At 58.7% G+C, this 115343-nt stretch carries 99 protein-coding genes, 1 tRNA gene and 1 other annotated feature; of the genes, 50 read left to right on the top strand and 50 right to left on the bottom strand.

The window, feature by feature from the left end; all coding sequences use genetic code 11:
* Window positions 1-120: 120 nt before the first annotated feature.
* The gene (gcvH, locus tag GEI7407_RS05465) at window positions 121-513 is read right to left on the bottom strand and encodes a glycine cleavage system protein GcvH (RefSeq protein WP_015171138.1); all 393 of its coding nucleotides are present in this window, start codon (window positions 511-513) and stop codon (window positions 121-123) included.
* A 273-nt stretch (window positions 514-786) separates the two neighbouring features.
* Window positions 787-1695 carry a beta-carotene hydroxylase gene (gene crtR, locus GEI7407_RS05460; RefSeq protein WP_015171137.1) on the bottom strand — a complete coding sequence of 303 codons (909 nt, stop codon included), beginning with the start codon at window positions 1693-1695 and terminating at the stop codon, window positions 787-789.
* Between the two features lie 533 nt (window positions 1696-2228).
* On the opposite strand from crtR, the gene GEI7407_RS05455 reads away from it, so the two are divergent.
* Window positions 2229-3026 (top strand): COP23 domain-containing protein, encoded by a 798-nt coding sequence (locus GEI7407_RS05455; protein WP_015171136.1) that lies wholly within the window; start codon window positions 2229-2231, stop codon window positions 3024-3026.
* Between the two features lie 306 nt (window positions 3027-3332).
* Complete coding sequence (pyk, locus tag GEI7407_RS05450) at window positions 3333-5117, top strand: pyruvate kinase (RefSeq protein WP_015171135.1); 1785 nt, start codon at window positions 3333-3335, stop codon at window positions 5115-5117.
* Between the two features lie 113 nt (window positions 5118-5230).
* Here the strand turns inward: pyk and GEI7407_RS05445 are convergent, their stop codons facing one another.
* The 7 genes from GEI7407_RS05445 to GEI7407_RS05415 all read right to left on the bottom strand — a co-directional run bounded on the left by GEI7407_RS05445 (window position 5231) and on the right by GEI7407_RS05415 (window position 10919).
* Complete coding sequence (locus tag GEI7407_RS05445) at window positions 5231-6463, bottom strand: RNA-guided endonuclease TnpB family protein (protein ID WP_015171134.1); 1233 nt, start codon at window positions 6461-6463, stop codon at window positions 5231-5233.
* Between the two features lie 335 nt (window positions 6464-6798).
* Window positions 6799-7332: a tetratricopeptide repeat protein gene (locus GEI7407_RS05440; protein WP_015171133.1), complete on the bottom strand. Its 534-nt coding sequence runs from the start codon at window positions 7330-7332 to the stop codon at window positions 6799-6801.
* 28 nt (window positions 7333-7360) lie between these two features.
* A complete protein-coding gene (locus GEI7407_RS05435) occupies window positions 7361-8200 on the bottom strand; it encodes a transporter substrate-binding domain-containing protein (protein WP_150109727.1) in 840 nt (279 codons plus the stop codon).
* Between the two features lie 133 nt (window positions 8201-8333).
* Window positions 8334-8687: a 50S ribosomal protein L20 gene (gene rplT / locus GEI7407_RS05430; protein WP_015171131.1), complete on the bottom strand. Its 354-nt coding sequence runs from the start codon at window positions 8685-8687 to the stop codon at window positions 8334-8336.
* A 24-nt stretch (window positions 8688-8711) separates the two neighbouring features.
* The gene (gene rpmI, locus GEI7407_RS05425; RefSeq protein WP_015171130.1) at window positions 8712-8909 is read right to left on the bottom strand and encodes a 50S ribosomal protein L35; all 198 of its coding nucleotides are present in this window, start codon (window positions 8907-8909) and stop codon (window positions 8712-8714) included.
* Between the two features lie 36 nt (window positions 8910-8945).
* Window positions 8946-9965 (bottom strand): 7,8-didemethyl-8-hydroxy-5-deazariboflavin synthase subunit CofG, encoded by a 1020-nt coding sequence (gene cofG / locus GEI7407_RS05420; protein WP_015171129.1) that lies wholly within the window; start codon window positions 9963-9965, stop codon window positions 8946-8948.
* Between the two features lie 327 nt (window positions 9966-10292).
* The gene (locus GEI7407_RS05415; protein ID WP_041268283.1) at window positions 10293-10919 is read right to left on the bottom strand and encodes a LuxR C-terminal-related transcriptional regulator; all 627 of its coding nucleotides are present in this window, start codon (window positions 10917-10919) and stop codon (window positions 10293-10295) included.
* A 524-nt stretch (window positions 10920-11443) separates the two neighbouring features.
* On the opposite strand from GEI7407_RS05415, the gene GEI7407_RS05410 reads away from it, so the two are divergent.
* The 3 genes from GEI7407_RS05410 (at window position 11444) to aroC (ending at window position 15048) form a co-directional block, all read left to right on the top strand.
* Window positions 11444-12514 (top strand): hypothetical protein, encoded by a 1071-nt coding sequence (locus GEI7407_RS05410; RefSeq protein ID WP_015171127.1) that lies wholly within the window; start codon window positions 11444-11446, stop codon window positions 12512-12514.
* A 189-nt stretch (window positions 12515-12703) separates the two neighbouring features.
* Window positions 12704-13786 (top strand): photosystem II q(b) protein, encoded by a 1083-nt coding sequence (gene psbA / locus GEI7407_RS05405; RefSeq protein ID WP_015171126.1) that lies wholly within the window; start codon window positions 12704-12706, stop codon window positions 13784-13786.
* Between the two features lie 173 nt (window positions 13787-13959).
* Complete coding sequence (gene aroC / locus GEI7407_RS05400) at window positions 13960-15048, top strand: chorismate synthase (protein ID WP_015171125.1); 1089 nt, start codon at window positions 13960-13962, stop codon at window positions 15046-15048.
* 161 nt (window positions 15049-15209) lie between these two features.
* Here aroC and speY read toward each other — a convergent pair whose 3' ends face one another.
* Window positions 15210-16421, bottom strand: a complete 1212-nt coding sequence (gene speY, locus GEI7407_RS05395; RefSeq protein ID WP_015171124.1) for a homospermidine biosynthesis protein — start codon at window positions 16419-16421, stop codon at window positions 15210-15212.
* An 823-nt stretch (window positions 16422-17244) separates the two neighbouring features.
* On the opposite strand from speY, the gene GEI7407_RS05390 reads away from it, so the two are divergent.
* From GEI7407_RS05390 to hpsU, 4 genes are all read left to right on the top strand, one after another.
* Window positions 17245-18021 (top strand): hypothetical protein, encoded by a 777-nt coding sequence (locus GEI7407_RS05390; protein ID WP_190274176.1) that lies wholly within the window; start codon window positions 17245-17247, stop codon window positions 18019-18021.
* 188 nt (window positions 18022-18209) lie between these two features.
* The gene (locus tag GEI7407_RS05385; protein WP_015171122.1) at window positions 18210-19151 is read left to right on the top strand and encodes a glycosyltransferase family 2 protein; all 942 of its coding nucleotides are present in this window, start codon (window positions 18210-18212) and stop codon (window positions 19149-19151) included.
* Between the two features lie 61 nt (window positions 19152-19212).
* Window positions 19213-20148, top strand: coding sequence for a glycosyltransferase family 2 protein (locus tag GEI7407_RS05380; protein WP_041268282.1), 936 nt, complete (start codon window positions 19213-19215; stop codon window positions 20146-20148).
* A gap of 5 nt (window positions 20149-20153) precedes the next feature.
* Window positions 20154-20780: a hormogonium polysaccharide biosynthesis acetyltransferase HpsU gene (gene hpsU / locus GEI7407_RS05375; RefSeq protein ID WP_015171120.1), complete on the top strand. Its 627-nt coding sequence runs from the start codon at window positions 20154-20156 to the stop codon at window positions 20778-20780.
* Between the two features lie 25 nt (window positions 20781-20805).
* Here the strand turns inward: hpsU and GEI7407_RS05370 are convergent, their stop codons facing one another.
* The gene (locus GEI7407_RS05370; RefSeq protein ID WP_015171119.1) at window positions 20806-22206 is read right to left on the bottom strand and encodes a proton extrusion protein PcxA; all 1401 of its coding nucleotides are present in this window, start codon (window positions 22204-22206) and stop codon (window positions 20806-20808) included.
* Between the two features lie 497 nt (window positions 22207-22703).
* Between GEI7407_RS05370 and GEI7407_RS05365 the strand changes: the two genes are divergently transcribed.
* Window positions 22704-24836: a hypothetical protein gene (locus GEI7407_RS05365; protein WP_015171118.1), complete on the top strand. Its 2133-nt coding sequence runs from the start codon at window positions 22704-22706 to the stop codon at window positions 24834-24836.
* Between the two features lie 64 nt (window positions 24837-24900).
* Here the strand turns inward: GEI7407_RS05365 and GEI7407_RS05360 are convergent, their stop codons facing one another.
* A complete protein-coding gene (locus GEI7407_RS05360) occupies window positions 24901-25467 on the bottom strand; it encodes a hypothetical protein (RefSeq protein ID WP_015171117.1) in 567 nt (188 codons plus the stop codon).
* Window positions 25468-25682: 215 nt separating this feature from the next.
* Between GEI7407_RS05360 and dxs the strand changes: the two genes are divergently transcribed.
* A complete protein-coding gene (gene dxs / locus GEI7407_RS05355) occupies window positions 25683-27596 on the top strand; it encodes a 1-deoxy-D-xylulose-5-phosphate synthase (RefSeq protein ID WP_015171116.1) in 1914 nt (637 codons plus the stop codon).
* A gap of 205 nt (window positions 27597-27801) precedes the next feature.
* On the opposite strand, the gene GEI7407_RS05350 is transcribed toward dxs, so the two are convergent.
* Window positions 27802-29124, bottom strand: coding sequence for a Rieske 2Fe-2S domain-containing protein (locus GEI7407_RS05350; protein WP_015171115.1), 1323 nt, complete (start codon window positions 29122-29124; stop codon window positions 27802-27804).
* Between the two features lie 501 nt (window positions 29125-29625).
* Here GEI7407_RS05350 and GEI7407_RS05345 point away from each other — a divergent pair.
* Complete coding sequence (locus tag GEI7407_RS05345; RefSeq protein WP_015171114.1) at window positions 29626-30867, top strand: NAD(P)/FAD-dependent oxidoreductase; 1242 nt, start codon at window positions 29626-29628, stop codon at window positions 30865-30867.
* A 27-nt stretch (window positions 30868-30894) separates the two neighbouring features.
* Complete coding sequence (mtnA, locus tag GEI7407_RS05340; protein WP_015171113.1) at window positions 30895-31956, top strand: S-methyl-5-thioribose-1-phosphate isomerase; 1062 nt, start codon at window positions 30895-30897, stop codon at window positions 31954-31956.
* Between the two features lie 115 nt (window positions 31957-32071).
* Here mtnA and GEI7407_RS05335 read toward each other — a convergent pair whose 3' ends face one another.
* Entirely contained in the window at window positions 32072-34663 is a 2592-nt protein-coding gene (locus GEI7407_RS05335) for a GAF domain-containing protein (protein ID WP_015171112.1), read from the bottom strand.
* Between the two features lie 884 nt (window positions 34664-35547).
* On the opposite strand from GEI7407_RS05335, the gene GEI7407_RS05325 reads away from it, so the two are divergent.
* From GEI7407_RS05325 to obgE, 4 genes are all read left to right on the top strand, one after another.
* Window positions 35548-36714 (top strand): cysteine desulfurase family protein, encoded by a 1167-nt coding sequence (locus tag GEI7407_RS05325; RefSeq protein WP_015171111.1) that lies wholly within the window; start codon window positions 35548-35550, stop codon window positions 36712-36714.
* 242 nt (window positions 36715-36956) lie between these two features.
* Window positions 36957-38564: a C39 family peptidase gene (locus GEI7407_RS05320; protein WP_015171110.1), complete on the top strand. Its 1608-nt coding sequence runs from the start codon at window positions 36957-36959 to the stop codon at window positions 38562-38564.
* A gap of 332 nt (window positions 38565-38896) precedes the next feature.
* Window positions 38897-39157, top strand: coding sequence for a hypothetical protein (locus GEI7407_RS05315; protein ID WP_015171109.1), 261 nt, complete (start codon window positions 38897-38899; stop codon window positions 39155-39157).
* A gap of 77 nt (window positions 39158-39234) precedes the next feature.
* Entirely contained in the window at window positions 39235-40293 is a 1059-nt protein-coding gene (gene obgE / locus GEI7407_RS05310; RefSeq protein WP_015171108.1) for a GTPase ObgE, read from the top strand.
* A 32-nt stretch (window positions 40294-40325) separates the two neighbouring features.
* On the opposite strand, the gene GEI7407_RS19355 is transcribed toward obgE, so the two are convergent.
* Both GEI7407_RS19355 and GEI7407_RS05300 read right to left on the bottom strand, forming a co-directional pair.
* Complete coding sequence (locus GEI7407_RS19355; RefSeq protein ID WP_150109726.1) at window positions 40326-41801, bottom strand: serine hydrolase; 1476 nt, start codon at window positions 41799-41801, stop codon at window positions 40326-40328.
* Window positions 41802-42111: 310 nt separating this feature from the next.
* On the bottom strand, window positions 42112-42921 hold the full coding sequence (locus tag GEI7407_RS05300) for an RNA methyltransferase (RefSeq protein ID WP_015171106.1): 810 nt from the start codon (window positions 42919-42921) through the stop codon (window positions 42112-42114).
* Between the two features lie 82 nt (window positions 42922-43003).
* On the opposite strand from GEI7407_RS05300, the gene GEI7407_RS19880 reads away from it, so the two are divergent.
* The gene (locus GEI7407_RS19880) at window positions 43004-43180 is read left to right on the top strand and encodes a DUF2256 domain-containing protein (RefSeq protein WP_071880803.1); all 177 of its coding nucleotides are present in this window, start codon (window positions 43004-43006) and stop codon (window positions 43178-43180) included.
* A 67-nt stretch (window positions 43181-43247) separates the two neighbouring features.
* The gene (locus GEI7407_RS05295; RefSeq protein WP_015171105.1) at window positions 43248-44186 is read left to right on the top strand and encodes an isoaspartyl peptidase/L-asparaginase; all 939 of its coding nucleotides are present in this window, start codon (window positions 43248-43250) and stop codon (window positions 44184-44186) included.
* A gap of 97 nt (window positions 44187-44283) precedes the next feature.
* On the opposite strand, the gene glmU is transcribed toward GEI7407_RS05295, so the two are convergent.
* The 3 genes from glmU to GEI7407_RS05280 all read right to left on the bottom strand — a co-directional run bounded on the left by glmU (window position 44284) and on the right by GEI7407_RS05280 (window position 48270).
* Window positions 44284-45690, bottom strand: a complete 1407-nt coding sequence (gene glmU, locus GEI7407_RS05290; protein ID WP_015171104.1) for a bifunctional UDP-N-acetylglucosamine diphosphorylase/glucosamine-1-phosphate N-acetyltransferase GlmU — start codon at window positions 45688-45690, stop codon at window positions 44284-44286.
* Window positions 45691-45811: 121 nt separating this feature from the next.
* Complete coding sequence (locus GEI7407_RS05285; protein WP_015171103.1) at window positions 45812-46861, bottom strand: two-component system response regulator; 1050 nt, start codon at window positions 46859-46861, stop codon at window positions 45812-45814.
* A gap of 515 nt (window positions 46862-47376) precedes the next feature.
* The gene (locus tag GEI7407_RS05280) at window positions 47377-48270 is read right to left on the bottom strand and encodes a tRNA (5-methylaminomethyl-2-thiouridine)(34)-methyltransferase MnmD (RefSeq protein WP_015171102.1); all 894 of its coding nucleotides are present in this window, start codon (window positions 48268-48270) and stop codon (window positions 47377-47379) included.
* 117 nt (window positions 48271-48387) lie between these two features.
* Here GEI7407_RS05280 and GEI7407_RS05275 point away from each other — a divergent pair, with 117 nt between their 5' ends.
* Entirely contained in the window at window positions 48388-50757 is a 2370-nt protein-coding gene (locus tag GEI7407_RS05275) for a cation:proton antiporter (protein WP_015171101.1), read from the top strand.
* On the opposite strand, the gene GEI7407_RS05270 is transcribed toward GEI7407_RS05275, so the two are convergent.
* Window positions 50741-50956, bottom strand: a complete 216-nt coding sequence (locus GEI7407_RS05270; RefSeq protein WP_015171100.1) for an Hfq-related RNA-binding protein — start codon at window positions 50954-50956, stop codon at window positions 50741-50743. The two genes, GEI7407_RS05275 and GEI7407_RS05270, sit on opposite strands and share 17 nt — an antisense overlap.
* A gap of 349 nt (window positions 50957-51305) precedes the next feature.
* Between GEI7407_RS05270 and dapF the strand changes: the two genes are divergently transcribed.
* Together dapF and GEI7407_RS05260 are read left to right on the top strand one after the other, a co-directional pair.
* Window positions 51306-52145 carry a diaminopimelate epimerase gene (gene dapF, locus GEI7407_RS05265; protein WP_015171099.1) on the top strand — a complete coding sequence of 280 codons (840 nt, stop codon included), beginning with the start codon at window positions 51306-51308 and terminating at the stop codon, window positions 52143-52145.
* A gap of 114 nt (window positions 52146-52259) precedes the next feature.
* The gene (locus GEI7407_RS05260) at window positions 52260-52559 is read left to right on the top strand and encodes a putative quinol monooxygenase (RefSeq protein WP_015171098.1); all 300 of its coding nucleotides are present in this window, start codon (window positions 52260-52262) and stop codon (window positions 52557-52559) included.
* A gap of 8 nt (window positions 52560-52567) precedes the next feature.
* Here GEI7407_RS05260 and GEI7407_RS05255 read toward each other — a convergent pair whose 3' ends face one another.
* Entirely contained in the window at window positions 52568-53254 is a 687-nt protein-coding gene (locus GEI7407_RS05255) for a TVP38/TMEM64 family protein (RefSeq protein WP_015171097.1), read from the bottom strand.
* A 252-nt stretch (window positions 53255-53506) separates the two neighbouring features.
* Between GEI7407_RS05255 and GEI7407_RS05250 the strand changes: the two genes are divergently transcribed.
* On the top strand, window positions 53507-54628 hold the full coding sequence (locus GEI7407_RS05250; protein WP_015171096.1) for a site-2 protease family protein: 1122 nt from the start codon (window positions 53507-53509) through the stop codon (window positions 54626-54628).
* A gap of 136 nt (window positions 54629-54764) precedes the next feature.
* On the opposite strand, the gene gshB is transcribed toward GEI7407_RS05250, so the two are convergent.
* Window positions 54765-55766 carry a glutathione synthase gene (gshB, locus tag GEI7407_RS05245; RefSeq protein ID WP_015171095.1) on the bottom strand — a complete coding sequence of 334 codons (1002 nt, stop codon included), beginning with the start codon at window positions 55764-55766 and terminating at the stop codon, window positions 54765-54767.
* 142 nt (window positions 55767-55908) lie between these two features.
* Window positions 55909-56175: a glutaredoxin 3 gene (grxC, locus tag GEI7407_RS05240; RefSeq protein ID WP_015171094.1), complete on the bottom strand. Its 267-nt coding sequence runs from the start codon at window positions 56173-56175 to the stop codon at window positions 55909-55911.
* A 197-nt stretch (window positions 56176-56372) separates the two neighbouring features.
* On the opposite strand from grxC, the gene GEI7407_RS05235 reads away from it, so the two are divergent.
* Window positions 56373-56912 (top strand): GIY-YIG nuclease family protein, encoded by a 540-nt coding sequence (locus tag GEI7407_RS05235; protein ID WP_015171093.1) that lies wholly within the window; start codon window positions 56373-56375, stop codon window positions 56910-56912.
* Between the two features lie 127 nt (window positions 56913-57039).
* Here GEI7407_RS05235 and rplL read toward each other — a convergent pair whose 3' ends face one another.
* From rplL to rplS, 8 genes are all read right to left on the bottom strand, one after another.
* On the bottom strand, window positions 57040-57429 hold the full coding sequence (gene rplL / locus GEI7407_RS05230; RefSeq protein WP_015171092.1) for a 50S ribosomal protein L7/L12: 390 nt from the start codon (window positions 57427-57429) through the stop codon (window positions 57040-57042).
* A 75-nt stretch (window positions 57430-57504) separates the two neighbouring features.
* Entirely contained in the window at window positions 57505-58041 is a 537-nt protein-coding gene (gene rplJ / locus GEI7407_RS05225) for a 50S ribosomal protein L10 (RefSeq protein ID WP_015171091.1), read from the bottom strand.
* 59 nt (window positions 58042-58100) lie between these two features.
* Window positions 58101-58270, bottom strand: a sequence feature (ribosomal protein L10 leader region).
* 59 nt (window positions 58271-58329) lie between these two features.
* Complete coding sequence (gene rplA / locus GEI7407_RS05220) at window positions 58330-59046, bottom strand: 50S ribosomal protein L1 (RefSeq protein ID WP_015171090.1); 717 nt, start codon at window positions 59044-59046, stop codon at window positions 58330-58332.
* A 73-nt stretch (window positions 59047-59119) separates the two neighbouring features.
* Entirely contained in the window at window positions 59120-59545 is a 426-nt protein-coding gene (gene rplK / locus GEI7407_RS05215) for a 50S ribosomal protein L11 (protein WP_015171089.1), read from the bottom strand.
* 7 nt (window positions 59546-59552) lie between these two features.
* Window positions 59553-60191 carry a transcription termination/antitermination protein NusG gene (gene nusG, locus GEI7407_RS05210; protein WP_015171088.1) on the bottom strand — a complete coding sequence of 213 codons (639 nt, stop codon included), beginning with the start codon at window positions 60189-60191 and terminating at the stop codon, window positions 59553-59555.
* Complete coding sequence (secE, locus tag GEI7407_RS05205) at window positions 60191-60412, bottom strand: preprotein translocase subunit SecE (RefSeq protein ID WP_015171087.1); 222 nt, start codon at window positions 60410-60412, stop codon at window positions 60191-60193. Before secE ends, nusG begins: the two co-directional genes overlap by 1 nt.
* Window positions 60413-60666: 254 nt before the next feature.
* Window positions 60667-60739, bottom strand: a tRNA-Trp gene (locus GEI7407_RS05200).
* Between the two features lie 92 nt (window positions 60740-60831).
* Entirely contained in the window at window positions 60832-61194 is a 363-nt protein-coding gene (gene rplS / locus GEI7407_RS05195; RefSeq protein WP_015171086.1) for a 50S ribosomal protein L19, read from the bottom strand.
* 206 nt (window positions 61195-61400) lie between these two features.
* Between rplS and GEI7407_RS05190 the strand changes: the two genes are divergently transcribed.
* Window positions 61401-61799, top strand: coding sequence for a plastocyanin/azurin family copper-binding protein (locus tag GEI7407_RS05190; protein WP_015171085.1), 399 nt, complete (start codon window positions 61401-61403; stop codon window positions 61797-61799).
* 87 nt (window positions 61800-61886) lie between these two features.
* The gene (gene map / locus GEI7407_RS05185; RefSeq protein WP_015171084.1) at window positions 61887-62720 is read left to right on the top strand and encodes a type I methionyl aminopeptidase; all 834 of its coding nucleotides are present in this window, start codon (window positions 61887-61889) and stop codon (window positions 62718-62720) included.
* A 27-nt stretch (window positions 62721-62747) separates the two neighbouring features.
* Here the strand turns inward: map and GEI7407_RS05180 are convergent, their stop codons facing one another.
* On the bottom strand, window positions 62748-63980 hold the full coding sequence (locus tag GEI7407_RS05180; RefSeq protein WP_015171083.1) for an RNA-guided endonuclease TnpB family protein: 1233 nt from the start codon (window positions 63978-63980) through the stop codon (window positions 62748-62750).
* 60 nt (window positions 63981-64040) lie between these two features.
* Here GEI7407_RS05180 and tnpA point away from each other — a divergent pair, with 60 nt between their 5' ends.
* Window positions 64041-64451: an IS200/IS605 family transposase gene (gene tnpA / locus GEI7407_RS05175; RefSeq protein ID WP_015171082.1), complete on the top strand. Its 411-nt coding sequence runs from the start codon at window positions 64041-64043 to the stop codon at window positions 64449-64451.
* Window positions 64452-64585: 134 nt separating this feature from the next.
* On the opposite strand, the gene GEI7407_RS19350 is transcribed toward tnpA, so the two are convergent.
* Window positions 64586-69004, bottom strand: coding sequence for a PAS domain S-box protein (locus GEI7407_RS19350; RefSeq protein ID WP_015171081.1), 4419 nt, complete (start codon window positions 69002-69004; stop codon window positions 64586-64588).
* A gap of 304 nt (window positions 69005-69308) precedes the next feature.
* The gene (gene miaA / locus GEI7407_RS05165; protein WP_015171080.1) at window positions 69309-70271 is read right to left on the bottom strand and encodes a tRNA (adenosine(37)-N6)-dimethylallyltransferase MiaA; all 963 of its coding nucleotides are present in this window, start codon (window positions 70269-70271) and stop codon (window positions 69309-69311) included.
* A gap of 119 nt (window positions 70272-70390) precedes the next feature.
* On the opposite strand from miaA, the gene gyrB reads away from it, so the two are divergent.
* The 3 genes from gyrB (at window position 70391) to GEI7407_RS05150 (ending at window position 75026) form a co-directional block, all read left to right on the top strand.
* Window positions 70391-72331 carry a DNA topoisomerase (ATP-hydrolyzing) subunit B gene (gene gyrB / locus GEI7407_RS05160; protein ID WP_015171079.1) on the top strand — a complete coding sequence of 647 codons (1941 nt, stop codon included), beginning with the start codon at window positions 70391-70393 and terminating at the stop codon, window positions 72329-72331.
* 229 nt (window positions 72332-72560) lie between these two features.
* On the top strand, window positions 72561-73232 hold the full coding sequence (locus GEI7407_RS05155) for a fasciclin domain-containing protein (RefSeq protein ID WP_015171078.1): 672 nt from the start codon (window positions 72561-72563) through the stop codon (window positions 73230-73232).
* A 1077-nt stretch (window positions 73233-74309) separates the two neighbouring features.
* Window positions 74310-75026 (top strand): heme oxygenase (biliverdin-producing), encoded by a 717-nt coding sequence (locus GEI7407_RS05150; RefSeq protein ID WP_015171077.1) that lies wholly within the window; start codon window positions 74310-74312, stop codon window positions 75024-75026.
* Window positions 75027-75183: 157 nt separating this feature from the next.
* On the opposite strand, the gene GEI7407_RS05145 is transcribed toward GEI7407_RS05150, so the two are convergent.
* The gene (locus tag GEI7407_RS05145) at window positions 75184-75531 is read right to left on the bottom strand and encodes a Mo-dependent nitrogenase C-terminal domain-containing protein (RefSeq protein WP_015171076.1); all 348 of its coding nucleotides are present in this window, start codon (window positions 75529-75531) and stop codon (window positions 75184-75186) included.
* A gap of 192 nt (window positions 75532-75723) precedes the next feature.
* Here GEI7407_RS05145 and GEI7407_RS05140 point away from each other — a divergent pair, with 192 nt between their 5' ends.
* On the top strand, window positions 75724-76956 hold the full coding sequence (locus GEI7407_RS05140; RefSeq protein ID WP_015171075.1) for an anion transporter: 1233 nt from the start codon (window positions 75724-75726) through the stop codon (window positions 76954-76956).
* Here GEI7407_RS05140 and GEI7407_RS05135 read toward each other — a convergent pair.
* The 3 genes from GEI7407_RS05135 to rnc form a co-directional block, all read right to left on the bottom strand.
* Window positions 76953-77459 (bottom strand): hypothetical protein, encoded by a 507-nt coding sequence (locus tag GEI7407_RS05135; protein ID WP_015171074.1) that lies wholly within the window; start codon window positions 77457-77459, stop codon window positions 76953-76955. The genes GEI7407_RS05140 and GEI7407_RS05135 overlap by 4 nt on opposite strands.
* Window positions 77460-77575: 116 nt before the next feature.
* Window positions 77576-78481 (bottom strand): ABC transporter permease, encoded by a 906-nt coding sequence (locus GEI7407_RS05130; RefSeq protein WP_015171073.1) that lies wholly within the window; start codon window positions 78479-78481, stop codon window positions 77576-77578.
* A 38-nt stretch (window positions 78482-78519) separates the two neighbouring features.
* Window positions 78520-79215, bottom strand: coding sequence for a ribonuclease III (rnc, locus tag GEI7407_RS05125; RefSeq protein WP_015171072.1), 696 nt, complete (start codon window positions 79213-79215; stop codon window positions 78520-78522).
* A gap of 296 nt (window positions 79216-79511) precedes the next feature.
* Between rnc and GEI7407_RS05120 the strand changes: the two genes are divergently transcribed.
* Window positions 79512-80294 carry an HAD family hydrolase gene (locus tag GEI7407_RS05120; protein ID WP_015171071.1) on the top strand — a complete coding sequence of 261 codons (783 nt, stop codon included), beginning with the start codon at window positions 79512-79514 and terminating at the stop codon, window positions 80292-80294.
* Here the strand turns inward: GEI7407_RS05120 and mreD are convergent.
* The 3 genes from mreD to GEI7407_RS05105 all read right to left on the bottom strand — a co-directional run bounded on the left by mreD (window position 80291) and on the right by GEI7407_RS05105 (window position 82957).
* Window positions 80291-80914 carry a rod shape-determining protein MreD gene (gene mreD / locus GEI7407_RS05115; RefSeq protein ID WP_015171070.1) on the bottom strand — a complete coding sequence of 208 codons (624 nt, stop codon included), beginning with the start codon at window positions 80912-80914 and terminating at the stop codon, window positions 80291-80293. The two genes, GEI7407_RS05120 and mreD, sit on opposite strands and share 4 nt — an antisense overlap.
* A gap of 57 nt (window positions 80915-80971) precedes the next feature.
* Complete coding sequence (mreC, locus tag GEI7407_RS05110) at window positions 80972-81751, bottom strand: rod shape-determining protein MreC (protein ID WP_015171069.1); 780 nt, start codon at window positions 81749-81751, stop codon at window positions 80972-80974.
* Window positions 81752-81943: 192 nt separating this feature from the next.
* Entirely contained in the window at window positions 81944-82957 is a 1014-nt protein-coding gene (locus tag GEI7407_RS05105) for a rod shape-determining protein (RefSeq protein WP_015171068.1), read from the bottom strand.
* 579 nt (window positions 82958-83536) lie between these two features.
* Here GEI7407_RS05105 and GEI7407_RS05100 point away from each other — a divergent pair.
* The 5 genes from GEI7407_RS05100 to GEI7407_RS05080 all read left to right on the top strand — a co-directional run bounded on the left by GEI7407_RS05100 (window position 83537) and on the right by GEI7407_RS05080 (window position 87180).
* Entirely contained in the window at window positions 83537-83905 is a 369-nt protein-coding gene (locus GEI7407_RS05100) for a single-stranded DNA-binding protein (protein ID WP_015171067.1), read from the top strand.
* A 2-nt stretch (window positions 83906-83907) separates the two neighbouring features.
* The gene (locus GEI7407_RS05095) at window positions 83908-84396 is read left to right on the top strand and encodes a YidH family protein (RefSeq protein ID WP_015171066.1); all 489 of its coding nucleotides are present in this window, start codon (window positions 83908-83910) and stop codon (window positions 84394-84396) included.
* Between the two features lie 117 nt (window positions 84397-84513).
* Window positions 84514-85407, top strand: coding sequence for a pentapeptide repeat-containing protein (locus GEI7407_RS05090; RefSeq protein WP_015171065.1), 894 nt, complete (start codon window positions 84514-84516; stop codon window positions 85405-85407).
* A gap of 146 nt (window positions 85408-85553) precedes the next feature.
* A complete protein-coding gene (locus GEI7407_RS05085) occupies window positions 85554-86660 on the top strand; it encodes a hypothetical protein (RefSeq protein ID WP_041268278.1) in 1107 nt (368 codons plus the stop codon).
* 100 nt (window positions 86661-86760) lie between these two features.
* Window positions 86761-87180, top strand: coding sequence for a GFA family protein (locus GEI7407_RS05080; protein ID WP_015171063.1), 420 nt, complete (start codon window positions 86761-86763; stop codon window positions 87178-87180).
* 345 nt (window positions 87181-87525) lie between these two features.
* Here GEI7407_RS05080 and GEI7407_RS05075 read toward each other — a convergent pair whose 3' ends face one another.
* Window positions 87526-88368: a PD-(D/E)XK nuclease family protein gene (locus GEI7407_RS05075; protein ID WP_015171062.1), complete on the bottom strand. Its 843-nt coding sequence runs from the start codon at window positions 88366-88368 to the stop codon at window positions 87526-87528.
* An 8-nt stretch (window positions 88369-88376) separates the two neighbouring features.
* Complete coding sequence (locus GEI7407_RS05070; protein WP_015171061.1) at window positions 88377-88961, bottom strand: PAP/fibrillin family protein; 585 nt, start codon at window positions 88959-88961, stop codon at window positions 88377-88379.
* A 208-nt stretch (window positions 88962-89169) separates the two neighbouring features.
* Here GEI7407_RS05070 and GEI7407_RS05065 point away from each other — a divergent pair, with 208 nt between their 5' ends.
* From GEI7407_RS05065 to GEI7407_RS05055, 3 genes are all read left to right on the top strand, one after another.
* Entirely contained in the window at window positions 89170-89400 is a 231-nt protein-coding gene (locus GEI7407_RS05065; protein ID WP_015171060.1) for a DUF3134 domain-containing protein, read from the top strand.
* A 317-nt stretch (window positions 89401-89717) separates the two neighbouring features.
* Complete coding sequence (mraY, locus tag GEI7407_RS05060; protein WP_015171059.1) at window positions 89718-90812, top strand: phospho-N-acetylmuramoyl-pentapeptide-transferase; 1095 nt, start codon at window positions 89718-89720, stop codon at window positions 90810-90812.
* Window positions 90813-91390: 578 nt separating this feature from the next.
* Window positions 91391-93001 (top strand): NAD(P)H-quinone oxidoreductase subunit 4, encoded by a 1611-nt coding sequence (locus tag GEI7407_RS05055; protein ID WP_015171058.1) that lies wholly within the window; start codon window positions 91391-91393, stop codon window positions 92999-93001.
* 88 nt (window positions 93002-93089) lie between these two features.
* Here GEI7407_RS05055 and GEI7407_RS05050 read toward each other — a convergent pair whose 3' ends face one another.
* Window positions 93090-93437, bottom strand: a complete 348-nt coding sequence (locus GEI7407_RS05050) for a translation initiation factor (RefSeq protein WP_015171057.1) — start codon at window positions 93435-93437, stop codon at window positions 93090-93092.
* Between the two features lie 189 nt (window positions 93438-93626).
* Here GEI7407_RS05050 and trpB point away from each other — a divergent pair, with 189 nt between their 5' ends.
* From trpB to GEI7407_RS05030, 4 genes are all read left to right on the top strand, one after another.
* Window positions 93627-94886 (top strand): tryptophan synthase subunit beta, encoded by a 1260-nt coding sequence (trpB, locus tag GEI7407_RS05045; RefSeq protein WP_041268277.1) that lies wholly within the window; start codon window positions 93627-93629, stop codon window positions 94884-94886.
* 96 nt (window positions 94887-94982) lie between these two features.
* Window positions 94983-95510 (top strand): CAP domain-containing protein, encoded by a 528-nt coding sequence (locus GEI7407_RS05040; protein ID WP_015171055.1) that lies wholly within the window; start codon window positions 94983-94985, stop codon window positions 95508-95510.
* Between the two features lie 3 nt (window positions 95511-95513).
* A complete protein-coding gene (locus GEI7407_RS19345) occupies window positions 95514-96104 on the top strand; it encodes a CAP domain-containing protein (protein ID WP_015171054.1) in 591 nt (196 codons plus the stop codon).
* A 139-nt stretch (window positions 96105-96243) separates the two neighbouring features.
* Complete coding sequence (locus tag GEI7407_RS05030; RefSeq protein WP_015171053.1) at window positions 96244-96873, top strand: ribonuclease H-like domain-containing protein; 630 nt, start codon at window positions 96244-96246, stop codon at window positions 96871-96873.
* A gap of 136 nt (window positions 96874-97009) precedes the next feature.
* Here the strand turns inward: GEI7407_RS05030 and GEI7407_RS05025 are convergent, their stop codons facing one another.
* Together GEI7407_RS05025 and GEI7407_RS05020 are read right to left on the bottom strand one after the other, a co-directional pair.
* Entirely contained in the window at window positions 97010-98173 is a 1164-nt protein-coding gene (locus GEI7407_RS05025) for a M23 family metallopeptidase (RefSeq protein ID WP_071880801.1), read from the bottom strand.
* 109 nt (window positions 98174-98282) lie between these two features.
* Entirely contained in the window at window positions 98283-99134 is an 852-nt protein-coding gene (locus GEI7407_RS05020) for a biotin--[acetyl-CoA-carboxylase] ligase (protein WP_015171051.1), read from the bottom strand.
* A gap of 125 nt (window positions 99135-99259) precedes the next feature.
* On the opposite strand from GEI7407_RS05020, the gene pgeF reads away from it, so the two are divergent.
* The 4 genes from pgeF to pip all read left to right on the top strand — a co-directional run bounded on the left by pgeF (window position 99260) and on the right by pip (window position 105986).
* Complete coding sequence (gene pgeF / locus GEI7407_RS05015; protein WP_015171050.1) at window positions 99260-100066, top strand: peptidoglycan editing factor PgeF; 807 nt, start codon at window positions 99260-99262, stop codon at window positions 100064-100066.
* A gap of 317 nt (window positions 100067-100383) precedes the next feature.
* Window positions 100384-101850, top strand: a complete 1467-nt coding sequence (locus tag GEI7407_RS05010; protein WP_150109725.1) for an efflux RND transporter periplasmic adaptor subunit — start codon at window positions 100384-100386, stop codon at window positions 101848-101850.
* A gap of 23 nt (window positions 101851-101873) precedes the next feature.
* The gene (locus tag GEI7407_RS05005) at window positions 101874-104999 is read left to right on the top strand and encodes an efflux RND transporter permease subunit (RefSeq protein WP_015171048.1); all 3126 of its coding nucleotides are present in this window, start codon (window positions 101874-101876) and stop codon (window positions 104997-104999) included.
* A 36-nt stretch (window positions 105000-105035) separates the two neighbouring features.
* The gene (pip, locus tag GEI7407_RS05000; protein ID WP_015171047.1) at window positions 105036-105986 is read left to right on the top strand and encodes a prolyl aminopeptidase; all 951 of its coding nucleotides are present in this window, start codon (window positions 105036-105038) and stop codon (window positions 105984-105986) included.
* A 451-nt stretch (window positions 105987-106437) separates the two neighbouring features.
* On the opposite strand, the gene GEI7407_RS04995 is transcribed toward pip, so the two are convergent.
* The 4 genes from GEI7407_RS04995 to GEI7407_RS04980 all read right to left on the bottom strand — a co-directional run bounded on the left by GEI7407_RS04995 (window position 106438) and on the right by GEI7407_RS04980 (window position 112393).
* Complete coding sequence (locus GEI7407_RS04995; RefSeq protein ID WP_015171046.1) at window positions 106438-106707, bottom strand: GlsB/YeaQ/YmgE family stress response membrane protein; 270 nt, start codon at window positions 106705-106707, stop codon at window positions 106438-106440.
* 264 nt (window positions 106708-106971) lie between these two features.
* The gene (locus tag GEI7407_RS04990; protein WP_015171045.1) at window positions 106972-109728 is read right to left on the bottom strand and encodes an AAA family ATPase; all 2757 of its coding nucleotides are present in this window, start codon (window positions 109726-109728) and stop codon (window positions 106972-106974) included.
* A gap of 12 nt (window positions 109729-109740) precedes the next feature.
* A complete protein-coding gene (cobO, locus tag GEI7407_RS04985) occupies window positions 109741-110412 on the bottom strand; it encodes a cob(I)yrinic acid a,c-diamide adenosyltransferase (RefSeq protein ID WP_015171044.1) in 672 nt (223 codons plus the stop codon).
* Window positions 110413-110653: 241 nt separating this feature from the next.
* A complete protein-coding gene (locus GEI7407_RS04980; RefSeq protein WP_015171043.1) occupies window positions 110654-112393 on the bottom strand; it encodes an ATP-binding protein in 1740 nt (579 codons plus the stop codon).
* Between the two features lie 687 nt (window positions 112394-113080).
* Between GEI7407_RS04980 and pckA the strand changes: the two genes are divergently transcribed.
* On the top strand, window positions 113081-114808 hold the full coding sequence (gene pckA / locus GEI7407_RS04975) for a phosphoenolpyruvate carboxykinase (ATP) (protein ID WP_015171042.1): 1728 nt from the start codon (window positions 113081-113083) through the stop codon (window positions 114806-114808).
* Window positions 114809-114856: 48 nt separating this feature from the next.
* A complete protein-coding gene (locus tag GEI7407_RS04970) occupies window positions 114857-115201 on the top strand; it encodes a cupin domain-containing protein (protein ID WP_015171041.1) in 345 nt (114 codons plus the stop codon).
* Window positions 115202-115343 lie beyond the last annotated feature (142 nt).

Raw genomic sequence — 115343 nt, 5'->3', positions numbered from 1 at the left:
GCCTTACCGCAATGGCTTTTTGCAGTAGCTCCCTTTTTATTGTGCAACAGGTCTGAAAACTCGGCAGGCAGGCCCTCAAGCGTGGCCTGCCCAACCAGCAACAACGGGTTTGAGATACCTTTAGTCTTCCCCTTCTACCTGTGCCCGATACTCAGCAGCCGAAAGCGCATCATCCAGTTCACTGGGATCATCGAGGCGGACCTTGATCAGCCAGCCATCCCCATAGGGATCATCTCCTAGCTGTTCTGGCGCGTCCACAATGTCGCTGTTGCGATCGACGACGGTCCCCGTCACAGGCGATCGCAGCTCCTCCACCGCCTTGACCGACTCGACCGTCCCAAAGCTCTCACCCTTTTCCACCGTGTCACCGACCACCGGCAACTCCAGGAAAACAATATCTCCGAGCTCACTCACAGCGTGGGCGCTAATGCCAATTACGGCAATATCGTCTTCCAGCCGGATGTATTCGTGGGAGTCCAAGTACTGCAAATTGTCGGGATACTCCAGCGCCATGCCACATCCTCACTTTGTTTCGATGGATCTACTTACGGGATCTTCTATATCTGCGCGATCGCCCGTTGCGCCTCGAATCCGGAACGCATTCTACAGCCGCTTTTGGCAATCACTCTTCTCCTCAAGCCCCGGATCTCGATGCTACAAAGTATGCCCAAGACTTTTAGAAGATCACCCGGTTTTCTTTAGTCCCCGATTTTGAGCTCCCAAAATAATGAAGGAGCGCCGAAGCGCCCCTCAAACCCTCACCAGCGAGGTCTCCAGAGTCTCTACTTAAGAAGGCTCAGAAGATTGGGGAGTCGGCTTGGGATGATGATGGAGACGAATGCCTAGAAAAATATCGTAGACAAAGCTCAAGAAGTCCTTCCCTTGGAGCAAGCCCAAGGATTGGGGACAGCCCTTCGCATCCAGCAGCGGCTGCACCTCTCGGTAGGCCCGCTGGTAGTGATACCAAGGAATCGAAGGCCACAGATGGTGGATGAGGTGGTAGTTCTGCCCCAAGATTAGAACGTTGAGAATAGCGCTGGGATAAACGCGGGCGTTTTTCCAGCGGTTTCGCTCCTGAAAAGGCCGATGGGGCAAATAATCAAAGAACAGACCCAAGGCAAGGCCGACCACCAGCGCTGGCGAGAACCAGAAGTTGAAAATATAGCCCAGGCTGTCGTAGTGAATCGCCGTGCAGACGATCAGTACAACCGCCAGTCTGCCGAGGAACCACTCTAAGAGCTCATACTTCCGCCACAGTTTGCGCTTGAAGAAGAAGATCTCGTGATAGAAAAAGCGGGCTGCAATTAACCACAGAGGACCACCGGTGGACACAAAGTGGTCGGGATCATTGTCTGGGTCATTCACATTGGCATGATGCTGCATGTGCACCCGGGTAAACACTGGAAACGAAAACCCAAGCATCAGCGCACTGCCATGACCCAGAATCGCGTTCATGATGCGGTTTCGGTGGGCCACATTGTGGGAGGCGTCGTGGATCACGGTGCCCACAAGATGCAAGGCGGTGACGTTCATGATGAAAATGCACCAGCCAGGAAAGTCCCAGCGGAAATATCCCAACGTGGATACTGAGGCCAGTATCACAGCAGCAATGAACATAACAAGCGTGGGATTGAAGTCTCCGGGGGGGCCTAGCAGCTCCTTCGGGACTGTCAGGGGCTTCCCTGCCTCCGACATATTGCGTTCTCACTCCTAACTCCGTCCTCGCGTAGTATACGATACGGGTGACGAATAATAAAGATTTGTGAAATTAGCTCATTTAATTGTTGGCAGACTGAGAAGTACTGTTAACTTAACTGCCGCGAATGACCTGAGATAGGGATCCTCTGCAAACTCTTGTTACTCATCTGGAGCCTCCGCCTGTTACAAAATGATGGTTTTGGCGGGACAGCTCAGGAACTTGGAGTACCCAAAAGCGTCTTGCAAAGGGAGAAAAAGCCCTTGTCATGGTGGTTGGGAATGGTGATTTTGAGGGTGTGCGATCGCCCCTCACTGTGACAGTTCGAAAGTTTCAGAGTTTGAGAGGCGATCGCCGCAGCCCCCCCGTATGCGGCCACTCGCTCCGTCAGCAGCGCATTCTGATGATGCTTGGCAACGGTTCCTAGCCCCCCACCCGCAAGATGTTGGCCCGATCGCTCAGAGAATTTGGGTCCGCGTGGGGCGGTTACCGACGATCTGACACACGACCTAATTTTGAGAGGGATGAATTCATGTCCAAGCCAAGACTAGTCCAGGTTTCTTTGGCGGCGATCGCCCTCAGTGGCTGGCTGGGAGGGAGCGCAGTAGCTCTGGAGGTTCCGGAGTTGCTGCGGGCCATTGAGGCGGTTTCGGGTGAGACGTCGACCCCATCCAGCGAAACCAGCGCAGAAGAGTCCAGCGAGACGACCGCAGAGGACGCCAACCCGGGAGAGTCCACAGCTGCGGCGGGTACGGTGCAGCCGGATACCGAAACGCGCTTTGCCTGCGAGGTGCAAAACGGCCAGTACACCGTGACCTATCAGCCGCGGAGCCAGCCTGGCAAGGTTTATCCCTGGGCAACTCCCTCTCCCATGGGCGGGGGCTGGTCTTCGGAGGCGCGCTGCATGGAAATCAGCCGTCGCTTGGAGATGTACCGTCCCGACGGGCTGCTGGAAATGACGACAGCGATCGAAAACGGCTACAACACGGTGTGCGTCACCACCCAGAAGAACTCAACCTGCCGCATTGTTTTCACGGTGCCCCCCGGCCAAGATCCCAAGCTGACGCGCGATCGCGTGTTTGACAACCTGGCGATCGCCGATGGCGGTGACTCAACTCAGGCAGTTAACACCTTCGCAGGCGGCTCCGATGGCCTGACCGATCAGCTGGTGAATCTGGGGATCGAAGCCCTTGGGGGCGCGCGGCGATCGCCCAGTGAGGCCATCAACCTGCGGCCTTTCCTCGATCGCGCGGACGGCGGCACCGGCAGCCGCTTGACTGCGCCCAGTGCTCGGCCAGGACGTCCCCTAAACCCCGATCGCTTCCGCTAAACCGTCCCCAAGCATCGAGCACCTATCACGCCGATCGCCCTCTCCCATCACCTTTGGGAGAGGGTTCTCATTTGAGAGGTCCGCCAGACGTGATAGTATCCCTCTTGCCTCTGCACACTGCACTTCCCTGCCGGATGCCGAGATTGGGGATGCGCCGCGCATGAAGAAATAGCTGTGCAGTCGAAGCTGTCATGGGACGCTGCTGCGGAAATAGGCAGCGCGATCGCCTCGATCAGGAGCGTCCTGGACTGAGCGTGTTTGTGGTCATTGCTATCTATTGAACCTTTCTCAACCCGTCTGGAATCCATGCAACCGCGAAATCCTCAGCGTAGGACGAAAATTGTAGCCACCATTGGCCCGGCCACCAGCAGTCCAGAGGTGCTGCGCGCCATCATCGAAGCAGGGGCTACCACGCTGCGCCTCAATTTTTCCCATGGCACTCACGAAGACCATCAGCGCAACATTCGCCTGATTCGCCAGATTTCCTTCGAGCTTAACCAGCCCGTCGGCATCTTGCAGGACTTACAAGGTCCCAAAATTCGTCTAGGTCGCTTCGAAAAAGGCTCCATTGTCCTGGCCAAAGGAGACTCTTTCATTCTCACTAGCCGCGCCGTCGTCGGCACCCAAACCATCAGCTCGGTCACCTACGAGCCGCTCGCTGACGAGGTGCCTGAAGGGGCGATGATCCTCCTGGATGACGGTCGCGTCGAGATGCGCGTCGAGAAAGTCGATCGCGTCAATCGGGATCTTCACTGCCGCGTCGTCGTCGGAGGCACCCTTTCCAATAACAAAGGCGTCAACTTCCCCGGCGTTTACCTTTCGATCAAAGCCCTCACTGACAAAGACCGCACCGACCTGATTTTTGGTCTAGATCAGGGGGTTGACTGGGTTGCGCTGAGCTTCGTGCGCAATCCCCAAGACGTTCTTGAAATCAAAGAACTCATCTCCAACGCCGGCAAAAACGTGCCGGTCATCGCCAAGATCGAGAAGCACGAAGCCATCGAGCAGATGGAGGCCATTCTCTCCCTGTGCGATGGCGTCATGGTTGCCCGCGGTGACCTCGGGGTTGAGCTACCCGCAGAAGACGTGCCCATCCTGCAAAAGCGGCTGATTGCCACGGCAAACCGTCTGGGGATTCCCATCATCACCGCTACCCAGATGCTGGACAGCATGGTGAATAACCCCCGGGCAACCCGCGCCGAAATCTCCGACGTCGCCAACGCGATTCTCGACGGGACCGACGCGGTCATGCTCTCGAACGAGACCGCCGTCGGTAATTTCCCCATCGAGGCCGTCCAGACCATGGCCCGGATTGCGGAGCGCATCGAGCAAGAAGAAGACACCCGCTCTCCCATCGAAAGCACAGGCCGCTCAATTCCCAACGCGATCAGCCAGGCCGTGGGCCGCATTGCGGAGCAGCTCCGATCCGCTGCCATCATGACCCTGACCAAGACGGGAGCCACGGCCCGCAACGTGTCCAAGTTCCGTCCCAAAACCCCCATTTTGGCGGTGACGCCCCACGTCGATGTGGCTCGTCAACTGCAGCTCGTCTGGGGCGTCAAGCCGCTGCTGGTTCTAGACTTGCCCTCTGCGGGCCAGACTTTCCAGGCAGCGCTGAATGTAGCTCAGGAAAAGAACTTGCTGCGGGAGGGCGATCTGGTGGTGATGACGGCCGGAACGCTCCAGGGCGTTTCTGGCTCGACCGACCTGATCAAGGTGGAAGTCGTGACGGCGATCCTGGGCCGAGGAACCGGCATTGGTCAAGGCTCCGTGAGCGGACGGGCGCGAGTGATTCAGACCGCCCTAGAAGCAGGCCAGTTTAACCCGGGCGAAATTTTGGTGGCGCCCCAAACTTCGGCCGATTTCATTGAGGCCATCCGGAAGGCATCTGGCATCATCACCGAGGATGACAGCCTGACCAGTCACGCAGCCGTGATCGGCTTGCGGCTGGGCGTACCGGTGATTGTCGGCGTCAAGAACGCAACTCAGCTGATCCAAGATGGCGCGATCCTGACGCTGGATATGCAGCGAGGATTGGTGTACTCCGGCGCAGTGGGCGGCGTTCAGACCGATTCTGTGCTGGCTGTCTAAGGAATCGCTGGGCGATCGCCTCTTGAGTCTTGATGACAAGAGGCGATCGCCCTTTTACCCCCAATCTGAGAAAACGCTCGGAAAGCCGACAGCATTAACGCCGTGACATACTCCTACACCGATACTGACGTATACGGTGCAGGCTTCTCAGTGACCCCTGGCAACCCATCGGGCGTATCCTGAGCTTTATTGACGGAATGCCCTACCGCCAAATACTTGATATTGATCGCTGCATTGTGGTCACGGTCAATCGTCAACCCACACTCAGGACAGGTATGAATCCTGTCCTGAAGTGTTTTAGGTACCTTGACCCCGCAGCCAGAGCAGTTCTGAGACGTACCGCTGGGATTCACTGCAATCGTCAACAACCCGGCTCTTTCAGCCTTGATTGCCAGAATTTGCAGGAACTGGCCCCAGCCAGCATCCTGGGTCGATTTTGCGAGTCGCGTTCTCGCAATACCTCGAATATTCAGCTTTTCATGGGCGACATGCTTTCCCTGGGATAAAAGCTTGCTTGCAACCTTGCAGTGAAAGTCCTTGCGCTGATTCGAGACTTTCAGGTGTGCCTTAGAAACTCGTTTAATTGCCTTCTTCTGGCGATTCGACCCCTTCTTTTTTCTCGATAAACTCCGCTGCAACCGCTTCAGGCGCTTCTCTGCTTGGCGGTAGTGCTGGGGGATGGGTTCTTCCTGTCCTGAGTCGTCTACCAAAAACGACTTCAATCCCAGATCAATCCCAGTCGTGTTCTCAGTATTGGGGATGTCGGGAGTGAGAACGGGGATTGATGAATCCTCTAGGCTGAGAGTCACATACCAGCCATCAACTTTGTAGCTGACGGTGGCGGTCTTGATCTTGAACCCTTCCGGTAAGGGACGGTGTTGGATCAGTTTCACCCAGCCAATCTTGGGGAGATTGATCTGTTTGCCCTGGATGCAGTCCTGTTTGATCTGCGGGAAGGTGAAAGAGCGATAGCGGCCTGCTCCTTTGAATCGAGGTCTACCGCTTCGCTTAGCGTTGCAGTCTCCTTTGAGCCAGCGGTCAAAGGTCTTCTTCACCCGGCCAATGCAGTCTTGCAGAACTTGAGAGTGAATCTGCTGGTACTCCGGGAATAAAGTCTTGGAGTTCACCAAGTCTCGTTTTTGGGAGTAGAAGTCAGGATTCTCTCGCAGTTCTGGCAGGTGACAGATTAGCGGGCAATCGGTGACGTCGCAGCGATTTTGTTCGTACCAAGAGAACCGCTCACCAAGACGATAGTTGTACTGTCTGCGCAAGAGTTCCAGCCACTCGCCCATTAAGGCGACTTGACTGGAGGTTGGACGCAATCGGTGCTGGTAAGCGGTTCTCACTTAAACGTTTTACTGGGTGAGATTTTTCAGCATACATCCACTTAGCTGGAGAGTATGATTTTCTGATTTGAGGCGAAAGAGATGGTTCATGACGGGGCTGGTAGGTTCTCGCGTCAAACATGGTTCACCGACTGCCCCGTCATAAACGCGCCTTCATCTCACGCCAAATCAGAGATTATGGACGTGAGGCTTCTGGCTGAACTAGCTAAGGGAGCCAGGATCACCTGGCTCCCTTAATTGATTGCGAAAATTTATTCAGGTCGGTTGGGCCATTCTGCGAGGCCTGCCAAAAACCCTCCAGAGAACCTGTCCGCGATCGCCCCCGAGACAAAACCCTAGGAAGCCGATGGGGCGTAAAGCTTGCGCAGCGGCTCAACCCGACGCTTAGCGGTTGGGTTGTTGGGGTCGAGGGCCAGGGCACTTTCATAGGCTTCGAGGGCCTGGGCCGAAAGCTGCTTTTTCTCGTAGGCAAACCCCAAATTATTGAACGCCACAACGTAGTCCGGCTTGAGCTTCAAGGCTTCCTTGTACTGGCGAATCGCGATGTCGTACTGCTCTTGAGCCGCATGGGCATACCCCAGGCCGTTGTAGATCAAAGCAGTATTTTCGTCGCCTTCTAGATCTTTTGCTTTGAGCGCCTTTTGAAACTGAACAACAGCTTGGCTAAACAGACGTTTGTCGAGATAGATACCGCCAAGCTCATAGTGATCCTTGGCGCTTCCCTGGCCCCCTTTGAGGGCGTTTTGCAGGCGCGAAAGGGTGGATTCGGTCCGGCGAGTCCGGATGACTTGCCGAAGGATGAAAAAGCTCGCCACGGCTAGCAAGAGAAGCAGTAACGAGAGGTAGGACAAGGTAAGGCTGTTGTCCATCGTGATGCGTAAAAGGACTTGCTATGGTTCACTTCCAGCCTACACCGTCCGGTAGCCCCCATTGCGCTGCTTCTTGCTTGAGCCAGCCTTCTTCGGCCCAGCGGGCGATCGCAGCGTTGACTTCTCGGCGCAGCGGGTCGTACTGGACTCCCTTGGGCATCACGACGGACAGGGGCTCTCCGGACAGCAGCGGCGGCAGTAGCCGGTAGCCGGGATTTTCCCGAGCCCAGCCGCTCAACACGCTGGCATCGCCCGCAAAAGCCTCGACTGCGCCCGTCTCCAGCAGCGATCGCGCTTCGGCGTAGGAGGTCACACCCACGAGCTGAGCTCTAGGCAAAAAGTACTGGACCGCGGCGATCGCGCTAGAGCCTTCTAGGATCGCCACAGTGGCTTGGCGAGCATCTGCCAAGCGCTGAAATGAAGGATTGGCAGTAATTAGAGCCGTCCCGTCTATATAGTAGGGGTGGCTAAAGCTGACCAAGCGCATCCGCGAAGCCGTGACGGTCATCTGAGCGATCGCCAAGTCTACTTGATCTGTGAGCACAGCCGAAAGGCGATCGCGGTTGCTCACCGGCACAAACCGAATCGCCTCGCGGCGACCCAAGAGTTCTTCCGCGAGGCGATGAGCAATTTCTATTTCAAAACCTTGGAGGGTTCCCGATGCGTCTCGGTAGCCCAGAGGATTCACAGTCTCTTTGACCGCAACTATCAGGTAGCCACGCTTTTGGATTTCGTCTAGTTCTGCCGCAACCGCAAACCTTGGCAAGAAGGCTGAGCTTCCTGCCAAGGCGATCGCCAAGCCGAAACTGAAGGGGCTGTAGCGCAGAGCGAGCGTCTGCTGAAAGCTGCGAATTAAATTTAAAAACATAGGCACAGCAATTTTCATCGAGGCGAGGACCAAGCAAACAAAGACTGGTGCTGCTCCCTGATCATCATGACCGACGTCGGATGATAAACCATCTCGAAAATTGCTGTGAGGCTGGATAACCAGCCATCAAGCCTTACTTTTTGTTGCCAGCGGCTTCTACGACCTTGCCAAACGTGGCCGGGTCAAGAACTGCGAGCTGAGCGAGCATTTTGCGGTTGATCTGGATGTCAGCCTTCTTGAGGTTGCCGATCAGTTGGCTGTAGCTGACACCGTGCTGACGAGAAGCAGCGTTGATGCGCGCAATCCACAGACGACGGAAGTCACGCTTCCGGCGGCGGCGATCGCGATAGGCGTTACGCAACGCCTTCATCACCTGCTGGTTAGCTGTGCGGAACAGACGAGAGTGAGATCCGCGGAAGCCTTTCGCCAGCTTCAGAATTTTCTTGCGACGCTTGCGCGCCACATTACCCCGTTTTACCCGTGCCATATCTCTTTACCGTTTCCGTAGACCTTACAAGTAGGGGAGCATCAATTCAACGTTGGCTGCATCGCGCTCATCGACCACCACTCGCTTGGAGAGGCGGTTTTTGCGATCGGTACCTTTATGCTGGAGCAGGTGGTTTTTGAAAGCCTTGCGGCGCATAATCTTACCGCTGCCGCTCCGCTGGAAGCGCTTAGCAGCTGCTTTACGGGATTTCAGTTTCGGCATGGACCGGCTGTAAATTCGACACAGTCTACAATAATACTACTTGTGGCTGTGAGACGGCAATGAAGTTTTTGCAGGGGCGATCGCGCCTGAGGCCTGGGCCAGGGATTGGCGATGGGCCTGAACCGGGGCCTGCAAAGACGCCGGCAGCCAAGGGTCATAGGCCGCATACACCGGCAAACGGGGGGTTAGGTGCCATCCCTGGGGCCGCAGGATTTCGTCTAGGGCCGCCACGGTGGGATGGGGATAGTCGGGATTGACCTCGTCTCTGGGACCGAGCCCGCCCAAGTCCCGAGCCCCCGCTTCTAGGCACTGCAACAAGATTTCGGGGCGGTGCAGCAGGTTGGGGGGAATCTGCACGGCAATTGCGGGCGGCAAGATCTGTCGGGCGATCGCGACTGTCTCGACAAAGGCCGCAGCGTCCGCCGAAGCTCCTTGCCACAGTTGCTGACTTCCCAAGCTGTGGGGCTGCAAAATCACCTCTTGGATGTGGCCCCACTGGTTGTGAATCTGGGCGATCGCCTCCAGCGTTTCCTGGCGGTCGGCCATGGTCTCCCCCAAACCGATCAGCAACCCCGTCGTGAAGGGAATTCCCAGCTCTCCGGCCCACCGCAGCTGTTCAAGGCGCACTTCAGGCTGCTTACTGGGGGCGTGGCGGTGCACCGTCTCTAGCAGCTTGGGCGTGACCTGCTCCAGCATCAGCCCCATGGAGACATTCACGTCTTTCATCCGCTGCATTTCCGGGCGCAGCAGCGGCCCAGCGTTCGTGTGGGGCAAAAATCCCAGGGACAGCGACAGCTCACACAATTCGTAGATGCGCTCAAACCAGGCGGGCCGCTGAGGGCTGTGGGGATGAACTTCGCCGCTCAAGATAAGGATTTCTCGAACCCCCCGAGGGCGGACTTGCAGCAGGCGATCGCGAGCCTCCTCTAGCGTCAACCACTCCTGGCTCCCCGGCTCTGCCCGAAAGTTGCAGTAGGCACAGCGGTTGAAGCACTCATAGGTGGGGACCAAAGTATAGGCTGGGCTGTAGGTGACCGTTCCTCGAAAAGCAGCCATAACGTTACCACCAGAGCGCGCAGGCTCTACTGTAGCAACTCGGCAGCAACTCAGCCGCTTGGACAAGCGAGGCACCGGCAAGGTTTCTGCTCAGTTTGACCTAGCAGTGGCCTCCTAGCTGGGGTTTTGGTGTTTCAGCAAGCTTCAGACGCGACCTTGTGTAATGCCGGGCGTCCGCAACGCCCAGTGCTCTAGGGCACAAAAACCCTTAATAGATCAAAAGCATAGACCGAAAACATAAACCCAAAATGAACCCCGGCTGCGATCGCAGCCGGGGTTGGAAAAATCAGCAAAGGTCAACAATTTCGGGGTTGCTCGGGTCAGCGCCTATGCCTCCTCGACCCATTCAAACTGTTGGCGCTTTGCCTGAATATTTTTCATGTGCTTTTTCACCGTGTTGAGGGTGATGTAAAGCTGGGCAGCAATCTCTTTGTAGGAACAGTCCGCCCGTCGCAGCATCCAGACCTCTGCTTCGCGAGGCGTGAGGCCGTACTTCTCGACATCTGCGATCGCGACTTTTTGCATCGAGGCTTGCAAATCCTCGAGAGTCACCAAGACATAAGGGCGATCGCCTTCTTCGGGCGCCAGCCAGCGGGCCTGGGCGCGAATCTTTGTCGCACCCGCCGTGAGCACCTCAGACTCAATCATCATTGGGTGCTCTGGCAAGATTTCTCGCCCTTCCACCAGAGCGCGGCAGACTCGCCAAATGCTGTCTGGCAGAGGTCGACGCTCCTTCGTTCCTCGGTGCAGCGCCTGGCACATCTGCTGCGCGCGAACATTGGCATGCACTATCTGTCCTTGAGGGGTCAGGATTAAAATTCCGTCTTCTAGGCTCTCCAATACAGCCCGCAAAATCTCGAAGGAGCGAGGCTGAGGCTCTCGCTCAGCAGTTGCCGAAGAAGATGAAAAGCGTTGCGTGGGGGAGCGCTCAGCAATACAAGTGCGATTGTTCATCTGGGGGCTTTGAGTGAACATCAGGAATCTCCTTTACAGGGTCTTCAAATCAACAGGAATACTCTCCGGAGTTTCACTGTTGCGAAACATGAGGCCATTGTGAAGCCTCGGTTTCTGAAGCCACAATGAGCATTCTGTAAGCAGACCGATGGACTCAAAGCGATCGCCATTGCGCTGTAGAGCGCAGAAGTTCTCTGAAGCAGGGTGAAGTTTTTAGGGTTGTACTGGCTTTTCAGCGCTCTCAGCAACCCTACAGAAAGCGGCGTGGCGCAGGGCGATCGCCCTTTTTCCGTAATCTCCCGTAATCAACGGGTAGTTCTATGCTGTCTTGGAAAAGCATTTCTCCCAGCTTCGTCCCGAAAGCCTCAGAGTTTTGGCGCTTTTTCAAGGCACAGCTAGGCAATGCAGGCGATCGCCGCACGTCTCGCCCCGCTTCTGGCAAGCATATCTATTCCAGTTTCGACCCTTGCAGGCCTCGGCGTTTCACCCTTCAGGGTACTCTTGCAGCGCGATGGAGCTTACACATGAATCCCGAGTGCATCGATCAGCACTTTCCCCCTAACCAACAAAGTCGCTACATCAATCAACTGCTCAATCGAGTCGGCCTAACCCGTCGGCGCGCCCAGTGCTTTGTTCGTCTCTGGGTTTATCTTTTCCTCAAGGAGCAGCAGGCAGCTCAGCGGTCTCTCCCTTCACCTCTGCGACAGCTGGGCGTACCTCAGGGTTTTCTTCCCTGTACCCATCGAGAGGCAGCCGTTCTCTTCTATGAGGATCAAGATCGAGGGAGCGATCGCGCTGCGGGTCTCATGCTGGACAAGCTGGTCGCCCTCGGCTTGATCAATAAGCAATTTGACGGCAACACGACCTGCATCCAGATCTGCCTCCTACCCGAATTTCAGGCCGAATCCGAAGCCGCAGAACAGCCCACCACAGCGATCGATACCTTCAATCCCCGCACTGACACCATTCCCGTCGCCAACTTTTTGGCCCGCACCTACAACTGGCTCAACCGCATCCCCGACTGCACCTCCCACCAGATTGCCAAGACCCTGCGCCGCTGGTCTCAGCAGTATCCCCAAGGGATGCGGGTGCTGCGCCGCTGCGACACCTTGCACCCCGTTGGCTTCTACGTCCTGTACCCGACGGCAGCCAGCTCAGAGGAGCGGTTTTTTATGGCGCCTAGCAAGAGTCTCCATCTGAGCACCGCCAATGACGTTGATCCCATCGAGGTCGCACAGCCCGGCGACTTGACCTGCACCTCTGTCTTTGTGCGCAGCTGGATGATCGAGCCATCGTTCATGACGCCCGATCAGGTAATCGGGATGCTAGAAGATGCCCAAACCCTGTTGCAAGACATGCAGCAGCAGTTTCCCAATCTGTGCGACATCCACACGCTGGTCGTCCATCCTTTTCATGAAGAGCTCACCCTGTCCTTGGGCTTTCATAAAACGGGTCAGGACCCGCAGATGCCCGTCTACTGGATGTACATGGCCCTCGATCGCTACCTGGCCTTGGACCTAGGGGCGATCGCCCCTAAGCTGAAGTTAAGTTACGCAACAAACACTCAAGATCTCGCTTTCGCTGGCCGAAGCTGAGCTCCCGCAGCGCTTTGGGGCGATCGCACTCTGCACACCTCGCCCCAAAAGCGAACCAAACAAGAGTTTTTGTAACGATCCTCTTTACAAAAAGTCATAAAGCCGTTAATGTATATCCATAAGGCCAAGCAAAACACCGCAAAGCCTTCATACATACCGACATAAACCTTAACAAGCACTCATTCCAACATGACGACTACTCTACAAAGACGTGAGAGCGCCAATCTGTGGCAGCGCTTTTGCGAGTGGGTCACGAGCACTGACAACCGCCTGTATGTGGGCTGGTTCGGCGTTCTGATGATCCCCACCCTGCTGGCTGCTACCGTCTGCTTCATCATCGCTTTTGTTGCAGCACCCCCCGTCGACATCGACGGTATCCGTGAGCCCGTTGCTGGCTCCCTGCTGTACGGCAACAACATCATCTCTGGTGCTGTTGTTCCTTCTTCCAACGCTATCGGCCTGCACTTCTACCCCATCTGGGAAGCTGCTTCCCTCGATGAGTGGCTGTACAACGGCGGCCCTTACCAGCTGGTTGTGTTCCACTTCCTCATTGGCGTTTTCTGCTACATGGGTCGTGAGTGGGAACTGAGCTACCGCCTGGGCATGCGTCCTTGGATCTGCGTTGCCTACTCTGCACCTGTTGCAGCTGCGACCGCAGTGTTCCTGATCTACCCGATCGGCCAAGGCAGCTTCTCTGACGGTATGCCTCTGGGCATCAGCGGCACCTTCAACTTCATGTTCGTGTTCCAAGCTGAGCACAACATTCTGATGCACCCCTTCCACATGCTCGGTGTGGCTGGTGTCTTCGGTGGTTCGCTGTTCTCCGCCATGCACGGCTCTCTGGTGACCTCTTCTCTGGTGCGTGAAACCACCGAGAACGAGTCTCAGAACGCTGGTTACAAGTTCGGTCAAGAAGAAGAGACCTACAACATCGTTGCAGCCCACGGCTACTTCGGTCGTCTCATCTTCCAATACGCTTCTTTCAACAACAGCCGTTCTCTGCACTTCTTCCTGGCTGCATGGCCTGTGGTTGGCATCTGGTTCACCGCTCTGGGCATCAGCACCATGGCGTTCAACCTGAACGGTTTCAACTTCAACCAGTCCGTCATCGACTCTCAGGGTCGTGTGATTGGCACCTGGGCTGACGTGCTCAACCGTGCAAACCTGGGTATGGAAGTGATGCACGAGCGCAACGCTCACAACTTCCCCCTTGACCTGGCTGCTGGCGAGGCTGCTCCTGTGGCTCTCTCTGCTCCCGCTATCCACGGTTAATCAATCAGGCTCAGATACTCCACAGCTGTAAAAGCAAAAGAGTAATCTAGAAGGCCAAAAAGGGTGTCCCCTGAGGGGACACCCTTTTTTCGTTGATGACTTCTCGAGGAGCGCCCGATGAAGCATCCGCGGAATTGACGTAAGATGAGAGTCTCTGGGTTTTATTAAGAAATATGGGCAACACGTTTGGACATCTGTTTCGGATCACGACCTTTGGAGAGTCCCACGGTGGTGGGGTAGGTGTTGTGATCGATGGTTGCCCGCCCCGTTTAGAGATTTCTCTAGAAGAGATCCAGTTTGAGCTCGATCGCCGTCGCCCAGGCCAGAGCAAGATCACGACGCCGCGCAAAGAGACGGATACGTGCGAGATCGTGTCTGGGGTCTTTGAGGGCAAGACTCTCGGGACGCCCATTACCGTCTTGGTGCGCAACAAAGACACACGGCCCCAGGACTACGACGAGATGGCGATGAAGTATCGCCCCTCCCATGCCGACGCGACCTACGACGCGAAGTACGGTATTCGGAACTGGCAGGGGGGCGGTCGCTCTTCTGCAAGGGAGACGATTGGCCGGGTGGCTGCGGGGGCGATCGCCAAGAAGATTCTGCGGCAGGCTGCTGGCATCGAAGTTCTGGCCTACGTCAAGCGCATCAAGGATCTCGAAGGGGTGGTAGATCCGGCGATCGTCACGCTGGAGCAGATCGAAAGCAATATTGTCCGCTGCCCCGATTCGGAAGCAGCAGAGCGCATGGTGGAGCTGATCGAGCAGCTTGGTCGTGACGGCAACTCAGTTGGCGGCGTTGTGGAGTGCGTGGCCCGCCAGGTGCCCAAGGGTTTGGGATCACCCGTCTTTGACAAACTAGAGGCCGATCTGGCCAAAGCTGTCATGTCCCTGCCCGCCAGCAAGGGCTTCGAGATTGGCTCTGGCTTCGCTGGTACGCTCCTGACAGGTATCGAGCACAACGACGAATTCTATGTTGATGAGCAAGGGGAAATTCGCACCGTAACCAACCGCTCAGGCGGCATTCAGGGCGGCATTTCCAACGCGGAGGATATTGTGTTGCGCGTGGCCTTCAAGCCGACCGCAACGATTCGCAAAGAGCAGCGGACGGTCACCAGCAGCGGAGAAGAAACCGTGCTGGCCGGTAAGGGACGTCATGACCCTTGCGTTTTGCCTCGGGCCGTGCCCATGGTTGAAGCGATGGTGGCGCTGGTGCTGTGCGATCACCTCCTGCGCGATCACGCTCAGTGCCATTCGCTTTGACGCTCATCCAGCTAGACGCGAAGCGTTAGCTGGAGATTTCCCATTCACAGACACGTCGTGCAAAAAGTCCTCGGCAGATCTGCCGAGGACTTTTTGAATGCATTGAAGACTGAGACCAGCTTTTAGGCGATCGCCTTTCGCAATCACCTAAAGGCTGTCACCTATCTGCGGCGGATGGGCGTTCCACAGGGATAGGTTGCCACGACTGGCGCAGGTTCCTTCTGCACCGGTTGCATGGGCAGGGTGCTCAGCGAAGACTTCTCGGCTGATTTTGCGGCTGCGCGAGCCGCGGCGTAATCTGCCTTGAGCAGCGAGAGCATCTCTCCGCGCCGATCGTAGAGGCGCTTGAGCGGGCGGGGCTCGCACTGATTCATCACGTAGGCTGCGATGATCGGCAGCGCGATCGTGCTGTCGGTGTAGCAGACGATGGTGTTGGGGAGTTCCTCTGGGTCGACTTTGCCCCAGCTCACCGCCTCGCTGGGAGTGGCGCCCGAGAGGCCACCGGTATCCGGACGCGCGTCAGTGATTTGGACAAAGTAGTCGTGGCCGCGCTCCTCAAGGCCCAGGACTTCGTGAAGCTGAGGCTGGGTTTGGAGCAAGAAGTTCTTGGGGCTGCCGCCGCCCAAGATCACAGCAGCACTTCTGCCCTCGACACCCGGAATATTGGTCTCTCGGGCACTGTAGGCGATCGCAGCGGTTTCGTTCACGTCCAGCGAGGGATCGATCATCAGTTGCGATCCTTCCAGGGCTAGGGCCGCCACGTTCATGCCGATGGAGCTGTCCCCCGGCGACGAAGTGTAGATCGGCACGCCGCACTCATAGGCCGTTGCCAAGAGGCAAGAGTGCTGGACGCCTAGCTGCTTTTCGACTTCTCGGACGTACTTACCCAAGAGGTGATGGAACTCCGCTGTTCCCATACGCTTTTGGAAGGGCTCGGCGCGCAAAATTTCCCGAATAAAGGCGTCGGTCTCGAGCAAGACGTCATAGCCAAAGACAATGTCATAGATGCGAATCCGGCCTTCTTGGCGCAGTTTGACATCGTCTACAAAGGGGTTGCTGGCGTAGAGACTGAGGCCCAGGCCATAGTGCATGTCGTGGTAGAGGTTGGCCCCAGTGCTAATGATCCAGTCAATGAAGCCCGCTCGCACTAAGGGCGCTAGCACAGACACGCCGTAACCCGCTGGCGTCATTGCGCCGGAAAGGCTCAGGGCGACGGTGACGCCTTCTTGCATGACCTCCCGGCTCAAGAGATGGCAAATTTCCCGCAGGCGCGCAGAGTTGTAGGCGGTGAAATAGCCGTCGATGAGGTCCGTGATGTTGATGTTGGTGGGAATAGGGGCGGGAGCAATTTTGCGGCTGCGCAGTGATGACATGATGATGAGCGTCCTATGGGTAATGGATGTGAAGCGCTAAGTTCGTTAGGACGTCACTGAGGCAGATCCTTGAGGCTAGCAGCCAAATGGCAGCAGCCTCTAGTAAAGCTTGGGGAGCAAGGCATAACAGGCGATCGCTCGCGTTCCAAAGTCGCCTTAAAGAACCTTGCCTAGGCGCAAAAAACGCGATCGCAGCTGCCAGCAAATCCACCAAGATTTACGTCGCGATCTTTAATTCAGTGATGGTTAAAAGCTCTTAATTCGAGCGTTTGACCGACCCAGTCTGCGTCATTGTCCTGTCGCGGTTTTTGCACTAGACATCGCGAAAACCGCTAGACGCAAACCTGTACTTACAGGTCGGTCAGCTCATACTGGGCGCTTCACAACGATCAACCCAAGACAGCGCTGGGTCACACTGCCGTCTACGCTTCAGTTTTAGTTCTAGATACCAAAGTGGTCGCCACGGGTATCCAGTTAACCGAGGGAAGTTCAACGTTTTTGAGCATCCGCAAGCTGTCTCCCTCACTCTAACACCAATTATTTGGGAGCGCCCAAATGAGACTTGAGGAAATCCTCACCCCTTTTGGCCAGAGAGTGTGTCAAAATGGCCGCAACAGCTGGACGGCAAACGGGGTTGGTGTTTTGCGCGCCCTGTCCTTGCCTGCCCCACCTTCTTGACTGTTGTTTGAGCTGTCCTGGGAGGCCATCGATGAATCCAAATCTCAAGCGGATCGAAGCAACATTAAATCAGCTAGCGTCTCAGAGTGCTTCTGGCCCCTCTGGCCCTAGCATGCCGTCTTTTGCAGTTGGGGGTCCTCCTTCCGTGGGGGACGCACCTGCCGCTGGCCGAGATCCCTTGACGGTGACAGTCTCTGCAACCCCTGTGCCGGATACAGCGCCGCGATCGCCGGGCCATCGCGGGGAGTCAACGCCTTCTTTTACCGTTAGTGCTTCTCGGCGATCGCCCGCTTCTGAGACAACGGTGGAGCCCTTTCCGGTCGATAGCCAGGCCGCAAAAGCGCCTTCTCTGCCCAAAGTCAAGCCGACGAGCTTCAGCAGCCATCGCCACGGCGCCAACCCGGCCCTGGCGATGAACCTACTCCACGAAATGGAGGCCATCGTGGCGGGCTGGCAGTCTCAGCTGCAAAGCACCCTCGACCAAATTCAGGCGCTTTATTTGGAGGGGCCGATCGTGGATGGCTGGCTCGAGTCCGACGCCGAAGGTTCTCAGCCTTTGAGTCAGGCCGATCTGGACCGGGTGCGCAGCTATCTCAACAAGGTCAACTTACCGCCTTCGCAGATTCCTGATACGCCACAGACGACGTATCGGCTGTGTGGCCTAGACGAAGATGGCAAGATCTGGGCGAAGCACTGCCCGATTGAGCAGCTGCCGAGCGTCAGTCTGGCGATCGCCCGCCACCAAAAGCTGCGCCAGCTCCTGGCCCAAAAGCAAACTTTGGAAAATCGCCTCAACCAGCTCGCCGAGACCCTGGTGATGCTCCACAGCTACATCCAGGGGAGCGCTGATGTACAGTTCAAGCCCTCAGAGGCGATCGCTCCCCAGCTCTTTGGGCGAGAGGCGCAGCCCAGCCGCAACTAGCCGCCCTAGCCAGAGCACCCTTCACATCAGACAGCCGACACGCCGATTTTCGCGCGGAGAAACCCAGAAACAGCGATCGGCTGTTTCTTCATGGAAATTTGATGGGGGTTTCCGGAGGTTTATGGGCTAAATAAGGAGAGCAACGAAAAGCCACCCTCCGGTCGGCTTCCCTAGATAGAGCTGGACGTATGTCAGACCCCCGGATCTCCGTCGTTATCTGCACCCACAACCGAGACATGTACCTCGGTGATGCCATCGATAGCCTCAGCACCCAGGTCTTTGCTGACTTTGAGATTGTGGTCATCGACAATGCTTCTACCGATCGCACCCGTGAGGTCGTCGAGGCCCGCATTCCTGACAATCCCCGTCTGCGCTATGTTCACGAGCCCGTGCTGGGCCTGAACGTGGCTCGCAACCGCGGCGTCCAAGAAACGCAAGCGCCCATTATTGCTTACTTCGACGATGATGCGATCGCCACGCCCCAGTGGCTCCAGACGCTTTGGGACGCTTTCAGCACCAACGACAAGCTCGGCGTCGCCGGAGGCAAGGTCACGCTGATCTGGCCCGAAGGTTTTTCGGAGCCGTCCTGGCTGTCCCCGGGCCTAGCGGGTAACCTGGGCGCCTACGATCTCGGTCCCGAGGTCCGCGCCATCACTGACCCCGGCCAGACGCCGCGCGGCCTCAACTACGCCATTCGGCGGCGGGCCTTTGAAGACGTGGGCAGCTTCAGCCCAAACCTCGATCGCGTGGGCAAAAACCTGCTGTCCAATGGCGAGCTCTTTATGACGGAGCTGGTGCTCAAGGCGGGCTGGCAGGTTGCCTATCTACCCGCTGCCCACGTCAAGCACCGGGTTTCCCCCGATCGCACGACCCGCGCCTGGTTTTTTCAGCGAGGATGGTGGCAGGGCATCAGCGAGTACAACCGCGAGCTGCTCGCCCAGCGCACAGGTCCCGGTCAGCTCCGGCGCGGCGGTGAACGCATCGTTCGGGGGCTATACAAATCCCTCAAGTACATGGGCGACCCGGCTCAGCAGTTCGACAATCTCGTCTATGCCTATGGCCAAATTGGCTATTTGACTGCCGTGATCAAGGGCCTGGTTTTTGGGCCAAAGCTGGCCAAGCGCTCTTGATCCGTCTTGTTGCCCTGGGCGATCGCCCCTCTTGCTGATGTCTTCCAACCTCACTGCCACCATGCATAAAATCCCCGTCTCCGTCCTGATTCCAGCCAAGAACGAGGAAGCCAACCTGCCCGCTTGTCTTAGCAGCGTCGAGCGAGCGGATGAGGTGTTTGTGGTGGACTCCCAAAGCAGCGATCGCTCCGTAGAAATCGCTGAGAGCTACGGCGCTCAGGTGGTGCAGTTTCACTTCAACGGTCGCTGGCCCAAAAAGAAAAACTGGTCTCTAGACAATCTGCCCTTCCGCAATGAGTGGGTGCTGATCGTCGACTGCGACGAGCGCATCACTCCCGAGCTGTGGGACGAAATTGCGGAGGCGATCGCCCATCCCGAGCACAGCGGCTTCTATCTCAACCGGCGCGTCTTCTTCCTAGGCAAGTGGATTCGCCACGGCGGCAAGTATCCCGACTGGAACCTGCGCCTGTTTCGCCATCGCCTCGGGCGCTACGAAAATCTCAACACCGAAGAGATTCGCAACACCGGCGACAACGAGGTCCACGAGCACGTCATTCTCGACGGGCCCGTGGGCTATCTCAAAGAAGACATGCTCCACATTGATTTTCGCGACATTTTCCACTGGCTGGAGCGGCACAACCGCTACTCCAACTGGGAAGCCCGCGTCTATTACAACCTGCTCCACGGCATGGGCGAGCAGGGAACCATTGGGGCCAACTTGTTTGGGGACTCGGTACAGCGCAAGCGATTTCTCAAGAAGATTTGGGTCCGCCTTCCCTTCAAGCCGCTGCTGCGCTTTGTGCTTTTTTACATCTTGCGCCTCGGCTTCTTGGATGGGCGAGCGGGCTATATGTACGGCCGCTTGCTGAGCCAGTACGAATACCAGATCGGGGTCAAGCTCTACGAGCTCCAAAAGTTTGGTGGGCAGCTCAATGTGACGCCGACCGCTTCCCCACAGCCCCCTGCTCCGCCCCAGACCGTGACTCACGCTGAGTAGGGCTGATGGACGCCGAGACTTCTCCTTCCCCGATGCCCAAAGGCGATCGCCCAGCGCTGGATCTTGAGCCCTGGGTCGACTTGCGGCGCTACGACCAGTCCTGGTTTCAGCGGGGACGCCCTGGGTGGCTGATCTTGCTGTGGTGGCTGGTGCAGGCGGTGGTGTTTCCCCTGACGCCCCAACCCCTAAGCCAGCTGCGGGTGGGGTTGCTGCGGCTGTTCGGCGCTCGGATTGGCCAGGGCGTCTTGATTCGGCCGACGGCCCGCTTCACCTATCCCTGGAAGGTCACCATCGGCGACTACAGCTGGATTGGGGACGATGTGGTGTTCTACAGCCTGGACGAAATTCAGGTGGGGCAGCAGTGCGTGATTTCCCAAAACAGCTATCTGTGCACCGGCAGCCACGAGCCGGGCGATCGCGCCTTTGGTCTCAAAACAAACCCCATTCGCATTGGGAATGGGGTTTGGGTGGCGGCAGATTGCTTTGTGGGTCCGGGGGTCTGGATCGGGGCCAATGCGCTGGTGGGGGCTCGCAGCAGCGTTTTTGGCGATCTGCCGGCGGGGTATGTGTGTCTGGGCTCTCCCTGTGAGCCGCGCTATCCGCGATCGCGGTCCGCAGGCTCCGACGCCTAGGGAAGAGCCCGAGAGGGCGATCGCCCTACTCGTTCATGTTGCGGTAGGTCGCAACCGCAGAGGGCGAAATCCGGTTGAGGTAGCGGAAAATCCAGTATTTGAAAATGGTGTCCAAAATCACTGGGAAGGTCGCAATAAACAGAAAGATAAACTCGTGACTTTCTGGCAAACCTAGGTGACGTGACAGGCCTTCCAGGATGACTTCCCAGCCGTGGGGAGAATGGAAGCCCACAAAAATGTCGGTAAACAAAATGATGATGAATGCTTTGGCGCTGTCGCTCAAGCCGTAGACGATGTCATCCATGAAGGATTTGACAATGGCGATTTCTCGCTGGCTTGACATCACCACCACCACGAAGGAGGCAATGGACAGCAGGTCCGCAAAGACATTTTTGATGGCGCTAGAGCTGCGAGTACGGAAAGACTCTGCAATCTCGATGGCTTTTTCCTCTAGGCTTTCTTCAATCTGAATGTCGGTCAGTTTCGGAGCCTTGGTCAGCCCAGCAATCAGTGAGGAAAAGCGCAGGCTCTCTTCATAGGACTTGAGTTCTTCGAGGGCCTCCGCTTCCATTTGGGGATTGAGAAACAGAACCTGCTCTTCGGGGGGCCGCAGCTGATCGACAAGGGGCCCAACAAAGAAGTTTTTGGCAATCTGCTGGGTGAGCAGCGGCACCAGCACAATCAACAGCACAAAGCGAAAAGAGATGATGGTTTTGGCTTTGGAGCTGCGGAAGCTCTGAACCACTTCGGCCTCGGCCTGGGGATTGAGCTCGCGGCGCAGGCGGTTGATGGTGCGCAAAATCGAGCGGGGCAAAAAGCTGGTTTTGCTGGAGACGCCGCCGTTGCGATCGCCCTGGCCAGAGGCCGAGTCTCGCTGGGTGGGCGCTACGCCATAGGAGCTGACGGACTGGTCCGCTCCCAGCTGGATCGAGGTCGAAACCGGCACGAGAGAGCGGGACGCAGGGTCGTCCTTGCCCGCGGCCCGGGTTTCGACGGTCATGATTTTGGCGCTGCTGTAGCGGTCCAGAACGCCATCGATGAACTGGAGCTTTTCGAGAATGATGGCGGGGCGATCGCGCGATCGCTCAGCAAACCAGCCCTCTGGCGGCGGTACGGCACCGGTGCGGCCCATCGATGTGGGCGCATTTTCCGAAAGGTTGATAAACAAGCGGCTGGCGCGAAACTCCGCCAGCCGGACTCGGGCAGTGCTCAGGCATTTGCGCAACTCTGCCTGAAAATAAGCATCGACATTATCACCGTGAGACTTGACGCGAGGTGCAATGGGCTGGCCGTCAAAGTGCTCATCCTCGATCGCCTTAATCATGAGCGCCGCGTCATAGGCCTGATCGAGGGCTCTTTCCGGAGTGCGGAAAAACCACTGACGGGCAGCACTCAAGTATCCCTTGAATCTTTTAGAAGCAGACATCGTTATGACTACCGTGGATCAAGCACGTAAGTTGATGGGACCCAAACCGCAAAACTACGAAGAGATTAGGCAGTTTGAGTAAAGGGTTGAACAGGAAATAAAGGGACCCTCGGGGGTCGAAAAACCATCGAGCGGGCGATCGCCGTTAGAAAAAGAGCAAATCCAAAATCAAGGGCCAAGATGGGTAAGCAGAGAAACCATCGCCCTTGCGGACTGCCGTAAAGCGTAGAGCATCAAACTCAAAGCGATCGCGCCTCTCGCAGGAAACCAAGGTTACAAGATGGAGAGGTACATGCTGATTTGAAGGGAAAGTATGTAGTATCTTAACAAACTCTCCCGAGTCTCCCGAGACGACCATTCGGGTGATATTCTCCTTCGACTGTCTAAAAGTTCTTCGCAACACCCATCCGCCGCTGCATCGGCACCGCCCGATCTGCGATGGGTAAGCGCCTGTCAGCCCTTCAGCCGCCTTCTTGCCACCTAGGGGGCATCCAGCCATGACTTCACCAGCCTCTCTGTGGATCGAGGGTCCTAGCCGCAGCGGCAAAACCACGCGGCTGATTGAGCAATTTCGGCGATGGGTGCAGGACTTGCCGCCTGCCAGCGTGGGATCTTCTTTGGCCACGAGCATTCTGGTATTTGCGGCCAACGGAGACAACCGCATCGAGCTGGCCCAGCGCCTCAGCGCTGCCACCCGGGGCCGTCACGCCTTTCGCTCCACGACGCCTTTGGGCTTTTTGCTCGATGAGGTGACGCTCTTTTGGCCGCTGCTCCTGCAAAAACTCGACCTCCAGACCCAGTTTCCGCTGCGTCTGCGCCCCGAAACAGAGCAAGATCTGGCGACGCGGCTGTGGAGGCCGGCCCTCGACGAAGGGCAGCTCCGCCGCGAAGGCGTCAGCGAATACCGGATGGTGCGACGAACGCTGGACCTGATGCAGCTGGCGGCGGTGAGCTGTACGCCCCTGGAGGACGTGCCGGTGCTGCTGCATCAGGGGCTGCTGGAGCAGGAAGGGTCTGAGGCGCTGTGGGAGTGCATGGGGCAGTCGGTGCTGCACTGGCGTAACTGGTGCCTGGAGCGGGGGCTGCTGACCTACAGCCTGGGCAGTGAGCTGTACTGGCGCTACCTGCTGCCCGACGAGACGTATCGTGCCCAATTGGCTCGGCGCTATCGGCAGGTGCTGGCGGACGATGTGGACGAGTACCCGGCGATCGCGCGATCGCTCTTTGAAGCTGTTCTTGCCAGCGACGGTGAGGGAGCTTTTACGTTTAATCCAGAAGGCGGTATGCGCTTGGGGCTGGGGGCCGATCCGGATGCCTTAGCAACCCTGGCAGAGCGCTGCCAAGTCGAGTCTTTGGGCGATCGCCCGGAGCCCTGTCTCGCGGAGTCTCTGGGCTCCACCTTCGTGGCACTGACCGAGAATCCGGTAGCGGTGGCCGAGCTGCCCGCCGAGGCCGTTTTGGCCATGCAAACGGTCTCGCGCGCCCAGCTGCTGCGACGCACGGCAGAGTTTATTATCCAGGCGGTGAAGGCCGGGGAAGCCCGTCCCCAGGACATTGCAGTGATCGGGCCGGGCCTAGACGCGATCGCCCGCTACGCCCTGATGAACATCCTGCAAAAGCAAAATGTCGCCGTTGAGTCCCTCAACGATCAGCGGCCCCTGGTCAGCGCCCCCATGACCCGCGCCCTGCTGACGCTGCTGGCCCTGGTTTATCCGGACCTGGGGCGCCTGGTCGATCGCAACAGCGTCGCCGAAATGCTGGTGGTCTTGAGCCAGAGCCTCGCCAGCCAGCCCGACGCCGAGGACGGGGCGATCGCCGGGATTGACCCCGTACGGGCTGGCTTACTGGTGGACTACTGCTTTGAGCCCCATCCCAGCCAGCCTCGGCTCCTGGCCGCGACCACCTTCCCCCGCTGGGACCGCCTGGGCTACCAAGCCACCCAGGCCTACGAAGCCATTCGCCAGTGGATTAACGACCAGCATGAACAGCAGGACCAGCGCCTGACGCCCAGTCCCGTCGCGGTGCTTGATCGGGCAATTCAGCGATTTTTGTGGAACGGGAGCCGCCTGCCCTATGACCAGCTAGCGGCCTTGCGGGAGCTGCTCGAAACGGCTCAGCACTACTGGGACGTGGAGGCTCGCTTGCAGCAGCACACGCCCAGCCGAGAACCGCAGTCCCAGACCGTGGAGCGCTTTATTCAGCTGCTGCGCGGCGGCACCATCACCGCCAACCCCTATCCGCTGCGCACGGTGAGCGGCACCAGCAACGCTGTCACCCTGGCCACGATCTATCAGTACAGCGCCAACCGCTGCGCCCATCGCTGGCAGTTTTGGCTGGATGTTGGTTCTGGGCACTGGCTGACCGGCGGGGCCGGTCTTTTTGGGGCGCCCCTCTTTTTGGAGGGCTGGCACGGTCAGGCCTGGACACCGGTGGACCAGGCGCTCTGGGACGAAAACCGTCTGCGTCGTCAAATGCTGGATCTGCTGGGACGGTCGCAGGAGCGCGTTTATCTGTGCTACAGCGACCTGTCGGCCAGCGGCCAAGAGCAAATGGGGCCGCTGCTGGCACTGGTGAATGTGGCAACCGAAATCCCGACAGAAAACCAAAATTCATCCCCCGTGTCGGCCTAGGCAAACAAGGAGCTGCACCAAAGAGCCTGGGGGCGATCGCCCCCAGGCTCGCTCGCCCACCAGCCTATGGGGTTGGGTTCGAAGTCGGCGCGGTAAAGGGCACAAAAGGATCCGCAGACTGGCCCACCGGGATAAAGGTGGGGTAGAAGTCATTCACGCGATCGCGCCCGTCAATGCAGCTCTGCAAAGCCACATTCACCGCCAAATCCGTCCCTTCAGTCAAGCCAACCACGCAATTGGCGTAGCGCTCGGGCAGAAGGCTGCGGCGGCAGTTGTCCAGGACCTGCGGCTCCGCCGCGTTTTCGGTCTTCTGGCGAATGTCGGTGACGCAGGTCGCCAACTCCACCGGGCGACGCACCCGCCGACACGCCGCCAGGGCATCCGTCGCCGCAATCTCGGTCCGCTCATCCAGGCGATCGACGCAGCGCGAGAGATCCTCGGGGTGCAGCACCGTCGAGCAAGCCTCCGCCGCCTCCTCAGGACGGATTCCCGCTTCGACCAAGTTTGACGCACAGCGGCGATAGTCGCCTTCGCTAGCAGCCGCAGCAGGCCCCATCGGAAGAGACGCAGCCAGGAGACCAGCCGCGATCGCCCCTAGGGGAGCCCAGCGGCGAGAAAAAGCCAGTTGCATGGGATTAGACTCCGTCGTTTGACAAAAACATTCACGCATAGCGGCGACGCAACAAAAAGGACAACAAACAACCCAGGGCCGTCGAAAACTCACGAAAATCCAGGAAAGTTGTCATAAGTTTACAGTTGGCTCACCGTACGTCTTCCCGGTTACCCGAATCGACTACAGTGAAAAGGGTAATCCAAATCCAGTGACGACCCAGAGGGTAACCCAGTATGCACCTGAGTGAAATCACCCATCCGAACCAGTTGCACGGTCTGTCGGTATACCAACTTCAGCAAGTTGCTCGCCAGATTCGCGAGAAGCATCTGGAAACTGTCGCCAAGAGCGGCGGTCACTTGGGTCCAGGCCTGGGAGTGGTGGAACTGACGCTGGCGCTCTACCAAACTCTGGACCTCGATCGCGACAAGGTGATCTGGGACGTGGGTCACCAAGCCTACCCCCACAAGCTGATCACCGGCCGCTACAACAACTTTCACACCCTGCGCCAAAAAGACGGCATCGCGGGCTATCTCAAGCGCGGCGAAAGCAAGTTTGACCATTTTGGGGCGGGCCACGCTTCTACTAGTATCTCGGCGGCTCTGGGAATGGCGATCGCCCGCGATCTCAAGGGCGAAAAATTCAAAGTCGTCGCGGTCATCGGCGACGGTGCTCTCACAGGCGGCATGGCCCTCGAAGCCATCAACCACGCCGGTCACCTGCCCAGGACCAACCTGATGGTGGTGCTCAACGACAACGACATGTCGATTTCTCCCAACGTGGGCGCCCTCTCGCGCTATCTGAACAAGATGCGCCTGAGCCCGCCCATGCAGTTCCTCAGCGACAATCTCGAAGAGCAGTTTAAGCACCTGCCTTTTGTGGGAGATTCGCTGTCGCCCGAGCTCAACCGGGTCAAAGAAGGCATGAAGCGCCTCGCGGTCTCCAAAGTGGGAGCCGTCTTTGAGGAGCTCGGCTTTACCTACATTGGTCCCGTTGACGGGCACAATCTGGAAGAGCTGATCACCACCTTCCAGCAGGCCCACAGCCAGGTTGGGCCGGTGCTTGTCCACGTGTCCACCACCAAGGGCAAGGGATACGCGATCGCCGAGCAGGACCAAGTTGGCTACCACGCCCAGTCCCCCTTCAACCTGGCGACGGGTAAGGCCATTCCTGCCAGCAAGCCCAAGCCCCCCAGCTACTCCAAAGTCTTTGCGCACACCCTGGTGAAGCTGGCCGAGGACAACCCCAAAATCGTCGGTATCACTGCCGCCATGGCGACCGGCACCGGCCTCGACAAGCTGCAAGCCAAGCTGCCCAAGCAGTACATGGACGTGGGCATTGCTGAGCAGCACGCGGTCACCCTGGCGGGCGGCCTCGCCTGCGAAGGGATGCGTCCCGTGGTGGCCATCTACTCCACCTTCTTGCAGCGGGCCTTTGACCAGGTGGTACACGATGTCTGCATCCAAAATCTGCCGGTTTTCTTCTGCCTCGATCGCGCAGGCATCGTCGGCGCTGACGGCCCCACCCACCAAGGGATGTACGACATCTCCTATCTGCGCTGCATCCCTAATATGGTGCTGATGGCGCCCAAGGACGAGGCCGAGCTCCAGCAAATGCTGGTAACGGGGGTCAACTACACGGATGGCCCGATCGCCCTGCGCTATCCCCGGGGCAACGGCTACGGCGTGCCGCTGATGGAGGAAGGCTGGGAAGCGCTGCCCATCGGCAAGGCTGAGGTGCTGCGCCAGGGCGACGATCTGCTGCTGCTGGGCTACGGCTCGATGGTCTATCCTGCCATGCAGACAGCCGAGATCCTCAGCGAGCACGGTGTCGAGGCAACGGTGGTGAATGCTCGCTTTGCCAAGCCCATCGATGACGAGCTGATCCTGCCCCTGGCCCAGAAGATTGGCCGGGTGGTGACGATGGAGGAAGGCAGCATCATGGGCGGCTTTGGGTCAGGCGTGGCCGAGGCGCTGCTGGATGCGGGCGTTGTGGTGCCGGTGATGCGCCTAGGCGTGCCAGACACGCTGGTGGAGCACGCCAAGCCTGAGGAATCCAAGGTCGAGCTGGGCCTGACGCCCTCGCAGATGGCTGAGCGCATTTTGGCATCGATGCCGACGAAGGTTTCTACCATGAGCCGCCAAGGCTAGGGGTCACTTTCGCCGGATGCCTGATAGTTCAGGCAGCAACTCCTGTTAACTAGAACACTCAGAGCGATCGCCTCCATTGCGAATGACGTTAGGGGGGCGATCGCTTTTGGTATGGAGGCAGCTTGAGCGAGCGCTTTTTCAGGCAAACAGCATCCACCGTCGCCAAAATCAAACAGCTGAAAAAGCAGCCTTTAGAAAGGCCCGATTATCGCTTAGCGTGCACATAGTCCACGAAATAGAACTTGGGCTCTAGGCGATACTTGAGGACTGCCCAGATTGCCAGTCCCAGCAGAGCCGTCAGCACTAGAGGCAGGCTCAGAAAAAACCGAAAGCGATCGGGCACCAAAGCTGCGGCCGAGAGGGCCACGCCAAAGTACGCCAATAGGCCAATTTGTAGGCGATGTAAATTTTTCAGCGCTCGTCGACAGCTGCTGCAAATCAGGGTGTGCTGATGATAGCGATCGAGCAAATGCTGGCGATCGCCCAGGGGCATTTTCTGATCGTTTTCTAGCTCGCCCCAGGGCAGTTTTCCTTGACAGTATTGATCGATCCAGCGGCGAAATTCGATGACCAGACGATCGGCACTGGTTGGCATTTTGTAAGCCGTTTTCCAGTCTTCCGTTTGCGATCGCTGCTGCAATTCTTTTTCTTGATAATGCAGCAAGATCATATCGCCATCGAGAATCGAATTTCGCACCGAAATATGGTCCCACCAGCGCGGCGTTATCTGGTGTAGACGCTTCGCAAAGTTGCGCGAAAACTGGGCGACAATTCTAGATTTTCCGGGCGCGACAGGCACACAATAGGTCACCAAACCCACCTGGCGATCGCCCCCCAAACTGATGGCGTATTCCAGATGACACGGCGGTGTAAACGTAATTTTCGTCGTAAAACTGCCCTCGGATTTGGCCTCAATGCGATCTTGCGTCGACTCCACGATCTTGATCGGCGTGGGCTGGGCTCTCTCTCGTCTGCCCTGCACACCGTGATGCGCAAACGGCACGTGGGACGGGTCAGCCAAGTTCTCAACCAAGGTTTGCCAGTCGTACTCGAGGTCGCGCACGATGGACGCCCAGACAAACTCAGAGCCCGCATTCCAGTAGGGCGACAGCGGCAGCGCCTGGGCAGATGCCAGATGCGCAGAGTCTGGATCGGGCCACACCCACAACAGTCCATTCACCGCCTGCATGGGCAGCGCTGTCACGCAGTAGCGATCGCGATTTTTGGCGACTAGCTCTGAATCCTCGGCTTGAGGAATCTGCGTGCACGTTCCCTGCTCATCAAATTGCCAACCATGATAGCTACACATCAAATGGCCTGTTTTTTCATCGACTCGGCCTTCGCTGAGGGGAGCCAAACGGTGGGGACACTGATCGAGAAATGCTCGATAGTGATCGGAGAAACGGGGCTTCCAAATCACAATTCTTTTGCCCAAGACCACAACCGGCGTTGGGCATTCAGGATCTAAATCTTCGAGGGGCGAGACGGGATACCAATGCTGCAAAAAATCAAACGTTGAGTCTGACATATTAGTTTTTGTGAGGCTTGTGGGAATTTTGACGTGATTTTGATCAGCAATTCAAAGCAAGCAAATCATCAAAAAACACAGGGCCATTCAAACACGTTGATTAGCGCTTCAGACGGGCGATTCTGTTAATACTTTTTGATTATAGATAAAAAAGAACTCAGGCCCAGGCTCGGGCTTTTTTTGATCAGGTTTCCTAGACCTTGAGCTGGCTGGATCTGTCAATGACAGAAGCGGAGCTATGGGAATTTTTCGGCTCTTTTCAGCTTCTTAGAGGCGGAGAGAAAGCTGGCTAGTCTGGAGCTTGGGGGGGCCTGTGTGTCCCGGCGATCGCGCTGAATTTGCGGCCACTTTGGGCCGAGAACGGGCGATCGCGCCTGGAAAACCTAGCGCCATTTCCTAGGCGATGGCGGGCTGGGTCGCGGCTTTTATCCCTTGATTTGAAACTGGACGATGAAGTAAGGTGGGCCTTGCTTTGCCGAGCGTTGAGGCCAATCCGTCGAGATGCAAGAGTTTGATGTGGTGATTGTGGGAGCAGGGCCTGCCGGAGGGCACTGTGCTCGGCTGCTGGCGCAGTCTGGGCAGCGCGTTCTCCTCGTAGAGCAGGCCCAGAGCTTCGATGTCAACAGCTTTTCGAGCGCGGGCGCGCCCCTGGACATCCTGAAAAGCTTCAATCTGCCGGAGCGGCTCGTGGGGCAGTTTTGGCGCAACATCACCATTGTCACTACGAACCTCAACGAAGCCTGGCGATCGCCCGCTCCTCTGGGAGTCGTCTTGGACTTCGCGCGGCTGCGGGAATTTTTGGCCCAGGAGGCCCAGCGCCAGGGCGCTACGCTGTGGCTCGGCCACCACTACCTGAGCCGCGAAAACACCGCTGACGGCAAGGCGATCGCCCACTTTCAGCAGCGCGGGACGGGCGATCGCGTCAGCGTGTGCGCCCGCGTGATTGTCGACGCCACCGGCCCCGCCCGCGCCGTCATCTACGCCAAGCGCTCCGAGCAGCCGCCCCTCCTGAGCGCCACCGGCATCGAATACCTGATCGAAGTCAGCCCCGAAATTTACGATCGCTACCGCGACGATCTCACCTTCTTTTTGGGGCATCGCTGGATGCCCCGCGGCTACTCCTGGATCTTTCCCATGGCCCCCAACCAGCTCAAGGTGGGAGCCGCCTACATCAAAGACCGTCACGCCCTCGTCCAGCAAACCCAGTCTCTGCGCCACTACATCGACTTGGTTTTGCGCGAGTACATGCACCTCGACGACTATCGGCTGATCGAGAGTCACGGCTCCACCATCCGCTACAGCCGCGGCCTCGAGGACCGCTACTACGACGGCTCCACTTGCCTGGCGATCGGTGATGCCGTCTCCACCATCAATCTGCTGGGGGGCGAAGGCATCCGGCACGCCATGGAGGGAGCCGCGATCGCCCATCCCTATATCCTGCAAGCGCTCCAAAATCCCCACTCTCCCCGCGAAGCCCTCTGGCAGTCCTACCAGCAGGCCATGCTGCGGCGTTTCAAAGATCGCTGGCTGATTTCGGAGCGGCTCGGCCTCAAGAAATACCTGGCTGACAGCAACGAGACGATCGACAGCACGATCCGCCGCGTCCGCCACCTTTCTGCCCAAGAATTGGTGGATATCCTGTTCTACTATAAGTTTGAGCGATTGACGAAGGGATTTAATCCGTATCTTCTAAACCGGCTTTACTCGCTTTTCAAGCGAATTCGCGCCCTTTTACCCCGCTAAATTCACCCAATCTCAGACTTCCTCATCATGACGCCGTCTACGAACCAAGTTTGTCCGGTTCTCTGGTATCAGGATCACGTTCGCCTGATCGACCAAACCCGACTCCCCGCCGAGTACACCTTCGTCGAAATCCGGCGCTATGAAGACATGGCCCACGCCATCAAAACCATGATCGTGCGCGGTGCTCCGGCGATCGGCGTTGCGGCGGCCTATGGCGTCTATCTCGGCTCCCAAGAAATCCACATCGACGATCGCGACGCCTTTTTGGAGCGGCTCGAAGCCGTGGCCCAGCAGCTCCGAGAGACCCGGCCCACCGCTGTGAACCTCTTTTGGGCGATCGAGCGAATGCTGCGCGTCGCTCGCCAAACCGTCGGCCCCGTCAGCCAGATCAAAGCTGCCCTGCTAGAAACCGCTCAGCAGATTCACGCTGAGGATTTGCAGACCTGTCAGGCCATCGGCGACCACGGCTTGAGCGTCTTGCCGAGCACTCCCGACAAGCTGCGCCTGCTCACCCACTGCAACGCTGGCGCCCTGGCCACCGCAGGCTACGGGACCGCCTTGGGGGTGGTGCGATCGGCCTGGCGCGAGGGCCGGCTTGAGCGCGTCTATGCCGACGAGACGCGGCCCCGGCTCCAGGGCGCCAAGCTGACCACCTGGGAGTGCGTCCAGGAAGGCATTCCGGTCACTCTGATCACCGACAACATGGCGGCCCACTGCATGAAGCAGGGCCTGATCGACGTGGTGGTGGTGGGCGCTGACCGGATCACGGCCAACGGCGACGCCGCCAACAAGATCGGCACCTACAGCCTGGCCCTGGTCGCCAAGGCCCACAATATCCCGTTCTTTGTGGCGGCGCCGCTGTCGACGGTGGACTTTAGCCTGAGCGATGGCAGCCAGATTCCCATCGAGGAGCGCGATCCGACGGAGATCGCCCAGGTGGGTGAGACGGTGATCTGCCCGGCGGGCGTGGAGTTTTACAATCCGGCCTTTGACGTGACGCCAGCGTCGCTGATCACGGGCATCATCACTGAGCACGGGGTCGTCGCGCCGGAGAAGCTGGTCCAGCTCCAGGCCCAGCAGGTAGTCTAGGCGTCTGAGGACGCGATCGCTCGCGAAACGTCACGAATAAACCCAGAAGGGGCTCGAGAAATCGGCCCCTTCTTTTATTGCGGGCTATTTTGGGCTGCGGGGGCGATCGCAGGCCCTAGCGGACTAGCTGGACGGTGAAGGTGATCCAGCCTTCAGCGCTGGTGACGGTGATGGCGCCGCCGAGGTAGCTGACCAGCTTTTTCACCAGGGCCAGCCCCAGACCGGTGCCGCTATACTTCCAGCGAGCGCCCACCGGAATGCGATAGAACTTGTCGAACATGCGGGACAGCTCCACCGGCGGGATGTCGGCCCCCGTGTTTTTGATTTGGATAAAGACATTTTCAGGCGTCGCCTGGGCAGTCACCAGGATTTCACCGGGGGCCGGGGTGTATTTGCAGGCGTTGTTGAGCAGCTCCCGCAGAATGCGCTCGAGGCGATCGCCGTCGGACACCACCGAGGGCAGCGCCGGATCCAGCTCCAGCCGCAAGGTGAGGGCGCGATCGCGCGATCGCTCCTGGAAGGTCTCGACAATCGGCGGCAGCCACTCCGCCAGGTTCAGGGTCGTCAAGGTGAGGGCTTCGGGGCGCACCTCCAGACGCGACAGGTCTAGCAGATCGTCAATCAGACCAATTTCGCGATCGCACTCCGCCCGCAAAATCGCCAGGTAGCGGCCCGCCGAGGTCGTCTGCAAGATCTGGGTTTGCTGGAGCGTCACCTCCAGCATCTGCGTGGCCATCTTGATGCTGGCTACGGGAGTGCGCAGCTCGTGGGACACCGTGCTCAAAAAGTCGTCTTTGAGCACATTGAGGCGCTCTAGCTCCTCGACCTGCATCTGGGCGGTCTGGTAGAGGCGGGCCTGGCGCAGGGCAATGGCGCACTGGTTGGCGACTTGCTGCACCAGCTCTAGGCGAGACTCGCTGAGGGAGGTGTTTTTGCCCACCAGCAGCAGCACCGTCCCCAGGACGTGATGGTTGTCCAAAATCGGGCAGGCGGCGATCGTGGCCCAGTCGTTGAGGGGAGCCTCCACCCACAGGCACGTCTGAAAGCGCTCGCCCCGGTGTAGCTGCTCGTGGGCCACCGCAAATTCGCGCGAGGTCAGCACCCCCTGGAGCGCGGGCAGCAGCGATCGCCCCGCCTCCGCCGCGATCGCCGCCCGAGCCACCTCTTCCCCAAACAGGGCCACGCAGCAGTAGTCCACTTCCGGCAGCGATCGCAGCTCCTGCACCACCGTGTGCAAGATCTGCATTTCATCCAGGCTGTCGCGCATCCGCTCCGTAATGCGCTTAAACATCGCCTCCGCCGCCAGCGCCTGCTTGAGCAGCACCGTCCGCTCCCAGATCTGCTGCTCCAGGCTCAGGTTGAGCGCCTGCACCTGCTGGTATAGGGAGGCCTGCTGAATCGCCACCGCCACCTGAGCCGCCACCTGCTCCAGCAGATCCACCTCACTGGGCAGCCACGATCGCGGCAGGCAGCTGTGGACCAGGATCACGCCCCACAGCGCCCCTTCCTGGCGCAGGGGCACCACCAGCTCCGCCCCCACCTGCCAGCGCCTAAGGCGGCGGGCCTCAGACACTCGGGCCTTTTCGGTCTGGGCATTTTCGACTCGCTGCACGCTGCCTAGGACGTAGAGCGCCCGCTCTGCCCGCGACAGGGCTAGCGGCTCTCGCAAAGGCACCATCAGCGAAGATTGGGCGGCGATCGCCCCCGGCCCTTCTCGGGGCAGACGGTAAACCACCACCCGCTCCACCTCCAAAAAACGCCGCACCTCATCGGCCACCATGGCCAGCACATCCCCCAGATCCAGGGTCTGGCACATATAGCGCGCGATCGCCCCCATGAGGCGCTCCCGCTCTAGCTGGCGCTTTGCCGCCGCCTCCGCCAGCTTGCGCTCCGTCACATCCTCACCAATGCCCACAATGCGGTACAGCTCGCCCCGCTCGTCATAGATCGAGAAATCCCGCGCCCGCACCCAGCGGATCGCGCCGTCTGGCCGCACCACCCGATATTCCTGCTCAAAGGCTTTGCCACACTCTGCCCGCTCCCGAAACGCCTGGGCCACCCGGAGTCGATCGTCAGGATGAATACTCTCAATCCAGGCTTGGGGATTGACGTAGAGGTCCTCGCGCGATCGCCCCCAGACCTGCTCATACATCGGACTGATGTAGAGAATCTGGTCTGCCGCCGGCGTCGCCACCCAAAACACCTCGCAAATGTTCTCGGCCAGCTGGCGAAACTTTTCCTCGCTGTCCTGCAAATCTCGCTGCCGCTGCTCCTCCTCATAGAGCTTCCGAAACAGCGTCTCGTTGAGGGCCACCAGCTCCGCCTCGCGGCGATCGGGCTCTCGCTCCCCCGGCAAAATCCAGGACAGGCGATCGCACACCACGCTCAGCACCTCTCCCCCTTCACTCGGGACTCGGCTCGCCGTCATCTTGACCCAAAAGGGCGGCGTCCTGCGCGGCTGCAGCCGCCCATACCAAACCCGGCGATCGCCCTCTCCCTGCCACAGCGCCGCAAACACCTGCTCACCGTCCTCCCGATCCGCCGGCACCACCCAGGACCACAGGCACTGATTGATCAAAGACTCTTCGCCGTGAGTCAAGTGATCCACGGCCCAGCGACTCGCTAGCAGGATCACACCCGCAGCATCCACCGTCATCTGAATCGCCGGTGTCGCCTCGTAGAGATTTCGGTAGTACTCAGCATTCATCAGGAGGCTCCCCGCTTCTCGCACGCACAATCAAAATGCCTTGGAAGACAGGGCAACAAGAAAGTCTAGAGGAGCGCAGCGCAAAGAATCTCTCTCACAGAAATCGCTGGGATGGTGCTTGAGGGAGGCTGGCCCATTGGATCTCAGCGCCTGGAAGAACATCTCACTCTCACTGCGTCAATCCTCGCCGGAACACCGAATTTTTTTGAGCTGACTGCTAGGCTTTTGGCCAAGGTTTATCGCTTCTCCAAGCAGTTTCACGCCAGGAGGAAGGGCGAATTTCACTTAGCAAACAGGCTGCTCACCCTGGATATTTGACAAAGCATGGAAGCGTTGGGGCACACGATCAATGGCCTTGTAACGAATCATTATACACAAGCAATATGAAGTAAATTAAATATTTTTGTCTTCATAAAATTTATCTTTACGCTGTATTTTTTGCAACAAGTTTTAGGGGCAGTTTTCAGAGGAACTTTGAAGGGATGAAAGGCTAGAAATTCTTGTCAGGAAGCCCTCTCTTGAGATTGTGCTGCGAGGCATTTCTTGATTTTCTTGAGATCTTCAGGATTTTTAATGGAATAAATTTGGATTTTCTCTAGACTCTTTGACTCGCTTTTGGGTGACAAAAATCGCCTTAAATTCCCTGAACCTTCACAACTCTTTACGGGTGATGAGCGATCGCCTTTGGTCTCCCTCGCTCTGGCAGCGCTGAGCCCATCAATCACAAATTAGCCAAAGCGCAGTGACCCGCTCGGCCTACAACAGGCATAAGCCTTGCAGCAGCTAGCTTGCAGCGATCGCGCCTAGAGGTAGCAGGGGGAGCGATCGCCGCTATATGCTGGGAGAGACGAGATTTCAAGGCTGGGTGCTGAAGGCCCGAAACCATGCAAATTTATCTGGATCACAGTGCCACCACCCCTCCGCGCCCAGAGGCGATCGCGGCGATGGAGCAAGTTTTTACCCGCCAGTGGGGGAACCCCTCAAGCATCCACGGGTGGGGCGAGCGGGCGGCGATCGCCCTCGAAACGGCGCGGCTCCAGGTAGCGGCTCTCCTGAATGCATCCCCTGAGGCGATCGTTTTTACCTCCGGCGGCACCGAGGCGGACAACTTGGCCATCTTGGGGGTGGCCCGCCACTACCAGCGGCCCCAGCACCTGATTATTTCCAGCATTGAGCACCCTGCGGTGTCCGAACCGGCTCGCTTTTTGGAGTCCCAGGGCTGGCAGGTGACGCGCCTGCCCGTCGATCGGCTGGGGCGGGTCAATCCAGCGGACCTGGCCGCCGCTTTTCGGCCCGAGACGGTGCTGGTGTCGATCCTCTACGGCCAGAGCGAGGTGGGGACGCTACAGCCCATCGATCAGCTCGGGACGCTGTGTCGCGATCGCGGCGTGCTGTTTCACGTGGATGCGGTCCAGGTGGCGGGCCGGCTGCCCCTCGATGTCCAGCAGCTGCCGGTGGACCTGTTGTCCCTTTCCAGCCACAAGCTCTACGGTCCCCAGGGAGCCGGGGCGCTGTACGTGCGTCCCGGCGTCGATCTGATCCCGCTGCTGGGCGGCGGCGGCCAAGAGTTTGGGCTGCGATCGGGGACTCAGCCGGTTCCGGTCATCGCTGGGTTTGGGGTGGCGGCTGCCCTGGCCGCCCAGGAAATGGCCGCCGAAAGCCTCCGACTCCAGGGCCTGCGCGATCGCCTGTTTGACCTGCTGGCCGACTGCCCGGATCTGGTCCCCACGGGCGATCGCCTCCACCGCCTGCCCCACCACGTCAGCTTCTGCGCTCGCCACACCGACGGCGAAATGCTCAGCGGCAAAACCATCGTCCGCCAAATGAACCTTGCCGGTATCGCCATCAGCGCCGGTTCCGCCTGCCACAGCGGCAAAACCGTCCCCAGCCCCATCCTCAAGGCCATGGGCTACAGCGATCGCCTGGCCCAGAGCGCTATCCGCCTCACCCTCGGCCACAGCACCACCCTGGCCGACATTGACTGGACGGCCACCGTCTTGCGCCAGGTGCTCGCCCGCCTTACGCCGCCCCTCAGCCTCACCGCCCTCTAGAAACCGACAACCCTTGCAGAGTCTGCCTTTGGAACCAGGGCAGACCGCTTTTGCTGGCCGTTTTTGCAACTAATTTTTGCGTCTCCGGAATTTCACGGAGACAGCAGTTTTAATAGGGTTAAAGCTCGAAATTTCGGGCATTCCAAGCGCTCAATTCCACCATAGCGCCGCTCTCTCGGCGCGGCCCGCCGTACCAACTGTTCTCTGGTGAAGCACTTTTTAATGGTTCCAGGAGATTTTCCATGACGTCTACCCGTACACCCATTCAGAACCTCGGTTACGACGGTCCCACCGAAGTCCTGCTCAAAACCCCCGTCACCCTCAGCGGCACCTACAATCCCCAGCAGATCGCCCGCGTCACCCTCGTCGCCGAAGATCGCTACCCCTTTACCGTCAGTCTCGACGCCGCCAAAGGTCGCTGGACCGTCAGGCTCAATGAAGGCTTTTATACCGTTGGGGCCCGCTGGCTGCGTCTGCGAGGCATTGGGCGGGATGGCAAAATTCTGGGCGATCGCGTCATTAACCTCGCCGTCAGCGCCGAGCCCAAGACCGTCGGCGAAAAACTCATCCTCAAAGTCCTGCGCGACACCCTCTTCAAAAAGTCCCCCGCCGATTCCGCCACCCTTTCCACCGCCCAAAAAGTCCTCGTCAAAGCCGGCCAAACCTTCACCGTCAAGAGCTACGGCTACGTAGACGGCCACCTCAAGCTCGAGCTCCACAACCGGATCGAGCCCATCGGCAGTTTTGGCTACTTTTACGCCCCCCACGTCGATCTTCTCAAAGGCCCCAAAGCGCTCAAGTTCAGCATTGCGGACGTCCCCACCACCATTCGCGGGGCCACCGAAATGCTCGTCACTGCCCGCACCTACCTCAAAGCTTCCCCGGTAGACTCCTCCAGCCTCGGAGACGAAGACAAAATCGAGCTGCTCCTGGGCCAAAGCTTTTCGCTCACCGGCTACACCCCCATCGCGGGTCACTTTCGCGTCAGCCTGATCAAGCCGATCGCTGGCTTTGGCAAAGAAGGCTACGTTTACTGGCAGCACGTCCAGCTCAAGAAGGCGGGCCGCCTGATCACCTTCGATCCCAACGCCCTCACCCTGACCACCAAGCAAACCACCATCCTCAAAAAGCGTCCGGTAGACTCCAGCAATCTCCAGCCCAACGAGCGCTTTACTCTGCCAGGCGGCACCACCTACGGCGTCTCGGGCTATGCTCCAGCCGACGGCCACATCAAGGTCGCCCTGACCGAGAACCTGCCCCAGTTCGGCAACACCGGGTATGTCTTTGACGCCTACGTCGAGCTCAAACGCGGCAACCAAGTCATCGACCTCTCCCCCGCTCAGGTCGAGCTAAACGTCCCCCACTTTTCTCAGCGAGATAATCCCCGCTATCCCCGCTCCACCTGCAACGTCACCGCGATCGCCATGGTGCTGCACTTCTACGGGCTGCGATCGCGCTCTGGCGGCCAGCTCGAAGATGAACTGCTAGAGTGGTGCCTGTCCCACTACGGCGAGGGCTCCCAAACCGAGCACAGCGTTCTCGCCGAGATGGTCCGCACCTACGGCTACCGTGACACCTACAGCACCAACCGCACCTGGGCCCAGATCCGCAACGAGATCTCCAGCGGCCGTCCCGTCGTCGTCGGGGGCTATTTCACAGATACCGGGCACATCGTTTGCATCATCGGCTACACAGCCAACGGCTACATCGTCAATGACCCCTGGGGCGACGCCCTGAGCGGCTACAAAAACACCGAGGGCGCCAAGGTCGTTTACCCCGCGTCCTACATGAGCAAGATGTGCTGCCCAGAAGGCGACGGCAATATCTGGGCTCACTTCATCTCCCGCTGATGGCCCCTCGCTGACGTCTTTGGCTCCGTACCTAGACCCCTAGCCCCTGGCCCTCCCTATCGGGAACCAGGGGCCTCAAGGCTTTGCCAGTAATCGATTTGAGGGTTTTTCAAGGCCGACTCCAACGCAAAAATCTCTGGGTCCTCGCTAGCGGTTGACAGGAGAGAATGTCAAGATGGAAAGGCTGTCCTCTAGACCAAGGATAGAGTCCTCTCCAGGTTCTCGCCCCCAAAACGGTTGCCATACTTGCCTGAAGATGACTATCTAGCAGGCGTCATGCCCTCCATCTCGACTCCTTGCTCCGATCTCGCTTCTTAAGGAAAGTCCCGTTCATGCCGCGCTTTGAGCCATTTACGATCAAGATGCAGATTAGCCGTCTGTTTGAGCAGGGGCAGTCGTTCTTTGCAACGACCAAAGTGCAAGATTGGCTGCGTGAACGGAACGAAGATCCAGGCAATTACGAGATTTTGTTTCATGAACGGCCCGCGCCGCCTGGATCGACTCTAGTAAAGGTCATTGAGATCGAGCTGAAACGGCGCGATGGGCAGCCCGTAGACGAATGGCTGAAAGCCGAGCTCAACCGAGGCAGCTAGGAGTTGGGCGATCGCCCTCCAGTCATCGCCCCCAGAGGGGGATGAACTCAGATTTTCAGATTTTTCAGTGAAGCACCATGCAGTTTATTGACCAGGCAGAAGTTTTTGTGGCGGGCGGCAACGGCGGTGACGGCATCGTCGCGTTCCGGCGAGAAAAGTACGTCCCGGCGGGCGGCCCCTCAGGCGGTAACGGGGGACGCGGGGGCTCCGTGGTTTTCAAGGCGGTCGAGAATCTCCAAACCCTGCTGGATTTTCGCTACGCTCATCGCTTCCAGGCAGAGCACGGCGAGCGCGGCGGTCCTAGCAACCGCACCGGCGCCTCGGGCGAAGACTTGCTAGTTGAGGTGCCCTGCGGCACGGTGGTTTACGACGCTGAGACCGATGAGGTGGTTGGCGATCTGACTGAACCTGAGCAGACCCTTTGTGTGGCTAAGGGCGGCAAGGGGGGCCTGGGCAACCAGCACTTTTTGAGCAACCGCAATCGCGCACCCGAATACGCCCTGCCTGGACTACCGGGAGAAGAGCGCCATCTGCGCCTGGAGCTAAAGCTGCTGGCGGAGGTCGGCATTATCGGGTTGCCCAATGCAGGCAAGTCGACGCTGATCTCGGTGCTGTCGGCGGCCCGACCCAAGATCGCGGACTATCCCTTTACAACCCTGGTGCCAAACCTGGGCGTGGTGCGTCGCCCCACCGGAGACGGAACGGTATTTGCAGATATTCCAGGACTGATCGAAGGGGCTCACCTCGGCACGGGCCTGGGCCACGACTTTTTGCGCCACGTGGAGCGGACGCGTCTGCTGCTGCACCTAGTCGATATCAACTCCGAAGATCCAGTGGCGGACTACCAAACGATCCAGCAGGAGCTGGTCGCCTATGGCCGAGGACTGGCCGGCCGTCCCCAAATCTTGGTGCTGAGCAAGACGGACGTGCTGGGGCACGACGAGGAGCTGGTGAGCGAGGTCGCCCAGCAGCTCGCAGAGGTGAGTGGTTGCCGGATTTTTAGCATCTCGGCGGTGTCCCAAACCGGCCTCTCGGGGCTAATGGACCACGTGTGGCAGCAGCTCGAAGCCCTCAAGCAGTCAGAGGCAGAGGCGCCAGCAATGCCCTCTGGTTTTGTGACGCCCATGCCCCTTTAGGGCGATCGCCCCTAGCTCAGAACTGGTAGGGCTTAGCGAGCCTTGCGGGCCGTGATGGTGGCGTCCGCCTGGGTGGCCGTGGCGGGCTGAGTGGCCGGGACGCCGCCTGTCGACGGCTGGGGCTGAGCCGGCTTGCTCAGGGCTTGGTAGGTCGCTTTGGAGATCTGCTGAATCAGCTCGTAGGCTGCGTCGGCGTTGTGGGGGCGCTTGACCATCACTGCAATCAGATAGCGCTTGCCGCTGGGCATGTCGACCAGGCCCGCATCGGCCAACAGAGAGCCGATGTCGCCGGTTTTGTGGGCAATGATCGCGCCTTCGCCGAGGCCCTGGGGCAAGAGGCTATCGTTGACGGTGTCGTGCATGATGCTCAAGAGGCGATCGCGCGATCGCTGAGACATGAGGTCTCCCCGGTTCACCAAGGCCATGACCTGCACCAAATCGTGGGGGCTGGTGGTGTTGGTGCCTTCGAGGTCCGGCAGCGGGTTGCGCAGAGCCGTAGCCGGTAGCCCCCAGGCCTGGAAGCGCTGATTGAGAGACGCCATGCCGCCGAGGCGCTCGATCAGCATATTGGTCGCGGTGTTGTCGCTGACGGTGATCATTTTGGTCGCCGTCTCTAGAGCCGTGAACTGGGTTCCAGGCGGCTGATACTGCATCTCGCCGGAGCCTGAGGCCACGAGCTCCTGCCGCATAGTGAGCTGTTCATCGAGGCGAATCTTGCCCGCATCCACGTCCTGAAAGAACGCCACCAAAATCGGGATTTTGATGGTGCTGGCAGCGGGCAGGGGCACCGCAGCATTGATATCGACATGGGCGTCAGAATCCAGGTCGACAACCAAGACCGCAGGGCTAAGCTGCGTGTTTTGGCTGGCGATCGTCTGAATTTCGGCTTTGAGGGGCGCGATCTCTGCGCCCAGCTTGAGCGCGGGGGGCGCTGGTTCCTTGGACTCCTCTGCTTGGGCGGTCGCGGCTTCTTTCGGGCCTAGACCAAACCAGCGGAGCGATCGCTTTTGGGCCGGTGAGGATTCCTGAGGCGTCTCGGCCAGGGAACGGGTCGCCGGATCCCACACTGACAGCAGCGTTCCGGCAATCACCCCAATGCCAACGCCCAAAATTAGCAGCCGCATAATGTAGAGCAGCGGCGAAACCTTCTTGGGCAACACCAAAATGGGTGCGGGCGGGTCAGCGGGGCGAGGCCGCAGGTAGACCGTTTTGCTGCCGGGAGCCGTGGGAATGGCTTTGGGCGATCGCCGCCGGGAACGGCGTCGGCGCGATCGCAGCTCTTCGAGGCGAGCTTGGCTGGCGTCGGCACGGGCTCCAGCCGAGGGCTGGGAGGGGCGAGGCATTGCAGCCGCTGGCGCGCCCTTGCGAACCGCCGAGCGACCGAGCAGCAGGCGACGCAGGTCGCTTCTCGGCGAAGCGGACGGTGGTTTGGGCGATCGCCCGCCAGAGCGCACCGGAAGGGAGCCTCCGCCATTGGGCAGCGACAGCGCAGGAGGGGCTTCTTTCATTGCCTGCGTCGCTGGCTCAGGCCGCTGTCGGGCGGCTTTTCCCTTGCGACGCTGGCGCTTTACAGCGGGTACACGCTCCGCCTGTGGCTCTTTCGATGGCTTGCCCTGATCTGGCATTCCTACACTCCCTTGACAAACATCGCCAGCGTTTCCCGCATTTTGGTCGGCCCTGAATCCACCCCAGTTCTGCTGATCAGATCCGGGCAGCCCGAAACCAGAGGACGTTAGCGCAGCGTTCTGCAAAGCCCTCTAGGTCGCAGGTGATGGTGACTATCCTGCCATCTTCGAAAAGATTGTCAACACCCAGAGTTCAAAAAATTTCTGGCCCGAGCTGCTCTGGCAGCCTCGTCGTGCTCTGCTCAGGATGCTGCATCGCCCACATTACTTGGCTCAGGATGCCCCGCAGCATGGCTACTTCCGAGGCCGAAAGCTGCGCCCGATAAAAGAGCCGGCGAAATTTTTCCATACGGCTGGTGGCGGTGTGGGGATAGAGATATCCGATGGCTAAGAGCACAGATTCCAGCTGCTGAAAATACCCTTCGAGGGCGTCGAGGGGCGCTAGGGGCTCCACTGATGCAGGCGTGACGGGGACAGACTGGGGGCGATCGCTCCCCTCCGGCAATCCCAGAAACGCCTGGGACAGCTCGTAGCAGCACACCGCCACCGACTGCGCCAAATTGAGGGACGGATAGGCGGGGTTGCTGGGGATTTTGACAAAGCGCTGGGCATAGTTCAGCTCGTCGTTGCTGAGGCCCCGGTCCTCTGGGCCAAAGATCAGGGCCGCCGGGCAAGGCTGGGCCGCTTCTGGCGCCAGCAGCCAGGGCAGCGCGGTGCGGGGATGCTCCAAGGGAGTCTCAAGGGTGCGCTGGCGCGCCGTGGTGGCGATCGCCCGCTGACAGTCCACTAGGGCCTCCGGCAGAGTCGACACGCAGCGCGCCTGCTCCAGCAAGTCCCCGGCATGGACCGCCATTTGCCGCGCCTCTGGCCCCAGGGGATCGCAGTGGGGATTCACGAGCACCATCTGCTCGAGTCCCATATTTTTCATCACTCGCGCGATGGAGCCAATGTTGAGAGGACCCGCGGGCTCCACCAACACAATGCGAATATCCGTCAATGCCATGATTGCTTGAATTCTCCCGCTGTACCGGACTCTAGGCCCTATTTCACGCCACAATTGGAGGGTCTAGTATTGCCAGCTTATTATGGGACGCGATCGCTCTAAACCCCGCTCAAAATCAGACCTTCCCACCAAGATTTGCCCCGTGTGCGATCGCCCCTTTAGCTGGCGCAAAAAATGGGAAGATTGCTGGGACGAGGTGAAATACTGCTCTGAGCGCTGTCGTCGCCGCCGCTCTAGCGCCCAATCCTCCTCAGACTAGCGATCGCTCCCCACTGGATCCCTTCGCTTTCCCTCAATGTGTCCATCCACTCCTCACGGTTAGACAGGTGCAGCCCAAACTCATCATTCACGGCGGAGCCGGTAGCTCCCTCAAAAGCAAAGGCGGCATTCAGGCCGTCCGCCAAGACCTTCATGGGATCGTCCAAGACGTCTACGATCGGCTCGCCGCTGGCGCCAGCGCCACCGAGGCCGTCATCCTGGGCTGCCAGCTGCTCGAAGACAATCCCCGCTTCAACGCGGGGACCGGCTCGGTGCTTCAGTCTGACGGTCAGATTCGCATGAGCGCCTCGCTGATGGACGGCGCGGCCCAGCGCTTTAGCGGCGTGATCAACGTGGCGCGGGTCCAGCACCCGATCGACCTAGCAGCATACCTCCAGCAAGAACAGGACCACGTCTTGTCCGACTACGGATCTGCCGAGCTAGCGCGGCTGCTGGGCTGTCCGGTCTACGACCCGGCAACAGACCTGCGTCTCCAGGAATGGCTGGAGGAGCGCAGCGGCAACTTCACCCGCGAGATGGCGGGGGTGGTCGCCGAGGGCGAGCCGATCGCGAGCGAGGCAGGTCGCGGGACGATCGGGGTAGTCGCCCTCGATCAAGAAGGTCGACTCGCAGCGGGTACCTCCACCGGCGGCAAGGGCTTCGAGCGGATGGGCCGGGTCAGCGACTCGGCGATGCCCGCAGGCAACTACGCCAACCCCCAGGCGGGCATTAGCTGCACGGGGATTGGCGAAGACATCATTGACGAGTGCCTGGCCGCCAAGATTGTGATTCGGGTGACGGATGGCCTCTCGCTGGCCCAAGCCTTTGAGCGATCGCTCACCGAGGCGCAGCAAAATCAGCGAGATCTGGGGGCCATTGGTCTGGACCGGACCGGGGCGATCGCCTGGGGCAAGACCAGCGAAATCTTGCTGGCGGCCTACCACACGGGCGCTCGGATCGACGACACCCTCGAGTGGGTGAACCAGGGCCTCGTCGGCACTGCCTGAGACATCGTTTGTGAGCAAAAAGCAACCCGGACAGCAACGCTCTGTCCGGGTTATGGGGTTGCCCTGCTTAGGACTCGGGCTTATCTGAGATCAGGCTTCAGGCTGGATTAGCGGGGTTCGCCTCCGATCCTGGGTCCTCGACGCCAGCGGCCTTGGCACCCTTCAGTCGCCAACCGGACTTCACAATCTGCTTGGCCCGCGCCACCACCAGCGCATCGCTGGGCACATCCTTGGTGACAACCGAGCCAGCGGCCACCGTCACGTCTTCACCCAGGGTCACCGGAGCCACAAGCACGCTGTTGGAGCCGGTTTTGGTGCGATCGCCGATCACCGTCCGGTGCTTGTTCACCCCGTCATAGTTCGCCGTGATCGTCCCAGCGCCAATGTTCACGCGATCGCCCAGGGTCGCATCGCCCAGGTACGACAGGTGAGCCGCATTGGTGCGATCGCCCAGAGTCGCCTTCTTTAGCTCCACAAAGTTGCCGATTCGGCAGCCCTGCCCCAGAGAAGAATGGCCGCGCAGGTGTGCATAGGGGCCAACCCGAGTGCCCGCGCCCACCGTGCTGTCACTCACCACGGAGTACAGCACCGTCACCCCTTCTGCCAGTTCGCTATTTTCGACTAGGCTCCCCGGCCCAATCCGGCTACCCGCTCGCACCACCGTCTGGCCGCGCAGGTGGGTCTGGGGCTCGATGATCACATCCGGCTCTAGCTGCACCGTGTCGTCGATCGTGATGCTGTCGGGGTCGATCAGCGTCACCCCCGTAGCCATCCAGTAATCTTTGATTCGGGTTTGCATCACCTCATAGGCCGCCGCTAGCTGCTTGCGGTCATTGATGCCCAGAATTTCTTGGTAGTCCTCCGCATCCACCGCCATCACCGGCGACAGATAGTTCACCGCGTCTGTCAGGTAGTACTCTTGCTGATCGTTGTCTGCCTTGAGCTGAGGTAGCACCCGAGCCAGATCGGCCCACCGGAAGCAATAGATGCCCGCGTTGATGCGGCGATTTTGCTTTTGGGCAGGCGTGCAGTCTCGATCCTCGACAATTTGCTTGAGCTGATTTTGGCCATTGCAGAACACCCGGCCATAGCCGCGAGGATCAGGCAGCTGGGCCGTCAAAATCGTGGCTGCATTGCCGTGATCTTGGTGGGTCTTGAGCAGCGTTTGCAGAGTCTGAGGACGCAGAAGCGGCACATCTCCATTGAGAACCAGCAAATCACCCTCAAAACCTTCGAGAGGCCCCAGCAGCTGCTGAATAGCGTGTCCGGTGCCTAGCTGCTCTGCCTGCTCCACAAACTCCACGTCGGGCAGCGACTGAAGCGAGGTGCGCACCATGTCAGACCGATAACCCACAATCACCAGGCGGTGGGTTGGCTCCACAGCCGAGGCGCTATTGAGAACCCACTCCACCAGCGATCGCCCACCGAGCGAATGGAGCACCTTGGGAAGATTAGATTTCATGCGGGTGCCGCGACCCGCTGCCAAAACCGCGACTGCAACCATGCCCTTTGTCAATGCCGTTCAGTTCCACCGGAGTATACCGCGCTTCCAGGTCCCTTAGGCGCGCTTGTGCGAATTCACGGAGATCCAGCACAAAGGCGATCGCGCCGGGCAGAAAAACGCTCTAGCGAGGCACCGCCATCGAGTCAGGCCGCCTGAAGCTATCGTCCTGAGGAAAGGTTGCACCCTCTTGGTGAGCCCGCTGGATAAACTCCGAGAACTGCCGCACCAGCTCAGGATTGCGCCAGCCTTTGTGGGTTTCCTCCTCCAAAATGGCGATCGCCTCCTCAAAGGAAAACGCCTTCTTGTAAGGGCGCTCACTGGTCAAAGCATCAAAAATATCGAGCACCTGGAAAATTTGGGCCAACCGCGGAATCTCATTTCCCGATAAGCCATCGGGGTAGCCTGACCCGTCCCAGCGCTCATGGTGATGCCGAATAATCGGCACAACCCCCTTCATCGTGCGCATCGGCAAACAAATTCGTTCACCAATCAGCACATGCTGCTTCATCACCACCCACTCTTCGGGCGTGAGCTTGCCGCGCTTGAGCAGCACATCATCGGGCACCCCCACCTTCCCAATGTCGTGGAGATAGCCCGCCCACGTCAGGTCGCGGATCTCGGCCCGAGAAAGGTTGAGATAGCGCCCAAAGGACTGACCCAAGCCGCACAGCCGCTCACAGTGATCCCCGGTGTTGGGGTCCCGGCTCTCCACAATCTGCGCGATGGAGAACAAAACCTGCTCAACGTGCTCGAGATCTTCGTTGAGGCGCTTTTGGCGGACCAACGACTTGACCCGCGCCGACAGCTCCAGCTGATCAAAGGGCTTGGTCAGAAAGTCGTCTCCGCCAACATCAATGCCCTTGAGGCGAGCCCGCCGATCATTGAGAGCGGTCACAAACACAATGGGAATGAGGCGCGTTTTTTCGTCTTGCTTGAGCTGCCGGCACACCTCAAAACCATCCATACCGGGCATCATCACATCCAGCAAGATCAAATCTGGATTGTGCTTCTCAACGCTCAATAAGGCCGCAGGTCCACTGTCTGCTTCCAAAACGTCATATCCCTCCACCGAGAGCAACGCCACGGCAGTCATGCGGCTAGAAGGATGATCGTCAACAACCAAGACCTTAGGACGTTCAGGATCGAGGTGGCTCACTTGAGAAAACCTCACATCGTTTGCTGGCGGCTATTTGCTCTAGCAGCCTCGAAGCGAAATAGCCAATGTTGCCCCTGGCGTCAGTTTGGCTGTTCCCAGTATGGTTAAGACCCATAGCCGAGAAATCAGGTTTTACACGGAGATCTGGCTAGGCTCTGGCCCTCAAGTCTTTCGATTTGAGTTTTTTTCCGCGTCTGCGGAGACGCTTTGGGTGACGCTCGCTACACCCGATCGCCAGTGCTGTGTTGGGGAGCCAAAATAGCCCAAAACCAAAGCTGGGTCTGACGTAGTAGACAGATCTTTCACAACAAGGACTGACTATAGGGATCAGGTGTGGACTGTTTCAGTTCTGAGATTAATGAGCGTTTAATCCTGAACCTGAGGGTTTTTGAATATCGCTGAGACTCAGGCACAACACCTACGTATCAGCTGCTTCATCGTATCAGTATCCGATTGTCGCTAAAGCTGTCTGTGCTACATCCTGTTTTGGCAAAGGTTTGGTTGAGATCAAGCAACCTTTGGGAGGAGTCTTAGGGGCGATCGCTATTGATATCCTCTATCATCGCCCATCGTTTGCGCCAGCGAGAAGTTGACTCAAGTAAACTTTCGGCTTGCTCTTGGAGACGGCGCTGGTGAATGGCTTCAGCATCATCTTGGAGGGTGGGATCTCGGTAGGGGATCGCGGCCCGAGTTTGGAGGTGCTCCTGCTCCTGGGGCGAGAGCGGCGGCAGGTCTGCGGGGGGCCAGGCAGCGACGGTGCCGGGCCATCGGCGGCCAAACGGCGGGCTAGAGCCGATCTGTAGTCCGGCAGCTTGGAGGGCCGTGCGGACAGCCGCCGCGCAGGAGTAGGTGGCGAGGCGGCCCTGGGGATGCAGGAACTGAGCCACGAGGGTCAAAAACTCAGTGGTCCACAGCTGGGGGCAGCGGGGCGGCGAGAAGGGATCTAGAAAGATCGCGTCAGCCTGGAATGCTTGGGGGTCGAGGGCGAGGAGCGATCGCCGGGCATCTCCCCAGATCAGGCGTCCCTGGAGGCGATCGCCCTCAAAGCGCCCAGTTTGAGCCAGGGTTGTCAGGCACGCCGGGATCGGGTCCGGCCACGGCTGGAGCAGCTGATGGGCGATCGCCGCTCGGGGCACCTCTGGCTCGAGCTCCAGCCCGATCACCTCCACCTGGCAAGCGGGGTTCGCCCGCCAGATCGTCTCCAGGGCAGACGCCGTGTTGTAGCCAAGGCCGTAGCAGATATCCAGCAGGCGCAAGCGGCCGATTTCGGCCTTGGCCGCTAGCTGGGTCGGCACCGCAAACTTCTGCTCTGCTTCCTGGCGCGCCCCGTGGCGATTGTGAAAGGGTTCTCCGAAAGTCGCCGAAACAAAGGTAAAAGATCCATCGGCCGTCGGCTCCGGCAAAAACGAACAAGATATGGACATACTTGGCACAATCCCTGGCACGAAACGCTACGCCCTCTGATTTGAGCCCCTAAAATAACGATATGGAGCCTCTATAGAAACCTTCACAATTTCTCTCATTTTTACTATCAAACCCCTGTGCAAGAAGATTTTCGCCTCATTGTTGATCTCGTTTTGGTCCTCGCGGCAGCCGCCGGCGGGGGAATTTTAGCGGCCCTGCTCAAACAGCCCGTGATTTTGGGTTATCTGGTCGCAGGCATGATCGTTGGGCCTGCGGGCCTCGGCCTAATCAAAGAACTGGTGCAGGTAGAGACCCTCGCCCAATTTGGCGTGGCGTTCCTGCTCTTTGCCCTCGGGGTCGAGTTTTCGCTGGCCGAAATTAATAAGGTCAAGCGCATTAGTCTCGGCGGGGGCGGCCTGCAAATCCTGATCACCATCGGGGGCACAGCGGCGATCGCCCTGGGCATGGGCTGGGTCGGCTCACCGGCCCAGGGCATCTTTTTGGGCGCGATTTTGTCGCTGTCGTCTACTGCCGTCGTCCTCAAAAGCCTGATCGAGCGCAACGAGACGGAAACCGTCCATGGCCGCGTCATGCTGGGGATTTTGGTGGTGCAGGACATTGCCCTGGGCCTGATGCTGGCGGTGCTGCCAGCCCTCGATCGCCCGCCTGAGGAAATTGGAATCGCGGTGGCCTGGGCCTTTGGCCAGACAGCGGTCTTTGCCCTCGGGGCCTTTGCCTTTGGCAAATGGATGATTCCGCCCATGCTACGGCTGCTGGCAGGCACCGAAAGCCGGGAGCTCTTTCTACTGGGCGTCGTGGCGCTCTGCTTGGGCATTGCCCTGCTGACTGAGCAGATGGGGCTGTCCATCGAAATGGGGGCCTTCGTCGCGGGGCTGATGATTTCGGAGGTAGAGTATGCAGACCAGACTCTGACTTACGTGGAGCCGCTGCGGGACATCTTCGCCACGCTGTTTTTTGCCTCCATCGGCATGCTGATTGATCCGGTGTTTCTGTGGAGCAATCTGGAGCTGATTTTGGGGCTAGTGGCGCTGACCTTCGTTGGGAAGTGCCTGATTATTGTGCCGCTGGTGCGGCTGTTCCGGTATCCCCTCCGGACAGCGCTGATTGCAGGGGTCGGCTTGGCGCAGATTGGAGAATTTTCCTTTGTGCTGGCCAGCGAAGGGCAGAGCCTCGGGCTGGTGTCTCGGCGAGTGTACATGCTGATCTTGGGCACGACGGCGGTGACGCTGCTGCTGACGCCCTTTGTGCTGCGATTTTTGCCCCAGCTGTTTAGCTGGCTGGAGACTGTGCCGGGCCTGGGCCGATGGCTAACCGAGGCAGAGATGCCGACGGCCTTTTCAGAAGAGATGCCGCGCCAAAACCATGTGGTGGTGTGCGGCTACGGGCGCATGGGCCGCAACGTGGTCAGGCTACTGCGGGACCACCACTATCCGGTGGTGGTGATCGATCAGTCGGAGGCGGCCATCCAGCAGCTGCGGGAGGCGGGGGTGCCCTACGTCTACGGCAACGCGATTAGCCAGCATGTGCTGGAGAAGGCGGGCGTGGAGGAAGCGCGGGGCTTGGCGATCGCCCTTCCCGACTCCATGAGCACCCGCCTGTGCCTCAAGCGCTCCCTCGAATTTTCGCCAGACCTAGACGTGGTGGTGCGGGCCAACAAAGACCAGGACATCGAGCTGCTCTACCAGCTCGGCGCCCGCGAGGTGGTGCAGCCGGAGTTTGAGGCTAGCCTAGAGCTGTCGACTCACCTGCTGACGGGCATGGGGTCGGTGCTGCCGCTGGTGCAGCAGACCATGCAGCAAATTCGCGAGAGCCATTATTTGGACCTGCGGCCCGAGCGATCGCCCTCGGAGGTGTCCCGCGAGCTGCGCCTCAACACCGAGGGCATGAACAGCCAGTGGTGTGACCTGCCGGAAGGCTCTCCCCTCGAAGGCATGACCCTGGAGGAGGCCGATCTGCGCCGCTTGACGGGCGTCAGCGTGATGGCGGTTCGGCGGAGCAGCGGCGAAGAAATCGACTATCCGATCGAGGAAACGCGTCTCCTGGGAGGCGATCGCCTGCTGATTGTCGGCACCCCGGCAGAGTTCGACGCTTTTAGCGAACTGGCCCAGGGCAAAACCGCCATTCCCGAGGAGGGCACCTGCTGCCAGTGGATGCAGATGCCAGAAGACAGCGAGGCAGTCGGCAAAACGCTGCGAGATCTGGATTTTCGGCGCACCCACGGCGTCTTGATCCAGGCGATCCGGCGAGAAGGCAAGTTCCTGCGCTTCCCCAGCGGCGACAATGACCTGCAAGCAGGCGATCGCCTTCTGCTGTGTGGCGGCCGCCAAGAGCTCCAAAGCGCCCGTCAGGTGCTGGCCCACAGTCCTCGGGCTCATCCTGTATCTGACGAAGTCTTTGACCCCGCGCTTCCAGAGCCGGAGCTAGAACTTTTGCCCCTAGACAGCCGCAGCGACCAAATCGGCGCAGGGCCTACATCCGGGGCTTGAGATAGACGATGGCCTGCCGCCAGATCAAAATCGGCTGGTCATACTGATCGAGCAAGCAAAGGCAGTCTGGATCTTGCCAAAAGAGCTTACCTACCAGCAGATCGTCGGTCATGAGCTTGAGCTCAACTTCTTTCTTATCGCGGATCAGCGTCTGGATCTGACGAATGCTGGGGCTACCGGTTTGAATGTCGTTTGTCATGGCGCTTTTTGCTCAACGATAGGGCTGCTTTGTCGCTATTTTCTCCCAAGAGCTCTGGCAATCTACCTCGCTCTACAGATTCGGCCATTTCTGAGCATTCGCTTGGGGTCCATCGGGCAGCCCTGAGGTCCGAATTGCCTCCAGCTTAGCGGGATTCACGCGGCCCAAAGGTTAAAGAAGCCTTGCGATTTAAATTTGCGGGCGGTCTGGGTCACCAGGCCCAGCCAATCCCAAGCAGCAAGGCTCCATACCTGCGAATCCTGCCTAAAATAGAAGACTTCGGGCGATCGCCTTTTCCCTCGCGTTTGGGGCAGTCTGGCTGCCCATCCCACCCATAGGAGCAAGATTCATGGCCATCGAGTTTGTGAAGTACCACGGTCTGGGGAACGACTTTATCTTGATTGACAATCGCGCCAGCAGCGAGCCGCTGATCACGCCAGAGGAGGCCATCGCATGGTGCGATCGCCACTTTGGCATCGGCGCAGACGGCGTGATTTTTGCCCTCCCCGGCCAGGACGGCACCGACTACACCATGCGGATCTTCAACTCCGACGGCTCCGAGCCGGAGATGTGCGGCAATGGCATTCGCTGTCTGGCCCGCTTTTTGGCCGAACTAGAAGGCATCACAGATCAAACGCGGCGCTACCGGATTCACACCCTAGCTGGGGTGATCGCTCCCGAGCTGCAAGCCGATGGCCAAATCAAGGTCGACATGGGCGAACCCCAGCTGCTCGCCGGCCAAATCCCGACCACGCTGGCCAGCAGCGACGAGAAAGTCGTCGACCAACCCCTGGAGGTCGCTGGCGAAACCTGGCAAGTCACCTGCGTCAGCATGGGCAACCCCCACTGCATTACCTTCGTTGAGGATGTGGCGGCGGTAGCCCTAGAGAGCATCGGCCCGAAATTTGAGCACCACGCTGTTTTCCCCCAGCGCACCAACACCGAATTCATTCAGGTTGTGCGTCCCGACTACCTGAAAATGCGAGTGTGGGAGCGGGGAGCAGGCATCACCCTGGCCTGCGGCACGGGAGCTTGTGCGTCCCTGGTCGCAGCCGTGCTGACTCAGCGGAGCGATCGCCGCGCCACCGTGGAGCTACCGGGCGGGCCGCTGCTGATCGAGTGGTCCGCAGAAGACAACCGACTGTACATGACAGGGCCAGCGGAGCGCGTGTTTGCGGGCGTGCGCTAGCGCTGCTCTGTTGAGCCCAGTTCCGGAGCGAGTAAGCCCGTCTTTTTCCAAACTCGCTCCGGCGGACTGAGCCCCAGTTTATTGTTTTGCGCCGTCGAACTAGAAACCTTTGCCATGACTTTTCAACCCGTCCGCGTGGTGGCGCGCGTGGTGGCCCATGCAGACAAAGCGGACGAAATGCGATCGCTTTTGCTGCAACTCATCGAGCCGACACGCCGCGAACCCGGCTGTCTTTTCTACGATCTGTTTGAGAGTGCCGATCGCCCCTACGAGTTTGTGTTTGTCGAGGAGTGGCGCAGCGCCGCCGAGCTCGACGCCCACCTCCAGTCGGCGCATATCCAAGCGGCACTGGCTGCTGGGGAATCTCTGTTTGCAGCGCCCCCTGACATTCAGCGCTATCGCCGCCTCGCTTAGCTGAGAGCTTACTCTTCAGGCTCATCGGATACCGTCAGCGCCGACTTTGCCAAGCGGGTCGTGTAGCAGGCTGCCCCCACGGTGGCCAGCAGCCCCAGGGCATTCATCACGACCTGGCCGGGGCTGCCGCCGCTGGCGAGCAGGTTAGCACCAAAGGATCCGAGGTAAACGTAGAGCAGGATCACCGGGATCATGCCGAGCCACGAGAAAAAGCAGTAGTGCCAAAAATCCACTCGGGTCAAGCTGAAGCCGTAGTTCAGGATGCTGGAGGGGAAAATCGGCGATAAGCGCATTAATAAGACGATTTTCCAGCCGTCGCGGGCGATCGCCTGATCGAGCCCCGAAAAGCGGGGGTTGCGCATCAGCCATTGTTTGATCGACTTGCGCGCCACGGTGCGGCCCAGGCCGTAACAGGCGATCGCCCCCAGAGTGTCGGCCAGCGACACCCACAACACCCCCCACAAAAACCCAAACAGCGGGCCTGCCGCCACGATGAGAAGCGCGCCCGGCAAGCCAACTAGGGTGATCAGAACGTACACCAAGATAAAAATGGGCGTACCCCACGGCCCCAAAGTGGTCAGCCAGTTCTGAAGGCGCTCCAGCATCTCACCGACGGGCAACACGCTCACAGCCAGGACCACCAAAAGGGCGATCGCCGCCAAAATCCAGTATTTGTAACGCTTCCAGCCGCGCATCAAAGTAACGTTTGGAGCCTAAAGCTTTGTAAAGGGTTTTCAGACTGAGCCTCAGCATAATCCAAGCTCCCCCCAGGGGTGGAAGTTCCCCAAGACATATTTTTCTAACCAAATTTCAGGAAACCCGTACCCGTCAGGAGCGGTTTTCACTCGCTTAATTTCTGAGAAGCTTTTTACAAATTGTTACAATAAGGACACGCTCAACGCATTCACGAAGTGCCAGCGTGCACTTCACTTTCGAGGAGGTAGCCCATGAATGGCTCCATTCGAGTCGGAACGCTGTTTGGCATTCCGTTTTATGTCAGCGCATCTTGGTTTCTAGTTTTGGGTTTGGTGACCTTTAGCTATGGCAGCGGTCTCGCCGCCCAGTTTCCCAGCTTGCCAACCGGCTTGGCGGGCGGTCTGGGCCTAGTCGCCGCGCTGCTGCTGTTTGCTTCGGTCGTGGCCCATGAACTTGGCCACAGCTTTGCCGCCCGCCGCCAAGGCATTCAGGTTCACTCCATCACGCTCTTTTTGTTTGGCGGTCTAGCCCAGCTCGAAAAAGAGTCCGAGACGCCCGCTGGGGCCTTCTGGGTGGCGATCGCCGGTCCTCTGGTCAGTCTGGCGCTCTTTTTGGGCTTCACCAGTCTAGGAATGGGCCTCGGACTGGCCGGCCCCTGGGGCGCCATTATCGGCCTGCTGGCCTCTTTGAACCTCGTGCTGGCGCTGTTCAACCTCATTCCCGGCCTGCCCTTGGACGGCGGTAACGTCCTCAAGGCGCTGGTGTGGAAGCTGACGGGCAATCCTTACCAAGGCGTCCAGTTTGCAGGTCGCGTTGGCCAAGTTCTCGGCTGGGCCGCGATCGCCCTGGGTGTTCTGCCGTTCCTCGTCAGCGGTAGCTTCAGCGGCTTCTGGCAAGTTCTCATCGGTGGCTTTCTGCTTCAAAATGCCGGTAGAGCCGCCCAGTCCGCTGGGATTCAGTCTCGTCTCGCCCGCTTCACGGCAGCCGAGGCCGTCACGCCGGACAGCCCAGTGGTGGCCGCTAGCACCACACTGCGCACCTTCGCCGACATGCTGATCCTGAACAATCATGCTTGGCAGCAGTTCCTCGTCGTAGATGACCAAGGTCAGTTGGTCGGGGCGATCGCCGTCGATGCTTTGCGACGAGTGCCAGCCCAGGAATGGGGCGATCGCTCCGTTGGCAGCTTGCTGCGCCCCCTGAGCCAGACCTCCATCCAAGCCGATCAGTCTCTCTTGGAAGCCGCTGAGCTGCTAGAGCGAGAACACCTATCAGCCTTGCCGGTAGTTCAGGCCAATGGCACCTTGCTGGGCCTGCTAGAAAAGACAACTCTCTTGCGTCTGCTTCAGCAATCTCCCCGCCCAGCTGCCGCCTAGACCTCGAGCATTTTCACCCCTCTCAACGCAAAGGGGCTCGCAGCTAATGCGAGCCCCTTTGCCGTAGCAGGCCAAAAGATCCTGGGCTATTCGGTTATCCCTTCACGGGTGACAGGGCCAAGCCAATTATTGGCATCTAGAGCACTGCCGCCGAACCCGTGCGCTGGCGCTGGCTTTCGACCACCCACTCGATCACCTGTCGACCGAGTTGTACCCCGTCGAGGCGATCGATTTCTCGAATTCCCGTCGGGCTCGTGACGTTGACCTCCGTCAGATAGCCACCAATCACGTCAATCCCCACGAAATACAGCCCGTCTCGCCGCAGCGTCGGGGCCAGTTGGCGGCAAATTTCGCGCTCTCGCTCCGTGATCGCCACTTGGGCCACGCGACCGCCCACAGCCATATTGCCGCGAAACTCGCTCCCCGTCGGAATGCGGTTCACCGCGCCTATGGGCTCACCATCTAGCAAAATAATTCGCTTGTCCCCCTCTTTGGCAGCCGGCAAATAGGCCTGCACCATCACCGGCACTTTGCCTTGATGGGTACTCACCTCCACCAAGGAGTTGAAATTACGATCGTCCGGATCCATGAACAAAATTCCTTCACCGGCTTTGCCGCCTAGGGGCTTGAGCACTGCCAAACCCTGCTTTTCCAGGAACTGGCGAATGACCTGCTTATCCTGAGTCACGATGGTCTCAGGAATCGCGTCCTTGAACTGGAGCGCGTACATTTTTTCGTTAGCGGCCCGCAGCCCGCGCGGCGCGTTCACCACCAGCGTCTTCGCCGGATCGACGTAGTCCAAGAGATACGTAGCGTAGAGGTAAGGGATCGTCACCGGCGGGTCTGTGCGCATGAACACCGCATCCATCACTTCGAGGGGCAGGCGCTGCACAGATTCTGACGCTCCTAGCTGAAACCAGGGCGTTTTTGCGACCCAGCGGCCCTCTACCAGCGCCACCGGCTCGAGCGTCACCGGCGTCAGCGACGCCCAGGCCTTGCCATCTGCGACGCTCAGCGATTCCGCTTGGGTAATCCAGACTTCATAACCCAAGAGCTGTGCAGCTTCCATCAAAGCAACACTACTGTCATGACCCGGATCAAGCTTGTGAATCGGATCAATAATGAAGGCAAATTTCACAGTCGTTGTCCCTAGACACCCAAAATTGACTCCGAATCACAACTACACACGGATCCGGAAAAGCACAAACCTAGGCAAACACCTAGGCTGACTCGAGAGTCCCCAAAGCAGGGAATCTGCGATCGCACACAAGCAGCTCAAACTAGTCTGACGCTTGCAGCAGAGCATCGAGTTTGCCCTGGCGCTCCAGCGCGTAGGCATCATCACAGCCGCCAATATGCTGGTCATTGATGAAAATTTGGGGCAATGTGCGACGACCATTCGCCCGCACAGCCATCTGGGCGCGAGCCCCTTCATCACCGTCAATCACATATTCGCGATACTGAACCCCCTTGGAGTCCAGTAGAGCCTTCGCACGGATGCAAAATGGGCAAGTGCTCCAGGTGTAAATCTCGATATTGGGAGCCATAGCAACCTTAGGTGAATTCATATTTCTTCACTTTAAGTGTAGCGAACAGCGCTCTCCATCTTGGGAAATTGGCGCGCGATCGCCTTTCAAATAGCGTCGCCTGACAGAATGCCGGAAATCCCCTAGGCTAATCACAGCGGTCGGCTTCAGTCTGGCTGCTATCCTCCATTTCGCTTTCTTCCTGCTTGCCCCAGCCCATGACTTCCATTGAGCCTCTCACGCGCCTGCAAGACTTGCCTTTTGTGCCCTACCTTGACGCTCAGGGCCACCTACCCGAAGAGTTCCAGGGCCAAGTCGGCGTTTATGCCATTTTCGACCAAACCCAAGCATTACAGTTCATCGGCTACTCCCGAGACGTCGCCCTTAGCCTGCGCCAGCACCTCGTTCGCCAGCCGACCCTTTGCCACTGGCTCAAAGTCCACACCATCGATCGGCCCAGTCGGAGCCTGCTCGAAGCAACCCGGGAAGCGTGGATCGTGGATCATGGCGACCTACCGCCCGGCAACCAGCCCAGCAACGAAACCTGGACCCAGCCCATTGACGCCAAAAGCTCCATGAGCCCCGAAGAGCAGCAGCGATATCAAGCTGGCGACAGCCTCGATCAAGTCAAACTGCTCAAACAAATTGCTCGGCGTGTAGAAGCAGATATTTTTGCCAAGCTGGAGGCTCGAGGGTTTCAAGAAGCGGTTCGCTTCAACCCCAAGCTGAAAGAGCAGGGATTGCTCGACCTCAAGTAGCGCTTACAGGCCCGGGGCTCCACGCCTACAGCAGATGGCAGCACCAGATTAACAACAAAAAAAGAGCCCCGTAGGGCTCTTGAAAGAGCCAGTTCGTCTGAACTGGCCCATCTCAGCAAGCTGTTGCTTACTTGACAGAAACCTTTGCACCAGCTTCTTCCAGCTGCTTCTTAGCATCTTCAGCAGCATCCTTAGCAACGCCTTCCTTCACAGGCTTGGGAGTTGCTTCAACCATGTCCTTGGCTTCCTTGAGGCCCAGGCCGGTCAGGGCGCGCACGACCTTCAGAACGGCGATCTTCTTGTCAGCAGGCACTTCTTCGAGGATAACGTCGAATTCGGTCTTCTCTTCGACCTCTTCAGCCGCTGCCGCACCAGGAGCAGCCATCATCATCATGCCGCCAGCAGGAGCTGCAGCGCTCACGCCAAAAGCTTCTTCGATTTGCTTGACCAGCTCAGCAGCTTCCAGCAGGGTCAGAGACTTAAGTTGTTCGAGAATTTGATCGGTAGCAGCAGACATTCTTGAATCTCCTTAAACAAAATCTTGGGCAGGTTCAACCGCAAATCAGTTGTGGACCAACAGTCCACAGGATGCCTAGGCGGCTTGATCGCCTTCCTGTTCGGAAACGGCGCGGATTCCTCGGGCCAGCGAAGTCGGAACCTCGTTGATACCCACAGCAACCTTGGTCGCCAGAGCGTTGATCGCGCCAGCAATCTGGGCGATAAGCTGCTCCTTAGAAGGCAGATCACCGATCGCCTTCACGTCACCTTGGCTGAGCAGACGGCCTTCCATGACGCCGCCCCGCAGTTCGGTCTTCTTGCTGGCTTTCTGGAATTCTTGGTATGCCTTAACAGCAGCACCAACGTCTTCACCGGTCAGCACGAAAGCAGAACTGTCGGATAGCAGCTCGGTCAATGGCTGCCAATTTTCGCTGCCATCAACGGCAATACGCATCAGCGTATTCTTGGTGACCTTGCACACCGCGCCTGCGGGACGCAGACGGTTGCGCAAGTCCGTAATTTCGCTAACAGACAAACCCTTGTAGTCGATCACAAAGGTCATCTGAGCCGTGCTCAGAGTCTCTTTGAGTTCAGCCACAATGGCTTTCTTATCTTCTAGCGTTCTACCCATACTGTTCTCACCTCCTTGAACTGGGCTTCCACGACTTCGAAGCCTGATGTTTTCCCGACACTGCCAGCAAAAAACCCTGGCGATAAGGCCAGGGCGATGTCTAAACACACTTCCAGCGTTTCTTGGCTAGCCGCAAGCGGCTAGGGACTCGATTCGCTTTCTGGTTTAAACCTCGGCAGGGCATTAAGCACAAGGCGCCTGCTGTCTCTGGCTTCAGAAAGAAATAGATAAATTGTCAGGATAAAAGTTGAGCGTGGCTTGAAACCGAAGGAAAGCGAGCTAATGCGCTTAGGCGCTCTCGGTCAGCTTCAAATCACGAAGACTGTTGACATCGATCTCGATGGAGGGACCCATGGTTGAAGAAACATAGATGCTTCTCCAGTAGCGGCCTTTGGCGCCGGAGGGTCTATTTCGATCGATACACTCTTGCAGAGCTTTCAGGTTGACCAACAGGTCTTCAGCCGCGAAGGATGCTTTCCCGAACATGACGTGGACGATACCAGTCCGGTCAGCCCGAAACTCGAGCTTACCTGCCTTGAATTCGGCGATCGCTTGTTCGAGGTCGAATGTCACCGTACCACCTTTCGGCGAAGGCATCAAGCCACGGGGACCCAGTTGACGACCCAGCTTAGCCACCTGGGGCATCATATCCGGGGTTGCAATCAGAAGGTCAAAGTCCATCATGCCCTTCTGAATGTCGTTGATCAGCTCCTCAGAGCCAACCAGATCTGCGCCTGCGCTAGATGCTTCAGCAACTTTCTCGCCTCGGGCAATTACCGCGATTCGGACCGTCTGACCAGTACCCTTGGGCAGCGCCACCGTGGTACGGAGTTGCTGGTCGGTGTACTTGGGATCTAGGCCTAGGCGGATGTGTGCCTCTGCGGATTCCGGGAATTTGGCGGTAGAGGTTTCCTTGAGCAGCGTCAGCGCTTCAAGCGGCGTGTAGGCCCGATCTTCAACCTTTTTCTGCAGCTCTTGCAGTCTGCGAGATACTTTCTTAACCATGATTCTCCTGGGGTCACTAGCGAAGCAGTGCTTCTCCCCCGAATAACGTTATGTAGGTGCTAGTCCGGTCGGATTAGTCTTTGATGGTCACGCCCATGTTGCGAGCGGTACCTTCAATAATTTTCATGGCAGCCTCAACATCGTTGGCGTTGAGGTCTGGCATTTTGGTTTGAGCAATTTCACGCAGCTGATCTCGGGAGATCGAGCCCACTTTTTGAGAGTTGGGGTTGCCCGAGCCACGCTCTACGCCTGCTGCCTTGCGGATCAAGACGGAAGCTGGAGGCGTTTTGAGGATGAAGGTGAAGCTTCTGTCTTCATAAACAGAAATTTCGACCGGGATAACCATGCCTGCCTGGTCGGCGGTTCTGGCGTTGTATTCTTTGCAGAACGCCATGATGTTGACGCCGTGCTGACCAAGCGCTGGACCAATCGGAGGAGCCGGGTTGGCTTTCCCAGCCTGAATGGCCAGCTTAATGACTGAAACTACTTTTTTTGCCATTTAAGTGCTAGCTCTCTTTCTGAACCTGATTAAACTCCAACTCAACCGGCGTATCTCGGCCAAAGATCGATAGAAGGGCTTTGAGCTTGCTACGCTCTGGGCTAACTTCTATCACCTCTCCTTCAAAGTCTTTGAAGGGACCCGAGAGAACCATAATGCGATCGCCAGCGGCCATATTGACCTTGACGACGGGTTTTTGCTCCTGGGTCTGCTTGAAGATACGCTCGACTTCGCCTGGAGAAAGCGGCATTGGCTTCACGTGACCTCTACCGCGTCCCGTACGACGGCGCTGCTCAGCCCCGACGAAGTTGATGACATTCGGGGTGTTTTTGACCACCAACCAAGTGTCATCATCCATCACCATGCGCACTAGCACATAGCCAGGGAAGACTTTCTCATCGGTTGTTTGGCGGCTGCCGTCTTTGCGGACTTTTACCGCTGGCGTTTGAGGAATTTCAATTTGCAGGATCCGGTTGGCAACGTCGAGCGTCTGGATTCGCTGTTCTAGGCTCGCTTTGACTCGCTTTTCACAACCGGATGCAACCTGCACGGCGTACCAACGAGACTCTAAAGCAAAGTTTGGCTGGCTTTCAGCGTCACCGTCGGAAAAGTTGACGTTAGTGGGTGCATCCTCAGCGAATGTCATCAGAATACCTGCTTAGCTGCCCAACTGAAGAAGTTATCGACCAAGTAAATCAGAGATGCGGACAGTGTCACCATCAAAATCACAGCGAAGGATTCGCTGATGAGCTGCTGGCGGCTCGGCCACACCACCTTGTCTAGCTCTTCTTTCGTGCCTTGAACGAAGTCCACGATGTTAAAGCCAGAGGAAGATTGTTGGACCTCTGCGTCTTCTTTTTTTGCCACTGTCCTAACCCCCTTTCGTGATCCCAAATTCTTGACGATCCTGCGCGCGATCTTCGCTATGGCTTCACGCTAGCCAGCAAGATGCCTGCGATCGCGCGATGTCCATCAATACACCAGAACAGAATCTGACAAAGACTGGTTTTCCTTGCTAAAGCTGGTCCTCAAACGATTAACCTGCCCGAGAATTACCCTTCTTGCATTGATTTGCAGGTTGGGAAGCATTCTCAGACAGGCTCATCGTGAAAGTGACTCAGCGCGCCCTGGAGGACTCGAACCCCCGACATCAGGTTTTGGAGACCTGCGTTCTACCAACTGAACTAAGAGCGCACAAGTTTTTTCTGAGCAGAATGCTCAGCCCTCTTATAGTAGGTTAGATCGGAGATTCCGTCAACCTGAGGGCTGCAAAACCTGACGACGGACTACAGTGGGCGATCGAAACGCTGCTTCAGGCGGGTTGCCTTGCCAACGCGATCGCGCAGATAGTAGAGCTTCGCACGACGAACCTTACCGCGACGAACCACCTTGATGTTGGCAACGCGAGGCGAGTGGAGCAGGAATACCCGCTCAACGCCAACACCTTGGAAGGTGCGCCGTACGGTAATGGTCGCGTTGATTCCAGAATTGCGCTTGGCAATAACGACACCCTCATAGGGCTGGGTCCGTTCTTTGCCACCTTCCTGGATGCGAACACCCACACGAATCGTGTCGCCAACGTGGATTTCAGGCAGGTCCGATTTTAGCTGCTCCGCTTCAATGGAGCGGATGATCTCCTGAGCGCCCATACAAATCCCAAAAAAGCCACAGTCTACGATGATACTCTGAGGGTCACCAAAGCGTCTAGCGATTCTGTGAAAAAGCCTCTAGCAGCAAACTGCTAGACAATAGAAATCAAGCGCTTTTTAAGCTGGAGATTAGAATCATAAATCAAATTCGCGGGTGGGGCGCCCTGCGGCGCTTTTGGGTCTTTTTCCTGGGTTGCTGGCTGCTTTTGGGCGGCGTAGATTCGGCGATCGCCGCTCCCAGTGGATCTGTTCTCAAGCAGGCTCCGACGGAGGCTCACATCAGCCTGGGCAGCGCCAGCGGTGAGCTCAAGTTTTTCCCTGGCGAGCTGACCTTCGAAGCGGGCAAGCGCTACAAGCTGATTCTGGATAATCCCAGTCCCGAAAAGCACTATTTCACGGCCAAGGACTTTGCTGACGGGATTTGGAGCCAAAAGGTCGAAGCAGGCAACGTCGAAGTGAAGGGCGCCATTCATGAGCTTGAGCTCAAGCCGGGGGCGATCGCGGAGTGGGTGTTTGTCCCCATGAAACCCGGCACCTACACGCTCCGGTGCACGATTCCAGGGCATACAGAAGCCGGCATGACAGGCCGCTTAGTCATCCAGTAGCTTCAGTCTTTCCAGGCGCTAGGGACGCCCTTGGCTAGAATATACGAAACGGTATTGTGGCTCCACTGAGGCTAGATTGACGCACCTATGAATATTCTCGGATCGCTTTTAGGCCGCGCATCGGCTCCTTCTGGACCCCGGATCAAAAAATCCCGGCGCGGCATCGAACTCAAAACGGCCCAAGAAATTGAGGTGATGCGTCAAGCTAGCCGCATCGTGGCCACAGTGCTCAAAGAAATCTCTGAGCTGGTGGAGCCGGGGATGACCACCGGAGACCTTGACGTCCACGCTGAGAAGCGAATCCGGGAGATGGGGGCTACCCCGAGCTTCAAGGGCTATCACGGGTTTCCGGCGTCTATCTGCGCCAGCATCAACGATGAAGTGGTTCACGGCATCCCTAGCGCCAAGCGTCGCCTCCGCAGCGGTGATGTGCTGAAGGTGGACACAGGGGCTTACTTTGAAGGGTTTCACGGGGATTCGTGCATCACGATCCCCGTGGGCCGCGTGTCGGAGGAGGCCCAGACCTTGATTCGGGTGGCCGAGGAAACGCTCTATCACGGCATCGCTCAAGTCAAGGCGGGAAACTATTTGCTGGACATTGCGGGGGCGGTCCAAGACCACGCAGAGGCCCACGGCTTCGCGATCGTGGAAGATTACACGGGCCACGGCGTGGGGCGCAATCTCCATGAGGAGCCGTCGGTGTTTAATTTTCGGACGCACCAGCTGCCCAATGTCCGGCTTCGGGCGGGAATGACGCTGGCGATCGAGCCCATTTTGAATGCAGGCTCGAAGGTGACGCGGACCCTCCAGGATCGCTGGACCGTGGTGACGGTGGACAAATCCCTCTCGGCCCAGTTTGAGCATACGGTGCTGGTGACTGAGGATGGCTACGAGATTTTGAGCGATCGCACCCGGGTCTAGCCGCAGCGTCCCCAGCGTGACATACTCCTACACCGATACTGACGCATACGGTGCAGGCTTCTCAGTGACCCCTGGCAACCCATCGGGCGTTTCCTGAGCTTTATTGACGGAATGCCCTACCGCCAAAGACTTGATATTGATCGCTGCATTGTGGTCACGGTCCAGCGTCAGTCCACACTCAAGACAGGCGTGAATCCTGTCCTGAAGTGTTTTAGGTACCTTGACTCCGCAGCCAGAGCAGTTCTGAGACGTACCTCTAGGATTCACTGCAACCGTAAGCAATCCAGCTCTTTCAGCCTTGACTGCCAAGATTTGCAGGAACTGGCCCCAGCCAGCATCCTGGGTCGATTTTGCGAGTCGCGTTCTCGCAATGCCTCGAATATTCAGCTTTTCATGAGCGACATGCTTCCCCTGGGATAAAAGCTTGTTTGCAACCTTGTAGTGAAAGTCTTTTCGCTGGTTCGAGACTTTCAGGTGTGCCTTGGCCACTCGTTTAATCGCCTTTTTCCGACGCTTGGAGCCTTTTTTCTTGCGTGAAAGACTGCGCTGCAACCGTTTTAGGCGCTTTTCAGCTTTGCGGTAGTGCTGGGGGATGGGTTCTTCTTGCCCTGTGTCATCTACCAAGAACGACTTCAAGCCCAGATCAATCCCAGTCGTATTTTCAAGGCTTGGAGCATCAGGTGTGAGAACAGGGACTGATGAATCCTCCAAGCTCAGAATCACATACCAGCCATCGACTTTGTAGCTGACGGTGGCAGTCTTGACCTTGGACCCTTCTGGTAAGGGACGGTGCTGAATCAGTTTCACCCAGCCAATCTTGGGCAGGTTGATCTGCTTGCCCTGGATGCAGTCTTGCTTTGCTTGCGGGAAGGTGAAGGAGCGATAGCGGCCTGCCCCTTTAAAGCGAGGTCTACCGCTTCGCTTGCCGTTGCAGTCTCCTTTGAGCCAGCGGTCAAAGGTCTTCTTGACCCGGCCAATGCAATCTTGCAGCACTTGAGAATAAATCTGCTGGTACTCCGGAAACAGAGCTTTGGAGTTCACCAGGTCTCGTTTCTGGGAGTAGAAGTCGGGATTCTCTCGCAGTTCTGGCAGGTGACAGATTAGCGGGCAAGCGTTGATGTCACAGCGGTTTTGCTCGTACCAAGAGAACCGCTCACCGAGACGGTAGTTGTACTGTCTGCGCAGCAATTCCAGCCATTCGCTTATCACGGCGACTTGACTGGAGGTTGGACGCAGTCGGTACTGGTAGGCGGTTCTCACTTAAACGTTTTAATTAGTGATACCTTTTAATTATACACTAATTGAAAGAGCATGAGCTAAATGAAAAACGATTTCTTCTCTAGAGGTCGCTCTGTATCGGACTTAAAAGCTCATTTGGTTTTGACAACCAAGTATCGAAAAAAGCTTTTCACCAAGGAGATGTTGGAGCGGCTGCATGAAATCTTTGAGGATCTTCTAGAGCGCTGGGACTGTCGAGTGATTGAGTTTAATGGGGAAGAAAATCACGTTCATTTGTTGTTTCAGTACCATCCCAGCTTGGAGTTGAGTAAGCTGGTGAACAACCTGAAAACGGTAACCAGTCGGAGGCTGCGCTCTGAGTTTGAGGAGCGGGTCTCTGAGTTCTACACCAAGGATGCGTTGTGGAATGGTTCCTATTTCATTGCGTCCTGTGGGGGCGTTACGGTCTCGACTCTCAAGCGATACATTGAGGAGCAAGACTCCCCGGCTTGAAGCACAAAAGATGGTTTGTGGCGGCGCTGGTCGCCTCTCGCGTCAAACAGGGTTCACCGACCGCCCCGCCATAAACGCGCCTTCATCTCACGCCAAATCAGAGATTATGGACGTGAGGCTTCTGGCTGAACTAGCTAAAGCAAATCTTCGAGTCCCAGGTCCTGGCGCTCTACGGGGCGATCGCTCAACACAGCGTGGAGAGTCAAGATCAGATCCTCGGCAGTGAAGGGCTTGGCCAAAAAGGCGTCAATGCGCAGACCGGCGTTTTCAATGGCGCGCAGATTGGACGATAGGCCGCTGACCACGATGATTTTGAGCTGGGGATTGATGCGCTGGAGGGTGCGAATAGTCGTCAGGCCGTCCATCAGGGGCATCATCATGTCGATGAGGGCAACTGCCACCTCCTGCTGGTGCTGGGTATAGAGGGCGATCGCCTCAATGCCATCCTGGGCCATTAGCGTGCGGTAGTTGTAAACCGCTAGGGATGCCTTAGTGATCTCGGCGATCGACGCCTCATCCTCTGCCACTAGAATCAGTTCACCCTGGCCCATCGGCAGCGGCACCTGCGCAAACTCCGCCAAGGGATCGAGATCGGTATCCACAGCGGGCAGGTAGACCCGGAAGCGCGTCCCCTTGCCTACCTCGCTGTAGACATTGATAAAGCCGCCGTGGCCCTTCACAATGCCCATCACCGTCGACAGGCCGAGCCCCGTTCCCTTGCCCCGCTCCTTTGTGGTGAAAAAGGGCTCAAAAATGCGATCGAGAATCTGCGGCGCAATGCCCATGCCCGAATCGGCGATCGTGATCACCACGTAGGGGCCTACCTGAGCGTCGAGGTTCATGCGAACGTAGTTTTCATCAATCAGCTGGTTTTCTGCGGCGATCGTCAGGGTACCGCCCTGAGGCATTGCGTCTCGGGCATTCACGCACAGGTTCATCAGCACTTGATGCAGCTGGGTGACATCCCCAGAAACCGTCCACAGGGTCCGGGCCGAAAAATCGGTGTCGATTTCGAGCAGCTTTGGGAACGTTTCCCGAATAATTTTCTCGACCTCCAGCAGCAGGTGGCCAATTTGTAGCGTAGTGCGACGTCCCTCCAAGCCTTTTGCAAAAGACAACACCTGACGCACCAAATCTGCTCCCCGCTTGGCGCTAACTTCTAGGGTGGTCAGGAGTCGCTGGCTTGCCTGATCCGGCAGCTTGGTCGACAGGAGCTGAATCGACATCAAAATCGGGGCCAGCACGTTATTGAGATCATGGGCAATTCCCCCGGCAAGGGTGCCGATGCTTTCCATTCGCTGAGCCCGCAAAAACTGCCCTTCTAGCTGTTTTCGCTCGGTAATATCGGTGTTGACCACCAGGATCGAGGTAGGTTCGCGCCGCTCATTGCGCACCAGGGTCCAGCGGCTCTCGACAATGATTTCTTGGCCGTCGCGCTGCATCTGGTGTAGCTCGCCGTGCCATTCTCCCCGCTTCTCCAAACCCTGAAACACTTCACTCGGCAGCTGATCCGAGGTCCGATAGAGAATTTGGTTCGCGTTCTTGTTGAGCACGTTTTTGGCGGGCCAGCCGTAGAGCCGCTCGGCTCCCTTGTTCCAAAACAGGATCCGATGATCGAGGCTGCGCACAATGATGGCGTCGGTGGTGATGTCCAGGAGGGCGGCCTGTTCGCGAATTTTCTGCTCGGCTTCTTTGCGCTCGGTGATGTCCATCATGGCCCCGATCATGTGGATCGGGGTGCCCCAGTCATCGTGGACAACGTATCCGCGATCGAGGACGTGGGCATAGGTGCCGTCCCAGCGCCGGAAACGGTATTCGCTAGACCAGGACTGCTGGCCGTGCTCGATGGCGGCATGCATGCTGGAAACGACGCGATCGCGATCTTGGGGGTGAATATGCTCGTACCACCAGATCGCCTCCACGCCCACCGCTTCGGCTGGGTAGTGAAACAAGGTCTGGATCGCCTCATTCCAAAACACCTGATTGCTGGCTAGGTTCCAGTCCCATACAGCATCATTGGTTGCCCGAGCCACCATCCGAAAGCGCGCTTCACTTTCGCGCAGCTGCTCTTCGGTGCGTTTCTGCTCGGTGATGTCGCGGGCGATCGCGTAGATCAGCTCCGTTTCGGGCGTGGCCGAGGCCATCCACGATAGCCAGCGATAGGAGCCATCCTGGTGGCGATAGCGGTTTTCAAAGTTGATGACCAAGCCGCCCTCTGACAGCTGTCCCAAAACCGCCTCTGTGGCTGGCCAGTCGTCAGGATGAATCCAGTGCCTGAACGAGTGGGCCATCAGCTCCGCATGGGAGTACCCCAGCACCTTCTCAAAGGAAGGGTTGATGCGCTTAAAGTAGCTGTCAAAGCCAGCAATGCAGAGCATGTCTAGCGACAGAGTAAAGAAGCGATCGCGCTCTTCCTCCATGCGCTTGCGCTCTGTGATGTCCTGACTAAAAGCAACGTACTCATAGGGCTCTCCCGTCTCGGTGATCAGAGGCACCAAGGTCGAATAGACCCAGTACAGCGAGCCATCCTTCGCGCGGTTTCGGATCTCCCCCTGCCATGCATCCCCGCGCCGGAGCTTCTGCCACAGCGTCTGAAAGAACTCCGGCGAATGGTAGCCAGAGTTTACAATTCGGTGATTTTGGCCGATCAGCTCTTCTCGCTCAAACTGAGAGATCTGGCAGAACTTATCGTTGACGTCTTTGATTTCGCCTTGGGGGTCCGTGATCGTGACGATCGAGGACTGATCCATCGCAAACTTAAAATCTGCTAGCTTTTTGAGCGAGGTTTGCAGCGCTCGCTCGGCCTGCTTGCGGGCCGTAATGTCGCTGCCAATGCCCAGGAAGCCAGTCAGGTTGCCAGCATCATCGCGCAGCGCCGTCACCGACAACAGGACCGGAAAGCGCGTCCCGTCTTTGCGAATGTAGGTCCACTCCCGCTCTTCGGCTTCGCCGCGTCGGGCCTTCGCAACGAAGACCTCAAACCCGGGTTCGATGACGCAACCGAGCTCCTGGGAGAGCGATCGCGCCCGTTCTGCGACTTCCTCGAGATCGTGAATAACCAGCGGCGTCTGGGCACCCAGCACCTCCTCAGCCCGATAGCCGAGCCAGGCCTGAGCAGCGGCATTAAAAGTCTGAATCGTGCCGTCTACGGTGGTAGAGATCACCATGTAATTGGCGCTATTGAGAATCACCCGCTGCATTTGCAGGGTTTCCTGCAAATCCATCTCCATCTGACGGCGCGCCGTGATGTCTCGCACCACTACGGCGAAGCCGCAGAGCTGCCCCTGCCCATCGCGCAGAGCCGTTGTGACCGCGTGGGCCCAAAATTCCCGGCCGTCCTGGCGACGGTGGGAGGCTTCTGCTTCATAGCTGCCTCGGTTGGCTGCCATTTCGAGGGATCGGCCCTCATCCCACTCAGGCCAGAGCTGCTGGGGAGAGCACCCCAACACCTCGACCTCCAGATAGCCATACATTTCCTCCGCCCCTGTGCTCCAGCGAGCAATCCGGCCCTGGGCATCTAGCAACAGCAGGCTGCAATCTTTGACGCTGGCCAACAAGAGCCGTAGACTTTCGTCACTGTGGCGCAGCTGCTGCTCTACTTGTTTGGCAGCGGTGATATCGACTCGATACCCCACGATCTCGGGCGGCTGCTGCGCTGGGCCGGGCACCAGTCGACACTCGTCTCGCAGCCAGCGATAGGTGCCGTCACCGTGCAAAAACCGATATTCGTAGCAAGAAGGTTCTGGCGCTAGACATTCAGATAAGCGCGCTAGCCAGCGATCGCGGTCTTCCGGATGGACATGATCCAGCCAAAAGGTAGGGTGCTCCAGAAATTGATCCACCCGGTAGCCCAGCAAAGAGGGCGCATTCTCGCTGATAAACGTTAAGGGATATCCGGTCGCCCTTCGGCTGCTGTAGACCACTGCTGGCGTTGCCAAAAGCAAGTGGTGAAGATGCTCCTGAGCCAGACGCAAAGCCGCTTCGGAGCGCTGCTGGTCGGCGATCGCCTGCTGTTGCTGAAGGCTAATTTGCAAAAGATCCGCTTGGTTGCGGCGCAGCTCCAGCAAGCTCACTACCTGCTCCGCCAAAATTTCTAGTCCCCGCAGCTGCTGCTCGCTGATCTGGCGGGGCACGCGATCAACCACGCACAGCGTTCCCAGGGGGTAGGCGTCCGGCGTCACCAGCGGTACACCGGCATAAAAGCGAATATGAGGCTCAGCCAACACGTAGGGATTGTCGCTGAAGCGCTCATCCTGAGAAGCATCCAGCACCACAAACGGCCCTGACTGCAAGATGACGTGGGTGCAAAATGCAGCATCGCGGGGTGTCTCAGCCGCCTCTAATCCGACCCGAGATTTAAACCATTGGCGATCGCGATCGACCAGCGTGATCAGCGCGATCGGCGTTTGGCAAATCGCTGCGGCTAATTGCGTCAAATTGTCAAAAGCAGCCTCTGGCCCTGAATCCAGCACCTCATAGCGGTAAAGGGCACGCAGGCGATCAGCTTCGTTTGCCGGTAAAGGAATAGAACAAGCGCGACGCGTCTCTGGCATTGGACAGGGTTAGAAACAAGAACTTTTGGGCGATCACACAGAATTCGTTATGAATTTTTAATTCAGTGATAAATCACCCTAATAGATTTATCCAAATTCTAAGACAAGTTTTGATGCCCTGACAGCGCCAAAACGCGTAGAAAAATTAAAGGCTTTCCCAAATTAGGAAAACCTTCGCAAAAGTCAACATTTTTCAAAGTATTGGCTACCGCGTTTATTGCCAAAATAGACGACCGAACCCTTTAAAGACTCAGCTTTATAGGCGATTATGCTCACGAAAGTTTTCGCAACTTTTTGCCCAAAATCAGCAATAAGAAGTCGCTTTTAAATCAACAAATTCAGCACCAAATTCCTGAATTTTCTGACAAATAGCGTCTAACAAATCCGGGCGATCGCTATCAAACCACTCAATGCGCTCATCCCCTCGAAACCAGGTTCGCTGGCGCTTCGCAAACTGGCGGGTGTGCAGTACCGTCAGCGCCTCCGCCTCCGCCCGCGAAATCTCGCCCCGCAGACACTGGCGCATCTCCTGATAGCCCAGCGTATCGAGCAGCGGTAGGCCATCTCCGTACTTCTCGACCAAGCGAGCCACCTCTGCCTCAAAGCCTCCTGCCATCATTTGGGCCGTGCGCTGCTGGATGCGCCGCGCCAGCAGATCTGGCTGAGCGCAGTCCAGCGCCACCTGCAAAATCGGGTAGCTCGGCGGGTTTTCGCCCTGCTGCTCGGAGATGGTCCGGCCCGAAACGTAAAACACTTCTAGCGCTCGCAGCGTCCGTACCAGGTCATTGGCGTGGATGCGGGCAGCAGCTACCGGATCAACCTGCTGTAAAAGGGTGTAGCAATGGGGCTGGCCCAGGGACATCAGCTGCGATCGCAGGTCTGGCTGGGGCGGCACTCGCGGAATTTTTAGGCCCTGCACCACCGCTCGGATGTAGAGGCCCGTGCCGCCCACCAGCAGGGGCGTCATGCCCACAGCGTGACAGCGGGCGATGTGCTGCTGGGCCCGCTGCTGGTAGTCTGCCAGCGTGAGGGTCTCGGTGGGCTCACAGATGTCGAGCAGGGCGTGGGGCGCTTGCTGCTGCTCGGCTAGGGATGGCTTGGCGGTCCCAATGTCAAATTCGCGATAGACCTGGCGCGAATCGGCGCTCAAAATTACGGTTTGGAAGCGCTGGGCCAGGGCGATCGCCAAGCTCGACTTCCCCGTTGCCGTCGGTCCTGCGATGACAATCAGCCCCGGCCTCGAAAAGCAGTAGTCCACCCCCTTCATAGATTGCCTCTCAAATGCCCTCAGAATCGCTTACAACCCTTTTGTGCTAAAATTTTGATATATTTTTGACGTTTTGAAGCCAAGGGCGGCTTCAAGCTGATTATCGGAGCGCTTCCTCTATGGCAAATGAATACGGTGCTGATCAGATTCAGGTCTTAGAAGGCCTTGAACCGGTTCGCAAGCGGCCAGGGATGTACATTGGCAGCACGGGGCCCCGAGGACTGCACCACCTAGTGTACGAGGTGGTGGATAACTCCGTCGACGAAGCGCTCGCGGGCTACTGCCATCAGATTCAGGTCACCTTGAATGCCGACGGCTCCGTATCGGTCACGGACGATGGGCGGGGCATTCCCACAGACGTCCATCCCCGCACGGGCCGGTCTGCCCTCGAAACCGTCATGACGGTGCTGCACGCAGGCGGCAAATTTGGCGGTGGCGGCTACAAAGTCTCAGGGGGTCTCCACGGCGTGGGGGTTTCTGTGGTCAACGCCCTCTCCGAGTGGGTCGAGGTCACGGTTTGGCGCGATCGCAAGGTTTTCAAGCATCGCTTTGAGCGGGGCGTTCCCATCGGGGAGATGAGCAGTGAACCCTATCCGGAGGCCCGGACTGGCACATCCCTCACCTTCATGCCCGACGTGCAGATTTTTACCGGGGGCATTGAGTTTGACTATGCCATTCTAGCGAGTCGTCTGCGGGAATTGGCATACCTCAACGGCGGTGTCTATATTTCCTTTACGGATAGCCGCCTGGAACTGCTCAAGAGCAATGAGCCCAAGGTTGAGGTTTACCACTACGAAGGCGGTATCCAAGAGTACATCGCTTACCTAAATCGGGACAAACAGCCGATTCATGAGGAAGTGATTTATGTCCAGGGTGAGCGCGAAGGCGTCCAGCTAGAAGTCTCGCTTCAGTGGTGCGTTGACGCCTTTACCGACAATCTTTTGGGGTTTGCCAATAACATTCGGACTGTTGACGGCGGCACTCACCTAGAAGGCCTCAAAGCAGTGCTGACCCGCACCATGAATTCGATCGCCCGCAAGCGCAACCGGCTCAAGGAGAATGAATCTAATCTGGGCGGTGAGCACATTCGCGAAGGTCTGACGGGCGTAATCTCGGTCAAAGTTCCAGATCCTGAGTTCGAGGGTCAGACCAAGACCAAGCTCGGCAACATGGAAGTGCGGGGGATCGTCGAGTCCTTCGTGGGCGAGGTGCTCACGGAATATCTGAACTTCCGGCCCGGCGTGGCAGATGCCATTCTCGAGAAGGCCATCCAGGCCTATAACGCCGCCGAGGCCGCCCGCCGCGCGCGGGAGCTGGTGCGACGCAAGTCGGTGCTGGAGTCTTCGACGCTGCCGGGCAAGCTGGCCGATTGCAGCTCTCGGGATGCCAGTGAGTCTGAGATCTTCATTGTGGAGGGGGACTCGGCAGGCGGCTCGGCCAAGCAAGGGCGCGATCGCCGCTTCCAAGCCATCTTGCCCCTGCGCGGCAAGATCCTCAACATCGAGAAAACCGACGACGCCAAAATCTACAAAAACACCGAGATTCAGGCGCTGATTACGGCTCTGGGGCTTGGCATCAAAGGCGAAGACTTTGACTCATCCCAGCTTCGCTATCACCGCATTGTCATCATGACCGACGCGGACGTCGACGGCGCCCACATTCGCACCCTGCTGCTGACGTTCTTCTATCGCTACCAGCGATCGCTCGTTGAGCAGGGCTACATCTACATCGCCTGCCCGCCCCTCTACAAGGTCGAGCGGGGCCGCAGTCACTACTATTGCTACAGCGATCGCGAACTGCAAGGCCTCATCCAGCGCGAATTTCCGCCCAACGCCAGCTACACCATTCAGCGCTTTAAGGGTCTCGGCGAAATGATGCCAACCCAGCTCTGGGAGACCACCATGAACCCAGAAACCCGCACCCTCAAGCAAGTTGAAATCGAAGACGCCGCCGAAGCCGATCGGATCTTTACGATTTTGATGGGCGATCGCGTTGCTCCCCGACGAGAATTCATCGAAACCTACGGTTCTCGCCTAAACCTCGCTGATCTCGATATCTAGATCGAGTCGCTACAGCGCTTTGGCTTGTCTGCCAGGTTCCTCACGGCCAGCAGGCAAGCCAGCGGTCCTCACTTTGCCTGCACAACTCCAAGGGCCAGCGCCAAGAAGCCACAAACTCAGCAAACCTACATCTATCCCTCAGCCTACCTCAAGAGGCTGAGGGCGTTTTTTATGCAAGTTTTTACGATGAGTGACAGCGACTTCACAAACCTTTATCGAGGAATCAACAATGAAGCGGATTTCTAAACTTCTTTTGGTCGGCTTCTTGGGCATCGGCAGTGTCGTTGGCCTGGCAGCCTGCTCCACCACCGGCCAAGGCGATCTCAGTACCCAGCCCTCCGGCGAGTCTGACTACTCCGCCCAGCCCGGCAGCGAGAACCCCCAAGCCGCCACAGGCGACGCCGCCAACAGCGAAGCAACCATGGCGTCTAGCAACACCGGCACCGTCCTAGAAGTTGCTGAAGAGCAGGGCTCTTTCAACACCCTGACCCAGGCCATCGAGGCAGCTGACCTAGAAGCCACCCTCAATGGCGAAGGCCCATATACCATCTTTGCGCCCACGGATGCAGCCTTTGCCGCTTTACCCGCAGGCACCGTCGAGGAGCTCCTCAAGCCCGAAAACAAAGTCGCCCTCACCCAGCTTCTGACCTACCACGTCATTCCCGGTGAAGTCACCTCTGCCCAGCTTTCCTCTGGAGAGGTACAAACCGTTGAAGGCACCCCTGTGGCGATCCAAGTTGATGGCACAGCCGTCCGAGTTAACGACGCTCAAGTTGTACAGCCTGACGTACTGGCCAGCAATGGCGTCATTCACGTCGTGGACCGAGTGATCTTGCCCAGCGACATTCAGTCCCAAATCGAAGGCGGCGCCACAACTGAGCCCGCTCCGGCCACCAACTAGACCGGCCTCGCTGATCACAGTATCCGTGGGAATCGGAGGAACACTTCGGCCCCGCCTAGGCGGGGCCGACTTTTTGGAGATTGCTGCTGGTAGATCGCTGCTCAAGCGGGTTCTTGACATCCTCCCTTCCGTAAACGAGAGGGATTCCTTAAACCTCACGATTTAGCCAAAGCAGCAGAAGCCTCACGCCATAATCTTTGATTTGGCGTTGAGATGAATGCGAGCGAGCGAACGACACTCCTCTGACCTATGCCGCAGGCCCGAGCAGGGGAGAGGGAGGAAACGAGCAAACCTCTCATGATGCAAAACGGGTGTGAGATAATCAGGCTAAGGGTTTGAGCTAATCGCCGCCCTGAAACTTGAACCTTGACAACCTGGAATATGGGGTTCTGCCTGGAAACAGACGATTCGTCGCCCCATCTGTGGGCAGGTAAAATTCCAGCAGTACAAAGGAGAGAACAACACTCTTTGTATTGTTCCGGTGCGGTGGGGCATCCCGTATCGTCAATAAAGCTCAGGAAACGCCCGATGGGATACCAGGGGTCACTGAGAAGCCTACGCTGCATACGTCAGTATCAGCGTAGGAGTATGTCACGTTTCTGCTTCATAGCAACTGCCTCTACCCTCAAGGAGTTTTATGGTCTTACGTTCGCTCCACAGACTATCCCCGCAAGCCCTGCGGTTCTTAAGTGTCGATTCTCAACAGAAAAAAGACTGTTGTTGGTTGATTCAAGGGGTGGACTGCCCATTGCCCTCTCCTCTTTTCCCGGTCTACCGATTTGTCTGCGCCGCCAGTTTCCTGGACTTCGCTCGTTAGACTGTCTGAATCCATCGTCTCGGGTGGGTCAGTGACCGCCCCGATTCTATCTCGTAAAGCCGTCCTGAAGGACGGGGTTTCAAACCCATTTTTCTGATGAAGCGTGCTAGAGAGGCTGTTGGGATTTCAGCAGTGTAAGAAATTTTAATGAAATTTCTCATCAAATCGGTCTACCTTAGCAATTTAGGTGGTTTTTTGTCTTTCTCCTTCGTACGGGTTGAAACAGCCGCAGTCAAATTTAACATTAGGAAATTTCACTAATGAGTAGCAATTTAGCAACCAAGCTACGTGAGGGCACCAAAAAGTCCCACACGATGGCTGAGAACGTTGGTTTCGTTAAGTGCTTTCTGAAGGGAGTCGTTGAGAAGAACTCCTATCGGAAGCTGGTTGCCAACCTTTACTTCGTCTACTCCGCGATGGAAGAAGAGATGGAGCGTCACCGGGAGCATCCCATCGTCTCCAAGATTTACTTCTCTGAACTCGACCGGAAAGAGAGCCTTGAGAAGGATTTGAGCTACTACTTTGGCGCTAACTGGCGGGCTCAGGTGGCTCCTTCGGATGCTGCTGAGGCCTATATTGCCCGGATTCGTGAGATTTCCAACACCGCTCCAGAACTGTTGGTTGCTCACTCCTACACGCGCTATCTTGGCGACCTGTCGGGTGGGCAAATTCTCAAGAACATCGCTAAGCGCGGGATGAACCTAGCCGATGGCGAGGGAACCAACTTCTACGAGTTTGAGCACATTGATGACGAGAAGGCCTTCAAGGGGACCTACCGTCAGGCGCTCGATGAGCTGCCCGTGGACGACGCTACGGCAGACCGCATTGTGGATGAGGCCAACGATGCTTTTGGCATGAACATGAAGATGTTCCAAGAGCTGGAAGGCAACCTGGTTATGGCGATCGGCCGCATGCTGTTCAACTCTCTGACTCGTCGTCGGGGCCGGGGCAGCACGGAGCTGGCTACGGCTGAGTAATGCGTCGTGCGTCGCTCTAGAACGCTTTGATTGCGCGATGATCGCGTAGTTGATTCTTGATAGCCCTGGAAACTGGGTGGCTGTGAGGCAGTCGCTGGGTTTCCAGGGCTATTTGGCGTGTAGGGGCGCTGCGATCGCGGCAGCGCGGAGCTGGTCGCTAGATGTAGGCCTGGATGTCTTCACCGCAGTGATCGGCCAGGTAGCACAGGGAGCGGAAGCGCAAGCTTACTAGCTGTTCGTAGAGGGGGTTGAGCTTGCAGAGGGGAGGAATGTGGGCGATCGCTCGTCCAGCGATGATGATGTCTCGCTCAAAAGGGCACTGGGCTGGAATCAGGCGGCAGAAAAGACGGGCAGTTTGAGGATTGCGGATCTCGATAGCATCGATCCAGTAACGCAGTGGTGCAAAGAACATGTCAAACACCTTCAAAATCAATTGGCTCTGCTGAGAGTCGTTGCCGATCAGAGAAGCGCTTTGAGACAGCAACGACGGAACGGAAGTAGGCATTCGCAGGACTCAGACGGCGAGGAAGTATGTAGGGCAGCGCCCTCTGGACCAGAATGCTCTACTTTTAGGATACAAAATGTAACAGAAGATTCCATAAAGGGTTGAAAAAAGAGGATTCCCTTTTAGTCAAATTCCTATGAATTCTCAGCGGATGGTTTTGGGGTACAGGAGGGGCGATCGCTCCTGGGGCCGATGGTGAGCGCGATCGCTTCTGGGTGGAGTCTGGGACTGGCGATCGCCCAATATGGCATTTTGGCCCTGAGCTATCTTGGGCTCGCGTTGGGCTATGTGCCTGGATTTCGGATGAACCGGGCCACGATTGCTCTAACGAGCTCAGCATTCTTGATCGGTCTGGGCGTTCTGCCGCTCCAAGAGGCTTGGCAGTCGATCGACGCAACGACCCTGGTGTTTTTGCTCAGCACCATGGTGCTCAACGCCAATCTGGCCTACGCTGGCTTTTTCCAGGTGGTGCTGGCGTCTCTTTTGCGGGTGACTCGGAGCCCCTTTGGCGTGCTGGTGGTGCTGACCTTTGGGAGTGGGCTCCTGTCAGCGCTGTTTCTCAATGACACTCTGGCGATTCTCTGCACGCCTTTGGTGCTAGCGCTCACCCAAACGCTCCGCTTGCCGCCCGTGCCCTACCTGCTGGCGCTGGCGGCATCGACGAACGTGGGCTCTGTGGCCACCCTGAGCGGCAATCCGCAGAATATTTTGGTGGGTTCCTTTTCCCAGATTGGGTATGTGCCCTTTGCCCAGGCGCTGGGGCCGGTGGCGGTGGCAGGGCTGACGGTGCAAGTTGGTCTGCTGGGGTGGCTGTATCCTGCGGTGCGATCGCTGCAGCCCCAGCCGGGGGAGGTTGCGCTGCAGCCAAGGGTGTTTCGTCCCCTCTTGGTCAAAAGTCTTTGGGTCACTGCGGGGCTGCTGCTGGCGTTTGTGGTCGGGGCTCCGCTGGCGAATTCAGCCTTTGTGGCGGCGGCTATTTTGCTGATCACGCGCCGCATCAAGCCCCAGCGAATCCTGCGGGAGGTGGACTGGAATCTGCTGGTTTTATTTTCGGGGCTGTTTATTCTTAGTCGCTGCACGCAGGTCCTGGATCTGCTGACGCCGTTTCAGCAGTGGGTCGCGACGCCCTGGGGGCTCTGCGGGGTCACGACGGTGCTGTCAAACGTGATTTCTAATGTGCCAGCGGTGCTGTTGATCCAGCCGCTGATTCCTCGGGAAGAGACGCAGTCTTGGCTGCTGCTGGCGGCTAGCTCGACCTTGGCGGGCAACCTGACGCTGTTTGGGGCGATCGCCAACTTGATTGTGGTGGAAGCGGCTGAAAAGCTGGGCCATCGACTGTCTTTTTGGGAGCACTTCCGGTTTGGACTACCGCTGACGGCAATCACTTTGGCGATCGCCTACGCCTGGATTGTCTGGGTGCTCTAGTCGACGACTTTCGCCTGAGCCAAAAAGGCTCGAAAGCGCTCGTCTTCTTGGCGATAGCGCTCTGCTGCTTGGGCCAGCTCTGCCGCTGAGATCTCGCCATCGGCGTGGCGTTCTTGGGCCAGCTCGTACTCCAGCTTGCTGATTTGGTAGGCCTGCTGACGCAGCGTCCCCTCGATGTCGCCAGTCCAGTTGGTAAAGCCCAGGGTTTGGGTTTCTGGATCGGTGTTGCCGACGGGGGCGATCGCCTCGGAGCGGCTCACCCGGGTCAAGCGCCGAAAGCTCACGAGGGCGGCTCGCACTTGCTCTAGGCGATCGAGGGCATTTTGGGGCGCAAAGCGATCGCCCAAGGTCACAGCCAGGGGCTCATCGGGGCTCACGGCGCTTTCCGAGAGAGCCAGCGGCTTTGCAGGCGGCTCTGAGGATGCCTGGGGCTGTAGCAAAGACACCACCGGCACCAGCACCATCAGCACCGCCGTCACCAGAATCGATCGTTGAATTGCCATGTTGAGTCCCCTCTGCCCTCGGTAGATTTGTGGTGAGCCCAGGCATGATCGGCTAGGGCGCGATCGCCCCTGCAACGTTTCACTTTCCCGATCGCCACTCAATCTTCTTTACAGAGCTACTCGGCGGATTTCCGGTCCCAATTTTCTCGGCGCTGGAGGGGATTGATCCACTCGTTGAGTCCTTCGCCCAGGAGCGACAGTCCCACGACCATCAGGGTCATCGACAAGCCGGGGAATAGCGTTGTCCACCAAATGCCCGTCGGCAAGGCGTCCAGAGCCTGACGCAGGTCGTAGCCCCACTCGGGAACGCCCTCCGGCAGACCCAGACCCAGAAAGCCCAGCCCCCCCAGAGTCAAGATCGCATCAGCTGCGTTCAGGGTAAACAGGACAGGCACACTCTGGATCACATTGAGAAATAGATAGCGCGACAGCACCGTCCAGGTCGAAGCTCCCATGGCCTGGGCCGCTTCCACAAACAGCTCGGTCTTGACGCTGACGGTGTGGTTACGAACGACGCGGTAGTACTGAGGGATGTAGGAAATGCTGAGGGCGATCGCCGCATTGAGCACCCCGCGACCCACGACAAACGCCAGCGTCACCGACAGCAGCAGCCCCGGCAGCGTGTAAATCGTATCCATCAGAAACAGCAGCACCCGATCGAGGCGTCCTCCCACATAGCCGCTTACCAGCCCCAGGGGAACACCCCCCAGCAAGCTAATCACCGTCGCCAACACCACCACCTGCCACGCCGCCTGACTGCCAAACAGCGCCCGCGAAAACACGTCATAGCCCTGCCGCGTTGTGCCAAACCAGTGGGCGCCAGAGGGCGGCTCATGGATGGGATTGATCAAAGAGGCGGTGGGGTCTTGAATCCAGCCCCAAGCCTGCATCACTGGCGCCAGCAGCGCCAGCACCACAAACACTAGCGTCATCCCCAGACCAATCAGGGTCAGCTGAGCTGACAGGTTGCGAGAGCCCGCGCGGGACAAAAACCTTGGAATGCGGAATTTGGTGAAAGTCATGGGCCACAGGAGGATTGCAAAATGGGCTGAAGGCTACACTAGCAGCTCCAGGAACCGGACCCAAGCCCTAGCTTGCGCAGGGCTGCTTCTGCCGCTCGCTTACTGGCTTCTTGCTTGCTGCGATCGCAGCCGATCCCGTAGCACTCGTCCCCAATCCACACCGACAGCGTGAAGGTTTTGGCGTGATCAGGCCCAGACTGATTCACCAGCTGGTATCGGGGAAGCTGGTGGGTTTCCTGGGCCAAAGCCCACTGCTGCAAGTAGGTCTTGGCATCAATGGAAGGCTGACTGTCGACCCATTCCTGGAGCAGCGGCCCAAACAAACGTTCGACATAGACCTGGACCGCATCGATCCCAGAATCCAGAAAATACGCGCCAATCACCGCTTCGAAAGCGCTGCTGAGCAGGGAAGGGTTTTGGCGACCATCTGCTTTAGCCACGCCCCGCCCCAAGCGCAGGTGATTTCCCAAATCTAGGGCGATCGCCACCTTGGCCAGTTGCGTCTGGTCCACCAGCATCGATCGCCGTCGAGTCATTTCCCCTTCTGGCATCGTCGGATAGCGGCGATACAGCAGCGCTCCCACCAAAAACCCCAGTACCGCGTCCCCCAAAAACTCTAGGCGCTCGTTATCATCGCCTGCCTCTGGGTGTTCGTTCACGTAGGAGCGATGGGTCAGTGCCCGCCTCAACAGCCCTTCGTCTCGCTGAAATTTGGGTAGAGATGTTTCAGTCATAGCGTCTCCTGTTAGCTGATTTTTTGTAGGAAGCAGAAGGGCTGAGCAAGGACGATCGCCCTCTCTCTAGCCTCTCTAGACAGTCCGAGTTTTCACGGAATTTGTTATGAAATTCTTAACAATTACTCAAATAGCCGATCTATCAAAGCCTTGGAGCATCAAAACATCCGCTAAACTTGTAATTTTTCAATAAGCATTTGCAATGTCTTTGCCCAGCAAAAATGCACTATTACTTATGAATTAGCTGCTAAGGTAAAGAAACATATCACTTCAATCCCGGTCTTTACCGCTCAACGATGGTTATTCCCACCACTTTGCAGCCACCACAACGGGTTCCCTCTCCAACACCCGCCACCACCGGTAGCACTCGGACCGTCTTCTGTGATTTTGACGGCCCCATCATCAACGTCTCTGCCCGCTACTACAGCACCTATCGTCTTGCCCTCGCTGACACCCAGACGCTTCTCGAAAAGCAAGGTCACGACATCCACTGCTGCCCGCTCAGTGCTGACCAGTTTTGGCAAATGAAGCAAGAGCGCGTTCCCGATGTGGAAATTGCGATGCGATCGGGCCTGACCCTACCTCAGACCGAGCTGTTCTTGCAGCGCGTCAACACTTTGGTCAATCAGCCGGCCCTGCTGCACAAAGACTCCCTCCAAGAAGGCGTCTCCCATGCGCTCCTACAGCTGCGCGATCGCGGGCTGCGCGTCGTGCTGGTGACCCTGCGCTGCCAGGAGCAGGTGACTGAGCTTCTCGAGAGCTACGACCTGGATGGCATCTTCGATGGCATCTACGGCACCCAAGACTGCCAGATTGCTTACCACAACCAAGCTGAGCTCAAGACGCAGCTTTTGCGAGAGGCGATCGCGGCCGAGACCCATCTGGGCCACAGCCCCCTGTGCATGATTGGCGACACCGAAGCAGACATCCTGGCAGGGCAGCAAGCGGGCATCCCGACCCTCGCGCTCACCTGCGGCATCCGCAGCGATCGCTATCTGCGCACCTTCAACCCCACTTATATCCATCAGGACCTAGTCACCGCCGTTCAGCAGCTTCTAGGCTGCCCCAAGCTGTTTTAGGGCGACTGGTTGCGCAACTCCATTTCACTCCACCAGCGATTGAGCGGGAAATAAATAACCGGTGCCCAGAGGCTGCTCAAAATCGCTGAGCTCAGAGCCACCAGCTGGTGATAGTTCCAGATTTCCGTCAGCGTCAAGTAAGGCGTTGTGCGGGGCAGACGAGCTAGGGGAATCGCCAAGCCCGTGTCGCCGTGCAAAGAGAACTGTAGGGCGATGATCGTTTCAGCCACAACTGCCATTCCGAAGACAATCAGCGCCACAGAGATAAAGTCTTCCTGGACATAGCGTTGTTTTTGTAGTCGCGCCGTCAGAATCCCAACCACCATCAAGCTGAGCGCGTGAGTTGGCTGAGGCGAAGTCATACCGTCTTGAACCAGACCCAGTACCAGTCCCGCCAAGGCTCCCTGAAACGCTGTTCGCTTGACGCTCCAGGCAACCACCCAGATTAGCAGCCAGTTCGGGCCAATTCCCGAGATTTCCATACCGGGCAGACGCGTAGGCAGCACCAATAGGCACAGCAGAACCGACGCTACGGTGACGCTCCAGTTCAAAATCGGACGCGATCGCGAACTTGCGAGGAGACCATCAATCAGAGAGCGGGTTCTTTTGATCGAAAACACGGCGGTGTACGCAGAACGCAGAGGATTTGGAAAAAGCCGGACTAGCGCGCAATATCCCTAGTTACCAGAGCCAGCCTCAGAAGACGTGGGTTCCGGCTGCTTGCTGTTGGGATAGATAATGACCCACTCCAAGTAGCTAATCGGAGCCGATAAAACCACAATGGCCTCAGGCGCAGGGCTCTTAGTCAGGTCCACAGACTCGATGCGTCCAATCGGCAGACCTGAGGAGAAAAGCTGGCTAAAGGCCGAGGTTGAAACCACATCGCCCCGGCGAACATCGGGCACCTTGTCAAAAAATTCCATCACGGCCCGGTTACCTGCTTGGCCCCGGATAAAGCCCATGTTGCGGCTGCGGCTGACCGTGGCGCCGACCCGACTGGTCGGATCGCTGATCAGCAGGACTCGGCTGGTGTTGGGGGTGACGCTGGTAACTCGGCCCACGAGACCGCCAGCGCTAGTCACGACGTCGCCCACCTCAATGCGATCGCGGCTGCCGCGCCCCAGAGTCAGCTGCTGCCACCAGTGATCGGCGCTGCGGCCAATGACCGGCGCAACCAGTTTCTCGTTCTGGCTTTTGGCTGCGTAGCCCAGCAGCTCCTGAAGCTTCTGGTTTTGGCTCTCTAGCTCAACTAGGCGCTCTTGCAGCTCCATGATCTTGGCGTTCTCTTCCCAGTCTTGCTGGACAGGGGCTCCTTGAAACGGCCGCGAGAGCGTATAGTAAAGCTCAAACAATGCTGCGCCCTGGGTTTGACGAAAGCCCCAAGCAGCTCCTAAGGCAAGCAGCGCCAAAAGAATTTGCAGCCCAAAGCGATCCCACCAGCGACGGAGTATAAACATCTCAAGACTGATTCAGTTGGTACGGGAGCACGGATCTCAGGCGCACAGAGATAGTCTTGCTGGCAATCTGTAGTTGACTCACGTTGCTCAGCGGCTCCTTGGGCGCGATTCAAGCAAAATTTGGCTTTTGGGTCGCGCGATCGCCCTTTGAGCTGCGATCGCGCAAAGCCTCTCTAACTCAGGTCATCGAACTTAAGTGAACGTGCGCTGACGCTGGCTGCTAAAGACGCGCTCTAGCTGCTTGAAGTTCTCAAGCACCCGGCCCGTTCCCAGCACCACACAGCTCAGCGGATCGGCCGCCACGTGCGTCACGATGCCAGTCTCGTGGCTAATCAGCGTGTCTAGACCCTTCAGAAGCGCTCCGCCCCCGGCTAGCATGATGCCTCGGTCGATGATGTCTGCTGCCAATTCAGGCGGCGTCCGCTCTAGGGTTCGCTTCACGGCCTCCACGATCACCGACAGGGGCTCAGACATGCTCTCCCGAATTTCGGGGCCCTTGATGGTGACCGTGCGGGGCAGACCTGACAGCATGTGCAGACCCCGGACTTCCATGGAGCTCTCGTCTGTGTCGTGGGTCGGATACGCAGAACCAATTTGAATCTTGATTTCTTCGGAGGTGCGCTCACCAATCACCAGGTTGTGCACCTTTTTCATGTACTGAGTGATCGACTCGCTGAGCTCATCCCCTGCGACCCGCACAGACTCACTCAGCACCGTTCCCTGGAGACTGAGGACTGCAACCTCGGTGGTTCCGCCGCCAATGTCAATGATCATGTTGCCGGTTGGCTCTGCTACCGGGAGACCTGCCCCGATCGCCGCCGCCACAGGCTCATCGATCAGTCGAACGTCCCGGGCTCCGGCTTGGAGGGCTGCCTCCATCACCGCTCGCCGCTCAACGCCAGTCACACCGCTGGGAATCCCAATCACGATGCGCGGCGATACCAGCGCTCGCCCTTCGTGGACGCGCTGGATGAAATGCTTCAACATCAGCTCGGCTGTGTCAAAGTCGGCAATGACGCCATCCCGCAGAGGCCGCAAAGCCACAACGTTTCCTGGGGTCCGACCCAGCATTTTCTTAGCGTCTTCGCCCACGGCCAGGGGAACTCGTTCGTCCTGGTCCATGGCAACAACGGAAGGTTCTTGCAGGACAATTCCTTTCCCAGAGACATATACCAGGGTATTTGCGGTACCGAGATCGATACCCATGTCCCGGGACAGAGAGAAACGATTGAAGATCCCCACTACTGACTACGCTCCCAATGCGAGATGCTGTTACGATACGGCTGACGAGGGGCCAAGGGTGACCGAGGTGGATTTTATTACGTTTTCTATCCTGAGTCTAGTCGGCGCGATCGCCCTTGGCTCAGTGTTGGAATCCACTAATAAATCATCCCGATCGGCTAGACCTAGCTCAGGACAAAACTCTTCAATTTTTTCTTTCTACGATCGCCCATCTCTGAGCACTCGAGACCTTTGAAGGGCTACGAAAACCATCTGGAAACGCTTTCCAGAAATGCGCGGCACACTCAAGGCGAAGGATCAAAGAGGTACTCTCAAAGACCATTGTAGAGGGTGTAGAAGACCTCTTGAAGGTGAATAAAGGGCAACTCAATTTTTTCTGGCAGTTGAAACTATTTTGCCCAGGCTCATCTTGATCGGTTGATGGAAAATTCGAACATTTCATCAGCACGGTTGCTGGCACAAATTTGTCCCTGCAATTCTTCGACGAAATGATGAAAAACCGATAAAATTAGTACACCCAAACTGTCTTGGACTTCGTTTCCCATGAGTTTGAACTGCGTAAACTTGGTTGGTCGGGTCGGCGGCGATCCGGATGTCAAGTATTTCGAATCTGGCAGCGTTGTTTGCAATTTGACCCTGGCCGTCAATCGCGTCAGCCGCAATAGTGATGAGCCTGATTGGTTCAGCTTGGAATTGTGGGGAAAAACAGCAGAAATTGCGGCCAATTATGTTCGCAAGGGCAGCTTGATTGGTGTTAATGGCTCGCTGAAGTTTGACTATTGGCAAGACCGAGGAACGGGCGCTAACCGCTCCAAGCCGGTGATTCGGGTTGAGCGCCTCGACCTGCTGGGCTCCCGACGCGATAACGAGATGAATGCTTCGGGTGGATCGGGTAACTACAGCGAATTTTGAGCATGACGCAGCCGCCAGAGGGGAGCGATCGCCAGCGCGAACACCAAGCAAATGAGCGCACTTTTCTGGCTTGGCTGCGCACCTCGATTGCGCTGATTGGCTTTGGGTTTGCGATCGCCCGCTTCGGGATTTTTTTGCGGCAGCTGCGGGCGACTCTCGCCCCAGACACTGGCGTCCCGGCCGCTGGTACCGAGCTGCTCGGCATGTTGCTGGTTATAGCGGGAGTGGGTCTGGTGCTTTTCGCGGCCTGGCACTACAACCAGGTGTTCTGGCAAATTGAGCGGGGCCAATACCGGCCCAACCGCTGGATCATTTGGGTGACGACGGGGCTAGTGGTGATTTTGGGCCTGTGCAGCCTGCCGCTGATGGTGTCGGGGCTGCGGCTTCCCAGCGGCGGTGGTGATTCGATGCTCCAGTCCCGCCGCGATCGCCCCTGGATCGCCGCAACGCTTCAGCACTGGATTCCCCTCAGCCGAGTCCCTAGACTCTAGACTCTGCCGAACCAAATACTTTTGGAAGAATCGATCCACAAGACCCCGGCAGTGACTACACTCAGAACATTGCGGGGCCTTCGGTTTGTCACCTTCTAGCGAGTGTTAGATTGCCAAATGAGAATAGATGAGTGCTACCGAATACTGGAACTAAAGCCGGGAGCTTCAACGGAGGAAGTGAACCAGGCGTATAAGGATTTGGCATTCATTTGGCACCCAGATCGCATTCCCCATGACAATGAGCGCCTGCGCCTCAAGGCCGAGGAAAAGCTGAAGGAGCTCAATCAGGCGCGCGAGATGCTGCGATCGCACCAGCGGGGGCGGCGCGCGCGATCGCAGACAACATCCTCAACCCAGTCGACGACCAAGCCGAGCCAGAGCGCTGGGCAAACCGTCCATCGCCACCGCGCCACCGAAACTCACCACCAGCGCCCCAGCTATTCTCGTCCCCAAACCCACCACACGACTCAGACATCCCAGACATCTCAGACATCCCAGGGGCGCGATCGCCATCGCAGCGCGGCCCATCAGTCGCCCTATCAGCAGACTCGACCCACCAGCGATCGCCCACCAGCGTCACCGCCGCCTGCCAGCCCGCCGGAGCCAGCACCCGCCTCAAATGGCAAGCAGCGCCCCAACCAGGCGCCAGACTTGACCGGAGTCAACCTCAGCGGCGCTAATCTCGCCGAGAAAGATTTCTCGGGGCGCAACCTCAGCAACGCCGACTTGAGCCAGGCAGACTTGAGCGATACCTTCCTGCACAAGGTCAACCTGAGCGGCGCCAACCTGAGCGGCGCCAAGCTGTTTCGCGCCAATCTGCTTCAGGCCAATCTGCGCAATGCCAATCTCCAAAACGCCAACCTAGTTGGGGCCGATCTGAGCGGCGCAGACCTGACGGGCGCCGATCTGACTGGGGCGCGGGTCGGAACCGCCGATCGCATCATGGTGAAGCTGACCGGCGCAATTTTGACAGACACGATTTTGCCTGACGGTAGCCGATACCAGGCTTAGGCAGGCACTTTAAAGCAGGCATTTTTAGATCTTTTGGCTAGGGCGATCGCCCCTGCCAAGGCTTTGTCGTTTTTTAGTTATTTTTATAGTACATTTGTACTTAAATCTTTCAACTCACCCCTCTCAACCCATTGCTTATGCAAACAATGCCGCTTGTGTCGCTGGGGCTGGTCACGACACTGAGCTTGGGCCAGGCCGCCTATGGACAAGATTTGGGGCTCGATTTTGATTTGCCTGGCGAAAGCAGCTCTGGAACAGGGGCGATCGCCCCTGAGACCGCCCCTGTCCAGACTTCCGCCGATGACGCCCGCTTCCTTTCAGCCGCACCCGTTGACTCGACGCCAATCGACCCAGGCTCGGCCCGTGCAGACACGCTGAGCCTGCAACCAGAGACGATGCCAGGCATCCAGCCGGAGGTGCAAACCCTCTTGCCGAGTGCTGAGGCAGCTCTCCCGGAGACAGCAGACTCTGAAGCTGTGATGGGCAGCCCAACGGTCCCGCTAGTGGCCGCAGCGCCTGAGGCAGACCCAGACTTGAGCGAAACAGTGACCCCGGAGACCGTGCGCGATCGTTGGTTTGCTGGCGGCTCTGACGCTTTGGTTGCGATCGCCATTGGCGCAGCCGAGGGCACCCGCCAGCCCAACGGCGCCAAAAATCCGGCCTACTACTGGCACGCCGACCCCGGCAACAAAGCCGACAACTTTGGCACCTTCAGCTATCAGCACCTCTCTGCCCAAGAAAAAGCCCCCCTCGACCAAGCCCGCACCATCACCGAAGTCCGCAAAATCGCCGCTGCCCATCAGCTCCCCGAGAAGGCCGATCAGCGCCAGCTAACCAAGCTAAAAGCCTTCTACAACAAACTGCAAACCCAAGCCCAATCCCAAGGGCTGACCCTCAACGATCTAGAGATGATGAATGGTCTGGACCTGGCAAACCAGAGCGAGGAAGCGGCCCTGGCCTGGATGGGTTACGTCGATCGCCTCGCGCAAATGAAGCAGCTCGTCAGCGACCCCGATGAGCAAATTTTGGAGGCGCGGGTCTGGTCCTACTGGGATCCTCAGCACCACCGGTGGGATGCCCCGGGTCTGGGAAACCAGTACGACGACATACGAGCGGACCAGGCGCGTCGTTTTCGAGAGGTCAAAGCCGTCCTGGACCACCAGGAAGTTCATCTGGCTCGGCGATCGCCCCCCGGTTCCCAGGAAACAGAGGCGATCGCACAGCAGATCACCGAGTACAATCCCTCACCCTAGACAGAGTCGATAGGCCCAGCTTGAGCGACAATCACCCTTAAGAGCAGCGCTCTGGTTTCAAAGCGCCTGTCCAGGTTTCGTTTTACTCAAGCCTTCCATCATGTCTCAACATTCTTCCCTTCAGGCCTACGAAGGCGGCTGCCACTGCGGCGCTGTACGCTTTCGCGTCCACGTCTCGGGTCAAGAAGAAGTGCAAGATTGCAGCTGCTCCATCTGTCGGAAAAAGGGGTTTCTCCACCTGATTGTGCCGCCAGAGCAGTTTGAGCTTCTCCGAGGCGTCGATGATCTCAGCCGCTACGAATTTAATACGGGCGTTGCCCAGCATCTGTTTTGTCAGCACTGCGGCATCCATGCCTTTTATCGGCCCCGGTCTCATCCAGACTGGTTTGACGTCAATGTGCGCTGCCTGGATGAGGACCTCCTAGAACGCTTCACCATCGTTCCCTTTGATGGCAAAAACTGGGAGCAAAACGTCGGCTCTCTCGCTGATGTCCCGCCGCAGGTCCTGGAGCAGTCGTGAGCGATCGCCTTTTGTCAGCCTCTAGGTCTCGTCAGCAGGATTTGCCAGAAATTTTTGGCCCCCGCGATAGCCCCCGGACTTTGGAGGGCACCCTAAGGCAAGAGGCGGTTGAAAATTTTTTCTCCTCTCTTCTCTATGGACATCTCTTCAACGACCCTAGCGATCGCTAGGGTTTTTTCTTAGGTATTGGGTTTTAAAACTGTCAAAAATTTGACTTCTCTGCGGATAGAACTGTGCAATCGTTGTAACCAGTACCAAGATGAGAGAGTTTCGTATTGATCGCCCGGTTGGCCGCCGGGCTTTTTACTGAGCTTTTATCTCCAACAGCGTAAATTTGGGTTGTCGCTAGAGGGGAATCTCCTGGATTTCACTGAGATCGAGCCGCCAGCTTTCCGCTGGGCGATCGCCCGCTTTGCGGAAGGCGCGATCGCAGCGCACCGCAAACTGGCAGCGCCGACACCGCCCCGCAGACTCATTCACCTGAGGGAAATCCTGCCCTTCCTGATAGGCCTCCAGCCATCGCAGCGATCGCTCGAGCAGCTGATGCAGATCGCGATGGGTCTGAGCATGCAGCTCCGCACTATAGGGAAAGCGGATCGACTCCGGCTCTGGCCTATCCCCCGCCGAGGATCCCTGGACAAACCAGTACGTCATGGCGATCTGTGCCGGCTGGTACTGGCTCGTCTCAGCCAGCACATAGAGATAGAGGCGGGTTTGCCAGTGCCGAGCCAGCCAGTCTGCATTCTGGGGCCGGGGGTAGGTTTTCCAGTCCAGGATCTCCGCAGTCTGCGGACCCGCCACCAGCAAGTCATAGACCACCGTCAGCAGAAAGACCGGCTCCTCGGTAGGGCTGCCGGTCGGCGAAAACCCCAGCGTGCGGCTATGTTCGCTATCGCGGAAGATGCCCGCCTCAGCAGCGATCGGCTGAAAAATGTCTGGGGCCTTGGTGCGCAGCGCCTGCAAACAGCGCTGCAGGGGATCATCGCCGAGGGCCTCAACCGGCAAGCCCAGCGCTTGCTGCTGCATCAGCAGGTGAAACTGACTCCCCCAAGTCAGGCTTTCTTGCTGCTCGGGAGGGACGGGGGAGCCTAGCTGATCTAGGTGCAGGTGCTGAAACAAGCGGGGGCAGGCTTCGAGGGTGTTGAGCTGAGCCTGGGATAGCCGAATGGGCAAAGACTCGGGCAGCATGGCATCACCTAGCGTTTGGTGAGGACGAAAACGCTGCCTTCATTGCCGCGGCCAATGCGCATGTCTTCATCTAAATAAGTGATGTCGAGCCATCCTTGGCGATCGCGGTTGGCCAAGTTGGCGTCGAGGGCCAAGAACTTTTGGCCAGACTCGATGGCATCAATGAAGGGCTGGGGAGCCTGATAGCCGATCAAGCGGGCGAGTCCCGCAATCACCCGCTCAAACTTCACCGTCACACGCCGCTCCGAAACCGGCGTAAAGCGGGCCGCCACGCTCACGATCGCATTCAGCCCTGGCAGTCCTTTGACTTCGGCAATGTTATAGATCCGGGCCTCGACGGGGCGCACACATTGATAAATCTGGCCCAGCTGGGCCAGCGGGAAACGATCGAGATTGAGCAGCTCCTGGCTGGTGGTGTAGAGCAGTCGCCAGTCGCCGGCCAGCAGGTCAGCGGCTTCGGTGGGGCGGGGCGTGGGGTTGCGCTCCTCAAGGCGGGCGATCGCCGACAAGATGAACTGCTTGTCTGGGTCCGAGGCCAGCAGGCCGCGATTTTTGCCCGCGATCGCCTCTATCAAGTCTGTTTTGCCGATCATGATGCTTCCAGAGTTCTTCGTAATCCAGGAATACAGGTCGCAGCCGCTGTCCCAAACAGTGCGATCGCCGCCAAAGTTGACCGCAGATCTTGACACACCATCATGCTCTAAGCTAAGGATAAGGCTCTAAAATTATCCTTGGCGATAGATCTCGGGCTCGGCTCCTATCCCAAGTGTGTCACTTTCCACTGATTGCACCTATTTACGCATGTACAACCCCTCCCTACGTTCGGAGCCGCGTCGTCAACCCGCCGCGGTCCTGCCACTTCAGCGCGGATCCTCTATTCTGGACTGGCTTGAATCCTCCGGTCGTCTGATCGCTCGCGATGTCAATGAAGCTGAATACCTCGAAAGCGAAGAAGAGATTTCTGAATTGATGGGCGTCGATGATAGCGCCTACGAAGACGATGACGATGACGACCTCGATCTAGAGGACTAGGCGCAAGCCAGCGCAAGCCTTCGGAAGTTTCCCGGAGGCTATTTTGTTTCAAGGGCTTGCAAAAGCAGAGGAAGATGATACTCTCTGACTAGCTTGGCCTCTATAGATTTGTGACAGATTGTGAAGCCAGCCCTTTCCTCAAGAGCGCAAGCTTGCTTGCCCCAGCGCGGGAAAGCCTGATCCTTACCAGGGAGAGAGAATCATTTCTCGCCCAGATCAGAAGATTTAGAGGAGTTGGTAAACTTTCAGCCCGATCTTGAGGGATCTCGGCTGAAGAGTGCGGAGTGTGTGGTGTGGAGTGAAAGGAAGGAATTTTCGTGGACGCTAAATTCTTCTCCGATCGAGGGTTTCGGTTTTCAGGCTCCCAGCTGTTTCTGGGGCTCGGCATTGCCCTTAGCGTCGGATCTTTACTGTTAGATAGCAGCAGCGGTCGCTCCTTTTGGAGCATTCAGTCTCTGACCCTGCCGCTGTGGGTTTGCACCCTGGCAGCCGCGATGCTGGGCAGCTGGGTGGTTCCTCTGCTGCGCGATCTCAAGGCCGGTCAGGTCATTCGGGAAGATGGCCCCCAGTCCCACCTCAAGAAGGCCGGGACGCCAACCATGGGCGGCCTCTTTTTTGTGCCGGTTGCTTTGGCGATCGCCGTTCTCTGGTCCGGCTTCTCCACCCATGTCTTGGCCGTCGCTGCCTTGACCTTGGCCTATGCCGGTATCGGCTGGCTCGATGACTGGCAGATCCTGCGCTACAAGTCCAACAAAGGCATTTCTCCCCGCACCAAGCTGGCGCTGCAAATCACCTTCAGCGTTTTGTTTTGTCTGTGGGCCTTGCTGACCCAGCCCGCTAGCTTGACCAGCGTGGCCCTTCCCTTCGGCTGGGTGATTCCCCTAGGGATCCTGTTTTGGCCCCTGGCTGGCTTTGTCCTGGTGGCCGAAAGCAACGCCACCAACCTGACCGACGGCGTCGACGGTTTGGCTGGCGGCACGGTGGCGATCGCCCTGCTGGGCCTGGGCGCTTTCATCGCGCCGACCCATCCTGACTTGGCCCTGTTTGCGGCCTGTCTCAGCGGCGGATGCCTGGGCTTTTTGGCCCACAACCACAATCCCGCCCGCGTGTTCATGGGGGATACCGGCTCTTTGGCCCTAGGCGGCGCTTTGGGGGCGATCGCCATTCTCAGCAATACCCTCTGGGTTCTCCTAGTTGTCGGAGCCATCTTCTTGGTCGAGACCCTTTCGGTCATCGCCCAGGTCACCTACTACAAAGCCACCAAAGGCCCCGACGGCATCGGCAAGCGCCTGTTCAAGATGTCTCCCTTCCACAACCATCTCGAGCTCTCGGGCTGGTCCGAAACGCAGATCGTCGCCGCCTTCTACGGCATCAGCGCTGCTCTCGCAGGCCTCTGTCTCCTGCTGCGCTAGATCGTTTCACGGACCGCCAACTCTCCGCAATTTAGAACCCCGCTTCTCCTGACAGAGAAGCGGGGTTTTGCTTTATCGGGGCGATCGCCCCAGAATTATTAAGCTATCTTAACAAAAGAATTTTTTACTAAAGGGCTTCAAAGCCTTGCCTAGCAGTGCTTTAGAGCCATATTGCCAGGGAGATTTTGGAACCCTAGGCTTACCTGATGGAATGAATTACAAAATTTTTTGGAAATTCAGTACAAATTAGTTAGCAAAAATTCATTTAATTTAATAAACTAGGACTGTACCTACCTGATAGGTAAATATTCTCATTGATTCAGTCGTTCGTCCAGGCCTGTAGTCAGGTACTCCATCTCCCCAGCGCAACGGTCCTAGTGCTTAACGACCTGGAGCAACCAAACTACCTCCTCGACACAACGACCCACCATCAAGCTAGTTCTATCGACACGGGCACCCGGTAACCCCTCTCTCTGCACTGGGTTACCCGGACTGAGGCCTTCAAAGAACGGACTCTTGAAAGATCAGCTTCAATCGCATCGACTTCTTCGCATTCTTCATGTTTTGGGCAAGTTCTGATGATTAGTGCTGAATTTCCCTGGCTAACAACCATTATCCTGCTGCCCCTCGCAGCATCCCTGCTCATCCCCTTGATTCCTGACCAGCAGGGCAAAACGGTACGCTGGTACGCCCTTGGCATCGCCTTCGTTAATTTCGCACTGACGATCTACGCCTTCGGGTCTCACTACGATCTGGGCAATCATGGATTTCAGCTCGCCGAGAGCTATCCCTGGGTTCCCCAACTCGGCCTGAACTGGTCCGTGGCCGTCGACGGGCTCTCCATGCCTTTGGTTGTTCTCACCGGCCTCATCACAACTCTCGCTACCTTCGCCGCCTGGAACATCACCCACAAGCCCAAGCTGTTCTACTTCTTGATGCTGGTGATGTACAGCGCCCAAGTTGGCGTGTTCTTCGCCCAAGACATTCTCCTGTTCTTCATCATGTGGGAACTGGAGCTGGTGCCGGTCTATCTCCTGATTTCGATCTGGGGCGGCGCCAAGCGGCTCTACGCAGCAACCAAGTTCATCCTCTACACGGCAGCCGGCTCAATCTTCATTCTGATTGCTGGTCTGGCGATGGCGTTCTACGGCGACAACGTCACCTTTGACATTGCCCAGCTGGCTCTCAAGGATTACAGCCTGCCCTTCGAGCTGCTGATGTACGCTGGTCTGCTGATTGCCTTCGGCGTGAAGCTGCCGATTTTCCCGCTGCACACCTGGCTGCCGGACGCCCACAGTGAAGCGCCCGCTCCCGCCTCGATGCTGCTGGCTGGTGTCCTGCTGAAGATGGCTGGCTACGGTCTGATTCGATTCAACATCGAGCTGCTGCCCCACGCTCACGTGTACTTCGCCCCGGTCCTGGCGATCCTGGGCATTGTCAATATCCTCTACGGCGCGCTGACGGCTTTTGGCCAAACCAACCTGAAGCGCCGGATGGCTTGCTCCTCGATTTCCCACATGGGCTTTGTTCTGCTAGGTCTAGCGGCATTCACGGAGCTGGGCATGAGCGGCGCCATGCTGCAAATGGTGTCCCACGGTCTGATTGCAGCGAGCCTGTTCTTCCTGTCTGGCGTGGCCTACGAGCGGACTCATACCCTCAACCTCGATGAGATGGGCGGTATGGCGAAGCGGATGCCCAAGGTGTTCGCGATGTTCACGGCGGGTTCGATGGCGTCTCTGGCGCTGCCCGGTATGAGCGGCTTTGTCGGTGAGCTGGCGATTTTCCTAGGGTTTGCGAGCAGTGATGCCTACAACCCGATCTTCAAGGGTGTGGTGGTGTTCTTGGCAGCGGTTGGCCTGATTCTGACGCCGATTTATCTGCTCTCGATGCTGCGCCAAGCTTTCTACGGCGACGAGAACCAGAAGCTGACCCAGAAGTACAACCTGTTCGACGCACGGCCTCGCGAGGTGTTCATCACGGCTTGCCTGCTGGTGCCCATCATTGGTATCGGTCTGTATCCGAAGCTGGCAACCCAAGTGCACGATGCGAAGACGGTACAGGTTGCGGCCCACGCTCGCGGTGCGCTGCCGGTCTACGCCCAAGAGGCTTCGACGCTCTACTCCAGCGCGATCGCGGCTCCTCAGCTAAGCGCTACAGCGGAGCCGACGCTGGTCAGCTTGGCAAACTAGGGTTCGCTTTGGTTCGAAGTCCCTAACCCGATTTGTGCCTCAGAGGTGTCGAGGGTGCCATACATGGCCCCTCGATTTTTTTGTGGGGTTAGCCGCCGCTGATTTTGGCTTTGTAGCCTTTTTTCACCAAGAGCTCGAGGAGCTTCTGGGTGTGGTCGCCCTGGATTTCGAGGGTTTGATCTTTGAGGGTGCCGCCGCTGCCGCACTGGGCCTTGAGATCTTTGAGGAGGGCGGCTAGGGTCTCGGGCTTGACTTGGAAGCCGGTGATGACTGTGACGGTTTTGCCGCCCCGACCTTTGCGGGAGGCCTGGATGCGGACGTTTTGCTGGTTGGGGGGCAGCTCTTCGATGGGACGCTCGAAGGCGTCGGGAGCGGAGCCAAATTCGGAGTAAACAACGCGATCGCCGTTTCCGGAGGATTTACGTTTTGCAGCCATGGTCTAGGCAGGACGTGACGCTAGAGGGTTTCTCTCACGATACCGCGAGGCCTCCCCGGACAGAGCTTTGCCAGGGGCTCTAGAAGGTCGCCCAAGCTCCCAGAGTGCCTCGAAATCATTCTGCGATCGCCTAGCGATCGCCTGATGGGGATGTCAGAATGGAAGCTGTTCGTCATTCCTTGGTGCTTTGTGACACGTACTCCTCTTCCCCCCAACCAGCAAAACAGCGCCCCTCAGTCCGCTGGCGCCCCCCAACGCCCCGACGCCCTTGGACGCTTTGGGCAGTTCGGCGGAAAGTACGTGCCAGAAACCCTCATGCCCGCCCTCAGCGAGCTGGAGACCGCGTTTTACCAATACCGGAATGACCCCGACTTCCAGCAAGAGCTTCAGGGCCTGATGCGCGACTACGTTGGTCGTCCCAGCCCCCTGTATTTTGCTGAGCGCCTCACGGCCCACTATGCCCGTCCTGACGGCAGCGGCCCGCAAATTTATCTGAAGCGCGAAGACCTGAACCACACCGGCGCCCACAAGATCAACAACGCCCTGGCCCAGGCTCTCCTGGCCAAGCGCATGGGCAAAAAGCGCATTATTGCTGAGACGGGAGCCGGTCAGCACGGCGTCGCCACCGCCACCGTGTGCGCTCGGTTTGGCCTGGAGTGCGTCATCTATATGGGCGTCCACGACATGGAGCGCCAAGCCCTGAATGTCTTCCGGATGAAGCTGATGGGCGCGGAGGTTCGGCCCGTCGAGGCGGGCACCGGCACCCTCAAGGACGCAACTTCCGAAGCGATTCGTGACTGGGTCACCAACGTCGAAACCACCCACTACATCCTGGGTTCTGTGGCCGGTCCTCACCCCTATCCGATGATGGTGCGGGACTTCCACGCCGTGATCGGTGAAGAAACCCGCAGACAGTGCCAAGAGAAGTGGGGCGGACTGCCTGATATCCTGATGGCCTGCGTCGGCGGCGGCTCCAACGCCATGGGCCTGTTCCATGAGTTCGTTGAAGAATCCAGCGTCCGGCTCATCGGCATCGAGGCGGCGGGTCATGGCGTTGCCACGGGCAAGCACGCCGCCACCCTCACCCAGGGGCGAATCGGCGTCCTGCACGGAGCGATGAGCTACCTGCTCCAGGATGACGATGGCCAGGTGATCGAGCCTCACTCCATCAGCGCAGGTCTGGACTATCCGGGCGTGGGACCAGAGCACAGCTACCTGAAGGAACTGGGCCGCGCTGAGTACTACGGCGTGACGGATCAGGAAGCCCTTGATGCGTTCCAGCGGGTGTCGCGCCTAGAGGGAATTATTCCGGCTCTGGAAACGGCCCATGCTTTTGCCTACCTGGAAACGCTGTGTCCCCAGCTGTCGGGCAATCCTCGCATCGTGATCAACTGCTCGGGCCGAGGGGACAAGGACGTGCAAACAGTGGCCAAGGTGCTAAATCCCTAGGTCTTTTGCGTAGGGAACGATCGCCCTTCTGGGGGAGTCTGGATAGTGGGCAGCTTCATCGGCTGCCCACTGATCGTTCTGATGCAGGAGTTCCGAATGAAGAACGTACGATTGACGGGGCTGGCGCTGGGTTTGGCGGCGATGGTCGGCAGCGTTGCGATCGCCTCTCAAGGATCCGCAAACCCGGCCAAGACCGCCCTCCCAAGCACCTACAGCGTTGCTCAGGTCAGCGAAATCGCGGCGCTGGAGCAGGAAGTCTTTACTCGCATCAACCAGTACCGGACGCAAAAGGGTCTCGCGCCCCTCAGCAGCAATAACGCGATCGCCCAGCAGGCTCGCTCCCACAGTCAGGCCATGGCCAACGGCAGCGTTCCCTTTAGCCATGACGGCTTCAGTCAGCGCGTCTCGGCGATCGGCCAGACGATCGCGGTCCGGGGGGCCGCGGAAAACGTCGCCTACAACATGGGTCACCGCAACCCGGCCCAGGTCGCCGTTGACGGCTGGCTCAAGAGCCCCGGCCATCGCGGCAACATCGAAGGAAACTACAGCCTCACGGGCATCGGCATCGCCCGCAATGCCCGAGGCGAGTACTATTTCACACAGATTTTCATCCGCCCGCGCTAAATAATGGCCCTTCGGATTTTCCCTCTCATCCCCAGCGCGATCGCCCTGGGCCTCTGGCTGGCTGGACCAGGGGCGATCGCCCAGTCCCGGAGACCTGAGCTTTTTGAGCAAAACCGCCGTCCCGAGCAGCCTGCTAGCGTCGTCGTTCCGACCACAGGGGACAGCGTCGCGCCGCCCAAGTCCTACCGCTGGACCGACAGCGCGATCGCCCGCCTGGAGCAGGACACCCTACAAAAAGTCAATCAGTACCGCCTGAGCAAGGGCCTGTCTCCCCTGCGGAGCGACCCTCGCCTGGCCGAGCAGGCCCGCCGTCACAGCCGCGAGATGGCGAGCCGCCGGATCACCTTTGGGCATCCTGGCTTTCGGCGGCGCGTGCGCGCCATCGATCGCCAGATTCCCAGTCGGCGAGTCGGCGAAAACGTCGCCTATATTTTTAGCCAGACAGATCCCTCCGATCGGGCGTTTCAGGGCTGGCTGCGCAGTACTCAGCACCGCAACAACATGGAAGATCGCTTTGACCTAACAGGGATTGGCATTGCCCAAGACGACAAGGGCGCTTTCTTCATGACACAGATTTTTGTGCGGCGGCGCTAAGCCATTTTGACCTGAAAAAACCGCTATTTTGCGCGATCGCCTCTCGGCAAAGGACTGTAGGATCAAATGCGTCCCCAGAATCTGCACCCTCAAAGGCGCTTGGGAGACGTATTGGCCACGGAAGGAGCACTAGTCGGGCATGGCACTACAGGATTTTCAAATTTGCGATCGCGATCTGTCCGAGGACCAGCTAGAGGAGTATCTCGACGCCGAGGCGATCGCCCTCGACACCGAAACCATGGGCCTCAACCCCCACCGCGATCGCCTGTGCCTGGTCCAGCTGTGCAATCCGGAGGGACAGGTCACCGTGATTCGTATCGCCCAGGGCCAAACCGAAGCGCCCAACCTGCGGCAGCTCCTCGAGCAAGAGCATAGCCTCAAGGTGATGCACTTTGCCCGCTTTGACGTCGCGGTGCTGCGCCGCCAGCTGGGTATCTTCGTGAAGCCGCTGTACTGCACGAAAATCGCCAGTAAGCTTGCGCGCACCTACACCCCGCGCCACGGCCTCAAGGACCTCATCCAGGAGTTGGAGCAGGTGGAGCTCGATAAATCGTCCCAAAGTTCGGACTGGGGCAACGCGGCCCATCTGTCGACGGATCAGCTGCGCTACGCAGCCAACGATGTGCGCTACCTGATCAGCGCCTGCCGGAAGCTCACCGTCATGCTGCAGCGCGAAGGCCGCTGGGAGCTCGCCGAGCAGTGCTTTGGCTGCTTGCCCACGATCGTCGAGCTCGACCTGTTGCAGTACAACAATATCTTTGAACACTAGATTTTTGGGCACTAGCGCCTGATCGGCAGGAGGAGGGGCGATCGCCCGATTCGAGCACTCACAACAAACCCAGAGGCGTGCTTGCAGCACCTCTGGGTTTGTTGTTTTGACGTATCTATCGGGCTAGCGCCGCGCTCTAGCCTTGAGTCTTGGGCTGAGGCTTGGTCTTGGCCTGGGCCGTCTCGATCGCCTTGGTCAGCTCCACTAGAGCAACCTCAAGCTGCTGCCCCGGATCGAGCGCCACCCAGCCCTGGGGGGTCATCTGGCGGAATTCAAAGTGCAGGTGAGGCCCGGTCGAGTTGCCCGTGCTGCCCACTCGGCCAATCAGCGCGCCTTGCTTGACCTGCTGACCGGGCTTCACGAAGATTTCGGACATGTGGGCGTAGAGGGTTTCCTGGAGACCTTTTTCGTGCTCGAGCACCACCGTCAGGCCGTAGCCGCCCAGGTAGTCAGCCATGACTACTTTGCCGCTGAGGGCTGCCAGGATCGGAGCGCCCATATCTGCGCCGATGTCGGTGCCGCTGTGCAGACGGCGATCGCCCGAGATGGGGTGAATCCGCCAGCCAAAGGCTGAGGTGATGGGCGCAGGCATCGCCAAGGGGAAAATCAGCCGCTGGTTATTGTTGCCAATGCGGTTGAGGAGGCGCAGCGGACGCAGGTAGTCGCGGCTAGACGCGGTGGTCGAGCCAGGAAGGCTGGTCACGCTCAGGCCCAGGCTACCGCCTCCCGAAGCAGACGCTTCGCTGTAGGCGGCGGGGGCGTAGCTCGCGGGTGCGCTGTAGGCAGTGGAGCCAGAATCCGCGATCGCCGCCACAGGCTCCGGCAGGGTCACGCACAGACCAGAAACCCCTTCCCCGGTCTGCACCGTCGCTTCACAGCCGGTCGATCGCTCGGACAGCACGACGTCCGTCGGCGCTTCGTAGGGCTGGGTTGCGCCCACGCTGTAGGGCGTGGAATCGATGTAAACATCATTGAGGGCGGTTGGCTCTGGGGTCTCCGCTTCGACCGGCGGCAGGGTGGCTTCGGGGATAGGGGCGGGCTCAGGCTCCCAGGCTTCGGGCGCGATCGGCGCAGGCTCGGGCGCCACTTCTAGATAAACCTCGGGTAAGGGCTCAGGGGCAGGGGCGGGGGCAGCTTCGGGCTGGGTCTCCACCACAAACTCCGCCGGATCAGCGGTTTCGGCCCACACCATACCGCTGCTGAGCAGGCTGACTCCTCCCAAAAGCCCCAGACCTCGCAGCAGGAGGGAGCGTCTCTGATGTGAGGCTGCTGCACGGGCAGCGTGAGTACGTCGCGTCATATCTTTCACTGAGTCCTTGCTGGATATCCTTCAGGAGATTCGCCCTTCACGGCAAACTAGTCGTTTATACCCAAAAAATGGTTCCGTATCCTTCCTACAGAGGGATGATTCATGGGGGCGATCGCCGGTAACCCAGACTGATTGTACCGGGCTGGAGATAAATATCTGTCAAATGATTTGTCAGGGGCGAGCTCGACTCACCCCCAGGCGGGAGGAGCCGAAGGCTTAGTTCTCCTGTGGCTGCAACTCCAGTGACCGTGGCCCATTGTCCATCGACTTGGACCGTCTCTCCGAGATTGAGCAGCAGCGCTTGGTAGGCCGGCAGCAAGGTTTCCATACCTTTCAAAGCGTGGGTGTGATATCCGGAAACAATGCCCTGAGCGGCGATCGCCGCCAGCATCTCCAGGGACGAAAGGGTCGCCTCGCGATCGCTCTGCTGGGCAAAAAAGCGCTGGAGATTGATGCCGGTCTCGGGGACTGGATTTTGCCAGTTGAGACCGACCCCCACCACGGCCTGGGTAATCACGTCCTGGGACAGGCGGGTTTCGGTCAAGATGCCACCGAGTTTGTGGCCCTCCAAGACCAAGTCATTGGGCCACTTGAGCTGGACGGGCACCCCAAACCCTCGGAGGGCGATCGCAATGCCCCAGGCGCTCGCAAAGGTGAGCTGGGCCGCGTGGGCGATCGGCAGCTGGGGCAGGAGGGCAACGGACAGATAGAGGCCCCCCGGCGGCGAGGACCACTGCCGACCCCACTGGCCCCGGCCCGCGTTCTGCTGGGCCGCCAAAACCGCACTGCCAGATCCAGCGCCCTGATCTAGCTGGGACCAGAGGATCTGGTTGGTCGACGCCACCGACTCGAAGGCCTGGAGCTGAATCGGTTCGGGGGGATGCTGGAGATGTTTTCGAGTGCGATACTGAACGACTAGAAGCGCTTCCTCGAAGGCCTGACGGTCAAACACAGGAGCAGCGGGACAAAACGTCGCCGCCTAGGCTAGCACAGCCCCCTGACCCTGGCGTGCCGGAACGGCAGCAACCTTGTCCGGAAGCGCGTGATAGAGGCGATCGCACCAAGCACCGAAGAGTTATGCACACTTGGCATTGGCAGTCCTGGGAAGGTACTCCCTATTTGACCTGTAGCCTGCTGGAGGCGTGGCCCCACGGCTTTTTTACCCAGCAGTTTTGGCCCCGACGTCCCGATGAGCTGATCCAGGCCCTCCATCCAGAAGCAGCGGTGTATCGCGTGCGCCAGGTCCACGGCAAAACGGTCTTGAGCCCGTCGGAGATCGAGGCGTCGCCAGAGCGCGACCCCCAGGTGGAAACGCCCGACGAGCTGCCGCCCGCCGACGGCGTGCTGACCGAGAGCGCTGACCAGGCAGTTTGGGTGTGCAGCGCCGACTGTACACCCGTGCTGATCGCCGATGTGCAGCGGGGCCAGGTCGCGGCGGTTCACGCAGGGTGGCGCGGCACCGCCGCCAAAATCGTGCCGGAGGCGATCGCCCGTCTGGAGGCCCAGGGCAGTCAGCGTGCCGATCTGCGGGTGGCCATGGGACCGGCGATCGCCGGGGACGTATATCAAGTGTCCGAGGACGTCGCGGCGGAGCTCGGCGCCTCGGTGCTCGGCCCGTCGGAAGATTCAGCCGATCGCGTGATTGCGGCCCTGCAAGCCCTGCCCAAGCCTCCCGTTTACGAAGATCCCCATCCGGGCCGGGTGCGCGTGGACGTGCGGCGCTTCAATGAGATTCAGCTCGAGCAGCTCGGGTTTTCGCCAGAGCAGATGGCGATCGCCCCTCACTGCACCTACCAGCAGCCAGAGCATTTCTTTTCCTACCGGCGAAGCAAGCTGAAAAAGGTTCAGTGGTCGGGCATCGTGAGCACTGCGAGCCGTTCCTAGAGCGCTCACCGAGCTCAAGTTGCTTTTCTCAAAACGAGCTGGATGGAGATCCCGATCCAGCTCGTTTTGCGTTGCCAAGCGCCCTAGCTCTGAGCATGGAAGTTCCCAACGCTCGGCCCAAAACCCTTGGTTTTCGGCAATGTTACGCAGAAAAGTTCCACCATCTAGAGCCATAATGGTGAGTAAAAAAATGTAAATTTTTATGAGATTTGCTGTCAGATTTTGACAATTCGACAGCGGTCTCTGGCTCGCCTCCGTCAAACCTTTTGACCCCTTGACGAGTCGCCAGCCCCTCCCCCAAGGACGGTGAGAATCGCGTGACCTACCCAATGCAATCCCCCGAACCAAACCCCCAGGAGAATCTGGACGCTTTTGAGCCTGAAAGTCCGGAGCCTTCGCTCCCCGAGCAGCGATCGCCCGCCTCCCGAAAGCGCCTCTGGATCGGCGTGGGGCTCTCCCTAGCGATCGCCGCCGGTGCCCTCGGCAGCCGTCTGCTCACCCCCAGCTCGATCGCGGACCCCGTCGTCGCTGAAGAGGCCGAAGACGCCGCCAGCGCCAACCTCCCCAGCGTCTCGATCGCCAGCGTTGAGTCGGCTCCCATTTCGCGCACCCTGACCCTGAGCGGTACCGTCGCCGCCACCGACATGCTGCCGGTCCTCCCCAAGAGCCCCGGCCTCCAGATCGAGGAAGTCCTGGTCGAAGAGGGAGACTCCGTCCAAGCAGGCCAGGTGATGGCGGTCCTCGATGACTCAGTCGTGCGATCGCAAATCACCGAGGCCCAAGCCCAAGTCAGCTCCACCCAGTCCGGCGTTGACCAAGCCCAAGCTGGCCTCTTGCAAGCCCAGGCGAGCCTCGGCGAAGCCCAAGCGGGTCTGGTTCAGGCTCAGGCCCGCCTCGCCCAGGCCCAAGCCAGCTTGGCCCAAACCGAGCGGGACTTTGCCCGCTACGAATCCCTGGCCCAGGAGGGCATCACCAGCGAGCAAGATCTCGACGCCCGCCGGACCGCCGTCCAAACTGCCAAAGAAACGGTGCGGGTGGCCGAAGCCGACGTCCAGAGCGCCCAGGCCCGCCTCGCCAGCGCCAATGCCAATGTCCGCAACGCTCAGGCCAGCGTTGGCGGCGCCTCCTCAACGGTCAACAGCAACCAGGCGCGGGTCGAGCAGCTCGAAACCCAGCTCGGCCGCACCCTCGTGCGGGCTCCGGCGGCGGGCATCGTGGCGGAGAAGCTGGCCCGGGTCGGTGACGTGACCGCCAGCAGCGGCAAGCTGTTTTCGCTGATTCGGGACGGGGTGATCGAGCTCCAGGTGAAGGTGCCGGAAACCCAGCTGGCCCAGGTGCGCATCGGTGCGCGGGTGGAGGTGCGCTCTGACGCAGACGATCGCATCAACCTCGAAGGCCGGGTCCGGGAAATTGCGCCCTTGGTAGATCCCCAGACCCGCGAGGCCCTGGTGAAAATTGACCTGCCCAACGCCGATCTGCTCCGCCCCGGCATGTTCTTGCAGGCGGCTCTGGTGACCGACCAGACGCCGGGCCAGACGGTCCCCGCCAAGGCCGTGCTGCCCCAGCCCAACGGCAGCGCCATCGTGTATCGGGTGGTAGAGGGCGATCGCGTCCAGGCCCAAACCGTCACCCTGGGCAACACGCTGCCAGGCCAAGGGGGCGAGGCTGAGCGCATCGAGATTCGCCAAGGCCTAGAACTGGGTGATCGCATTGTGGTGGCCGGTGCCGCCTACCTCAAAGACGGCGATCGCGTTCGCATCGTCGAGACGACCCCCGGCTCCTAATCCCCCTCAACGACACCGCCACCATGTCCTGGAATATTTCCGCCTGGTCCATTCGCAAGCCGATTCCGACCATCGTTCTGTTTTTGTGCCTCACCTTTGCGGGGCTCCTGTCCTATCCCGGTCTGGGCATCGACGCCAACCCCAACATTGACATTCCGGCGGTGTCCGTCACCGTCACCCAGCCCGGTGCTGGCCCCACAGAGCTCGAGGCCCAGGTCACCAAAAAGGTCGAGGACGCCGTCGCGGGGATTGGCAATATCGATCAGCTGACCTCCCAGGTCAGCGACGGGGTCTCCAGCACGGTGATTAACTTCGTGCTGGGCACAGACAGCGATCGCGCCACCAACGACGTGCGAAACGCGATCGCCCAGATTCGCCAAAGCCTGCCCGCCGACGTCAACGACCCAGTGGTGCAGCGCCTGGAGTTTGCGGGCGGCCCGATCATGACCTACGCCGTCACCTCCGATCGGCGATCGGTCGAAGAGCTCAGCGATCTGGTGGACCGGACGATCGCCCGCGAAATCCTCACCATCGAGGGCGTCGCCCAGGTCCAGCGAGCTGGCGGCATCGATCGCGAAATCCGCATTGACCTCAACCCAGAGCGGCTCCAGGCCCTCGGCATCACGGCAACCCAGGTCAACGACCAAATTCGCGCCTTCAATATCAACCTGCCTGGGGGACGCTCTGACCTGGGCGGCAGCGAAACCAACATTCGGACTCTGGGCAGCGCCAGCAGCGTAGAGACCCTGAAAGCTTACGAAATCGTCCTGCCCCAGGGCGGCACCGTCCCCCTGAGCGAACTGGGGCAGGTCAGCGACGGGGCCAGTGAGCAGCGCCAAGCCGCCTTTCTCAATGGTCAGCCGGTGGTTGCTTTCTCGGTGCTGCGCAGCACCGGCAGCACGCTGGTCACCGTCGAGCACAAGGTGCGGCAGGTGGTCGATCGCCTAGAAACCACCCTGCCAGAGGACGTCAAGCTGGCGCTGATTTTCACCGGTGCAGACGCGATCGAGGAGTCCTACCAAGCCACCATCGATGCGCTGATCTTGGGGGTGCTGCTGACGGTGGCGACGGTGTGGGTTTTCCTGCGGGACTGGCGGCCCACGCTGATCACGGCGGTGACCATTCCTCTGTCGATTTTGCCGACCTTCGCCGTCATGCAGGCCCTGGGCTACACCCTCAACAGCATGACCCTCCTAGCGCTGGCCCTGGCGGTGGGGATTTTGGTGGATGACGCCATCGTCGAGATCGAGAATATCGAGCGCCACATCCAGATGGGCAAGCGGCCTTTCAAGGCGGCCCTAGACGCGTCGGCCGAAATCGGTCTGGCAGTGATCGCGACGACGGCCACGATCGTGGCGGTGTTTATCCCGGTGGCCTTCATGGGCGGGATTCCAGGCCAGTTTTTCCAGCCCTTTGGGGTGGTGGTGTCGGTGTCGGTCAGCTTTTCGACCCTGGTGGCCCGCACCGTGACCAATGTGATGGCTGTCGCGCTGCTGCGGCCCAATTCGGCTTCGGCGGCGGCAGATGACCAGAAGATTTTGCAGACCGGGTATGTCCGGCTGTACGCGGGGACGCTGCGCTGGGCGCTGAAGCATCGCGGGCTGACCCTGGCGATCGCCCTGGTATTCTTCGTTGGCAGCTTGCAGCTGGTGCCCTTCATTCCCAAGGGGCTGTTTGACAACGGCGATACGGGCCTTTCGCGGGTGTCCATCGAGGTGCCGCCAGGTTCGACGCTGCAAGATACCAATCAGGTTCTCCTCCAGGCCAGCGAAAAGCTCCAAGCCCATCCGGCGGTGGCGACAGTTTTTGGCAATGTGGGGCAGTCGGGCGGCTCCCGGGGGAGTTCCTCAGCGGTGAACACGGGCCAGATGTTCGTGCAGCTCAAGCCCCGGGGCGATCGCGCGCTGTCTCAGCGGGAGTTTGAGCAGGAAATGCGATCGCAGTTTCGCGACATTCCCGGAGCGCGGCTGACCTTTGCCAGCGGCGGCGCGTCGGGCGGCCGCACCGATCTCAATATCATTCTCAAGAGCGAAAATCCCGAGGCTCTAATCACGGCGGCCAATGCCCTCGAGAGCCAAATGCGGGAGGTCCAGGGCCTGGTGGAAATCAGCTCCAGCGCCAGCGTGGTCAAGCCCGAGCTGCTGATCCGGCCCAATCCCCAGCGGGCAGCAGATTTGGGGGTGTCGGTGCAGGCGATCGCCCGCACGGCGTCTCTGGCCACCCTGGGCGACAATGAGGCCAACCTGGCCAAGTTTGACCTGGCCGATCGCCAGATTCCCATCCGGGTGCAGCTCGATCCGAGCACCCGCAGCGACCTGGACACCCTGCGCACTCTGCGGGTGCCCAGCCAGACTGGCGCTTTGGTTCCGCTGTCGGCGGTGGCAGATTTGAGCTTGGGCAGCGGTCCGGCCAGCATCGATCGCTTCGATCGCGCTCGCCAGGTCTCGGTGGGCGCAAACCTCCAGGGCATCTCCCTCGGGGAGGCGATCGCCCAGGTGAACGCCCTGCCAGCCCTGCGATCGCTGCCCTCCGACGTCACCCAGCAGCCCGCTGGCGACGCCGAAATCATGCAGGAAATTTTTAGCCGGTTCGGGCTGGCTCTGGTGACCGGCGTGCTGTCGATCTACGCCATTCTCGTGCTGCTCTACAACGGCTTCTTGCACCCGATGACCATCATGGTGGCCCTGCCCTTGTCCATCGGCGGCGCGCTCCTGGGCCTCCTGGTCACCCAAAAAGAACTAGGCCTGTTTGCCCTGATCGGCATCGTGCTGCTGATGGGCATCGTGACCAAAAACTCCATTTTGCTGGTGGACTACGCCCTGATGCACAAGCAAACCGGCGGCAGTCAGCGGCAGGCCGTCCTCGAAGCCGGGATTTCTCGCCTGCGGCCGATCTTGATGACAGCACTGGCCACCATTGCCGGAATGCTGCCCATTGCTCTAGAAATTGGCGCGGGCTCCCAAACCCGCAGTCCCCTGGCGATCGCCGTGATTGGCGGCTTCACCACTTCCACGCTGCTGACCCTGGTTGTCGTGCCGGTGATCTTCACCTACGTGGACAATTTCCAAAGCTGGCTCAGCCGACGCCTCCAGCGGCGATCGCAGCGCCAAATCAAGCTCCTCGCCCTCTCAAAGCGGCGTTCAGCCTAGTTCCTTCGCCCTCTTCGCCATCTCCCTAGGCCCATCATGCGCGATCTCTACCCGCCCCTCGAGCCCTACCGGACCGGCACCCTCGCGGTCTCTAGCCTGCACACCCTGTATTTTGAAGAGTCCGGCAATCGCGAGGGGAAGCCCGTGGTCTTTCTGCACGGTGGGCCGGGGGGCGGCACGCTGCCGAGCCATCGGCAATACTTTGACCCCCAGCGCTGGCGGATCATCTTGTTTGATCAGCGGGGCTGTGGGCGCAGCACGCCCCACGCCGAGCTGCGGGAAAACACAACCTGGGACCTGGTCAGCGACATTGAAACCCTGCGATCGCACCTGGGCATCGATCGCTGGACCGTCTTTGGGGGCAGCTGGGGCAGCACCCTGGCCCTGGCCTACAGCCAGACCCACCCCGATCGCTGCGCTGGCCTGATTCTGCGCGGCATCTTCCTGCTGCGCCCCAAGGAGCTGCGCTGGTTTTACCAAGACGGAGCAAGCTATCTCTTTCCCGATGCCTGGGAAGCGTACCTGGCGCCCATTGCGCCCGCAGAGCGGAGCGACATGCTGCGAGCGTACTACCAGCGCCTGACGAGCGAAGACCCCGGGGTGCGTCAGCAGGCCGCCCGCGCCTGGTCCATCTGGGAAGGCAGCACCAGCCAGCTCATCCCCGACCCGGCCCTCCTCGATCGCTTCGGCGCCGACCAGTTTGCGGAGGCTTTCGCTCGCATCGAGTGTCATTACTTTGTGAATGGGGGCTTTTTCCCGTCGGACAACTACCTGATCGAGCAGGTCGATCGCCTTCGCTCGATTCCCGCTGTGATTGTCCAGGGTCGCTACGATGTCGTCTGTCCCATGGTCTCGGCCTGGGAGCTGCACCGGGCGTGGCCAGAGGCCGAGTTCGTGGTGGTTCCTGATGCTGGCCACTCTATGAGTGAACCCGGCATCCGCAGCGCCCTGATCCAGGCGACGGACCGATTCGCGGACGAGCTTTAGCGAACCGAGGGCGCAGCGGCTGGCAGCGGCTCGATTGGGCTGGAGGCGCTGTGCGCAAGGCCATCGTTGGAGACAATGGCCTCAAAGGATTCTTTTTGCGCAGGTTGCAACCCGCTCTTTGGTGATTGACTTCTCAGTTTGAGCACTTTTGTTTAGCCAACTGAGCGAGTAACTAGAGCGATTAATGATTAGCGGACAAAGACACAATTAAAAACTATTCGAAAAAATCAGGCGATCGCCCAAGAGATTTATCTATTTTTTGAAATTACTTTTTACCTGAAACTCAAGTTCTTAAAATTTAGATTTGCTGTTTGTTGAGGGCGATCGCAATCAATCATAAACAAAAAAATAGGGCTAGGAGTTTTCCTAGCCCTTCAAGCCTGTAGCTTGCACAACCAGTTACATCTTAGGAAGGGAGAAATCGAGCAACTCGTGACCGAGTCGTGAGGGACTATGCAGTCCGGCGAGTCAACAGACCCCACAGGAAGATGAGGATGATCGCGCCGAGCACAGCAAAGAACACGCCGGAGAAGGTCAAGGCTCCTGTGAGGGCGCTACCTCCTGCCCCGAAGAGCAGATTACCCACGTAGCCGCCCACAATGGCACCTATAATTCCCAAACCGATGGTGGCAAAGATGCCGCCGCCCTGATGACCCGGATAAATTGCTTTCGCGATCGCACCCGCAATCAGACCCAGAATAATCCAAGAAATAATAGACATTTGGAAATCACCTCGAACAAGTTGTTTGAATTAAGATTGCTTTGAATCTTTTGCTTGTATGAATCAATCATTGCATGGCAATTTGTGAGCGTCTTCTGTCAGCAGAAATAAAGAGATTTCAAGAAAAGGCAAAATCGCCCGTTTCTGTCTCTCAGAAGACGTATGCACTCTAGATAGCGCATTAGCAGCCCTGCCGAATTGCGCGTTGATGTGCGCCCCTTTAGAACGCTGAGCGAGAGAACTCGCCGCGATCGCCCCTGGGCATCACTCGGAGCGATCAACCCGGATGATGTTCTCCGTAATGCTTTCGAAGGTGTCGTCGTGGCTGATCACAAAGATCTGCTGGAAGCTGCGCAGATTGCCGATCGCCTCCGCTAGCTGCTGTCGCCGCGCCCGGTCCATGTTGGTGGTGGGCTCATCAAAGAAGGCGATGTCCACCTCAGCCAGCACCTTCATCAGGGCGAGCCGCACCGCCAGGGCCGCGCACATCTGCTCACCCCCCGAGAGGCTGCGGAAGCCGCGCCAGTGCCCCCCTTCTTGGACCCGAATTTCGTAATCTTCGGTCCACTCGAGGGCGACATTGGGCCGGTTGAGCAGCTCCCGAAACAGGCGATCGGCCTCGCGAGAAATCTCCGCCAGGTAAAACTCCGTGATGCGCGGCCCCGCCTGCCGATAAAACTCCCGAGCATCGGCGATGAACTGGCGCACTTGCTGCTGGCGTCCCAGCTCGGCCTGGGCAATGTCGCGCTGGGTGGCGATCGCCGCTCGCTCAGCCAGTTCGCGCTCGAGGCGCTGGAGCTCTTTGCGCTTTTCGGGCAGGCCGCCCACCAGCTGGTCCTTGCGGCTCTGCACCGACTGGAAGCTCTGCTCCACCATGGCCAGCTGGGCCGGGTCGTAGGCCGCCACCAGGGCTTCCCAGGTTTCTTGGGCGCGCGATCGCCCCTGGGTCAGGCTCACCAGTTCGGCCTCCGCAGCGGCCAGCTTTTGACTCAGCTCGGCGACGCTGCGGGCGTCCTGCTCGTGCTGCAAATAGGACTGGTAGGCCAGCTGGTGGGCTTGGCGCTGCTGCTGCTGGAGAGCGAGCTGCTGCTCGAGGTCAACAAAAACGTCGAGCTGCTGCTGAAGCTTCTGGAGGCGCTGCTGGATCTGGTCTTGCTCCTGGTGAATCGCCTGAATCTTTTCGGTCAGGGCCGGCTGCTGCTGGAGGGACTGACGCAGGATCTGGCTGCGGGCCTGGGGATTGGCGAGGGCCGCCAGGTCTTGGGCGATCTGGGTCTGGCGCTGCTCGAGGTCGGGCTGCTGTTCGAGCTGGTGCTGCAAGAATTTGAGGCGCTGCTGGAGGGCCGTCAGCTCGGCCAAGATGTCGGCGTGCTTGGTTTCTAGGGCGGAGCGGCCCCCGTAGGCGGCCTGGTGCTGGTAGGCGATCGCCAGCTGGGCCTGGGCATCCTGGAGCTGCTGCTCGAGGCGGGAAACGTCGGTTTGGGCCGTCAGATCTGTCAAGATGCTCTGGACCTCGGTCACCAGCTGGCCGTGCAGGGCCAGGGTATCGTGGAGCGTCGCGATCGCCGTTTCCACCGGTCCCGAAAACAGCGGCAGCGCCTGGGAAATTTCCTCGAGGCCCGTGGCCGCCTGGGCGATCGCCTCAGACTGGGTCTGCCGCTGGCCCGTCGCCGCCGCCACGATGCGCTGGAGGTCCGCCGTAAACTGCTGAGCAGCTCCCAGGCGACCCAGCTGGGATTGCCAGTCCTGACACTGCTGCTCTAGGGCTGGAATCTGATCGACTAGGCCCTGGAGGCTCTGCAAGCGCTCTAGCTCTGCCTCGACCTGGGCCAGATCGGTTTTGAGACGCAGGATTTGCTGCTGGGCGCTGGTTTGCTCTAGGATGTCTCGCTGACAGGCTTGCAGAGCCTGGGCGATCGCCTCGCGCTGCTCTTCGAGGGTGCGCTGCTGATCTACCAAGGGCTTGAGGGCATCGAGCTCCTGCTGGCGCTGGCGCAGCTCTTCTTGCTGGGTGGTCAGCACCTTGAGCTGGATCTCAGACTGGTCGAGCGATCGCTGCTCCGCCTCGCGCTCCTGCCAGAGCTGCTGGCGCTGGCGCTGGTCCTGCTCAAGGGCTTGCAGACTCGCCTCGGCGGCCAAAAACGTCTGGTAGCCCGATTGGTTGGCCTGACAGATGGCCGCCGCCTGCTGCGATCGCTCCAGGGATAGCTTGAGCAGCTGATTGGTCTGGTTTTTTCCCTCGATTTGGGCCGTCAGCTGCTGCTGCTGATCGGCCAGCTGGCGAATTTTTTCGGACTGGGCCGTCAGCTCGTTTTTTTGGGCCTGGAGCGCTGCCAATTCTTGGTCGCAGGCTTTCAGGACCGCCTCATCTTGCAAAATCGCCTGCTGCAAGCCGCTGTGGCTCTCGCGCAGGCTCTCCCAGTCCTGGAGCACCTCGTCGTACTGGGCGATCGCCCGCTCCAGATCCGCCACCTGATCCTCGATGTACTTGCGCAGGGGATTGGTTTTCTCGTAGGCCTGCTTGTACTCCTCGACCTTGAGGATCGGATCGAAGACTTTGCGGCGATCGTTGGGGCGCTTGAGAAAATCCGCCGTAAAGGTTCCCTGGGGAATCCCGATCGTGCTGGCAAACAGCTCCGCCAAACCAATGTTGGAGTTGAGCCCCAGGTGCTCCTGGAGCCAGGGCAGCACCTCCTCATCCACCTTGCGCAGATCGAGGGTGGCTTTTAGGTCGGGGTCGTAGATTTTGTAGCCGTTCTGGGTGCAGCGCCGCACCTCGTACACCCGGCCATCTTTGCCCGACAAGAGGCTGACGGCCACCTGGGCGCTGGTTTGCCCCCGGCGAATCAAGTCCGCCTTGACGTAGTCGCTGTGGTCAAACAGAACCCAGGCGATCGCCTCCAAGATGCTCGTCTTCCCCGCACCATTTTCACCGCAGATGGCGTTGGTGCCCCGCTGAAACTCAAAGTGGCAATCGCTGTAGGACTTAAAGTTTGTGAGGGTCAGGGAGAGGATCTGCATGGAAGGCCGCTATTAGAATTCGATGCCGGGCTGAGCTTTGACTCCCTGCTCGCGGAAGGGATGTTTCACCAGCTTCATTTCGGTGACGAGGTCCGCCTGCTCGATCAGGGCCGCGGGCGCTCCCCGACCCGTCAAAATCACGTGAGAGTCTGCCGGCTTTTCGGTCAGCCCCGCCAGCACCTGCTCCACCGTGAGATAGCCCAGCTTGAGGGCGATGTTCACCTCATCGAGCAGCACCAGCCGATAGGCCGGGTCGCGAATGAGGTCCAGGGCCGTCGACCAGGCCTCCTGGGCCAGGGCCGCATCCCGCTGGCGGTCCTGGGTTTCCCAGGTGAAGCCTTCTCCCATGGCCTGAAAGGTGAGCTGGTCTGCCCAGCGCCCCAGGACGGCTTTCTCGGCGGGCTCCCAGGCGCCCTTGATGAACTGGACGATGCCGACTCGGTAGCCGTGGCCCAGGGCGCGCATCACCATGCCCAGGGCGGCGGTGGTTTTGCCCTTGCCGTCGCCGGTGTGCACGATGACGAGGCCTTTTTCGAGGGAGCGGGCCGCTAGGCGCTCTTCTTGAACGCTTTTGCGACGCTCCATTTTCTTGCGATACTGCTCTTCGCTGAGGGTGGCAGTGCCCTCCGAGAGATATCCCGACTCCAAGTTTTGGTCTAGCTCTGGACGGGGGTTGGTGGTCATTCCAAATCTCCTACAGCAAGGTCAATCCCAGCCTGCGATCGCGATCTTTGCGGGTGTACTCCGCGACCCAAGCTGCCTGAGGGCGATCGCCCTCAAACACCGCAGCGTCTCAGAAAGCGGGACACCCTCGCCAATTTTTGCCCAAAACCGGGAGTCTTTCGCCCTAGGGCGATCGCACAGGCGCAGGTTCCACATTAGCGCCCTTTGCAGGTTCTCGTGATCCGGGGAGGCCCCCATGGCACTAGCCTAGCGGCAACTGAATGATAAACTCCGTTCCCTTGCCCACCGCCGACAGAAAGCTCAGCTTGCCGCCGTGCTTCTCCTCTACGATCTGTCGGGAAATCGACAGGCCCAGCCCGGTCCCGTAGCCCACGGGCTTGGTGGTAAACATATAGTCAAACAGGCGCTGCTGCACCTCCTCGGGCATGCCGGGGCCATTATCCCGAATCGAAATCACCACCGCCGAGGTGTCTAGCACCGAGGTCGACAGGGAAATTTGGTTGGGGTGCTTGGCAATTTCGGCGTAGGTCAGCCCCTGGTTGTTCTCCTCTAGGGCGTCGATGGCGTTGACCATGAGGTTCATAAAGACCTGGTTGAGCTGGCCCGGAAAGCAGTAGATGGCGGGCAACTCGCCATAGTGCTTGACCACCTCGATCGCAGGGCGATCGCTCTGGGCCTTGAGGCGGTTTTGCAGCAGCATCAGGGTGCTGTTGAGCCCTTCGTGGACCTCGAACTCCACCTTGTCGCAGGTGTCGCTGCGCACAAAGGTCTTCATAGAGTAGCTAATGCTCTGGATGCGCCTGACGGCCTCCTTCATCGATCGCATCAGCTTTGGCAAATCCTCCTGGACAAAGTCCAGCTCGATCTCCTCCATCAAGCGGGCGATCGCCGGATCTGGGGCCGGACAGTACCGCTGGTACTCCCGCAGCAGCCGAAACAGATCCTGAATATAGGTTTCCGCTGGCTTCAGATTGCCCACCAGGGAGCCCACTGGATTGTTGATTTCGTGGGCAATCCCCGCGATCATCTGGCCCAGACTCGACATTTTTTCGGCCTGGATCAGCTGGGTTTGAATCGTTTGCAGATCCCGCAGCGCCTGCTCAGACTTCTCTTTTTCCTGTTGCAGGGCCGCCGTCCGCTGCTGCACCCGCAGCTCCAGCACCTCGTTCGCCTCCTCCAGTTTCACCTTCGCCTCGTGGAGCGCCAGCTCTGCCCGTTTGCGATCGTTGATCTCCAGCAAAAAGCCAATCAGCTGCGTCGGCTTGCCCGCCTGCCGCAGCACCGTCACGATGTCCTTCACCCAGACCCAGCGGCCATCCCCAGAGCGCAGCCGATACTCCACCACGTAGTCATCTTGATCGAGCAGCGTCGCCGGATCGTGGTAGGGAATGTGGGGCAAGTCCTCGGGATGGACATGATCGAGCCAGAAGTGGGAGCCGTACCAGGTGGCCAGGTCGTAGTCCAGCAGTTCCGCCGCTCGCGGCCCCACGTAGGTAAAGCGATGGGTGGCCACCTCTGCTTCCCAGGGCACCATCTGGACGCTTTCCACCAGGCGCTTGAGGCGCTGGCGGGTGCGATCGAAGGCCTGCTCCATTTGCTTGCGCGTCGTGATGTCCGTCGCCAGCAGCGAGTAGCGACAAACCTCACCCTGCTCATCTCGAATCGGCTGGGCGTCCACCAGCAGCCAAAACTCCGACTGCTCGCAGGAGACGCAGGTCAGCTCGACCTTGAAGGCAGCTCCCTGGTAGAGGCGCTCTTGGATATAGGCCTGCTGCTCACCCCCAACGGCACAGGGCATTAGCGCCTTGAAGAACAACTTTCCCGCCAAGTCCTCCGTTGGCAGTCCCGTTCGCTCTGCAAAAGTTTGGTTAACCCACTCGATTTGCCCTTCACGATCGGTCAGCGCCATGAGCAAGTCGGGGCGTACCGAGAGGGCCTGAACCATCACCGCAGGCATTTCAGCCGATCCACCAACCGCCATGCCCTCGACTCCTCAAACCGTTGTGATGTTGCTGCATCCTGTTTTCAACAAACCTGCGCACGTCGACACGTATTACTATCATCGCGCACCCGAAGACTGACCCGGAGAGTTGTTTTCGTCCGTCCGAAACTTTTTTTGGCTTATCCGGAAAGCCCAGGAAACATCACACTAAGATTGTCAAATCTTCTCAAGAAGATGGTCAATATTTCACACCATCTTTCATCTGGAAACTGATTGGCTCAGAAATCTATCTTTAGAGAGAGAAGGGAGCTGTCAGCGTCAGGAGCGATCGCCCTAGGGGATTGGCTGTCGACCGGGGGATCACAACTCCCTACTAGGTTAGCCCGATTTTGGTTGATTCACCATCTCGGCAGGGGTAGGCTCTGCCTGAGGAAAGAGTCGAGATAGTTTACAGCTCGAAGCAACTCCTTCGAGAGCAAAAAACCGTTCTTCAAAGTTAATTTTTGAATTTTATAAAAGCCAGCCAAAATCAGATCAGAAATTGCCTAATCTGATCTAAAAAATCGCAATTTTCTGATCAAGGATTGGTCAGTCATTCGCAGCGTTTGGGCGAGATTTTGGGAAAGCGGGCGATCGCCGACCCAGGCCTTGAACCTAGCTGGCCCATTCGTCAGATTCAGTGATTTCTCTTCGCCTCAGTCTCTGCGTTTCTGGTAGGTGACCCCCATGGGCATAGATATTCACGAGCTCCGTCCTCTGAGCATTCTGGATCTGGAGCCGGACAGCCTCTCGACCCACAATAGCCACCCTCGCCCTGACATTCCCGGCCCGAGCGTCCCTAGGCCTTGGAGCAGCTACTCTGGGGTCCGGGAGGCCTACGGCCTCGAGGCGCTGGGCATGGGAAACTTGGGCTGCGTCCACCGCAATCTATCGCCAGCGCAGCTGATCGAGCACGCAGTGGTGCGGGGGGAGGCGGTGCTGGCCCACAATGGGGCGCTTTGTGTACGAACGGGGGCCTATACGGGGCGATCGCCTCGGGACAAGTTCATTGTGAACGAGCCCGACAGTCAAACTTCTATTGACTGGAATCCGGTGAACGTTGCGATTTCAGAGGAAAATTTTCAGCGGCTTTATCATCGAATTTTGTCCTATATTCAGGGCCGTGATCTGTATATTTTTGATGGCTATGTTGGCAGCGATCGCCAATACCAAATGGGCGTGCGCGTGGTGACGGAACTGGCGTCCCAAAGCCTGTTTGCCCATCAGTTATTTCTGCGTCCAACGGCGGCTGAGCTCGCCCACCATCAAGCCGATTTCACGGTGATTTCGGTGCCGGGTCTCAAGGCGGATCCGAGGCTGGACCAAGGGGTCAACAGCGAAGCGTTTATTGTGCTGCACCTGGGCCAGCGGCTGGTGCTGATCGGCGGCTCTCGCTACGCTGGCGAGATCAAGAAGTCCGTCTTTTCTCTGATGAACTACTTTATGGCTCGGCGGGGGGTGCTGCCGATGCACTGCGCTGCCAATCGCGACGCCGAGGGCCGCACGGCGCTCTTTTTTGGGCTGTCGGGGACCGGCAAGACGACGCTGTCGGCCGATCCGGCGCGATCGCTGATTGGCGATGACGAGCACGGCTGGTCTGGCAGCGGGATTTTTAACTTTGAGGGGGGCTGCTATGCCAAGGCGATTCGGCTGTCGGAGGCCACAGAGCCGCAGATTTGGCAGGCAATTCGGTTTGGGGCGCTGCTGGAGAATGTCCCCCTCGGGCGCGATCGCACCCCCGACTACCAAGACGCCAGCCTGACGGAAAACACCCGCGCAGCCTATCCCCTATCCCACATCCCAAATAGCGCTTCTCCCAGCGTGGGCGAGCATCCCAGCACGATTTTGTTTCTCACCGCAGACGCTTTCGGCGTTTTGCCGCCCATTGCCAAGCTGACCTACGAGCAGGCGCTCTATCACTTTTTGTCGGGGTACACGAGCAAGCTGGCAGGGACAGAGCGGGGCGTGCTGGAGCCCCAGGCCACGTTTTCGGCCTGCTTTGGCCAGCCGTTTTTGCCGCTGCCGGCGACGGTGTACGCGGAGATGTTGGGCGATCGCCTGCGGAGCCACCCGAGCGCGGAGGTGTACTTGGTGAATACGGGCTGGTCCGGCGGTCCCTACGGCGTGGGCGATCGCCTGCCGCTGGCCGTGACGCGGGCCTTGGTGAGCGCGGCCCTGAGGGGCGACTTGCGAGCGGTTCCCACCGATCTGGATCCTGTTTTTCAGGTTGCGATTCCTCGGTCGGTGCCCGGCATTTCATCACGCCTGCTCCATCCCCGCGACACCTGGGCCGACCCCCAGGCCTACGATCGCCAGGCGCGGCAGCTCGCCCAGCGCTTCATCGACAATTTCCAGCAGGTGGGGGGCGATCGCCCGGATCTGGTCGCCGCTGGGCCGCGCGTTGAGTCGCCCTAGCCCTGCTAGGCTGGGAAGGTTTGATGCGAAAGCGCGCGATCATCGCCCATGAGCAACTTCTTTGAGCTGCCCGAGCCCCTCCCAGCGGAGGAAGCCTTCGAGCCCTTGGTCGACAGTTCTGCCGTGCTGATCGAGCGCATTATTTCCTGCGGGCAAACCACGCCGCCAGGGCAGTGGTACGACCAAGAGCGCGATGAGTGGGTCCTACTGGTCCAGGGGCAAGCGGCGATCGCCTACGACGACGGCACCGAAATCCGCCTAGGCGCCGGGGACTCGCTGCTGATTGCGGCCCACCAGCGCCACCGCGTCACCTTCACCAGCGCCGATCCGCCCTGCCTATGGCTGGCCGTCCACGGACCCCTGACCCATCGGAAAAACGTACCCCAAAAGTGAGGTTCTCCGGACTGTCAGCCGCCCCAAAGCGAGACAGGATCAGAGGTGTAGACCTTCAGAGCAGCGCCTGCCGAGGCCGCTTCCAGCCCTCGTTTCAGGCACGCTCTGCAAGGCGCTTACCCCGTTTTGGAGGGATGTTCTC

This window comes from Geitlerinema sp. PCC 7407, from assembly GCF_000317045.1.
Taxonomy (GTDB): domain Bacteria; phylum Cyanobacteriota; class Cyanobacteriia; order PCC-7407; family PCC-7407; genus PCC-7407.
The sequence above is the reverse complement of the archived record's forward strand: the minus strand, read 5'-3'. Positions and strand labels throughout refer to the sequence as shown.

Coding starts and splice junctions, on each gene's coding strand:
- rplS (WP_015171086.1), bottom strand. CDS start 61,194: ATGGGCGCTCAGGAGATCATCCGCTCCATTGAAGCGGAGCAGCTAAAA.
- GEI7407_RS05085 (WP_041268278.1), top strand. CDS start 85,554: ATGCCGCTTGTGTCGCTGGGGCTGGTCACGACACTGAGCTTGGGCCAG.
- pgeF (WP_015171050.1), top strand. CDS start 99,260: ATGCACACTTGGCATTGGCAGTCCTGGGAAGGTACTCCCTATTTGACC.
- speY (WP_015171124.1), bottom strand. CDS start 16,421: ATGTCATCACTGCGCAGCCGCAAAATTGCTCCCGCCCCTATTCCCACC.
- GEI7407_RS05365 (WP_015171118.1), top strand. CDS start 22,704: ATGACTTCACCAGCCTCTCTGTGGATCGAGGGTCCTAGCCGCAGCGGC.
- GEI7407_RS05025 (WP_071880801.1), bottom strand. CDS start 98,173: ATGACGCGACGTACTCACGCTGCCCGTGCAGCAGCCTCACATCAGAGA.
- GEI7407_RS05335 (WP_015171112.1), bottom strand. CDS start 34,663: ATGAATGCTGAGTACTACCGAAATCTCTACGAGGCGACACCGGCGATT.
- rplT (WP_015171131.1), bottom strand. CDS start 8,687: ATGGCACGGGTAAAACGGGGTAATGTGGCGCGCAAGCGTCGCAAGAAA.
- GEI7407_RS05260 (WP_015171098.1), top strand. CDS start 52,260: ATGACTTTTCAACCCGTCCGCGTGGTGGCGCGCGTGGTGGCCCATGCA.
- GEI7407_RS05050 (WP_015171057.1), bottom strand. CDS start 93,437: ATGGCTGCAAAACGTAAATCCTCCGGAAACGGCGATCGCGTTGTTTAC.
- cobO (WP_015171044.1), bottom strand. CDS start 110,412: ATGACCACCAACCCCCGTCCAGAGCTAGACCAAAACTTGGAGTCGGGA.
- obgE (WP_015171108.1), top strand. CDS start 39,235: ATGCAGTTTATTGACCAGGCAGAAGTTTTTGTGGCGGGCGGCAACGGC.
- GEI7407_RS04980 (WP_015171043.1), bottom strand. CDS start 112,393: ATGGCGGTTGGTGGATCGGCTGAAATGCCTGCGGTGATGGTTCAGGCC.
- grxC (WP_015171094.1), bottom strand. CDS start 56,175: ATGGCTCCCAATATCGAGATTTACACCTGGAGCACTTGCCCATTTTGC.
- GEI7407_RS05055 (WP_015171058.1), top strand. CDS start 91,391: ATGATTAGTGCTGAATTTCCCTGGCTAACAACCATTATCCTGCTGCCC.
- psbA (WP_015171126.1), top strand. CDS start 12,704: ATGACGACTACTCTACAAAGACGTGAGAGCGCCAATCTGTGGCAGCGC.
- GEI7407_RS05235 (WP_015171093.1), top strand. CDS start 56,373: ATGACTTCCATTGAGCCTCTCACGCGCCTGCAAGACTTGCCTTTTGTG.
- GEI7407_RS19880 (WP_071880803.1), top strand. CDS start 43,004: ATGGGACGCGATCGCTCTAAACCCCGCTCAAAATCAGACCTTCCCACC.
- pyk (WP_015171135.1), top strand. CDS start 3,333: ATGCAACCGCGAAATCCTCAGCGTAGGACGAAAATTGTAGCCACCATT.
- GEI7407_RS05385 (WP_015171122.1), top strand. CDS start 18,210: ATGTCAGACCCCCGGATCTCCGTCGTTATCTGCACCCACAACCGAGAC.
- GEI7407_RS05005 (WP_015171048.1), top strand. CDS start 101,874: ATGTCCTGGAATATTTCCGCCTGGTCCATTCGCAAGCCGATTCCGACC.
- GEI7407_RS05100 (WP_015171067.1), top strand. CDS start 83,537: ATGAGTTTGAACTGCGTAAACTTGGTTGGTCGGGTCGGCGGCGATCCG.
- dapF (WP_015171099.1), top strand. CDS start 51,306: ATGGCCATCGAGTTTGTGAAGTACCACGGTCTGGGGAACGACTTTATC.
- crtR (WP_015171137.1), bottom strand. CDS start 1,695: ATGTCGGAGGCAGGGAAGCCCCTGACAGTCCCGAAGGAGCTGCTAGGC.
- GEI7407_RS05410 (WP_015171127.1), top strand. CDS start 11,444: ATGAATCCCGAGTGCATCGATCAGCACTTTCCCCCTAACCAACAAAGT.
- GEI7407_RS05250 (WP_015171096.1), top strand. CDS start 53,507: ATGAATGGCTCCATTCGAGTCGGAACGCTGTTTGGCATTCCGTTTTAT.
- rplJ (WP_015171091.1), bottom strand. CDS start 58,041: ATGGGTAGAACGCTAGAAGATAAGAAAGCCATTGTGGCTGAACTCAAA.
- pip (WP_015171047.1), top strand. CDS start 105,036: ATGCGCGATCTCTACCCGCCCCTCGAGCCCTACCGGACCGGCACCCTC.
- GEI7407_RS05360 (WP_015171117.1), bottom strand. CDS start 25,467: ATGCAACTGGCTTTTTCTCGCCGCTGGGCTCCCCTAGGGGCGATCGCG.
- glmU (WP_015171104.1), bottom strand. CDS start 45,690: ATGGTTGCAGTCGCGGTTTTGGCAGCGGGTCGCGGCACCCGCATGAAA.
- GEI7407_RS04970 (WP_015171041.1), top strand. CDS start 114,857: ATGAGCAACTTCTTTGAGCTGCCCGAGCCCCTCCCAGCGGAGGAAGCC.
- GEI7407_RS05270 (WP_015171100.1), bottom strand. CDS start 50,956: ATGACAAACGACATTCAAACCGGTAGCCCCAGCATTCGTCAGATCCAG.
- GEI7407_RS05150 (WP_015171077.1), top strand. CDS start 74,310: ATGAGTAGCAATTTAGCAACCAAGCTACGTGAGGGCACCAAAAAGTCC.
- GEI7407_RS05380 (WP_041268282.1), top strand. CDS start 19,213: ATGCATAAAATCCCCGTCTCCGTCCTGATTCCAGCCAAGAACGAGGAA.
- GEI7407_RS05155 (WP_015171078.1), top strand. CDS start 72,561: ATGAAGCGGATTTCTAAACTTCTTTTGGTCGGCTTCTTGGGCATCGGC.
- tnpA (WP_015171082.1), top strand. CDS start 64,041: ATGAAAAACGATTTCTTCTCTAGAGGTCGCTCTGTATCGGACTTAAAA.
- GEI7407_RS05040 (WP_015171055.1), top strand. CDS start 94,983: ATGAAGAACGTACGATTGACGGGGCTGGCGCTGGGTTTGGCGGCGATG.
- rpmI (WP_015171130.1), bottom strand. CDS start 8,909: ATGCCGAAACTGAAATCCCGTAAAGCAGCTGCTAAGCGCTTCCAGCGG.
- GEI7407_RS05130 (WP_015171073.1), bottom strand. CDS start 78,481: ATGACTTTCACCAAATTCCGCATTCCAAGGTTTTTGTCCCGCGCGGGC.
- GEI7407_RS05440 (WP_015171133.1), bottom strand. CDS start 7,332: ATGGACAACAGCCTTACCTTGTCCTACCTCTCGTTACTGCTTCTCTTG.
- GEI7407_RS05345 (WP_015171114.1), top strand. CDS start 29,626: ATGCAAGAGTTTGATGTGGTGATTGTGGGAGCAGGGCCTGCCGGAGGG.
- GEI7407_RS05070 (WP_015171061.1), bottom strand. CDS start 88,961: ATGATCGGCAAAACAGACTTGATAGAGGCGATCGCGGGCAAAAATCGC.
- nusG (WP_015171088.1), bottom strand. CDS start 60,191: ATGACATTCGCTGAGGATGCACCCACTAACGTCAACTTTTCCGACGGT.
- GEI7407_RS04990 (WP_015171045.1), bottom strand. CDS start 109,728: ATGCAGATCCTCTCCCTGACCCTCACAAACTTTAAGTCCTACAGCGAT.
- GEI7407_RS05120 (WP_015171071.1), top strand. CDS start 79,512: ATGGTTATTCCCACCACTTTGCAGCCACCACAACGGGTTCCCTCTCCA.
- GEI7407_RS05135 (WP_015171074.1), bottom strand. CDS start 77,459: ATGGCAATTCAACGATCGATTCTGGTGACGGCGGTGCTGATGGTGCTG.
- GEI7407_RS05280 (WP_015171102.1), bottom strand. CDS start 48,270: ATGTCCATATCTTGTTCGTTTTTGCCGGAGCCGACGGCCGATGGATCT.
- GEI7407_RS05080 (WP_015171063.1), top strand. CDS start 86,761: ATGTCTCAACATTCTTCCCTTCAGGCCTACGAAGGCGGCTGCCACTGC.
- GEI7407_RS05350 (WP_015171115.1), bottom strand. CDS start 29,124: ATGTCAGACTCAACGTTTGATTTTTTGCAGCATTGGTATCCCGTCTCG.
- GEI7407_RS05315 (WP_015171109.1), top strand. CDS start 38,897: ATGCCGCGCTTTGAGCCATTTACGATCAAGATGCAGATTAGCCGTCTG.
- gcvH (WP_015171138.1), bottom strand. CDS start 513: ATGGCGCTGGAGTATCCCGACAATTTGCAGTACTTGGACTCCCACGAA.
- aroC (WP_015171125.1), top strand. CDS start 13,960: ATGGGCAACACGTTTGGACATCTGTTTCGGATCACGACCTTTGGAGAG.
- mreC (WP_015171069.1), bottom strand. CDS start 81,751: ATGTTTATACTCCGTCGCTGGTGGGATCGCTTTGGGCTGCAAATTCTT.
- GEI7407_RS05065 (WP_015171060.1), top strand. CDS start 89,170: ATGTACAACCCCTCCCTACGTTCGGAGCCGCGTCGTCAACCCGCCGCG.
- GEI7407_RS05300 (WP_015171106.1), bottom strand. CDS start 42,921: ATGGCATTGACGGATATTCGCATTGTGTTGGTGGAGCCCGCGGGTCCT.
- GEI7407_RS05455 (WP_015171136.1), top strand. CDS start 2,229: ATGTCCAAGCCAAGACTAGTCCAGGTTTCTTTGGCGGCGATCGCCCTC.
- GEI7407_RS19345 (WP_015171054.1), top strand. CDS start 95,514: ATGGCCCTTCGGATTTTCCCTCTCATCCCCAGCGCGATCGCCCTGGGC.
- GEI7407_RS05090 (WP_015171065.1), top strand. CDS start 84,514: ATGAGAATAGATGAGTGCTACCGAATACTGGAACTAAAGCCGGGAGCT.
- miaA (WP_015171080.1), bottom strand. CDS start 70,271: ATGAAGGGGGTGGACTACTGCTTTTCGAGGCCGGGGCTGATTGTCATC.
- GEI7407_RS05140 (WP_015171075.1), top strand. CDS start 75,724: ATGGTGAGCGCGATCGCTTCTGGGTGGAGTCTGGGACTGGCGATCGCC.
- rplL (WP_015171092.1), bottom strand. CDS start 57,429: ATGTCTGCTGCTACCGATCAAATTCTCGAACAACTTAAGTCTCTGACC.
- hpsU (WP_015171120.1), top strand. CDS start 20,154: ATGGACGCCGAGACTTCTCCTTCCCCGATGCCCAAAGGCGATCGCCCA.
- GEI7407_RS05320 (WP_015171110.1), top strand. CDS start 36,957: ATGACGTCTACCCGTACACCCATTCAGAACCTCGGTTACGACGGTCCC.
- GEI7407_RS05370 (WP_015171119.1), bottom strand. CDS start 22,206: ATGTCTGCTTCTAAAAGATTCAAGGGATACTTGAGTGCTGCCCGTCAG.
- GEI7407_RS19350 (WP_015171081.1), bottom strand. CDS start 69,004: ATGCCAGAGACGCGTCGCGCTTGTTCTATTCCTTTACCGGCAAACGAA.
- rnc (WP_015171072.1), bottom strand. CDS start 79,215: ATGACTGAAACATCTCTACCCAAATTTCAGCGAGACGAAGGGCTGTTG.
- cofG (WP_015171129.1), bottom strand. CDS start 9,965: ATGGCTGCTTTTCGAGGAACGGTCACCTACAGCCCAGCCTATACTTTG.
- GEI7407_RS05435 (WP_150109727.1), bottom strand. CDS start 8,200: ATGTTTTTAAATTTAATTCGCAGCTTTCAGCAGACGCTCGCTCTGCGC.
- GEI7407_RS05075 (WP_015171062.1), bottom strand. CDS start 88,368: ATGCTGCCCGAGTCTTTGCCCATTCGGCTATCCCAGGCTCAGCTCAAC.
- rplK (WP_015171089.1), bottom strand. CDS start 59,545: ATGGCAAAAAAAGTAGTTTCAGTCATTAAGCTGGCCATTCAGGCTGGG.
- GEI7407_RS19355 (WP_150109726.1), bottom strand. CDS start 41,801: ATGAAAGAAGCCCCTCCTGCGCTGTCGCTGCCCAATGGCGGAGGCTCC.
- GEI7407_RS05325 (WP_015171111.1), top strand. CDS start 35,548: ATGCAAATTTATCTGGATCACAGTGCCACCACCCCTCCGCGCCCAGAG.
- GEI7407_RS05105 (WP_015171068.1), bottom strand. CDS start 82,957: ATGGGTATCGATCTCGGTACCGCAAATACCCTGGTATATGTCTCTGGG.
- dxs (WP_015171116.1), top strand. CDS start 25,683: ATGCACCTGAGTGAAATCACCCATCCGAACCAGTTGCACGGTCTGTCG.
- GEI7407_RS05415 (WP_041268283.1), bottom strand. CDS start 10,919: ATGAACAATCGCACTTGTATTGCTGAGCGCTCCCCCACGCAACGCTTT.
- GEI7407_RS04995 (WP_015171046.1), bottom strand. CDS start 106,707: ATGTCTATTATTTCTTGGATTATTCTGGGTCTGATTGCGGGTGCGATC.
- GEI7407_RS05145 (WP_015171076.1), bottom strand. CDS start 75,531: ATGCCTACTTCCGTTCCGTCGTTGCTGTCTCAAAGCGCTTCTCTGATC.
- GEI7407_RS05030 (WP_015171053.1), top strand. CDS start 96,244: ATGGCACTACAGGATTTTCAAATTTGCGATCGCGATCTGTCCGAGGAC.
- pckA (WP_015171042.1), top strand. CDS start 113,081: ATGGGCATAGATATTCACGAGCTCCGTCCTCTGAGCATTCTGGATCTG.
- mtnA (WP_015171113.1), top strand. CDS start 30,895: ATGACGCCGTCTACGAACCAAGTTTGTCCGGTTCTCTGGTATCAGGAT.
- GEI7407_RS05255 (WP_015171097.1), bottom strand. CDS start 53,254: ATGCGCGGCTGGAAGCGTTACAAATACTGGATTTTGGCGGCGATCGCC.
- rplA (WP_015171090.1), bottom strand. CDS start 59,046: ATGGTTAAGAAAGTATCTCGCAGACTGCAAGAGCTGCAGAAAAAGGTT.
- GEI7407_RS05095 (WP_015171066.1), top strand. CDS start 83,908: ATGACGCAGCCGCCAGAGGGGAGCGATCGCCAGCGCGAACACCAAGCA.
- map (WP_015171084.1), top strand. CDS start 61,887: ATGAATATTCTCGGATCGCTTTTAGGCCGCGCATCGGCTCCTTCTGGA.
- gyrB (WP_015171079.1), top strand. CDS start 70,391: ATGGCAAATGAATACGGTGCTGATCAGATTCAGGTCTTAGAAGGCCTT.